The organism is Paenibacillus tuaregi (assembly GCF_900086655.1).
In the GTDB taxonomy this organism is placed as follows: Bacteria; Bacillota; Bacilli; order Paenibacillales; family Paenibacillaceae; genus Fontibacillus; species Fontibacillus tuaregi.
This window is the reverse complement of record NZ_LT575476.1, coordinates 4,420,276-4,535,618: the sequence shown is the minus strand read 5'-3', so window position 1 is coordinate 4,535,618 and position 115,343 is coordinate 4,420,276. Positions and strand designations below refer to the sequence as shown.

At 50.1% G+C, this 115,343-nt stretch carries 104 protein-coding genes, 1 riboswitch and 1 other annotated feature (2 of these 106 only partly in view); of the genes, 69 read left to right on the top strand and 35 right to left on the bottom strand.

The window, feature by feature from the left end; genetic code table 11:
* The 3 genes from BN6628_RS20270 to ylbJ form a co-directional block, all read right to left on the bottom strand.
* Positions 1–214 carry the 5' end (the start) of a copper amine oxidase N-terminal domain-containing protein gene (locus tag BN6628_RS20270; protein WP_068620145.1) on the bottom strand. It extends 983 nt beyond the left edge of the window, so only the first 214 of its 1,197 coding nucleotides appear in the window; it begins with the start codon at positions 212–214; its stop codon lies off the left edge, out of view.
* A 165-nt stretch (positions 215–379) separates the two neighbouring features.
* A complete protein-coding gene (locus tag BN6628_RS20265; protein ID WP_068620144.1) occupies positions 380–1,183 on the bottom strand; it encodes an NAD kinase in 804 nt (267 codons plus the stop codon).
* A gap of 66 nt (positions 1,184–1,249) precedes the next feature.
* Positions 1,250–2,488, bottom strand: coding sequence for a sporulation integral membrane protein YlbJ (gene ylbJ / locus BN6628_RS20260; RefSeq protein ID WP_068620143.1), 1,239 nt, complete (start codon positions 2,486–2,488; stop codon positions 1,250–1,252).
* A gap of 476 nt (positions 2,489–2,964) precedes the next feature.
* Here ylbJ and BN6628_RS20255 point away from each other — a divergent pair, with 476 nt between their 5' ends.
* Together BN6628_RS20255 and BN6628_RS20250 are read left to right on the top strand one after the other, a co-directional pair.
* On the top strand, positions 2,965–3,351 hold the full coding sequence (locus BN6628_RS20255) for a globin domain-containing protein (protein WP_068620142.1): 387 nt from the start codon (positions 2,965–2,967) through the stop codon (positions 3,349–3,351).
* Positions 3,352–3,416: 65 nt separating this feature from the next.
* Positions 3,417–4,115, top strand: a complete 699-nt coding sequence (locus tag BN6628_RS20250; RefSeq protein WP_068620141.1) for a DUF2225 domain-containing protein — start codon at positions 3,417–3,419, stop codon at positions 4,113–4,115.
* Positions 4,116–4,184: 69 nt separating this feature from the next.
* Here the strand turns inward: BN6628_RS20250 and BN6628_RS20245 are convergent, their stop codons facing one another.
* Both BN6628_RS20245 and BN6628_RS20240 read right to left on the bottom strand, forming a co-directional pair.
* Entirely contained in the window at positions 4,185–4,418 is a 234-nt protein-coding gene (locus BN6628_RS20245) for a hypothetical protein (protein WP_068620140.1), read from the bottom strand.
* Positions 4,415–4,576 carry a YycC family protein gene (locus tag BN6628_RS20240; RefSeq protein ID WP_068620139.1) on the bottom strand — a complete coding sequence of 54 codons (162 nt, stop codon included), beginning with the start codon at positions 4,574–4,576 and terminating at the stop codon, positions 4,415–4,417. The genes BN6628_RS20245 and BN6628_RS20240 overlap by 4 nt, the downstream gene beginning before the upstream one ends.
* Positions 4,577–4,673: 97 nt before the next feature.
* Between BN6628_RS20240 and BN6628_RS20235 the strand changes: the two genes are divergently transcribed.
* Both BN6628_RS20235 and BN6628_RS20230 read left to right on the top strand, forming a co-directional pair.
* Positions 4,674–6,476, top strand: a complete 1,803-nt coding sequence (locus BN6628_RS20235) for a M3 family oligoendopeptidase (protein ID WP_068620138.1) — start codon at positions 4,674–4,676, stop codon at positions 6,474–6,476.
* A 258-nt stretch (positions 6,477–6,734) separates the two neighbouring features.
* Positions 6,735–7,142 carry an O-methyltransferase gene (locus tag BN6628_RS20230; RefSeq protein WP_068620137.1) on the top strand — a complete coding sequence of 136 codons (408 nt, stop codon included), beginning with the start codon at positions 6,735–6,737 and terminating at the stop codon, positions 7,140–7,142.
* Positions 7,143–7,228: 86 nt separating this feature from the next.
* Here the strand turns inward: BN6628_RS20230 and BN6628_RS20225 are convergent, their stop codons facing one another.
* The 4 genes from BN6628_RS20225 to BN6628_RS20210 all read right to left on the bottom strand — a co-directional run bounded on the left by BN6628_RS20225 (position 7,229) and on the right by BN6628_RS20210 (position 10,300).
* A complete protein-coding gene (locus BN6628_RS20225) occupies positions 7,229–8,395 on the bottom strand; it encodes an MFS transporter (RefSeq protein ID WP_148449332.1) in 1,167 nt (388 codons plus the stop codon).
* An 85-nt stretch (positions 8,396–8,480) separates the two neighbouring features.
* On the bottom strand, positions 8,481–8,774 hold the full coding sequence (locus tag BN6628_RS20220) for an ArsR/SmtB family transcription factor (RefSeq protein WP_068620135.1): 294 nt from the start codon (positions 8,772–8,774) through the stop codon (positions 8,481–8,483).
* 122 nt (positions 8,775–8,896) lie between these two features.
* Positions 8,897–9,136 carry an alpha/beta-type small acid-soluble spore protein gene (locus tag BN6628_RS20215; RefSeq protein WP_068620134.1) on the bottom strand — a complete coding sequence of 80 codons (240 nt, stop codon included), beginning with the start codon at positions 9,134–9,136 and terminating at the stop codon, positions 8,897–8,899.
* Positions 9,137–9,331: 195 nt separating this feature from the next.
* Positions 9,332–10,300, bottom strand: a complete 969-nt coding sequence (locus tag BN6628_RS20210; RefSeq protein ID WP_068620133.1) for an aldose 1-epimerase — start codon at positions 10,298–10,300, stop codon at positions 9,332–9,334.
* A 135-nt stretch (positions 10,301–10,435) separates the two neighbouring features.
* Positions 10,436–10,684: a binding site (T-box leader), on the top strand.
* Positions 10,685–10,761: 77 nt separating this feature from the next.
* Between BN6628_RS20210 and trpS the strand changes: the two genes are divergently transcribed.
* The 3 genes from trpS to BN6628_RS20195 all read left to right on the top strand — a co-directional run bounded on the left by trpS (position 10,762) and on the right by BN6628_RS20195 (position 13,595).
* Positions 10,762–11,751, top strand: a complete 990-nt coding sequence (gene trpS / locus BN6628_RS20205; RefSeq protein ID WP_068620132.1) for a tryptophan--tRNA ligase — start codon at positions 10,762–10,764, stop codon at positions 11,749–11,751.
* Positions 11,752–12,025: 274 nt separating this feature from the next.
* Entirely contained in the window at positions 12,026–12,916 is an 891-nt protein-coding gene (gene cyoE / locus BN6628_RS20200; RefSeq protein WP_068622492.1) for a heme o synthase, read from the top strand.
* Positions 12,917–12,995: 79 nt separating this feature from the next.
* Positions 12,996–13,595, top strand: a complete 600-nt coding sequence (locus BN6628_RS20195; RefSeq protein WP_068620131.1) for an SCO family protein — start codon at positions 12,996–12,998, stop codon at positions 13,593–13,595.
* Positions 13,596–13,625: 30 nt separating this feature from the next.
* Here BN6628_RS20195 and BN6628_RS20190 read toward each other — a convergent pair whose 3' ends face one another.
* A complete protein-coding gene (locus tag BN6628_RS20190; RefSeq protein WP_068620130.1) occupies positions 13,626–13,970 on the bottom strand; it encodes a ribonuclease M5 in 345 nt (114 codons plus the stop codon).
* 676 nt (positions 13,971–14,646) lie between these two features.
* Positions 14,647–15,822: an MFS transporter gene (locus BN6628_RS20185; RefSeq protein ID WP_068620129.1), complete on the bottom strand. Its 1,176-nt coding sequence runs from the start codon at positions 15,820–15,822 to the stop codon at positions 14,647–14,649.
* 442 nt (positions 15,823–16,264) lie between these two features.
* Here BN6628_RS20185 and BN6628_RS20180 point away from each other — a divergent pair, with 442 nt between their 5' ends.
* The 7 genes from BN6628_RS20180 (at position 16,265) to BN6628_RS20150 (ending at position 25,666) form a co-directional block, all read left to right on the top strand.
* Complete coding sequence (locus BN6628_RS20180) at positions 16,265–16,705, top strand: hypothetical protein (RefSeq protein ID WP_068620128.1); 441 nt, start codon at positions 16,265–16,267, stop codon at positions 16,703–16,705.
* 111 nt (positions 16,706–16,816) lie between these two features.
* Complete coding sequence (locus BN6628_RS20175; protein WP_082927141.1) at positions 16,817–17,902, top strand: transglutaminase domain-containing protein; 1,086 nt, start codon at positions 16,817–16,819, stop codon at positions 17,900–17,902.
* A 94-nt stretch (positions 17,903–17,996) separates the two neighbouring features.
* Positions 17,997–20,066 (top strand): peptidoglycan D,D-transpeptidase FtsI family protein, encoded by a 2,070-nt coding sequence (locus tag BN6628_RS20170; RefSeq protein WP_068620126.1) that lies wholly within the window; start codon positions 17,997–17,999, stop codon positions 20,064–20,066.
* Between the two features lie 176 nt (positions 20,067–20,242).
* Positions 20,243–22,291, top strand: coding sequence for a peptidoglycan D,D-transpeptidase FtsI family protein (locus BN6628_RS20165; protein WP_068620125.1), 2,049 nt, complete (start codon positions 20,243–20,245; stop codon positions 22,289–22,291).
* A 460-nt stretch (positions 22,292–22,751) separates the two neighbouring features.
* Complete coding sequence (locus BN6628_RS20160; RefSeq protein ID WP_068622490.1) at positions 22,752–23,510, top strand: Cof-type HAD-IIB family hydrolase; 759 nt, start codon at positions 22,752–22,754, stop codon at positions 23,508–23,510.
* A gap of 7 nt (positions 23,511–23,517) precedes the next feature.
* The gene (locus tag BN6628_RS20155) at positions 23,518–24,003 is read left to right on the top strand and encodes a DUF456 domain-containing protein (protein ID WP_068620124.1); all 486 of its coding nucleotides are present in this window, start codon (positions 23,518–23,520) and stop codon (positions 24,001–24,003) included.
* Between the two features lie 34 nt (positions 24,004–24,037).
* Positions 24,038–25,666: a putative polysaccharide biosynthesis protein gene (locus tag BN6628_RS20150; protein ID WP_068620123.1), complete on the top strand. Its 1,629-nt coding sequence runs from the start codon at positions 24,038–24,040 to the stop codon at positions 25,664–25,666.
* A 62-nt stretch (positions 25,667–25,728) separates the two neighbouring features.
* On the opposite strand, the gene BN6628_RS20145 is transcribed toward BN6628_RS20150, so the two are convergent.
* Positions 25,729–27,123, bottom strand: a complete 1,395-nt coding sequence (locus BN6628_RS20145; protein ID WP_068620122.1) for a DUF2515 family protein — start codon at positions 27,121–27,123, stop codon at positions 25,729–25,731.
* A 155-nt stretch (positions 27,124–27,278) separates the two neighbouring features.
* On the opposite strand from BN6628_RS20145, the gene BN6628_RS20140 reads away from it, so the two are divergent.
* From BN6628_RS20140 to BN6628_RS20105, 8 genes are all read left to right on the top strand, one after another.
* Positions 27,279–27,641 carry a thioredoxin family protein gene (locus BN6628_RS20140; protein WP_068620121.1) on the top strand — a complete coding sequence of 121 codons (363 nt, stop codon included), beginning with the start codon at positions 27,279–27,281 and terminating at the stop codon, positions 27,639–27,641.
* 164 nt (positions 27,642–27,805) lie between these two features.
* Positions 27,806–28,765: a COX15/CtaA family protein gene (locus BN6628_RS20135; RefSeq protein ID WP_068620120.1), complete on the top strand. Its 960-nt coding sequence runs from the start codon at positions 27,806–27,808 to the stop codon at positions 28,763–28,765.
* A gap of 74 nt (positions 28,766–28,839) precedes the next feature.
* Positions 28,840–30,612, top strand: coding sequence for a UbiD family decarboxylase (locus BN6628_RS20130; RefSeq protein WP_068620119.1), 1,773 nt, complete (start codon positions 28,840–28,842; stop codon positions 30,610–30,612).
* 53 nt (positions 30,613–30,665) lie between these two features.
* Complete coding sequence (locus BN6628_RS20125; protein WP_068620118.1) at positions 30,666–31,373, top strand: Cthe_2314 family HEPN domain-containing protein; 708 nt, start codon at positions 30,666–30,668, stop codon at positions 31,371–31,373.
* Between the two features lie 112 nt (positions 31,374–31,485).
* Positions 31,486–31,633: riboswitch (SAM riboswitch) on the top strand.
* 78 nt (positions 31,634–31,711) lie between these two features.
* A complete protein-coding gene (locus BN6628_RS20120; protein ID WP_068620117.1) occupies positions 31,712–32,728 on the top strand; it encodes a methionine ABC transporter ATP-binding protein in 1,017 nt (338 codons plus the stop codon).
* Positions 32,728–33,396 carry a methionine ABC transporter permease gene (locus BN6628_RS20115; protein ID WP_068620116.1) on the top strand — a complete coding sequence of 223 codons (669 nt, stop codon included), beginning with the start codon at positions 32,728–32,730 and terminating at the stop codon, positions 33,394–33,396. Before BN6628_RS20120 ends, BN6628_RS20115 begins: the two co-directional genes overlap by 1 nt.
* Before the next feature lie 60 nt (positions 33,397–33,456).
* Positions 33,457–34,314, top strand: coding sequence for a MetQ/NlpA family ABC transporter substrate-binding protein (locus BN6628_RS20110; protein ID WP_068620115.1), 858 nt, complete (start codon positions 33,457–33,459; stop codon positions 34,312–34,314).
* A gap of 537 nt (positions 34,315–34,851) precedes the next feature.
* On the top strand, positions 34,852–35,628 hold the full coding sequence (locus tag BN6628_RS20105; RefSeq protein WP_068620114.1) for an SDR family oxidoreductase: 777 nt from the start codon (positions 34,852–34,854) through the stop codon (positions 35,626–35,628).
* Between the two features lie 146 nt (positions 35,629–35,774).
* On the opposite strand, the gene BN6628_RS20100 is transcribed toward BN6628_RS20105, so the two are convergent.
* Complete coding sequence (locus tag BN6628_RS20100; protein WP_068620113.1) at positions 35,775–36,020, bottom strand: NifU family protein; 246 nt, start codon at positions 36,018–36,020, stop codon at positions 35,775–35,777.
* A 79-nt stretch (positions 36,021–36,099) separates the two neighbouring features.
* Here BN6628_RS20100 and BN6628_RS20095 point away from each other — a divergent pair, with 79 nt between their 5' ends.
* Positions 36,100–36,354, top strand: a complete 255-nt coding sequence (locus tag BN6628_RS20095) for a YuzB family protein (RefSeq protein ID WP_068620112.1) — start codon at positions 36,100–36,102, stop codon at positions 36,352–36,354.
* Between the two features lie 115 nt (positions 36,355–36,469).
* Here the strand turns inward: BN6628_RS20095 and BN6628_RS20090 are convergent, their stop codons facing one another.
* From BN6628_RS20090 to mqnE, 3 genes are all read right to left on the bottom strand, one after another.
* The gene (locus tag BN6628_RS20090) at positions 36,470–37,036 is read right to left on the bottom strand and encodes a hypothetical protein (protein ID WP_068620111.1); all 567 of its coding nucleotides are present in this window, start codon (positions 37,034–37,036) and stop codon (positions 36,470–36,472) included.
* Positions 37,037–37,199: 163 nt separating this feature from the next.
* Positions 37,200–38,261: an NAD(P)/FAD-dependent oxidoreductase gene (locus BN6628_RS20085; RefSeq protein ID WP_068620110.1), complete on the bottom strand. Its 1,062-nt coding sequence runs from the start codon at positions 38,259–38,261 to the stop codon at positions 37,200–37,202.
* A gap of 46 nt (positions 38,262–38,307) precedes the next feature.
* A complete protein-coding gene (mqnE, locus tag BN6628_RS20080) occupies positions 38,308–39,411 on the bottom strand; it encodes an aminofutalosine synthase MqnE (RefSeq protein WP_392397649.1) in 1,104 nt (367 codons plus the stop codon).
* A gap of 320 nt (positions 39,412–39,731) precedes the next feature.
* Here mqnE and BN6628_RS20075 point away from each other — a divergent pair, with 320 nt between their 5' ends.
* The gene (locus BN6628_RS20075) at positions 39,732–40,091 is read left to right on the top strand and encodes a HesB/IscA family protein (protein WP_068620109.1); all 360 of its coding nucleotides are present in this window, start codon (positions 39,732–39,734) and stop codon (positions 40,089–40,091) included.
* A 520-nt stretch (positions 40,092–40,611) separates the two neighbouring features.
* Positions 40,612–40,962, top strand: a complete 351-nt coding sequence (locus tag BN6628_RS20070; RefSeq protein WP_068620108.1) for a helix-turn-helix domain-containing protein — start codon at positions 40,612–40,614, stop codon at positions 40,960–40,962.
* A 120-nt stretch (positions 40,963–41,082) separates the two neighbouring features.
* On the opposite strand, the gene BN6628_RS20065 is transcribed toward BN6628_RS20070, so the two are convergent.
* Both BN6628_RS20065 and BN6628_RS20060 read right to left on the bottom strand, forming a co-directional pair.
* Complete coding sequence (locus tag BN6628_RS20065) at positions 41,083–41,301, bottom strand: hypothetical protein (RefSeq protein WP_068620107.1); 219 nt, start codon at positions 41,299–41,301, stop codon at positions 41,083–41,085.
* 42 nt (positions 41,302–41,343) lie between these two features.
* The gene (locus tag BN6628_RS20060) at positions 41,344–41,547 is read right to left on the bottom strand and encodes a hypothetical protein (RefSeq protein WP_068620106.1); all 204 of its coding nucleotides are present in this window, start codon (positions 41,545–41,547) and stop codon (positions 41,344–41,346) included.
* Between the two features lie 265 nt (positions 41,548–41,812).
* On the opposite strand from BN6628_RS20060, the gene BN6628_RS20055 reads away from it, so the two are divergent.
* On the top strand, positions 41,813–42,475 hold the full coding sequence (locus BN6628_RS20055; protein ID WP_068620105.1) for a YheC/YheD family protein: 663 nt from the start codon (positions 41,813–41,815) through the stop codon (positions 42,473–42,475).
* A 310-nt stretch (positions 42,476–42,785) separates the two neighbouring features.
* A complete protein-coding gene (sda, locus tag BN6628_RS20050) occupies positions 42,786–42,929 on the top strand; it encodes a sporulation histidine kinase inhibitor Sda (protein WP_068620104.1) in 144 nt (47 codons plus the stop codon).
* A 312-nt stretch (positions 42,930–43,241) separates the two neighbouring features.
* Here sda and BN6628_RS20040 read toward each other — a convergent pair whose 3' ends face one another.
* Positions 43,242–44,243, bottom strand: coding sequence for an NAD(P)/FAD-dependent oxidoreductase (locus tag BN6628_RS20040; RefSeq protein ID WP_068620102.1), 1,002 nt, complete (start codon positions 44,241–44,243; stop codon positions 43,242–43,244).
* Between the two features lie 403 nt (positions 44,244–44,646).
* Here BN6628_RS20040 and BN6628_RS20035 point away from each other — a divergent pair, with 403 nt between their 5' ends.
* Positions 44,647–45,840, top strand: coding sequence for an NAD(P)/FAD-dependent oxidoreductase (locus BN6628_RS20035; RefSeq protein WP_068620101.1), 1,194 nt, complete (start codon positions 44,647–44,649; stop codon positions 45,838–45,840).
* A 1-nt stretch (position 45,841) separates the two neighbouring features.
* On the top strand, positions 45,842–46,096 hold the full coding sequence (locus tag BN6628_RS20030; protein WP_068620100.1) for a hypothetical protein: 255 nt from the start codon (positions 45,842–45,844) through the stop codon (positions 46,094–46,096).
* Positions 46,097–46,277: 181 nt separating this feature from the next.
* Here BN6628_RS20030 and hemQ read toward each other — a convergent pair whose 3' ends face one another.
* On the bottom strand, positions 46,278–47,024 hold the full coding sequence (gene hemQ, locus BN6628_RS20025; protein ID WP_068620099.1) for a hydrogen peroxide-dependent heme synthase: 747 nt from the start codon (positions 47,022–47,024) through the stop codon (positions 46,278–46,280).
* 160 nt (positions 47,025–47,184) lie between these two features.
* Between hemQ and BN6628_RS20020 the strand changes: the two genes are divergently transcribed.
* Positions 47,185–47,484, top strand: coding sequence for a YuiB family protein (locus tag BN6628_RS20020; protein WP_068620098.1), 300 nt, complete (start codon positions 47,185–47,187; stop codon positions 47,482–47,484).
* A 215-nt stretch (positions 47,485–47,699) separates the two neighbouring features.
* On the opposite strand, the gene BN6628_RS20015 is transcribed toward BN6628_RS20020, so the two are convergent.
* On the bottom strand, positions 47,700–49,052 hold the full coding sequence (locus BN6628_RS20015; protein WP_068620097.1) for an MFS transporter: 1,353 nt from the start codon (positions 49,050–49,052) through the stop codon (positions 47,700–47,702).
* A 176-nt stretch (positions 49,053–49,228) separates the two neighbouring features.
* On the opposite strand from BN6628_RS20015, the gene BN6628_RS20010 reads away from it, so the two are divergent.
* The 4 genes from BN6628_RS20010 (at position 49,229) to BN6628_RS19995 (ending at position 54,669) form a co-directional block, all read left to right on the top strand.
* Entirely contained in the window at positions 49,229–50,431 is a 1,203-nt protein-coding gene (locus BN6628_RS20010) for a helix-turn-helix domain-containing protein (RefSeq protein ID WP_068620096.1), read from the top strand.
* A gap of 145 nt (positions 50,432–50,576) precedes the next feature.
* The gene (locus BN6628_RS20005) at positions 50,577–52,097 is read left to right on the top strand and encodes a replication initiation and membrane attachment family protein (protein ID WP_068620095.1); all 1,521 of its coding nucleotides are present in this window, start codon (positions 50,577–50,579) and stop codon (positions 52,095–52,097) included.
* Between the two features lie 29 nt (positions 52,098–52,126).
* Complete coding sequence (gene dnaI, locus BN6628_RS20000) at positions 52,127–53,083, top strand: primosomal protein DnaI (protein WP_068620094.1); 957 nt, start codon at positions 52,127–52,129, stop codon at positions 53,081–53,083.
* A gap of 236 nt (positions 53,084–53,319) precedes the next feature.
* On the top strand, positions 53,320–54,669 hold the full coding sequence (locus BN6628_RS19995; RefSeq protein ID WP_068620093.1) for a WD40/YVTN/BNR-like repeat-containing protein: 1,350 nt from the start codon (positions 53,320–53,322) through the stop codon (positions 54,667–54,669).
* 239 nt (positions 54,670–54,908) lie between these two features.
* Here BN6628_RS19995 and BN6628_RS25970 read toward each other — a convergent pair whose 3' ends face one another.
* Positions 54,909–55,064 carry a YqzM family protein gene (locus tag BN6628_RS25970; RefSeq protein ID WP_089153570.1) on the bottom strand — a complete coding sequence of 52 codons (156 nt, stop codon included), beginning with the start codon at positions 55,062–55,064 and terminating at the stop codon, positions 54,909–54,911.
* Between the two features lie 239 nt (positions 55,065–55,303).
* Here BN6628_RS25970 and trxA point away from each other — a divergent pair, with 239 nt between their 5' ends.
* Together trxA and uvrC are read left to right on the top strand one after the other, a co-directional pair.
* Positions 55,304–55,615, top strand: coding sequence for a thioredoxin (gene trxA / locus BN6628_RS19990; RefSeq protein ID WP_068620092.1), 312 nt, complete (start codon positions 55,304–55,306; stop codon positions 55,613–55,615).
* A gap of 158 nt (positions 55,616–55,773) precedes the next feature.
* On the top strand, positions 55,774–57,867 hold the full coding sequence (gene uvrC, locus BN6628_RS19985) for an excinuclease ABC subunit UvrC (RefSeq protein WP_089153628.1): 2,094 nt from the start codon (positions 55,774–55,776) through the stop codon (positions 57,865–57,867).
* A gap of 288 nt (positions 57,868–58,155) precedes the next feature.
* Here uvrC and BN6628_RS19980 read toward each other — a convergent pair whose 3' ends face one another.
* Positions 58,156–59,841: a CPBP family intramembrane glutamic endopeptidase gene (locus BN6628_RS19980; protein WP_068620090.1), complete on the bottom strand. Its 1,686-nt coding sequence runs from the start codon at positions 59,839–59,841 to the stop codon at positions 58,156–58,158.
* A gap of 101 nt (positions 59,842–59,942) precedes the next feature.
* Here BN6628_RS19980 and BN6628_RS19975 point away from each other — a divergent pair, with 101 nt between their 5' ends.
* Positions 59,943–61,286, top strand: coding sequence for a TrkH family potassium uptake protein (locus BN6628_RS19975; RefSeq protein ID WP_068620089.1), 1,344 nt, complete (start codon positions 59,943–59,945; stop codon positions 61,284–61,286).
* Between the two features lie 18 nt (positions 61,287–61,304).
* Positions 61,305–61,973 carry a potassium channel family protein gene (locus BN6628_RS19970; protein ID WP_068620088.1) on the top strand — a complete coding sequence of 223 codons (669 nt, stop codon included), beginning with the start codon at positions 61,305–61,307 and terminating at the stop codon, positions 61,971–61,973.
* Between the two features lie 32 nt (positions 61,974–62,005).
* Here the strand turns inward: BN6628_RS19970 and BN6628_RS19965 are convergent, their stop codons facing one another.
* On the bottom strand, positions 62,006–62,908 hold the full coding sequence (locus tag BN6628_RS19965; RefSeq protein ID WP_068620087.1) for a LysR family transcriptional regulator: 903 nt from the start codon (positions 62,906–62,908) through the stop codon (positions 62,006–62,008).
* Between the two features lie 235 nt (positions 62,909–63,143).
* Here BN6628_RS19965 and BN6628_RS19960 point away from each other — a divergent pair, with 235 nt between their 5' ends.
* The 8 genes from BN6628_RS19960 (at position 63,144) to BN6628_RS19925 (ending at position 73,155) form a co-directional block, all read left to right on the top strand.
* The gene (locus tag BN6628_RS19960) at positions 63,144–63,815 is read left to right on the top strand and encodes a succinate dehydrogenase cytochrome b558 subunit (RefSeq protein WP_068620086.1); all 672 of its coding nucleotides are present in this window, start codon (positions 63,144–63,146) and stop codon (positions 63,813–63,815) included.
* Positions 63,816–63,835: 20 nt separating this feature from the next.
* Positions 63,836–65,578 (top strand): succinate dehydrogenase flavoprotein subunit, encoded by a 1,743-nt coding sequence (gene sdhA, locus BN6628_RS19955; RefSeq protein WP_068620085.1) that lies wholly within the window; start codon positions 63,836–63,838, stop codon positions 65,576–65,578.
* A gap of 18 nt (positions 65,579–65,596) precedes the next feature.
* Positions 65,597–66,358 (top strand): succinate dehydrogenase iron-sulfur subunit, encoded by a 762-nt coding sequence (gene sdhB / locus BN6628_RS19950; protein WP_068620084.1) that lies wholly within the window; start codon positions 65,597–65,599, stop codon positions 66,356–66,358.
* A 249-nt stretch (positions 66,359–66,607) separates the two neighbouring features.
* Positions 66,608–68,368 carry a CHASE2 domain-containing protein gene (locus BN6628_RS19945; protein ID WP_068620083.1) on the top strand — a complete coding sequence of 587 codons (1,761 nt, stop codon included), beginning with the start codon at positions 66,608–66,610 and terminating at the stop codon, positions 68,366–68,368.
* A 5-nt stretch (positions 68,369–68,373) separates the two neighbouring features.
* The gene (locus tag BN6628_RS19940; protein WP_235847743.1) at positions 68,374–70,263 is read left to right on the top strand and encodes a FecR domain-containing protein; all 1,890 of its coding nucleotides are present in this window, start codon (positions 68,374–68,376) and stop codon (positions 70,261–70,263) included.
* A 28-nt stretch (positions 70,264–70,291) separates the two neighbouring features.
* Complete coding sequence (locus BN6628_RS19935; protein ID WP_068620081.1) at positions 70,292–71,809, top strand: stalk domain-containing protein; 1,518 nt, start codon at positions 70,292–70,294, stop codon at positions 71,807–71,809.
* A 74-nt stretch (positions 71,810–71,883) separates the two neighbouring features.
* Positions 71,884–72,579, top strand: coding sequence for a potassium channel family protein (locus BN6628_RS19930; RefSeq protein WP_068620080.1), 696 nt, complete (start codon positions 71,884–71,886; stop codon positions 72,577–72,579).
* A 21-nt stretch (positions 72,580–72,600) separates the two neighbouring features.
* The gene (locus BN6628_RS19925; RefSeq protein ID WP_068620079.1) at positions 72,601–73,155 is read left to right on the top strand and encodes a GNAT family N-acetyltransferase; all 555 of its coding nucleotides are present in this window, start codon (positions 72,601–72,603) and stop codon (positions 73,153–73,155) included.
* 257 nt (positions 73,156–73,412) lie between these two features.
* Here BN6628_RS19925 and BN6628_RS19920 read toward each other — a convergent pair whose 3' ends face one another.
* Together BN6628_RS19920 and BN6628_RS19915 are read right to left on the bottom strand one after the other, a co-directional pair.
* Positions 73,413–74,222, bottom strand: coding sequence for a histidinol-phosphatase (locus BN6628_RS19920; protein WP_068620078.1), 810 nt, complete (start codon positions 74,220–74,222; stop codon positions 73,413–73,415).
* 36 nt (positions 74,223–74,258) lie between these two features.
* Positions 74,259–75,161 carry a LysR family transcriptional regulator gene (locus BN6628_RS19915; protein ID WP_068620077.1) on the bottom strand — a complete coding sequence of 301 codons (903 nt, stop codon included), beginning with the start codon at positions 75,159–75,161 and terminating at the stop codon, positions 74,259–74,261.
* Between the two features lie 269 nt (positions 75,162–75,430).
* Between BN6628_RS19915 and BN6628_RS19910 the strand changes: the two genes are divergently transcribed.
* The 6 genes from BN6628_RS19910 (at position 75,431) to BN6628_RS19885 (ending at position 81,722) form a co-directional block, all read left to right on the top strand.
* The gene (locus BN6628_RS19910) at positions 75,431–75,889 is read left to right on the top strand and encodes a chemotaxis protein CheX (protein ID WP_068620076.1); all 459 of its coding nucleotides are present in this window, start codon (positions 75,431–75,433) and stop codon (positions 75,887–75,889) included.
* An 83-nt stretch (positions 75,890–75,972) separates the two neighbouring features.
* The gene (locus BN6628_RS19905; RefSeq protein WP_068620075.1) at positions 75,973–76,746 is read left to right on the top strand and encodes an SDR family NAD(P)-dependent oxidoreductase; all 774 of its coding nucleotides are present in this window, start codon (positions 75,973–75,975) and stop codon (positions 76,744–76,746) included.
* A gap of 212 nt (positions 76,747–76,958) precedes the next feature.
* The gene (locus BN6628_RS19900) at positions 76,959–78,203 is read left to right on the top strand and encodes an erythromycin esterase family protein (protein WP_068620074.1); all 1,245 of its coding nucleotides are present in this window, start codon (positions 76,959–76,961) and stop codon (positions 78,201–78,203) included.
* Between the two features lie 110 nt (positions 78,204–78,313).
* On the top strand, positions 78,314–79,687 hold the full coding sequence (locus BN6628_RS19895) for a DEAD/DEAH box helicase (protein WP_068620073.1): 1,374 nt from the start codon (positions 78,314–78,316) through the stop codon (positions 79,685–79,687).
* Between the two features lie 57 nt (positions 79,688–79,744).
* Positions 79,745–80,494 carry an ABC transporter ATP-binding protein gene (locus BN6628_RS19890; protein WP_068620072.1) on the top strand — a complete coding sequence of 250 codons (750 nt, stop codon included), beginning with the start codon at positions 79,745–79,747 and terminating at the stop codon, positions 80,492–80,494.
* A 4-nt stretch (positions 80,495–80,498) separates the two neighbouring features.
* Complete coding sequence (locus tag BN6628_RS19885; protein ID WP_068620071.1) at positions 80,499–81,722, top strand: ABC transporter permease; 1,224 nt, start codon at positions 80,499–80,501, stop codon at positions 81,720–81,722.
* 89 nt (positions 81,723–81,811) lie between these two features.
* On the opposite strand, the gene BN6628_RS26720 is transcribed toward BN6628_RS19885, so the two are convergent.
* From BN6628_RS26720 to BN6628_RS19875, 3 genes are all read right to left on the bottom strand, one after another.
* The gene (locus BN6628_RS26720; protein WP_213621041.1) at positions 81,812–81,937 is read right to left on the bottom strand and encodes a YjcZ family sporulation protein; all 126 of its coding nucleotides are present in this window, start codon (positions 81,935–81,937) and stop codon (positions 81,812–81,814) included.
* An 88-nt stretch (positions 81,938–82,025) separates the two neighbouring features.
* Positions 82,026–83,327, bottom strand: a complete 1,302-nt coding sequence (locus BN6628_RS19880; protein WP_068620070.1) for an aminotransferase class I/II-fold pyridoxal phosphate-dependent enzyme — start codon at positions 83,325–83,327, stop codon at positions 82,026–82,028.
* Positions 83,328–83,429: 102 nt separating this feature from the next.
* Entirely contained in the window at positions 83,430–84,047 is a 618-nt protein-coding gene (locus tag BN6628_RS19875) for a pyridoxamine 5'-phosphate oxidase family protein (RefSeq protein WP_068620069.1), read from the bottom strand.
* Positions 84,048–84,237: 190 nt separating this feature from the next.
* Here BN6628_RS19875 and pdxR point away from each other — a divergent pair, with 190 nt between their 5' ends.
* Both pdxR and BN6628_RS19865 read left to right on the top strand, forming a co-directional pair.
* Positions 84,238–85,734, top strand: coding sequence for a MocR-like pyridoxine biosynthesis transcription factor PdxR (gene pdxR, locus BN6628_RS19870; RefSeq protein WP_068620068.1), 1,497 nt, complete (start codon positions 84,238–84,240; stop codon positions 85,732–85,734).
* Positions 85,735–85,939: 205 nt separating this feature from the next.
* Positions 85,940–86,725, top strand: coding sequence for a helix-turn-helix domain-containing protein (locus BN6628_RS19865; RefSeq protein WP_068620067.1), 786 nt, complete (start codon positions 85,940–85,942; stop codon positions 86,723–86,725).
* Between the two features lie 320 nt (positions 86,726–87,045).
* Here the strand turns inward: BN6628_RS19865 and BN6628_RS19860 are convergent, their stop codons facing one another.
* Entirely contained in the window at positions 87,046–87,684 is a 639-nt protein-coding gene (locus tag BN6628_RS19860) for a Crp/Fnr family transcriptional regulator (protein WP_068620066.1), read from the bottom strand.
* A gap of 92 nt (positions 87,685–87,776) precedes the next feature.
* Between BN6628_RS19860 and BN6628_RS19855 the strand changes: the two genes are divergently transcribed.
* Positions 87,777–88,730: a nucleoside hydrolase gene (locus BN6628_RS19855; protein ID WP_068620065.1), complete on the top strand. Its 954-nt coding sequence runs from the start codon at positions 87,777–87,779 to the stop codon at positions 88,728–88,730.
* 103 nt (positions 88,731–88,833) lie between these two features.
* On the opposite strand, the gene asd is transcribed toward BN6628_RS19855, so the two are convergent.
* A complete protein-coding gene (gene asd / locus BN6628_RS19850; RefSeq protein ID WP_068620064.1) occupies positions 88,834–89,625 on the bottom strand; it encodes an archaetidylserine decarboxylase in 792 nt (263 codons plus the stop codon).
* Between the two features lie 317 nt (positions 89,626–89,942).
* On the opposite strand from asd, the gene BN6628_RS19845 reads away from it, so the two are divergent.
* From BN6628_RS19845 to BN6628_RS19835, 3 genes are read left to right on the top strand one after another with little or no spacing between them, the layout of a single operon-like run.
* Positions 89,943–90,548, top strand: a complete 606-nt coding sequence (locus tag BN6628_RS19845; protein WP_068620063.1) for an ECF transporter S component — start codon at positions 89,943–89,945, stop codon at positions 90,546–90,548.
* Positions 90,549–90,552: 4 nt separating this feature from the next.
* Positions 90,553–92,229 carry an ABC transporter ATP-binding protein gene (locus tag BN6628_RS19840; RefSeq protein ID WP_068620062.1) on the top strand — a complete coding sequence of 559 codons (1,677 nt, stop codon included), beginning with the start codon at positions 90,553–90,555 and terminating at the stop codon, positions 92,227–92,229.
* Positions 92,226–93,029: an energy-coupling factor transporter transmembrane component T family protein gene (locus BN6628_RS19835; protein WP_068620061.1), complete on the top strand. Its 804-nt coding sequence runs from the start codon at positions 92,226–92,228 to the stop codon at positions 93,027–93,029. The genes BN6628_RS19840 and BN6628_RS19835 overlap by 4 nt, the downstream gene beginning before the upstream one ends.
* Positions 93,030–93,240: 211 nt before the next feature.
* Here the strand turns inward: BN6628_RS19835 and BN6628_RS19830 are convergent, their stop codons facing one another.
* On the bottom strand, positions 93,241–96,384 hold the full coding sequence (locus BN6628_RS19830; protein ID WP_068620060.1) for an alpha-mannosidase: 3,144 nt from the start codon (positions 96,382–96,384) through the stop codon (positions 93,241–93,243).
* 313 nt (positions 96,385–96,697) lie between these two features.
* Between BN6628_RS19830 and BN6628_RS19825 the strand changes: the two genes are divergently transcribed.
* From BN6628_RS19825 to BN6628_RS19800, 6 genes are all read left to right on the top strand, one after another.
* Positions 96,698–98,533, top strand: a complete 1,836-nt coding sequence (locus BN6628_RS19825; protein ID WP_068620059.1) for a sensor histidine kinase — start codon at positions 96,698–96,700, stop codon at positions 98,531–98,533.
* Positions 98,534–98,535: 2 nt separating this feature from the next.
* On the top strand, positions 98,536–100,086 hold the full coding sequence (locus tag BN6628_RS19820) for a response regulator transcription factor (protein WP_068620058.1): 1,551 nt from the start codon (positions 98,536–98,538) through the stop codon (positions 100,084–100,086).
* 274 nt (positions 100,087–100,360) lie between these two features.
* Positions 100,361–101,290, top strand: coding sequence for an ABC transporter permease (locus BN6628_RS19815; RefSeq protein WP_068620057.1), 930 nt, complete (start codon positions 100,361–100,363; stop codon positions 101,288–101,290).
* A gap of 97 nt (positions 101,291–101,387) precedes the next feature.
* On the top strand, positions 101,388–102,266 hold the full coding sequence (locus BN6628_RS19810) for a carbohydrate ABC transporter permease (RefSeq protein WP_392397669.1): 879 nt from the start codon (positions 101,388–101,390) through the stop codon (positions 102,264–102,266).
* Positions 102,267–102,473: 207 nt separating this feature from the next.
* A complete protein-coding gene (locus BN6628_RS19805; protein WP_068620056.1) occupies positions 102,474–103,979 on the top strand; it encodes an ABC transporter substrate-binding protein in 1,506 nt (501 codons plus the stop codon).
* Positions 103,980–103,999: 20 nt separating this feature from the next.
* Positions 104,000–106,780, top strand: a complete 2,781-nt coding sequence (locus BN6628_RS19800; RefSeq protein WP_068620055.1) for an endo-beta-N-acetylglucosaminidase — start codon at positions 104,000–104,002, stop codon at positions 106,778–106,780.
* 830 nt (positions 106,781–107,610) lie between these two features.
* On the opposite strand, the gene BN6628_RS19790 is transcribed toward BN6628_RS19800, so the two are convergent.
* The 3 genes from BN6628_RS19790 to BN6628_RS19780 form a co-directional block, all read right to left on the bottom strand.
* On the bottom strand, positions 107,611–108,807 hold the full coding sequence (locus BN6628_RS19790) for a serine hydrolase domain-containing protein (RefSeq protein ID WP_068620053.1): 1,197 nt from the start codon (positions 108,805–108,807) through the stop codon (positions 107,611–107,613).
* 53 nt (positions 108,808–108,860) lie between these two features.
* Positions 108,861–109,295 carry a MarR family winged helix-turn-helix transcriptional regulator gene (locus BN6628_RS19785; RefSeq protein ID WP_068620052.1) on the bottom strand — a complete coding sequence of 145 codons (435 nt, stop codon included), beginning with the start codon at positions 109,293–109,295 and terminating at the stop codon, positions 108,861–108,863.
* A 151-nt stretch (positions 109,296–109,446) separates the two neighbouring features.
* The gene (locus BN6628_RS19780) at positions 109,447–110,535 is read right to left on the bottom strand and encodes a YheC/YheD family endospore coat-associated protein (RefSeq protein WP_068620051.1); all 1,089 of its coding nucleotides are present in this window, start codon (positions 110,533–110,535) and stop codon (positions 109,447–109,449) included.
* A gap of 182 nt (positions 110,536–110,717) precedes the next feature.
* Here BN6628_RS19780 and BN6628_RS19775 point away from each other — a divergent pair, with 182 nt between their 5' ends.
* The 5 genes from BN6628_RS19775 to BN6628_RS19755 form a co-directional block, all read left to right on the top strand.
* A complete protein-coding gene (locus BN6628_RS19775; RefSeq protein ID WP_068620050.1) occupies positions 110,718–111,896 on the top strand; it encodes a glycosyltransferase family 4 protein in 1,179 nt (392 codons plus the stop codon).
* Between the two features lie 249 nt (positions 111,897–112,145).
* Positions 112,146–112,982 carry a glycosyltransferase family 2 protein gene (locus tag BN6628_RS19770; RefSeq protein WP_068620049.1) on the top strand — a complete coding sequence of 279 codons (837 nt, stop codon included), beginning with the start codon at positions 112,146–112,148 and terminating at the stop codon, positions 112,980–112,982.
* Positions 112,979–114,115, top strand: coding sequence for a glycosyltransferase family 2 protein (locus BN6628_RS19765; protein WP_235847675.1), 1,137 nt, complete (start codon positions 112,979–112,981; stop codon positions 114,113–114,115). The genes BN6628_RS19770 and BN6628_RS19765 overlap by 4 nt, the downstream gene beginning before the upstream one ends.
* Positions 114,112–114,852: a glycosyltransferase family 2 protein gene (locus tag BN6628_RS19760; protein WP_068620048.1), complete on the top strand. Its 741-nt coding sequence runs from the start codon at positions 114,112–114,114 to the stop codon at positions 114,850–114,852. Before BN6628_RS19765 ends, BN6628_RS19760 begins: the two co-directional genes overlap by 4 nt.
* A gap of 58 nt (positions 114,853–114,910) precedes the next feature.
* Positions 114,911–115,343, top strand: the 5' portion of a protein-coding gene (locus tag BN6628_RS19755; protein WP_068620047.1) for a sugar phosphate nucleotidyltransferase. 299 nt of this gene lie beyond the right edge of the window; the window shows 433 of its 732 coding nt (coding positions 1–433); its start codon is at positions 114,911–114,913; the stop codon falls past the right edge of the window.

Genomic DNA, 115,343 nt, shown 5'->3' with positions numbered 1-115,343 from the left:
TCTTGGCGTTCCAGGTCACCTGAAGCCCCAGCTTCTCGAAGATCGTCCGGAAAGGGACAAGCGTGGTGCCCTGGCTGGTATACGGCGCTCCCGCAGGAAAGCTGATTTTGCTTCCATCCAGATAGACTGAAATGGGCCCGGGGGCGGCACTGGCGGGAAGGGACATCGAGAGGATCAGGCTCACCGCTCCTAATACGGATAGAATACGTTTCACAGAAATGAGTCCACCTTTATGAATAAATTTAAACAGATAGATCGGTTATACCACTGCTGCAAATTAAAGTCTACGGTTAATTTTCAACCATTTACCAGAACGCCAAAGAAACCGGCGGATCAGATCCGCCAGCTTCTGTCTGTTATTCCTATTCAAATATATCTCTTAGCCGAGAAAGGCATTGCGGACCCGGTTCCAGAACGGAAACGGCCTGTACCGGATGAAGCTGACCTTCTGCTTGGCAACCTGACAGCGGATTGAGATTAAATCGTCCACGGGCTGGTTAATATGATCGATAGTCAGCAGCAATCGCTGATCTTTGCGAGAGTAGATGTCACTATGGTGATGCTTAGGAAGTACAAGGGCAGAGCCAGCCGTACGGAACACCCTGTTGTTGATCGAAGCGATCTCTGTGATCTGGAGGGCTTCTATGGAAGGATGGATAATGGCTCCTCCAAGACTTTTGTTGTATGCTGTGCTCCCTGCGGGTGTCGAGACACAAATGCCGTCTCCCCGAAACATCTCGAACTGCTGGTCATTAATGTCAACCTGGGCTACAACCGTGCCGTCAACTCCCTTGAGCGTGAACTCATTCAAACAAATGTAGGACGAGGTTCCTGATTTCTTCTTCACTTCAAGATCAATCAGTGGATAGTTCACGATGCGTGGTCTTGGAAGGTCTGGAGCTTTGTGCCCTATCATTAACTGGATGAGCTCCGGTATTTCATTAGACTTCCAATCCGCATAAAACCCAAGGTGGCCTGTATGAATCCCGACGAATGCAATAGAAGGAATCCGGTCTATGAAGGTGTGGAAGGCATGCAGCATCGTACCGTCTCCCCCGATCGAGATGACGATTTCAGGAGATTCGGCATCCATTTCAAACCCATTTTCGGCCGCCAGCTTATGAAATTGCTCACTTAACTCGACAGACAATTGATCTCCGCGGTCAAGAACGTAATATCTCAAGTTGAAAGCTCCTTTGCCTTGTGTCTTGTACCGATCATAATCAATTCTAGAACAGAAAACAATCTTTCATTTCCGGTTAATTATTCGTACAGGGTTCCAAAGCCGCTGAATGACTCCGGAAAAAAGGGACAAAATGAGAAGCAAAGCCAGAACCAGCAACAGCAGCAGCAGGGCATGAGGAAAACTTTCCCATCCCGCGCCTGAAAGGGCAGGAGACCCAAAGTTAAGAAATACCTCTGTATCAGGCCCGGTCAGCGGCCATAGAAGGAGGACCAGCAGTCCGGCAAGTACGGCATGAATAAGCCTTGCCACCATGAAAGGGAGATACCTCAGGCCCGTCCCGTTCAGAATGCTTGCGATTTGGGCATGGACGGACAGTCCGGCCCAGGACAGAATGAAGGCCGCCGCTGCCGCCTTGAAGACCAGGGGCACGCCCTCGGCTACCGCCGCCGACGCTTTGGCCCCCAGGGTAACCTCGAAGCCGCCACCAACAAAAGGCTCGGCCAACGCTGCGGGTAGCTGCAATGAGGTAAGAACATGCCGGAGAAGCTCGTACAGCTGGGTCATGATTCCGGAAGTTCCCAGGACCTCCAGCAGCACCGAGAAGACCACTACCAGTCCGCCTACAACGGTCATAAGCTGAAGGGCGGAGATGATGGCCTGCCGCAGCAGCTCGCCGAAGGGGCGGCCATCCTTGAGGCGGGCTTCATGCATAGCCGCTAGCGCGAGGCGCAGGCTAAAGCCTTGGGGTTTGCCTTGCTGCACAGGCACAGGTGTGGGCGGCGCTCCCCGGTCGTGGAACCGCATGAGGATGCCCACGATTAAGGCGCTCCCGTAGTGGGCGAGCGCCAGCGTTCCTGCAAGCTGCGAGTTATGGAAGAAGCCGACCGAGACCGCCCCGATCAGGAAGATCGGGTCAGAGGTCGTGGTGAATGCGACGAGCCGCTCCCCTTCCTCGCGGGTGATGAGCCGCTGCTCGCGGAGCTTGGAGGTCAGCTTGGCACTGACCGGGTAACCGGACGCGAAGCTCATGGCAGCTACGAATCCCCCGCTGCCGGGGATGCGGAACAGCGGCTTCATGAACGGGTCGAGAAGCATGCCGATGAAGTGCACAATGCCGAAGCCCAGCATCATTTCCGATATGACAAAGAAGGGGAAGAGCGAAGGGAACAGGACGTCCCACCAGATGGCCAGGCCTCTGACGCCTGCGTTCCAGGCGGGGCCTGGATAGATGAGCATGAGTACAAATAGAAAACTCATTGTGGCCAACAGAAGAGGCCCTCCCCATTTTTTTGACAGCATGATTCTCAGCCCCCTCGGTGATTGCCAAAATCCTTACTTATGGCTATGAACGGATAGGGACAAACAGTACAAAAAAAGCAAGAAAGCGATTTCAGATTGGGCTGTTTTTTTTGCAGGGTTATGATAAAATACAAATACAAAAGATGCGTCTGATCTTTCGGCATGAATTTAATTCATATGGATGGAGTGATGGATATGAGTTTTGTCGCCGGTGTTCTCGTATGCGCCTTTGTATATGTTATACGCGCCTCTCTTGTCCATTCCGGGGAAGAGGATTGGCGAAGCTACTAACAACCTAACTGACGTAAGGACGCTAACTTCAATTAGCGTCTTTTTTTGTTCCCTATAATAAGTTGACCTTGAGAATTACGAATGGACAGGTTGTGAAATGATCTTATATATCGTGGAAGTACAACCTGATGCGATTTATTGGTATAATATAACGGCAGATATATCACAAGGAAGTTGGCGAATAACTGATGAATTATAATCCGAGTCTGTCTATATATGACAATCTGGGTGGCGAGAAGACCCTAAGGAGCCTGGTTAAGGCGTTCTATCCTAAAGTCCAGGCACATCCGCTGCTCGGCCCGCTTTTTCCTGAGGATATATTTCCAGTGATGGAGAAGCAGTTTATGTTCCTGTCACAGTTCTTTGGAGGGCCTTCGTTGTATTCTGATCAATATGGCCACCCGATGATGCGCGCAAGACATATGCCCTTCCCGATTACCGAGGAGCGGGCGGAGGCTTGGCTTAGCTGTATGGCTTCCGCACTGCAGGAGATCGGGATAGAAGATCCGTTCAGGGCATTTATTCTCCAGCGTCTGTCTGGACCTGCGCATCACTTCATAAATACGCCACAATAGATTAAGGACAAATGACCTTCACTACACAATCAGATCCTTGAGAGAATGAAAGGGAGTAGGGCAAATTGGAACTGGAGCCGCTCTATACGATTAAGGTAACTTGTATTCAATGCGAACATGAATTTATGACATCAAGAGTGAGACCAAGCTTCAAACGGGCAGTGAAGACGGATACGGATTTCTGCCGTTATTATGCCAAGGAGAATCCCGATTTCTATGTTGTAAGGGTATGTCCTTCCTGCGGGTTTGCGTTCTCCGAGAATTTCGACGAACGTCTTAAGGAATCTCAGCGGGCAGAATTCAAGAAACAGATCGGGGACAGAATCAACCTTCGCGATTTCGGTGGGCCCCGGGACTGGGAAACCGCGCTGGAGACTTATAAACTTGCTTTGCTGTGCGCGCAGGTGGTCAAAGAGAAGGAGCGGATTATTTCGAGTCTGCTTCATCATATCGCCTGGTTGTACCGGTATAAGGAGCTTAAGGAACAGGAGCTGAGGTTCCTGGGGTTTAGTCTAGAATCCTATATCCGCGTGTACGAGCTTGAGGGAGCCGGGGCGAATGACGCCCGCCTCATGTATCTGATCGGTGAGCTGAACAGGCGTACCGGCAATTACTCTGAAGCCGTAAGGTGGTTCTCCAGAGTGATCAATGATAAGAAGATTATGGACGCGGCCATGATCAGGGCCTCCCGTGAGCAGTGGGCTGTTCTCAGAGAGGACATGCTTGCTGCGAAGCTGGAGATTCCCGAGGAGATGAATAGCTAGCTGGCAAAATAACCGCGGGAATCTCAGCCGTGAGATTCCCGCGGTATCATTATAAATAAGACAGGCTTGCTACCGCCGGATGTCCTGATCGGTAAGCAGATAATCCTGATCGCTGTCCACGACGGTTACCCTGTTGTAACAGCAGGGGAAGACGAGCAGCTTCTTCTTGCCTTCACGCACACTCTTAAGCTCCTGGGGCTTCATAGGGAGCAGAACATTCTCGCTTCCGCAGAAAGGACAGCTCTGTACATATACATCACCCATTACCACGTCATAGGGAAGTGTTCTTTCAAAAGGAATCATGACTTTGGCTTATCTTCTGAGCCGGCCTCTTCTTTGGCAAGCTCACTGATCTTTTGAAGTAAAATATGCTGCGGCATATGCATAAGGTTCTCTAAAGGGACCCCGAGTTTCTCGGCTAATTTCACAGCGGTTTCGGCTGATATTTGAAGTGGTCTCATATGGTTCCTCCTTATCTGCCCTGGAGGGCTATATCTTAGTTATACACTTTTGAGCCATAGTGGATCAATACAGCGACATACGAAAGGATGAGATGAAATGACACAACTGCAGAAGCCAGTAGGGCTGACATGGGATTTGGAAAGCGTATTTCCGGGAGGTTCCTCCTCCAAGGAGTTCGGACAATTCCTGAGCAAGCTTGAGCAGGATATCTCTGACCTTGCACGGCAGGTCAACGCTCTAGAAGCACCGCAATCGGTTGAAGATACGGTTTCTCTGGACGGGTTTATTGAAACCCTCCAAAGCGCATATTCCAGGCTGAGGGAAGCTTCCTCGTTCACCGAGTGCCTGACGGCACAGGACACGGCGGACAAGAAAGCAGTCCAATTGGCAGGTAAGATTACGTCCCTGAATGCTGCTCTGGAGGGAGTGAATACCCGTTTTGAGAATGTGCTTGGCAGCACGGAAGATGTGGTATTCACGGCATGGATCAACCGGGACGAGATTAAACCGATTGCTTTCGCACTGAACGAAAGCCGGGAGAAGACCCGGGAGAAGCTGCCTCCTGAGCAAGAAAATCTTGTTCTGGATCTGGCTGTGGATGGTTATCACGGATGGGGACAGCATTATGATACCATCGTCAGCAAGGTAACGATTCCGTTCAAGGACGAGAACGGGGAAGAGGTGCTGCTCTCTGCCGGTCAAGCCCATAACAAGCTGCACTCGCCTAACCGCGGAGTCCGCCAAGAGACCTTCGCCAAGTGGGAGGAGGCCTGGGAAGCTGCGGCGGATTACTGCGCAGACACCCTGAATCGGCTTGCGGGCTTCAGATTGAAGCTGTATGAGAAGCGCGGCTGGGACAGCGTGCTGAAGGAGCCGCTCAGCATCAATCGGATGTCCCAGGAGACGCTCGATACTATGTGGGCGGTTATTACCAAGAATAAACCGATATTTGTGAAGTATCTTGAACGCAAGGCTAAGCTTCTGGGGGTCGAACGCCTGAGCTGGGCTGATGTGGAGGCTCCGATCGGTTCTGCGGATGCTAAGATTGCCTACGACGATGCGGCTGAAGAGATTGTGAAACAGTTCAACGGCTTTAGCCCGAAGCTTGCGGATTTCACGGTCAAGGCCTTCAATCAGAACTGGGTGGAGGCAGAGGACCGTTCCGGCAAGAGGCCTGGCGGTTTTTGTACGTCTCTTACCGAAAGCAGCCAGACCCGAATTTTCATGACATACAGTGGTACGGCCTCCAATGTGTCAACGCTTGCACATGAACTTGGTCATGCCTATCACCAGCATGTGATGGACGGATTGCCGCCGTTCTGCCAGAACTATGCCATGAATGTGGCAGAGACCGCTTCCACCTTTGCGGAGATGATTCTGTCGGATGCGCAGGTGAAAAACGCGGCTAGTGATGAGGAGAAGATCGCACTTCTGGAGGATAAAATCCAGCGCAGTGTCGCTTTCTTTATGAACATTCATGCCCGCTTCCTGTTCGAGACCCGGTTCTACGAGAAGCGTAGAGAGGGTCTTCTGAACGCAGAAGAGATCTCGGCTTTGATGGTGGAAGCACAGAAAGAAGCGTATAATGGAGCGCTTGAATCCTACCATCCTCATTTCTGGGCATCCAAGCTGCATTTTTATATTACGGATGTTCCGTTCTACAACTTCCCGTATACCTTCGGCTACCTATTCAGCACAGGCATATTCGCACGGGCACAGCGTGAAGGGGAAGCGTTCGCCGAGAAGTATGATGCGCTTCTGCGTGATACCGGGCGCATGACGGTAGAGGATTTGGCACGTAAGCATCTGAACGTGGATCTGACTAAGCCTGATTTCTGGGAAGAGGCGGTTTCTCTTGCCGTAGCCGATGTGGAGTTGTTCCTAGAGATGACCAAGTAAATAATTGAATTTATAGGATGCATCCTTTTAGCCGGTTGATCAGGCTTCAAGGGTGCATTTCTTTATGTGCGGGTGGGGATTTTTGTCGTTATATAAGAAGAAATAGCGAATCATGAGGAAGAATAAAATTGAAAAATTATATCATATAGGCATATATACCCAATTTTGTAGGTTATTGTTGATGGGTATATTAGAATGGCATATAATGAGACGGAAGCCCTATATATAGGGGATTACATAGCGAAGGGAGGGTGGATATTGTTGAAAACTGACCAAATTTCTCTGCCAAGACAGCTTGATCTTGTGTTCAGAGAACTAGAAGCGGAGTTGGCCGGCCTGACTTCAGGCACGGTGTTTGTACAAATCCGCAACAATGTTATCGGCAAATTCGGTATCCGCCAGAATCCGATTAGTGGAAGAAATGGACATTTATCAGGAGGGGATAGCGGGTTAACGGCAGCCCAACAAGCTTCATTCAGAAAGATGGCTATCGAATCGCTTAATTTTAAGCGTCATTGGACGCATGGGGAGATCAGTTATGAATTTGCTCTCCGCCAGGATATGGTGATTGTGGATGCCACACTGGAGTCCAATTACAATATGGCTAATTTGATGATTCGTTATCCCAGGAAGGATGCAACCAGCACATATCAAGAGTGGTCTTAATATGTGAAATTTAGAACATACATAAAGCAGGACTTGTACCGGTACGCCTGGAGCGATATCTGGAAAGCCCTGCTTTTAAACCAAACTCAAGCTTTTACAGGTACCTGTGGTTTCAGGATTCCACTTGAATTAAACAGGATTAAGAACAAGATAAATGAGATAAAGGTCAGCATTGTTACGGACAGGAAAGTCCCTGTGGCCTGATAGAGTCCACCGGCGGCCGCAGCTCCAAGTGATGTTCCCAAATACATCAAGGCATTGGAAAGTGCCGCGATAGTGCCACGGGCTGTAGAAGACAGGCTCTGCAAGCAGCTGATCATTAGCGGAAATAAGGTGCCGCTAATCATGAAGATTACAAACAAACCGGCCTTGACCATCCAAAGATAAGGTGAATTAGCGAGCAGAAGATATATAAAACCGCTGATGGTTATCCCTATAAGCAAAGTTCTCTTCACCCCGATTCGCTGGACAATCGTTGCTCCCCCTAAACTGCCGATGGTATTTCCAAGGCCCAGGAACAGCATGACTCCACCAATGTCCGATACCCCCAGATGATATGATACCGACAACCAGGAACCTAAAAAGGAAAAAGCGGCAAAATTACCGAATTGGAATATGAAATACGCGCCAAAAGCGAGTACTGCCGTAGTAGAACGCAGAAGATATGTATAAGTTCTGATTAGAGACCGGTCCTCTCGGGCTTGTGCATCCTTCGTGTGGGGAAGCAGGCCAGGAAGCACGGCATGTGCCGCTATCCCAAGGAATAAGGCGATTAGTGCAAGCGCCACAAATGGAACACGCCAGTTCACCGAAGCAAGATAGCTGCCGATAGGCAGGCCCAGAAGCTGAGAAATGGACAGCCCGGCCGTGGCGATTCCCATGCCCTTAAGTATCTTATCTTTAGGTACCAGAAGAGGAATTGAAGCCCACACCTGGGGGGTGACAAACGCCGCACTCACCCCGGCGGCAAAGCGGAACAGGTTCATACTCCAGAAGTCAAATGCTGCGGCACACAGCCCAGTGGAAAGGGAGAAGCAGACGAGCCCCATAATCATAACTTTTTTGCGGTTTAGACGGTCGGACAAGGGGCCTGCGAGAAGTGCGAACAACGCATAACCTAGAGCATAGGCACTAACCATCCATCCGGCTGCACCGGCATTCACATGGAAAGTGGTTTGAAGCACAGGAAGAAGTGGGCTAATTAAAAAAGTATCCGTACCAATCACAAATATAATTAAAAATAGCAATCCCATCACAGCTGTATTCAAATCTTGATCCTCCTCAACATGATTCATTAGTTAAATAACTATTGAACTAATCATTAAAAAGATACCCGGATCACAGGGTGTCCAGGAATCCAGGCAAAAAACGGGTAAATGTGCTTTCATTAATCTGTATGTACTTTGTTTGCGCCTCTTTCCGTACAAGAATTAGTCCGGCCTCCCGCAGAGTACGAAAATGATAGGAAGCATTAGACTTGGAAGCTTCGCACCTGTCGCCCACTTCCCCGCAGCTCAGTTCAGCTTTGGTATCACGCAAAGTCCTGATGATCTGCAGTCGTGTTGGGTCAGCCAGGGCTTTCAACATATGCACCAGTGTCTCATCCTTGGATTTAAGTTGTTCAATAGTCATACAACAATGATATTCGATCCAGACAATTTGTCAATACTTCAATACAGTGTTGTAACAAAAAAACAAGCGGCCTGCCAAAGCAGACCGCCCGTTTTTATATCGAAGTTAGGAGAGAACGCAAATTATAGGTTAGAACGACCCGATAATTGCTGTTCTGCCAATTGCACCAGACGTTTTGTGATGTAGCCCCCGAGGGAACCATTTTCACGGGAAGTGTTGTCTCCAAGGTAACCATCTTGAGGAATAGTTACACCCAGCTCTTGAGCTGCCTCATATTTCAGTTGTTGGAGAGCTTGGTTAGCTTGAGGAACGATAAGGTTGTTGCTGCGACGACTTCCGCTGCGGCTGTTTGAACCTGCCATGTTTGTCACCTCCTTCGACCTTAGTGATGTTAGTATGGTTTTAGACTCATAAAATATGCACAAGAGATCAGAGTGAAAGAGGTGGTAATTATTAGGCTATCGCAGGCGGCTTCAGGCGTTTGAAAACTCCCAAAATAAAAAAGCGGTTACCGCCAGCTTGAACTGGTGCGACAACCGCTTGTTAGGCAAGATAGATTAAGAAGGATATACAATATCCAGATTCACCTGCAAAGCAAGCTGCTCGCCTGGCTGAAGATCTATCAGGCCTGTGACCTCATTAGGCAGCTTCAGATTTGGAGCATTTGGAATCCAGGTGTAGGGCTCAATGCAGAGAAACTGGTCTGCTTCCCCTTTCGTATAGAGAACCCAATGTTTGAAATATCTCGGATCTGCCGAGTAGCGGAGCGTGTATCCGTCCTTGCGCTGAAGATCAGCCTGAACAGGCTTGCCGCCTATGCTCAGCATGGTGTCGAAGTTCGTGCCTGCGAGATTAAGTCCTGTATTAAGGCGATCTAAATCTCCAAGAGAGGCTGTCTCGCCTGTAGTCACATTCTCTTCATCCAGCAGATAAGTCTCACTTACTGGAAGACGTAGGGTCCATTCGTCAGGTCGTCCATCGAGGAGGAACCAGGTATGTAGGCCTAGGCCGAACGGAGCCGGGGTTTCACCCAAATGGGTGATCTTGAACGTTTGGGACAGGGTTGCTCCCTGAAGTCTTAGGGTCATTTCGAGCTTCAGCGGTACCGGGTACTGACGGAGCCATTCCGGATCATCTGAGGTCAGAAACTCGGTGGTAATCGCGCAGCCTTCTTCGTCTTCTTCTATATCACTAACCCTCCAGCATTGGGTGCGGTGGAGTCCGTGAATATGATTGTCGTTCGCTGTATTGCGGTCGAATTGGTAGTGCTGCCCGGCATACTCGAATTCGCCTCTGCGGATTCTTCCGGGTGGAATCAGGAGAGGTATACCGAAGTGGTAAGGTTTCTGCAGATAAAAATCGAGTTCATTCTCCTCGGGCCGCCGCAGCACTTCACGCTGCTGCACCTTGTCCGTAAGGCCGATTACATTATTCCCGAGCCGTGGCAACAGTGTGACTTCAAGTTCGCGGCTATGTAAAATATAAGTGTCGTAGCCGTTCCATTGCCCTTTGGTCACTTTTTTCATATCGTTGCTCCTTTTCCCACTATAATCAAAATTCCAAAGCTAGACCTATCATAACACTTTTAAGGATGGACGGAAAATCTGATTTGACAGTATTGGTTAGGCACAATTATTATGGAAACATAAACTTGAGCGATATGCAATGCGTTGATGGGGAGAAGTAGTCAAAAGCACACCCTTACCAGAAAGCCGGTGGTGGATGCGAACCGGCAGGATGCTAGTGATGAATGGACCCCGGAGCGCCGAGAGGAACGGAGTCTGCCTTACAGGCAGTCATCCCAGTATGTTCGGCCGGTTGTTCCCCGTTAACAAGAACACAAAGGCTGCAGCATTCCCGTTTCGGAATGCCGGCGAATTAGGGTGGCACCACGGTCTCACGTCCCTTGCGGATGTGAGGCTTTTTTTGTGTTCTCAGAATAAAAAAAGAGGATATTCAGAATATCTATACAGAGGAGTAGAAAAAAATGAAAAAAATCGTTCTTTCCGGCATTCAGCCCAGCGGTAAGCTGACCCTGGGAAATTACATCGGGGCTATGCAAAATTTTGTTCAGCTTCAGCATGAGTATGATTGCAACTTTATGGTTGTGGATCTCCATGCGATCACAGTTGCCCAGGAGCCTGCCGCTTTACGTGAGCAATCCGAGTCGGTTGCCGCTTTGTTCATCGCGGCGGGAATTGACCCGAGCAAGGCAAACGTCTATATGCAGTCCCATGTGCCTCAGCACGCCCAGCTTGGCTGGATTCTGACCACCTTGACCTCGATGGGGGAACTTGAGCGTATGACCCAATTCAAGGACAAGTCCTCTGGCAAGGATTCGGTGGGTGCAGGATTATTCGTCTATCCTTCCCTGATGGCTGCGGATATTCTCTTGTATAATGCGGACCTTGTTCCGGTTGGGGAAGATCAGAAGCAGCATTTGGAGCTGACCCGGGATTTGGCCGGCCGGTTTAATCACAGATACGGGGATTTCTTTACAATCCCTGAGCCATATATTCCTAAAGTGGGCGCGCGTGTGATGTCCTTGGATGACGCCTCAAGCAAAATGAGCAAGAGCAATCCGAATGCAGGCAGTTATATTGCGCTGCTGGATTCACCCGCGGATATCCGCAAGAAGATCAGCCGCGCCACGACGGACTCCGGACGTGAGGTGAAATATGACCCGGCGAATAAACCGGAAGTCAGCAACCTGATCAGCATTTACAGCCAATGTTCAGGCCTGTCCATCAGCGAAGTGGAGCAGCGCTATGAAGGACAAATGTATGGTCCGTTCAAGAAGGATCTTGCTGAGGTTGTGGTCGCCAAGCTGGAGCCGATTCAGCAGCGGTACCGGGAGATCCGGGAATCGGGTGAAATTACCGAAATTCTCCGCCAAGGCGCCGAGCGGGCGGAGGCCATGGCTGCCAAGACCCTTGCCGAGGTGCAGGAAAGAATGGGTTTTCTACCTAAAGCATGACCGGGCGAAAAGCGAACTTTTATATGGACAGGCATTGATATGACAAAGGCCGGACAATAAGTCCGGCTTTTATACTGTCCGTCAGGCATGTGTCACCGAATTGTCATACAATGACTCCGATTGTTCAGTAATTGTCAAACACTAACCGTTTTTGATATGATAAAGTTTATAGCGAGGATGGATAAGATGTCCCGCTATGAACATATAAGGAGGAACTATCCGCGTGGGTAAACAATATAGTTACACTGCTCCTTCGGATTCCCCAGCTATAACTATGAGACCTTCACCGACTGGCGATACAGCCACATGGAGAGATTTTGTCGCTTTAACAAAGCCCGGAATCCTTCGCTCCAACCTGATTGCGGCATTTGCCGGTTTTTGGCTTGCCTCCGGTTGGAATTTACAATATGGAAAGCTGCTGCTTACACTTCTCGGCACCGTTCTGATTATGGCTTCCGCTTGCGTATTCAATAACTATTATGACCGTGAGCTTGACAGCAAGATGGAACGGACGAAGACTCGTGCCCTTCCTATCGGCAAGCTTACGCCTAACGTTGTGTTGTGGTATTCGATTATTCTGGGTATTCTGGGATTTGGCGTGTTGTTCGCGTTCTCCGGCTGGTTGGCCGGAATATGCGGAATTGTAGGGTTTGTTGTATATGCAGGTATTTACACGATGTGGTTGAAGCGCTCCTCTACCTGGAGCACCTCTGTAGGAGCGATTTCGGGCGCTGCCGTACCGGTTATCGGTTATGTGGCCGTATCCGGCAAGATTGACTTGGCCGCCGTTCTGCTGTTCGCCCTTCTATTCCTGTGGCAGCCGCCCCATTTCTGGGCGCTTGGCATCCGGCGGGTTGAAGAATACCGTGCAGCCGGGTTCCCGCTGCTGCCTGTTGTGAAAGGCATCAAGAGAACGAAGTTCCAGATGATTCCTTATCTCGCTCTTCTGCTGCCGATTCCTCCGTTGATGTATGCGTATGGATACACAGGAATCTGGTTCCTGATTATTGGTGAGGCGCTTGCCGTAATTTGGCTGGTCATGGCCTTGGCAGGCTTCAGCAAGAAGACGGATAACGATACCTGGGCCAAAAAAGTATTTCTTTTCTCCATCAGTTATTTAATGTTCACTCTGCTTGTCCTGATTCTGGATACAGTTCACCATTAATCTCTGTTGGTTGCCTGAGAATCCCATGGGAACATGGGGTTCTTTTTTTAGATATCCATTCATTAAGGAGGCTTAAGTTGTGACACTGCTTAAGAAATACAAGTGGAGTTTTACTCTGCTTGCGATCTGTGTGATTTTGGCGGGTTATCTTCTTATTGATACATACAGCAAGCCCAAAATTCCAGTCATTAGACCCGTTCAGAATTTTTCAATGGAAAATGTGGATGGAAAGACTGTCACATTGCAGGATACGAACGGGAAGGTCCGGCTCTTTTATTTCTTTTTTACCAATTGTCCTGACGTATGTCCAATCTCCACTTTCAAAATGTCCCAGATTCAGAATCAATTGAAGAAGGACGGCTTGTTTGGCAAGGATGTCAGCTTTGTATCCGTGTCCTTCGATCCTGTCCGGGATACCCGGGAGAAGATCAAGGAATTTGGGGACAAATTCAGTGCTGACTACAGCGGCTGGTATTTCCTTCGCGGCGACGAGAAACAGACAGCCGATTTCGCGATGAATACGTTCCAGTTCATTGTAAACAAGGACCGGGATGGCAATTTCATGCACTCGGACCTGATTGCGCTGGTGGACCGGGAAGGCAACTACCGCAAATATTACAAGGATGACGTAACCGCGAAGGAAATTGCGGAAGAGGTTGAACGGTTGGCTAAGGAATAGGAGACCCCGGTTAAATTCGGAGGCTTGTAATCAGAAGCTGGCTGGAGGGTACATAATGTACTCTTCCAGGCCGGCTTTTTCCAATTGCTTAATAATGTATTCGTCAGGAGTCCCCTCGACACCTGCATAACCCCGGCTGGTATAAATATGGCCGGCGTCCGGGAAGGCGTCCCGGAGAATTCCCCGGATTCTTTTGCCGGAAGAGTCGTTATCCATAAAAAGATAGGTCTCCTCGTCCCTGATCTTTCGGCGGAGCTGCTCCAATTTAAGTGTGTTCAGCGTGCCGAAGGTGCACAGAATCTCGACTTCGTCGTTCAGGACGCGGCGCAGCTTGCTCTTGTCGTTCTTGCCCTCCACAATAATGTATATTGGCATAATGGCTCACCTCGCAGGTTAGGGTTTCTTCTGTTAGTTTAAACCGCACCCTCTTTTCCATGCAAAATAAAAGAGACCTGCCCTGTGTAGCGGGCAAGTCTCTGAGTTTGGGTGTATACCCATACATGTATGATGTTCTTAGAAGAAAGGTGTGCGGAGGATGATTACAAGAAGAATGTACAGAACAAGGATAGTGCCTGTGGATGTCCAGAATCCATATCCAGGTCCGACAGGTCCAGGACCGCAATGATCGACGTGACTCATGATATTCACCTGCCTTCAAGTAATGGTGATTACATAAGCAGATTATGCAGGCAGGGCTAATGTGTCTTGTGCGGCAGCCTATAACGAACCATGGATTAAACCGCAGATTAAACCACCGCGGGAGGAGTCTGTCCGGCGGTACGTTCAGCTTTGGACCTCTTGCGCATTGGCGGAACTGTTANGAAGAAAGGTGTGCGGAGGATGATTACAAGAAGAATGTACAGAACAAGGATAGTGCCTGTGGATGTCCAGAATCCATATCCAGGTCCGACAGGTCCAGGACCGCAATGATCGACGTGACTCATGATATTCACCTGCCTTCAAGTAATGGTGATTACATAAGCAGATTATGCAGGCAGGGCTAATGTGTCTTGTGCGGCAGCCTATAACGAACCATGGATTAAACCGCAGATTAACCCACCGCGGGAGGAGTCTGTCCGGCGGTACGTTCAGCTTTGGCCCTCTTGCGCATTGGCGGAACTGTTACAAGCAGAAGCATCAGCAGGGGGAAAGCCAGGAAGTAGGGCGAGAGGGTGTGGCGGATCTGGCCCGCCAGCACCGGACCGAGAAAAGCGCCCAGCGACATCGCAATGGATTGCAGGGAGAATACGGTGCCCAGTCTTTTACCGCCGCTCAGCTCGATGAACAAAGAGGCCATGGCCGGGAATAGCACTCCCTTTGCCATGCCGAGAAAGACCAGCGATACGGCCAGCGGAATATTCCAGTTCGCGGCCATGGAGTAGAACGCCAGCGCCATGCCCAGCACGCCAGTGGTAGCCCGTACGTAAGGGGAGTACCTGTGCAGGAAGAGCATACACAAGGTGACCAGAGCTCCCAGGCTGAGCAGTGAGAAGTAGAGTCCGGTATTGAGAATGCCCGAGATGCCCCCTGCCTGCAGCGGAAGCTCGAAGAACAGGATGCCTTGGGAGCAGGCTACAGCCAGGGGTAGCAGGTAGAACCTTAGGGGAATCACACGGAACCCGGTGGTTTGGATTTCGTCATAGCCCTTGGTCAGATGTCTCGAAACTGCCGGGGTGCTTCCCTGGTTTCCCTTGACCAGGAAGACCGCAATGATGCCGGTTCCGATAAGCAGCCAGCCGAGGGATTGGAAGGTGGAAGCGAATCCGGCCTGAGCGACGAGGAATGCCCCGGCAGCCGGGGAGACCACGGAAGCAAGGGTATGCATGACCCCGTGCCCGGCCATCAGCTTACCCTGCTTGATCGGGTCTTGGGACAGCGATGCAAGGAGAGCAAGGCAGGCGGGGGCCAAGAAGGCCAGCACGAAGCCGCTCATTGATCTAAGCATCAGAAGCTGCCAAGGGGCGGTGACATGAGCTTGCAGTAGGAGGACGATCCCGGCCGAAATCAGGCTGAATATGAGATATCGGCGGCTGCCGTGTTTATCCACGCCCCTGCCGGCAAGCAAATTTCCAGGCAGATGAGTGATGGAGTAAATGCCCATCATCCAGCCGATAAAGGTGGGGGCGGCCCCGAGCGACAGGGCGAACGGCGTCAGGATCGGATACTGGGCGTGCAGGTCAAAAAAAGCGATGAACATAAAAAAATACAGCCAAAATGCGATCTTCATACCGTCCCTCCTTAAAGTTTTGCGAAGCAAAACTCGCTTCGAAAGCATGAGCTTAAAGTTTTGCGAAGCAAACTCACTTCGAAAGCATGAGCTTAAAGTTTTGCGAAGCAAAACTCACTTCGAAAGCGTAGGCTTAGTTTTGCAAAGCAAGTTTCAAAAGCATGTGCTCCGTTATGCAAAACCCGCTTCGAAAGCCTGAGCTGAGCTTGGGCGTTGCCGGTCTGCTTCAGCCAGTCGGCGAACCATATGCTCTACTTGTACGTTTTGAGGGACGAACTTATGCTGTTTTTTAAATTTTATTTGGATAAAAGGGCTGGATACAGTCCCCAAGAGGGGTTAGGCTGACACCAGGTGTGGCCATCATGTATAATGTAAAAGGCAACTTGGCGCTTTGCCCGTCGTGCTCCACCAACAAATGATAATTAGGAGTGTATAAAGAAGGATGGACGTTCAAGTTTGGATTGAGTTTTTTAAACAAAACTGGCTTGTGCTTGTAATTGCTTTGGTTGTGCTGCTGCTGATTGCCAACCTGGTTAAGACTGTAGTCAAATGGGGGCTCATTCTTGTCATTGTGGCATTCGTGGTGATTTATAGCGGAATGTCCTTGAAGGACCTTGGACAGGTGGCATCCACGCTGACCACCCAGACAACAGATGCAGTCAAGAGCGAAGCTATTAAGATGATGACAAGTGAAGCCAAGGAAGCAAAGTTCACTAGAAAAGCGGATGGCACCTTTGTGATCAAGTCGCCGAATCTTGAGGTTAGCGGGAGTGCGGACAGTGATAAGGTGAAAGTCACCTTCCGGGACGTCTCGCTGGGCGAATGGAGCCGGAGCGATGCTTTGAATGCTTTTATACAGGAAGCTAAGAGGAACTCGAAATAAATTACGATCATTTTGAGTCCAGACGATCAAAGAGAGGGGCTATTTGACGTGCCAGATTGGGTTCAAAATGTGCAAAATTATAATTTTATCAATCTGTTATTAATTTTGATCATGGCGGTCTCTGTCCTGCAGGGCTTGATCAGAGGGGGATCGAGGTCGGCAGGCCGCCTATTCTCCCTGATCAGCGGAGGTGTCCTCTCCTTGGCGGGGATTGCCCTATCCGTGCCTTTGGCGATGTGGCTGTCGCCCATTGTGCAGAAGTGGCTGACCAGTATTGACCTGCCGTCCAGAGATTTAAACAAGTGGGAGCAAATATATTACACACTGATTACTGCAATCCGTGAGTTTCCGCTCATGCGGTTCGCAGTTGTTTTTATTATCGGGTATTGGGTGGTCCGGTCCGTACTCGGTCTGCTTGCCGCACTTGTATTTGGCGGAGCATCCCTTATCCACCGCTTTGGTGGTGGGAGTGACCGGCCTGCGTCCCTGCTCAGCCGTTTGGCTGGCGCAGGCATCGGTGCGGTCATCGGTGCGGCCCGCTGTATCGTCGTTATCGCTGTGCTGTTTATCGTTGTTACCCTGTATCCGAACAGCGGCTTCAGCCGTTATGTTGAAGCTTCACCTGTGTATCGCGAGGGGGCCCAGTCTATTATTGAGCCTTTATCGGGCAATCTGATCAAGGAGAAGCTTCCCGTCTTCACCCGAAGTGTGGAGGAAGAGCTGAATGGGATCATGCAGCGCAGATATGAGGTGCTTGACGCCCAGGTTCCCGATAACATTGTGGATGCGGCAGCAGTTGTTGTGAAGGGGGCCACCACGGACGAGGAGAAGGCGCGTAAGCTGTATGATTGGGTAGGCACGCGAATCAGCTATGACTATGACAAAGTCAAGGATTACGAAGAGAAGCAGATCTGGCATGAACAGACACCTGCTATGACGTTTGAAACCAGACGAGGGGTATGTATTGATTATGCCCGTCTGTACGCAGTCATGGCCCGTTCACAGGGCCTGAAGGTGAAGGTAATTACCGGACTTGGTTATAACGGTCAGGGTGGATACGGTCCCCATGCCTGGAACGAGGTTTACCTGAGTGAAAAAGGGAAATGGGTGCCGCTTGATCCGACCTGGGCTCAAAGCGGGGACTGGTTCAACCCGAAGGCTTTTAACGAGACACATATTGCGGATAAAGCCATATAGGATCTGGCTTGAGAGAAATTCGCCTAGTCCGATTACCCTGTGATAAAATACGGGAAGAACTATTAAGCATCAGGGAGGCTACAGGGGAAAACCAATGAAAAAGAATTACGAGGATGACCCGCGGGAGAAACAGGCCGCGCAGCAGCGTCATTTTAATATTCGTCTTAATCTGTTTTTTTTCACCGCATTTGCTATATTTACCGTGATTATTGTGCGTCTGGCTATACTTCAATTTGTGGAAGGTCCCAAGCTGGTTAAGCAGGGTGGCAATCTGGCTGTTAAGGATATTCCGCTGCCACCAACCCGGGGTACGATATATGACCGGCAGAATGTGAAGTTAGCTTATTCCACGCCGGTTCAATCGCTGTATATGACACTTACCAAGGAGTATACAGGAAAGAACGAGGCGAATGCCCAGGCTCTAGCCACTAAGCTGGTTGCCAAGTTCAATGAGCTCGGTGATTCGAACGGTGAGAAGCTGACCGTGAAAGACGTGGTGGAAGCGATGGATCTGAAGTCCAAGCTTAGCGGCGGATTCGCCCCGCGTCGTCTGAAGGTGGGATTGTCCAACAAGGAAGTTGCTTATTTCATGGAACACAAGAGCGAATATCCTGGGATTGATGTCGTTGAGGAAAGTATCCGTAACTACTATACGGACCCAAGTAACGGCATAAACGGTATTGCGGTTCAAACGGTAGGTTACATCAAGAAGTTTAAAGGAGCTTCGACTGTGCTGGACTTCTACAAGAAGAAGGTCGGACAGGCGGATGATCCAGCTCTGCAGTATACCGATACAGAGGATGTAGGCTTTGACGGGATTGAGTACCAGTACCAGGATGAGCTGCGCGGCCGGAATGGCTTCAAGAGTGTGTCCGTCGACCCGCGCAACATGGCCAGTGGGGTTACCGAGATTACTCCACCAGAGAAGGGCCATGATGTCTATCTGAACATTGACAGCAAGATCCAAACGGCGACCCAAAAAGCCATCATGGACCAGTTGTCCTGGCTTCATACCCACCCGGTGAGCGGCCAGTATCACATGAATGCCAGAACCGGTTTTGCCGTTGCGATGGAAGTGGATACAGGCAATGTTGTGGCCATGGCAAGCATGCCGGACTATGATCCAAATGTATGGCGTACCGGGGGGATCTCCGGCGATAACTACGATAAAATCAAAAACGTGTACCAGAACGGCACCATCAGATCCTTCGGTTCGGGCCAGAAGGGCCAGCACCCGGAATCCGTGGTTCTACTCGGGTCCACGATCAAGCCGCTCTCTGTGCTGATTGGCTTGAATGATGGATTGTTTACAACAAGCACGCCTTATTATGATAAGGGGTATGCTACCTTTGGTAAGAATGACTCCTCCAAGGTCCGCAACTCCCAAGGGCACGTGTATGGTTATCTGAACAGCCCGGCTGATGCAATCCGGCACTCCTCGAATACTTTCATGGTTGATATGGTCGGGGAGAGGCTTTACAAGAAGTATGGAGAGAAGGGCATCGGGCTTTGGGATGAATACATGAAGAAGTTTGGGCTTGGGGTCTCTACGGGAGTAGATCTGCCTAATGAATATCTTGGTTTCCGGGAGTACACGAATAAGAAGGAAACGGCCTTGTCACGGTTGGCCTATGCCTCCTTCGGCCAACAGGGGAAATACACAACCCTCCAGCTGGCACAGTACACGACCATGCTGGCAACCCGGGGGAAACGTATGGAGCCCCACATCGTCAGCATGATTAAAGACTCCAAGGGGAACATTATTAAGAAGTTCACACCTAAGGTATTGAATGAGGAGAATTTCAAGAGTTCATACTGGAACGAAATCATTAAGGGGATGGCTACGGATGTAAGCTCCTTTGACAATTTCCCTTATGATTTTGCCCGTAAGACAGGGACATCCACTCAGTTGGTTGGTCACAAGAACGTGGATAACGGGGTGTTCATCGCCTTTGCGCCGCGCAATAAGCCGAAGCTGGCTGTAGCGGTTGTCATTCCTGAAGGGGGATTCGGTGCTCAGAGTGCGGCTCCTATAGCCCGGAAGATATTCGATGCTTATGATATGGAATATGGTCTTGACGGCATTCCGAAGAAGACGCTTCAGAACCAGTCCGGCAATCAGGACGGGAAGAGCGGTCAGACCAACGGGGCCGGGAATCGATAATTAAATACAGGAATTGTCTAAACGAAGCTGTCTTTGGAATTACATTCTAAGGGCAGCTTTTTTTGATGCACTTTCCTAGGACCTGCGTATTTAGTTATCCAATTGTAACCAATATTGGCGCATAGCTATGATACGATGGAACTGGTTATCGAGAGAGGAAGGAGTTGGAAGCGGGTATGAAGTTCAGTGAGGACCGCAGCAGTATAGAAGAGGAGGTCACCAAGAAAAGGCAATCCCATCTCCGCCTAAACTTATTTTTCTTCGGATCGTTTATCATTTTTACCGTCATCATCCTGCGTCTTGCCGTGCTTCAGTTCGTAGAGGGCCCTAAGCTTGTTCCCGGAACAGAGGACCCGAATGTCAAAAATGTGCCGCTTCCTCCTATTAGGGGAACGATCTATGATGCTTCCCATGAGAAGCTGGCTTATTCGACCCCGGTGCAGTCATTGTACATAACTTTAAACGCTGAGTATAAATTTCTTCCGAAGGCAATTAAGCTTGGGGAAGAGCTTATGGCTAAATTCAAAGAGCTTGGTGATCCCACGCAGGAGCAGCAGGAGCTTAAGGACATCATTTATGCGATGGATATCCTGTCCATGCGCAGCGGAGGATTCGAACCCCGAAGAATAAAAGCAGGACTAAGTAAAGATGAAGTTGCTTATTTCATAGAGAATAAATCTAAATATCCGGGGCTTTATATTGTGGAAGAGAGTGTCCGCAACTATTACAACGATAGCAAAAGCGGGGTCAACGGCGTTGCGGTTCAGACTGTAGGATATATTAAGAAATTTAAGGGAGCTTCGACGAGTCTTAAAGTATATAAGAAGATCAGGGAGAAGAAGAACGATGATCCGGCGCTTCAATATACAGAGCTTGAAGACGTAGGGTACGATGGATTGGAGCTCCAGTATCAAGATGTGCTCAGGGGGAAGAACGGCTTCAGAAGCGTCTCCGTAGACCCTAAAAATATGGCCAAGGGTCTGGAGGGAATAACCCCGCCTGAGAGGGGGAATGATCTGTACCTCAATATTCATAAGGATATTCAGATTGCCGCCCAGAAAGCGATATCTGAGCAGCTGACCTGGCTTCATTCCCACCTCGTGAATGGAAGAACTCATCCGAATGCCCGAGCCGGTTATGCAGTGGCGATGGAGGTGGATACAGGCAAGGTGGTGGCTATGGCGAGCATGCCGGACTACGATCCGAATGTGTGGCGGACAGGCGGGATCACCCATGACGATTTCGATAAAATCAAATACATTTATCAAAATGGCACAATCCGCTCCTTCCGCCCCAGCGAGGCCAAAAATCGTCTTGAATCTGTTGTGTACCTGGGGTCAACGATTAAACCGCTTACCGTGCTGATCGGTTTAAACGAAGGATATTTTGGTCCGTACTCAACATATTATGACAAAGGGTATGCCGAATTTGGGAAAGACAATACCCGGATTAAAAATTCCTCAGGGCATGTGCTTGGTGCCATTTCCCCACAGGAGGCAATTAAGGAATCCTCTAACGCCTTCATGATTGATATGGTCGGGCTTAAGATGTACAGCAGCAAAGGTAAGGATTCGATCGAGCTTTGGGACAAATACATGAAGCGGTTTGGACTCGGTATCCCGACAGGGGTAGATCTCCCCAACGAATACGAGGGTGGGCGGGATTATTACACGAACAAGAAAGAGACCACCCAATCGAAGATGGCCCGGGCCGCCTTTGGGCAGGAGGGGAAATATACAACGATGCAGCTCGCCCAGTACACGGCCATGCTTGCCTCGAAGGGTCGCCGGATGGAGCCTCATATTGTGGATACGATCAGGGACAGCTCTGGCAAGGTGATTAAGAAGTTCGAACCCAAAGTACTTGGGAAGGCCGAATTTAGTGAGGCACATTGGAACGTAATTCATAAAGGGATGGCGACCAAGGTGAGTTCGTTCGAGGGATTTAAGTATGATTTCGCCCGTAAAACAGGGACATCCACCCAATGGGCGGGAAGAGAAAATGTGGATAACGGGGTGTTCATCGCTTTCGCTCCCCGCAATAAGCCCAAACTTGCTATTGCGGTAATGATTCCTGAAGCCGGCTTCGGAGCACAAAGCGCGGCGCCGGTCGCCCGGAAGATTTTTGACGCATATGATTCCGTATATGGCTTGGACGGAGTTCCGAAGGGACAGATGAGCCAGAATGCTGATAATTCCAATGTTTCTAAGGACACCACTCGGTAAAACAGATGTATATCATTTGCAGCACTTGGTGCAGAGGTTTGACGATGGCGCCCAAATCTAAGGCATAGGGGGAAAACCCCTTGCCTTATTTTTGATTATTGAATAAAATTGCATTAAGGAAACATTGTTTTATAGAGGAAAATCTCGAGGGGATTGTTCCAGAGTCCGTCCGTGTCCTGATCCCCATCAAGAACTTAAAGGAGTTGGCATCCATGGAAGTCAAGATCAAGAAAAGCCCCCTGCAGCGGGCAAGAATTACACTTGGTGTGCTGGCGCTCATTATGATTACAGGATAATGAATAGGGCAGGTGGTGAAATTCCTTGAACCGGTCTTCGGCCTGATATGGCGGGGACCGGTTTCTCATTGTGCGGGGAATCGCTTTGTTGGTCTGCGGCTCCTGTGGTAGAATGACTAAGATGTTGTTTAGAGATAAATAGATAACCTATATTGTATCAGAAGATGGAGGATGAACGGATGAAATACCGACTGCTTGCACTCGATATGGATGGGACCTTACTTAACGATAATCATGAGATATCACCAAAGACAGCAGAATGGATCGGCAAAGCGGCTGCGGCCGGGGTTCATGTCTGCTTATCCACCGGGCGTTCGTTCAATGAAGCGGTGCCGTTCGGAGATCAGCTTGGCCTGAACACACCGATGATTACAGTCAATGGAAGTGAAGTATGGAAGACGCCTCATGAGCTGTACCGCAGGGAACTGCTGGACAAAGAGCTAGTCAAACAGATGCACGGAATTGCTGCTGAACTTGGTGTATGGTTCTGGGCTTATTCGGTGGAAGGGTCATACAATGAGAAGAACTGGGACCCTGCTCTGGTGGATGTGAACCATTGGATTAAGTTCGGATATCATACTGAGGACGACGATCTCCGTCATCAAATTCTGATGAGGCTGCAGGATATGGGAGGTCTTGAAATCACCAATTCATCCCCGTATAACTTTGAGATTAACCCTGAGGGAGTCAACAAAGCGACAGGCATCAAGATTGTCTGTGAGCTTCTTGGGCTGGACATGTCCCAGGTTATTGCCGTTGGCGACAGCCTGAACGACCTTGCGGCTATTCAGGCGGCTGGACTTGGCGTTGCTATGGGCAATGCGCAGCTCGCTGTACAGGAGAACGCGGATTATGTGACGGCGTCCAATAATGATGACGGGATAGCCGAGGTGATCCAGAAGTTTATTTTACCGGAGGAGTGATACTCTAGTGGATATTCTGGGCTGGATTCTAATTATTGGACTGTTCCTCGTGGGACTTGCGGGAGCGGTCATCCCCGTTCTTCCTGGGGTTATCGCGGTCTATGCGGCTTTCTTCGTGTACGGGTGGTTTTTTACATTCGAGCATTTTGGATGGGGTTTCTGGACCCTGCAGACGCTGATCGTGATCGTTCTGTTGGCTGCGGACTATGCGGTGGGAGCTTGGGGAGTTAAACGCTTCGGAGGCAGCAAGGCGTCCGTATGGCTTAGTACGATCGGGGCAATTATCGGTCCCTTCGTTATTCCGGCGTTTGGACTCATTATCGGCCCCTTCGTCGGGGCGGTAGCAGGGGAATTGATTTCAGGGTCATCTTTTCAAAAATCGCTGAAAGTCGGGTTTGGTTCGGTCGTTGGCTTGTTCAGCAGTATGGTCGTCAAAATCCTGCTTGAAATCGTGATGATTATTGTATTCTTCATCTGGATTATCAGCTTCTAACCAGGAATAGGTCCGAGAAAGAAGGGAAATCGGTTTGTCTAAGAAAGAATCTTTTATTAAGGGAACGCTGATCCTCGCCGCAGCGGCTCTGGTAGCCCGTGTGTTAGGGCTTGTGCAGCGTGTCCCGCTTGAGCACATCTTTGGGGCTGTCGGCAATGCGTCCTACACGGTGGCGAACAACGTATATCTGATGCTGCTTACCGTGGCCACCGCTGGAATTCCCAGCACACTGAGCAAAATGGTCTCCGAGCGCTATGCCTTAAAGCGCCCTGGGGAAGCACAGCGGGTCTACAAGGCGGCGCTAATCTTTGCTGTGTTTATCGGTCTCGTCATGACAGTGCTGCTCTATACGCTGGCACCAGTCTACGCCACCTTAACGAAGCAGCCTGAGGCCGTGCCTGCCATCCGGGCGATTGCGCCGGCGCTGCTGCTGTTCCCGACTATTGCGATGATGCGGGGGTATTTCCAGGGTAGAGGATATATGGCCGCTAACGGCATCTCTCAGATTATGGAGCAGGTGCTGCGGGTTATTACCGGAATCGGGCTGGCATTCTTCCTGCTGCATGCGAATTATAAGGATGAATGGGTAGCTGCGGGTGCTTCCTTCGGCGGCGTGCTTGGAAGTGTTGCAGCATTCGGCATCTTGATGTGGTTTTCCAGTAAGCTGCGGAAAGAAGACCGGAGACAGCAGCTTGAGGACCTGTCAACCGGGTCCGAGCAGCTCCCGCTGATGCGCATTTACGGTGACATCTTCAAGCTGTCTATTCCTATTGTGCTCGCTTCCTTGGCTGTACCAGCGGTCAACTTCATTGACGGAACCCTTGTCAAGCCGCTCCTGATTCACCAGATGGGTAACCTGTCGGCCACGAACACACTGGGTATTCTGGGCAGCCGGGCACAGAGTATCGCGGGAATTCCGCCAATTCTGTCCATCGCACTGAGCGCATCGCTTCTGCCTGTCATCGCGGCGGCGTTTGCCAGAGGGGACCGTCCGCACCTGGAACGCCAGATTACACTCGCTATGCGGGTATCGATATTGACGGGTATGCCGATTGTCATCATTCTGTGTGCGGCAGCTTATTCCGTGAATGGGCTTCTGTTCAGCAGCCTGGAGGGAAGCGGAATTATCGGGCTGCTTACCCTTGGAACCATCTTTCAGATTACGATGTCAACGTCTAGTTCAATTCTGATCGGGCTTGGCAAGGTGAATTTGTCCATGGGACATGTTCTTGTTGGGATCGTGGTGAAGCTGATTGCCAGCTTCGCGCTAGCCCCTTTCTTTGGAATCTATGGGATTATCATCGGCACGGGTCTGTGCTTCCTTGTGATCACACTGCTTAATCTGCGTTCGATGAAGGCGATTGTGCCATTCCATATTATGAGCGGACGGTGGACAGGCTTCCTGCTTACCGTAATTGTTTTGTTCGGAGCAGGATATGGCCTTAATTATCTGGGCGACCTTACAACGGCTGTCCTGCCGCCAAGAGTGGGCTTCTTCTTCGCCTGCTGCCTGGTAGGTATTTCTGTACTCATTCTGTATCCGGTTATGCTGGTAGTCATGCGGGTGGTCCGCAAAGACGAGCTGGGCAGTTATCCGAGAGTGCTCCAGAAAATACTGCGCCCGCTTATGCGGCTCCAACGCGGGTCCGCTGGCTCCGCATAAATTTGGTGCTGCACAGCTTTATACGTTGAATTTCAAGGGAGACACTTCGGTGTCTCCCTTGTTCAATGATCGGTTCCACTTGCCGTATCATGGGCAAAGGCGGTTTTGATAATACCAAGCCGGTGCTCGAAGCTGATATCGCACAGATAGGGCTGCTGAGGCTTGCTCAGCCCGTCCAGGGCGCTGTGATCCTGCAGCCAATCCTCTCTGGAGATGGGCTCGTATGAAGTGTCGCCCCAGGCGTCAAGCAGCTTGGGCGCATACAGGCGTCTGCCTTCCGGCAGGCTGGTCTGCTCAAGAAGTTCCATCCCTTCAAGGCCTGGGCCCAAGGCTTGGTCCTTGTCTGTGGTGAACAAGGCTGGCCAATAGTCGGCCCTTGATCCGGTGTGCGGAACAAGCGAGGCGAAGGCTTCGGCTCCTTTCCTCAGGGAAGCGAGGCCGAAGAGCAGCGCGTACAGGTTTTTGCCGAAGGTAATGCGCGTGCTGAGACTGGAGAAGTCGCCGAGAATCCGTCCAGCCAGCCGCGGAATATGCCCTCCGGGACAGGATGAGGCATCCAAAGTCTGTTTTTCCTGCTGCTTTGGAGTGCCATCTGCCGTAGATACAGAATCCAGATTCAGCAGGGGAAAGATAATCTGATTGAGTCCTGCCCAATTGTGCAGGTGGAAATTCGCTTTCTCCGTGACCCGGTTCTGAAAGTAGGGGTTCCGGACGACCCGTTTCTCAATGTAATTTTGCTCGTTGATAATCAGACCTACAGCCAGCAGGGCACTGCCGCGCTCCAGCCAGAAGCGGTCCCAGAAAGGCCGCATAAACCGGGAGACATGGAAGTGAGGGAGCAGATAGAACAGGCTTGACCCGATCTCCCGGCTTTTCATATAGAGCATCAGCTGAGGGTAGGCATCCTGGAAGATTAACGCGTTGCATCTTTCCAAAAAGCGGTAGGTCACTTCCTTGCCGGTCTCATTCAGCAGCGGATACATTTGGCCGCCGCGCAGATCACTCATGTTCCAGCCTGCATTGCGCGAGACCATATGGGCCAGGAAAGACCATTGCAGTTCAGGGTAAGCCTGGTAGCATTTCAGGTAGGCCTCTGTCCGGGTGATGTTGCTGATATTGTTCATCCGCACCGATTCCTCGATTTCCTCAATAACGCGCTGGTCTTCGGGGGTTAGGCCGTCCTTGGCATCGGCAATCAATCCCAGCGGCTCGTCAGGTCTCCGCCCCTGACTGCTCCGCTTAAGGAGGTCTTCCACCTCTGTGTATACGGTCCTTGCAGACGCCTCATTCCAGTCCAGGTGAATTTTCTCTTCCCTTAGGCGTGAAGAGGCAGCGATGCCTGCGGTTTTGCTCTTTACCACCTCACTCACCATGGAAGGAAGCGATAAAAGCATTTCTTTAAGTACTGCGGCAAGCCCGGGCGACTTGGAGTCACCCTGGTGAAAGGGCTGGCTCATGTTGATCCCTCTCTTTCGGATAAAGTGAGTCAATATGTACCTTGGCAGGTGATTATAACGTAAGAAGAATTTAGTCACATTATGGCCTAAAAGTTTGACTTCCACTCTTCGTTTTGATTGACTAAGAGAGATAACGATAGAAAGGACTGAAGCTCATGAAAGAAGTGACATCCGCAGGTGCGTTTACTGTAGAAACGCAGTCCAGCAATTTGGTTGTTGCCGTCTTCAAAGCAGACTGGTGCGTAGATTGCAAATTCATTGACCCATTTATGCCTGAGGTTGAGGAGAAATACGGGGACCGCATCACGTTCCTTCAGGTGGATGTGGATAAGGTAGGGGATGTCAGTCAGGAACAGAACATCCTTGGCATTCCAAGCTTCGTTGCTTATACGGACGGACGCGAGCTTGTCCGGTTCGTCAACAAAGCCCGTAAATCCCGGGAGGAAATTGAAGATTTCCTAAACCGTGCCTTGGATGTGTACCGGACTCTGCACGATACGGCGGAGCATAAGGAATAGGGTACGCAATACCAAAAGTCACAAGCGCCATCCTTTTGGGTGGCGTTATTTCATGATTTGATCATTTTGTCACATGTGACTTATGATATGTATATCCTCATCGGTTATAATGAAAGAGCAGCTTAATTTGTGTAAATCCAATGGATATAGCAGGTGAGGAAAAAGTGAATACCAAACAACTGAAATGGCTGAGTTATGCTTCCAGCTTTGTTATGCTGATGGCCACGCTGGGCGGGACCGCAGTAACGAAGCTGGATGCAGGGCTTGGCTGCGGCCGGGAATGGCCGCTCTGTAACGGGAAGTTCGTTCCCGCCCATACGCTGTCTTCACTCATAGAATGGTCCCATCGCGCAGTGAGCGGGGCCGCAGGCATGCTCGCGCTGGCGGCGTTTATTGCTTTTATGATCTACCGGAAGGAACGGCGCGACCTTAAAGCGTACGCCACGCTTGCCCTTATTTTTGTTGTGGTACAGGCGATTATGGGGGCTCTCGCGGTAGTGTTCTCGCAATCCTCGGCTGTGATGGCACTGCACTTCGGGTTCTCGCTGATTGCCTTCGCAAGCTCATTGATGCTTGCTCTTGGTATGAGAGAGCAGGAACGTGAAGAAGCCAACATGCCGAAGCTTCCCACCGGACCAGTTTCTCGGAGATTCCGGAATCTGGTATGGTTTGCCACGTTCTACACTTATATCGTGGTCTACCTGGGAGCCTATGTCAGCCATACGAGTTCTGCAGGAGGATGCAGCGGCTGGCCGCTCTGTAACGGACAGGTTATTCCTGAACTTACCGGCGGCGTGGGCATTGCATTCATTCACCGGATCGGAGCTATAACTTTATTCTTCGTGATTGCGGTGCTCGGACATTTTGCTTACAGAAAACATCAGGGGAACAAGGAAATCCGGTCGCTTGGAGTAGCGGCAACTGTGCTTGTTATCGTTCAAATTTTCACAGGTGCTTTTCTGGTTATGAACCTGGCCAATTCCAACATGTATATTTTTGCCTCCTTGTCGCATATCTTCGTCCTGGCTTGCATGTTCGGTGTGCTGAGCTATATGAGTGTGAGAACCTGGCAGCTCAGTCGGGCGGAGGTTAAGCAGGGCCAACTGAATACGAGGTTGAACTAAAGCTCCGCAGCAATGCGGAGTTTTACATAGGAGTAAGAATTTAAGATGAGTCAGATCACTAGGAGGTATCATCTGTGGGTTACAGAAATTTAAGACAGTGGATTGAGGCGCTGCGCAAGGACAAACAGCTGGCGGTAATTGATGTGCCAGTTGACCCCTATTTGGAGCTTGCGGAAATTCACCGGCGGGTCATTGCTGAAGAGGGCCCGGCCCTGCTGTTCACGAATGTGAAAGGCACACCGTTCCCGGTGGTCACAAACTTATTCGGGACCCCGCGGCGTGTGGAAATGGCGTTTGGACCGCGTCCCGAACAGCTGGCTAACCGTCTTGTCGGCGCGATGAACACCCTGCTCCCACCAACTCCCAAGGCGCTTTGGAATGAGCGGGGATTGATTCGGGAAGTGTTAAAGGTAGGAATGAAGACGGTACCTAAGGGGGAGGCTCCCATTCTTCAGGTATGCCGTACGGATCGTCCGCTTGCGGATCTTCCGAAGGTGACCAGCTGGCAGGAGGATGGGGGTCCGTTCGTGACCCTGCCGCTTGTCTACACTGAGAATCCGGTTCAAGCCAAAGACAACAACTTGGGCATGTACCGCATCCAGATCTACGACGATCAGACTACAGGTGTTCATTGGCAGATCCAGAAGGGCGGAGGTTTCCACTACCATGAGGCCGAGAAACACGGAGAAGCGCTGCCTGTATCCGTATTCCTTGGTGGTCCACCGGCCCTGATCGCTGGTGCCATCGCTCCGGTGCCAGAGCATTTGTCCGAACTGCTGGTCACATCCTTCATTCTTGGGGAGAAGCTGCCGATGGCAGATAACCCGATGGGTGGACACCGGATTCCGGCGGAGGCGGAATTTGCCATTCAAGGATTCGTGCCCCCTCATGAGCGCCGCCTTGAAGGACCATTCGGCGATCACTTTGGTTATTATTCGCTTCAGCATGAATTCCCGGTCCTTCAGGTCAGCCATATGTGGCACCGCAAGGATGCCATTTATCCTGCAACGATTGTCGGCAAGCCCCGGCAGGAGGACTATTACATCGGGGATTTCCTTCAGAAGCTGTTATCTCCAGCTTTCCCTGTAGTTATGCCAAGTGTACGGTCCCTCTGGACTTACTCTGAGAGTGGATTCCATGCGCTCGCGTCCGCTGTCGTCCGTGAGAGCTATTCAAGAGAGGCGTTGGTTGCGGGCTTCCGGATTCTTGGCGAAGGCCAGCTGTCTCTGACGAAGTTCTTGATGCTGACGAATGTGCCGGTGGATCTTGCCGATATCAAGATTACACTCAAGACTGTACTAGAACGGTTTAACCCGCGAACGGACTTATTTATTTTTAATAAAACGTCGAATGATACTCTGGATTATACCGGGCTGAAGCTTAACCACGGTAGTAAAGCGATCCTGATTGGCGTAGGGGACCCGGTACGTGAACTTCCCCGGGAATATACGGATGGCGAGATCGCTGAAATCCATGAGATCGCGGTATTCCATGATGGGTGCCTGGTGGTGTCGGGTGCCGCATATGAGCAGGAACCAGAACTGCCGGCCCGCCTGCTCGCCCGTTTGAAGGAGAAGGGAGCCGAGTGGAAATGGCCGCTCGTTGTCCTGGTTGATCATGCTGAGGAAGTGGCCAAGTCATCGAACTCATTCACATGGACGGTATTTACACGATTTAACCCGGCTTCGGATATTTATGCGGATGCTGAGATACAACAGCATCATCTATCGTATAACCTACCGCTCGTAATTGATGCACGTATGAAGCCGGGTTACCCGGATGAGTTGTTCCCGCGTGAGGATATCGTGAAACTGGTGGATCAGCGCTGGTCCAGTTATTTTGCCTGATATAAATCAGCAATTTCGCCTAAGACAAATCAGCAATCGAAAGGGGGCCGTGTATGCTGCGCAGCCTGCTTGGAGAGCCGCCCCGCAGGGATGAGGGGCTATTGTCAGACACATTCAAGACCATGAGGCAGGTAATCCAGCACTTCCAGGCCAGACCGGACAGAAGCAGCGGTTCTAAGCTTGATTATTCCAAGCTTCAGATCTGGATAGAGGGTCTTGCCGCCTCCCTCGATGAGTTGGAGCAGTGTACGCACGCCTCCGCGTTTTTCCGGCACAAGGTTCATACCAGGTATATTGCAGAGATGGGACCCCAGGAAAAAGGGGACTACGCTCGTTATGTATATTTCTACAAGGACGGGTTCATCCGCGTATTCTCCATCCTGGATAAATTGGGTACGGTCCTAAATGAGCTTTACGGACTCAACACGGCTAGAGTGAAGCCGCATTATTCTTATTTCACGGTTCTTCGGCAGTTCAGCTATCTTGGGGTACATCCTAGGCTCGGGCAGCGTCTGACGGAGATCAAGGAACAGCATAAGGATTCATTATCCCGCTTGCGCCGCCGGAGGAATACGGAGATTCACTACATGAATTCAGAAATGCAGGATGATCTCTGGCAGAAGAATCAAGCCCCGCATGGAAAGCTTGAGCTTGAGGATATGGATCAGCATTTGACCGATCTGATGGACGGTTATCAAATGGTGCTGGAGTCACTGAATGTGTCATTTAAATATACGCTCTCAAATATAAAAGTATTCTAATCGGATTAATTTGTTAAAATGAATAAATTGCCTTTGACAAACGGTGCAAAAGCCTCTATACTGAGAGACAGTTTCAGAAAAGATTTCATGAACCAACCCGAAAATTTCATATTTCTTATCAAGAGTGGCGGAGGGACAGGCCCGATGAAGCCCGGCAACCGATTCAAATGTGTGTTTAGGTCTTTAGACCTTCCATCGTTGAATGACATGGTGCTAAATCCTTCAGAGCGTACATGAGGTACGCTTCTGGCAGATGAGAAGGCAAAGTCTCAAATTTTGAGAGCCCTACAATTCTGCGTGGGGCTCTTTTCGCTTTTGGATATAGAGGAGGATCGGATTTGATAGAGCTTAAACAACTTACTAAATCTTATGGCAAAAAGAACAAAGCAACGACAGCCTTGTCGAAGCTCAATTTAACGGTAAATAAAGGGGAGATCTTCGGTGTCATCGGTCATTCGGGGGCTGGCAAGAGCACGTTGATCCGGTGTATCAACCTGCTGGAGCGTCCAACATCCGGAGAGGTTTGGGTGAATGGTGCCAACCTTACCTCTATGGGGAAAGGCGAGCTTCAGCAGCACCGGAGAAAGATCGGCATGATTTTTCAGCATTTCAATCTGCTCTCTTCTGCGACCGTATATGACAATATCGCTTTCCCGCTGACACTGGTTCACACACCTAAAGCCGCCATAGACAAAAAGGTGAATGAACTGCTGGCTCTTGTCGGGCTGGAGGATCATAAGAACAAGTATCCGTCCCAGCTGTCCGGTGGACAGAAGCAGCGGGTGGGCATTGCCCGGGCGTTAGCGAATGATCCGGACGTGCTGCTGTGCGATGAAGCGACTTCGGCGCTTGATCCCCAGACAACAGATTCAATTCTGAAGCTGCTGCTGGACATTAACCGCAAGTTCAATCTTACGATTATGCTTATCACCCATGAGATGCACGTCATTCAAAGTGTCTGTGACCGGGTGGCTGTCATCCATGCCGGGGGCATAGTGGAGGAGGGGCCGGTGACCGAGGTGTTCCTAAAGCCGAAGCATCAGGTGACCCGGGAGTTTATTAACCGCGAATCAACTGGGGCTGAGGCGCTTAAGCTGGCGCTGTCCTCGCTCAGCTCTGGATCGTCCAGACAGGTCAAAATCACGTTTCTTGGATCACAGACCTATGACTCGCTGCTGTCTCAGATTGTGCGTGAGACGAATGTGAACTTTGCGATTCTTCAAGGGACGATTTCCACGATTAAGGAAGTGCCGTACGGCCAGCTGCTTGTTTCCTTCGAAGGGGATGCCGCAAGTATTGACCGGACCATCACACTTCTCAGAGAACGCAATCTTGATGTGGAGGTGATGTACTGATGTGGGGACTTGACTTCTCATTAGTGGATTGGGAGGAAATGGGCCAGGCTACGATAGACACCTTGAAAATGCTGGGTGCTTCCTCTCTGTTGACCTTTATTATCGGTCTTCCGCTTGGTGTTCTCTTGTTCGTAACCGCGCGTTCCAATTCAGCTTTCTTCCGGTTTATTTACCGGGTTTTATCACTCGTTGTCAACATTCTGCGATCGGTGCCGTTCATCATCCTGATTGTTGCGCTGATTCCAGTTACCCGGTCCATTTTTGGAGTATCGATCGGGGTTCCAGGTACGATTCCGCCGCTTGTGATCGGGGCTGCGCCGTTCTTTGCAAGACTTGTGGAGACCGCGCTGCGTGAGGTTGACCGCGGGGTAATCGAAGCAGCAACTTCCATGGGGGCATCTACTCTGCAGATTATCCGGAAGGTGCTTCTTCCAGAATCGATGCCAGGGCTCATTGCCGGTATGACAATTACAGTGGTTACGCTGGTATCTTATACGGCCATGGCCGGTATGGTAGGCGGTGGTGGACTGGGAGATTTGGCTATCCGCTACGGTTATCAGCGGTATGAGAAGGAAGTGATGATTGTAGCCGTAGTGTTTATGGTCATTCTCGTTCAGCTGCTGCAAATGCTTGGCGACCGCTTGGTTGCTCATTTTACAAGGAAATAAGGAAACACAAATATAACGGTAATAATAATCCTTATTCAATAACAAATTGGAGGTTTGGAAATGAAAAAATGGTCAACAGCTTTTTTGCTACTTACACTTATTTTGGTGCTTGCCGCTTGCGGTAACAAACCACAGGAATCACAACAGGGATCTGCGGATACTGGCAAAACACAAACCACTACGGAAACTAAAACAGAACCGGTTAAATTGGTTGTAGGCGCTACTGCTGTACCCCATGCTGAAATTCTTAATTTCATCAAACCAAAGCTGAAAGAAGAAGGCGTGGATCTGGAAGTTAAAGAGTTCACCGATTATGTCCTGCCAAATACGCAGGTGTTCGAGAAACAGCTCGATGCCAACTTCTTTCAGCACCAGCCATACCTTGATGATCAGAACAAAAAGAACAACTTTAACCTTGTAAGCGTGGTGGGCGTGCATGTGGAACCTTTCGGTGCTTACTCCAAGAAATACAAAACCAAAGACGAAATTCCGAATGGCGCAAAAGTAGCTATCCCGAATGATGCTACCAATGGCGGGCGTGCACTTCTTCTGCTTGCCAAGAACGGTCTGATCACCTTGAAAGACGGAGTTGGAATCTCCGCAACAGTGAAGGATATCACTGCAAATCCGAAGAACCTTGAATTTAAAGAACTTGAGGCCGCTATGCTGCCGCGTGTTCTTGATGAAGTTGACCTGGCTCTGATCAATACGAACTATGCGCTTGAAGCGAAGCTGGTTCCAACCAAAGATGCTCTCTTTATCGAAGATAAGGATTCACCTTACACCAACATCCTCGTAGCCCGTCCGGACAACAAAGATTCCGAAGCGATTCAAAAACTGGCTAAGGCGCTGACTTCCGCCGATGTTAAGAAATTTATCGAAGACAAGTATCAAGGCTCAATTGTTCCTGCGTTCTAAGAAACGCAATAATTGTGCCAAGGCTCAATTGTTCCTGGAGAAAAGTAACAGATACAATTGTGCCAGAGCTCAATTATTGCTGAGGAAGTGACAGAAACAATTGTGCCAAGGTTCAATTGTTCCAGCGTTCTAAGACAGCAATAATTAGACCTTGAACGAATTTCAAGGAATGTACAAAAAGAAGCCCTCCTTTGGCGTGGTTGTTAGACACTTCCATTCTACCAAGGAGCGGCTTCTTCTTTTAATTGTTTGGTTTTGGAATTCATTTTCTGAAAATAATTCAGGAAATCCAAAACCAACAGCGACAGTAGCAACGTTCGTTCTCGGAGCCTTTCAAACACTAACCGAACTCCTAATCAAAATCAGGAGCCGTCTTCTGGAACAGCCCCGTTCTGCTTCTTCAGGTTTCTTCAATGTTTGCTTGTAAGGCCGTCATGACCTTTCCATGCAAGTTGTGGGGATAAGCCAAATCTTTTATACTTGATAGGGAGTACGTATTTATTAGGCTGACGGCTTGCCGTGGGGAGGAATCCGCAGGTGAAAGGTAAAATTGCATTGATTACGGGCAGCGCCAAAGGGCTGGGGAAGAAGACGGCGCTTACGTTAGCGGATGAAGGCTGTCATATTGCTCTGAATTATGTTCATAGTGAAGCTGAGGCTCTTGAGCTGAAGGCTGTGATTGAAGATAAAGGTGTCCGGTGTATTGCTGTGCGTGCGGATGTCGCAAGTGTGGAAGATATCACACGGTTGGTTTCTGAGGTGGAGCGAACTCTGGGCGGGATCGATATTCTGGTGAATAATGCGGGCCCGTTCATCCGGGAACGAAAGCTCTTTGCGGAGTACAGCAGGGCAGAGGTGCTGTCCTTAATTGAGGGGAATTTAGTAGGCCCTATGCTGCTTGATCATATGGTGCTTGAGGGGATGCGCAGCAGAGGATGGGGCAGGATCATCCACTTTGGATTCGGGCATGCTGCGGAATCCCGGGCATGGCCTCATCGGGCGGCTTATGCTGCTGCGAAGACCGGACTTGTATCTTTTACGAAGACGCTTGCTGTTGAAGAAGCCCCGTATGGGATTACCGTGAACATGATTTGCCCGGGAGACATCCGGGGTGTGAACAAGGAGAAGTCCATTGCCGAGGTTAGTGGAGAGCAGGATGGGGAGACACCAAGGGGCAGACCTGGCAGCGGGGAAGATATCTCGCGGGTTATCGCCTTCTTGTGTCAGCCTGAGTCTGACTTTATCACCGGAAATATTATGGATATTTCAGGAGGACTTGACCCAATCCGTCCGTGGATTAAGCCGTCCCCCTAAGTTCCTTGGCTAAGTTCTATCCATCCGGACAGAATAAGGTAATAAAGAGCCTGAATGTCCGGCAGCCGGTTCTGGTCCATGGCTCTAAAACAGAAAGTGCCGGCCACGAAGGCCGGCAGCTTGAAGATCGTACTTGAATTTATAATTTAAAATACTTGTACAACTTCTTGAACGCCTTCGACTTCTTCAAACAGCGCGCGCTCAATCCCTGCTTTGAGTGTGATTGTGGAACTTGGGCAGCTGCCGCAAGCACCCACCAATTTCAGTTTGACGATGCCATCCTCCACGTCAACGAGTTCGACGTCACCGCCGTCGCGCTGCAGGAAAGGGCGAAGTTTATCAAGCACTTCCAGTACTTCATCATACAAAGTATCTTGTGCATTTTGGCTCATATTTCTCAACTCCTTTCTTATATATTATATTACAAACGGATTTAAATTTAAATGGCATTAGCAAAGCGAGGATTACTGCATGAGACCGATTATAGAATTTTGCGTGAATAATATGCACTTTGGAACCGATGAGGTCATGAAAAAGCTGGAGGATTGTCCAGACTACGATGTGCTTGAATACGGCTGTCTGACACATTGTGGCGTATGCTATCTGACCCCGTTTGCCCTTGTGAACGGCGAGTTCGTCGAGGCAGAAAGCGCAGAGCAGCTGTACGAACGTATTATGGACAAAATTAAAGAAATCGATGCCTGGTCCGAGTTGGATCTTGACTAGTGGCAAATAGAGGTAATCGCAGGCTTGCCTTGAATATATACAGGAAGACCGCTCCGAAGTAAGGGGCGGTCTCTTTTTGTATAGAAAATTAAAATGCCCAGATGGCTAAGGTTAATCAGCCTACGTAACGGAGTAAATTCATAGTGCCTGTTGATCTAACCACAACCCATCCTTCAGGAATTGGAGAGCCGAGCATGACCCAAACCTCGCGGCCGTAGCTGGCGCCATTCACGTAAGTAATTAAATTCATGGTGCCCGTGGAGCGTGTGATAACCCACCCGGCAGGAATCGGAGAGCCGAGCATGACCCAAACCTCACGGCCGTAACTGGCGCCGTTCACATAAGTAATTAAATTCATGGTGCCCGTGGACCGTGAAATAACCCATCCTTCAGGAATTGGAGAGCCGAGCATGACCCAAATTTCACGCCCATAGCTGCTTCCTTTAACATTTGTAATCTCATTCATATTTCCTGAGGTTCTTGTGATAACCCAGCCCTCGGGAATAGGGGAGCCGATGGCAACCCATTGGGTCTGGGATGCGCTTAATGATGTTGTTCCCGCCTTGGCTTGAACTGCTGGCTGTGATGCCGCAGAGGCGTTGGTCGTCCCTGCATTCACGGATAAAGCGGTTGCAATAGTAACGGAACATAAAGCTAAGATGGCTAAGTGCTTCTTCATCATTAAACATCATCCTTCCATTAAAGGGATTATATTCCAAAATAATCATATAAGAAATCTATAAATCTATCAACCATTTATTTACAAGTTCATGTAAGCTTAGAAATTTTATGAAATCAAAAAGAACGGGATTTCTCCCGTTCCTGATTACCTGAGATATATGCAATTAGCCAAAATGATGTTTAGACATCCATAGTACACCGCTCTTGAGAATCCGGGGAACTCGTCCCATAACCTGGCGTTTGCCCATAAGGCCAAAGCCGGCTTTCTTGCCAAGAGATCCGAGTGTTCCCTTCAGCTTGATCGGACTAAGCCGTGGTGTCTCGCCACGCCATAATGCAAGTGCAATATGACCGATCTGTTCGCCTTGACCCTCGGCGGCTTGACCGCTTGGGGCGAATGGAAGACTGGCGCAGTCCCCGCACACGAATACCTCAGGGTGCTCTGGAATCTGATAATATTCATTCAGCAGCACACGGCCTTGGTGATCCTTGGGCACATCAAGCTTTTGCACGATTTCCACCGGTTGTATGCCTGCCGTCCATACCGTGGCATCAGACAAAATATCATCGCCAGTTGTATGGATCACGCCTTGCTCTAGAGAAGTAATGGTGATATGGGATAACGTCTCCACGTCATGCTCGTGGAACCACTTCTCCACGTAGGCTGACATCTTAGGAGGAAATGCAGACAGGACTCTTGCTCCTCGGTCGATCAGAGCAATGTTGAGATCTGGACGGCTCTCCCGAAGCTCAGCAGCTATCTCCACACCACTCAGTCCTCCGCCAACAATGTTCACCCGGCCATAGGGCTTGGTATCATTCAGGAGGCGGTAGGTCTCCCGGACGGCGCTCATCGTTTGGATGGTACAAGCATATTCCTGGGCCCCGGGAATTCCATGGAAACGGTCCGTACAGCCTAAAGCGATAACAAGCTGGTCATAATAAACCGGATCATCATTCTCCATGATTACCTTTTTGTTCTCAAGGTCAACGGAAGTGACCTCCCCGTACTTCATATTGAGGTTCTGATGCACGGGGAAGGGAACGCGGAGTTCCACGTCAGAGGCCGTGCCTGCGGCCAGCGCGTAATATTCCGTCTTCATTGTCTGGTAAGGCATACGGTCGATCATCGTCAGGCGAATATCGCTTGGCATATTTCCTTTGAGAAGCGTATTGGCAATCGTGACTCCGCCGTAACCTCCACCTAGAATAACAAAATGCTTCATGTTTTATCGGTTCCTTTCTGTCCTGCTTGTTATACGATTTAGCGATCTACTCATAAACCTCGATTTCGTTGTAGAAGGTGTCCCGTTCAACCGGAATACGTCCAGCTCCCTTAACCAGCCAGATCAGCTCCTTGCGGGTCAGGCCTTCCGGTGTGTTGGCACCGGCGGCGTGGCTGATTTTCTCCTTAAGAATGGTGCCGTGAACATCCGATGCTCCAAAGCTCAGGGATACCTGGGTCAGCTGTGTACCAATATTAATAAAATAGGCTTTGATATGCTGAATGTTGTCCAGCATCAGACGGCTGATGGCAATGGTCTTGAGATCCTCATACGCGGAGTTGCGGCGCATGATGCTTGCGTTCTTGCTCTTCGGCTGCATGGAGAGGGGAATGAAAACCATGAATCCGCCAGTCTCGTCCTGAAGGTCACGGATTTGCATCATGTGACGGATCCGGTCCTCATGGCTCTCGATCGAGCCGTACAGCATGGTAGTTCCTGTTCTGATGCCAAGCTGATGGGCTGTGCGGTGCACTTCAAGGTAGCGGTCGACGTTCGCTTTGTCGACTTTCATCTTTTCCCGGTATTGGTCGGATAGAATCTCCGCTCCTCCTCCGGTCAGGGACTTCAGCCCGGCTTTCTGAAGCTCTTGCAGAACCTCGGCAATGCTCAGACCGCTGATGCGTGTGAAAAAGTCAATCTCGGCAGCAGTGTACGCTTTGAGTGTGACTTCAGGGAACCGCTCGTTCAGTGCTTTGAGGGAGTCTACATAATATTGAAAAGGCACATGGTTATTATGCCCGCCTACAATATGAAATTCACGGATACCTGGGTGAATGTGCTGTTCCACATATTCCACCATTTCAGGGCCTGACAGGGTGTAAGAGCCTTCTTCCCCCTGATCCTTACGGAAATTGCAGAACGCGCAGTAGGATTCACAGACGTTCGTGAAGTACAAGCTCATATTTTCGATAAAATAAACTTTCTTGCCGTTCTTCTTGAGGTTAACCTCATTTGCCAGCTGGCCGATCGTAAGCAGATCGTCGCTTTGATATAAATATACCCCATCTTCAAGATTTAACCGCTCGCCGCGGCGAACCTTTTCAACGATTTCTGCCATTCTTTGATCAATATGAGGGGCAGTAAGTAACATGGAAATTCCTCCAATCTGAAGTCGAACTGTCATACGAGTTATCATTATGGCAAATCGGATATGAAATAACGTCTTCTTAGACGCTTTGCTGAGACACAGCGGGAAACCATCATTGTGAAATTTAGAACAGGTTGGTCAGTGAAAAGACCTGGTTCGTAGTTGTCAGAATTGTGACAAACCAATGCACCCATATCATTATAAACCTCCCATTCTATTCGGGCAATAAGTATAAATCGATTCCTGGCGCGGTTCTTCCGTCTCTTGAGGGGAGTTCTAATGTGGAGTATACTTAGGAGTGTAAGGATAAGGAGGGAATCTCAATGATTAATATCACGGATGCGGCAGCAGCTCAAATAAAAGAAATGCTCTCCCAACAGGAGACACCTGACATGTTCCTTCGTCTTGGTGTACAGCCGGGAGGATGCAGCGGGTTCTCCTATGGCATGGGATTTGACGATGAGGAATCCGAAGCCGATGTCTACATGGACGTAAGCGGGATTAAGGTAGTCGTAGACAAGGACAGCTTGAAGTATTTGAATGGTCTCGAAATTGATTATGAAGCTTCCGGCATGTCCGGCGGGTTCTCCATCCACAATCCGAACGCGATTGCGACCTGCGGTTGCGGCTCAAGCTTCCGCACACGCGAGGATGCGGGACAGCCGAATCCGGAGCAGTGCTGACGGGATAATATGCAAAACGGCCTTTATGACGTAATATGCGTTATAGCGGTCGTTTTTGTTTTATTGAAAGAGAAATGAAAAAGAGATTTATGTTTACGTGGGTGATGTTCCAAGGGCTGTGAATTAATAATGGGAGGGAATTCTTGGATTTCCGGCGAATTCTACATAAAAAAATAGGATATGTCTGGGGTGATAAAATGAGTACAGGTTCTTACAAAACAGCAGTGTTGTATTTGTTGTTATCTTTAGGAGTGCTTCTATTTCCCGGTTTAGCGAGGTTTATGTAGAAGCCAAACTATCCCGAAAGATCACTCAGCTTTTGCTCCCGTACCGGATGATTTTGTTAAGGGGCAGGAAACTGTGCAGAGCGGTTGTATGATGAGGCAATTTACGTAACCCTATCCAAAACATAAACAGTTATCACAGCCGCTTGAAGACAACATGGAATATAAGAGCACAATGGCGAATAAGAAAAATATTGCTGAAGAAACAGACGAATATAGTAATGGAGGGGGAAACAGTGAAAAAAGAAATCTTGCTGCCAATTTCTATTATTGTACTTGGAGGATGCCTTATTTTATCAGCTTGGATAGTAACTAATGGGCTAAAAAACAATGAACATTTCGTGCAAGCTCAAAATAATACTACTACGGCAAAAGCTCTAATGACTTCTGCCGAGGCAGCACAATACATGGGAATTACATTAAACGACTTTAATTTGCTTATTAAGAGTCAAGTTGGAGAAAGAGCGGAACTTCATTCTTACGATACATATAGGTTTATCCCATTTATCGACATCGGTAATCAAAAATATTTCAATAGAGCAGAAATAGATAAATGGATTGAATACAGTATGCTTAATAAACACTGACCTCAAAAAAACATCAGCATCATTATCCGCGTACTTATGGAATGCGAAATATGTAGTTTCACCGATTATACAAAGAATACAAAGAACCCCCCTTTCCAACAGAAGGGGGGTTCTTCGTGCTTAATTAGCTGCGCTAAACATCGTTATATCACGTGCATAATGGGATTTCTTGCCGGTCTCTATGTTACGGATACGAACATAATCCGGAGAATATTTCTCGACGATACCGCGGCCTAACTCACAGTAGACCCCAGCCTCATCTTCCTGCCAGGCAGAGATGATTCTCTGGGACAGGGCCGCTGCGAAGAAATCCATATCTGCGGTTAATGTATGATTCATTGCCTGCTCCTTTACTAGGGTAGTTCACCAACATGAACGGGCTTAGGAGAAGAATTGCTTGTTCAGCATAAGGCAGATCATTCCTGCGGCTAGAACGGAGAATGCGATGCAGGAGCTCCCCAGGCCTCTTCTGGAGTCCTTAATAAAGCGGATACCTATAGCAAATACAGCAATGGTAACTGCTACAAGCACAAGGGACATAGCGATCATGGCAATCCAATACAGAAGTCCGAATAACTGCTCCAATAGAAGTTTCCTCCCATATAACAATAGGTACGGGTTTACTATATACCAGAACCCCCCGTTTGAAAAGAGTTAAAGCACAAATTCAGACCGTTTCTGGTTATGTGCCGAATTTTGTTAAATCAGGCGTATGCGGTGGACATACATCCAAGAACAACAGCCTTGTCCTGAGTATGAATAACTATATAGATGGACACTTGGAGTATGTATCTTGAGACAGTTTATGGATGTTTAGCATGCTGATTTCTATAGGAAAGGGGAGGCTCAAATGGCGGGAAGACAGCTGGCGAATAAATGGTTGAAGACGGAAGCGCTTCTTTCGGATGCCCGGATTCAGGGACATATTCCTCAGACAAGAATGTTTAGTGCCCCTCAATTGAAGAAGATGCTTCATAGATATGGAATGGTGGTTATCAAACCGGTTCGCGGAGGCGGCGGGTATGGGGTAATCAAGGTAACGTACAGAAGAGGCAGGTATTCGTTCACCAACCTGGCACAAGAGCGCTCATTCTCTAGCTTTAGTGCTATGTTTGGCGCCTTATCCAGAGTCATGGTGAAACGCCCTTATCTGATTCAACAGGGGATTCACCTGGCCCGGATTGCCGGCAGGCCTGTGGATTACAGAGTCAAGGTGGCTAAGACCGAGAGAGGCTGGGAGTACCGCGCAATGGTTGGAAGACTGGCTCGGCCGGGTCTGTTTGTCACCAATCTCTGCAAAGGCGGGACACAGCTATCAGCCAAAGAGGCTCTTGTCAGGTCGGTGCCCGCATCGTCAGTGAAATCTCAAAAAAAGAGAATGCAGAGTCTGACTCAAAACTGCATCAGCATATTGGAACGCAGATTTCCTGGAATCGGAGAGCTTGGCTTTGATTACGGTATAGACCGGGAGGGACGGATTTGGATTTTTGAAGTCAATACCCGGCCTCAATAACTAGATAAAGCGGTTAAAAATGTAAAAAACAGGTTTCTTCCTGCTTGTGTCAGGTTAATGTATTAGAAAAGCTGTTGCCTTAAGCTCTGAAGAAATAGCGGAAAAATAATTTTACTAGAAATTAAAACGTATAAACTCCTGTGAATAACTTTTATCCACAATATCCTCAACCGAATGACAACAAATTCAGCGTTTGCTAACAAATTATTCACAGGATTTCCACAGATAATTGTGGATAACAGAACGCTTGTTCCTTAAATCTATTATTGTTATGATAGGAATAAGGAAAAAATAGGAAGGAGTGGTGAAAATGGCGACGTTAACAGACGAAATGCTTCTGGATTCTTATCATATGGCCAAAGAGCTGCGTTTGGACAGGGAATTCATTGCACTCCTGTTGGCCGAGATCCACAAGAGAGAACTTAATCCAGAGATTCAGCTCGTCCTTCATTAGGAGTATTGCAGCTCTACTTCATATATAAAGTGTTCTCTGCAGGCAGGACAGCCTGCAATATGCTCACAGGTTGAGCCAGCATCTTGTACAGAGGTGATCTGGTCGATTGAGCCATACGGGCTGTAGGGGCCTGCATAATCCTGGAGCCTGCCTTCATCCTCAAGCTGTTGTCCACAATCGGGACAAGCAAGGTTTAAGGGAAGCAGGCCGTTACAAAGTGCGCATATATACGACAAAGGGTATCTCTCCTTCAGGGACAGTTGTCTCCAGAAGTTAAGATACCCTTCATTGTGTCAGATCATGTGTATTTACTTACAGCTTAAGGTTGCTGCTGTGTCCCGGTGACAATTTAGCAGATGGGTCTACATATACCTTGGCATTATTGACGGCGGTAGGAGCCTCGCCGAAGCCAACCGCAATCAGCTTAAGCTTGCCGGGATATGTGGTAATATCTCCGGCCGCAAAAATTCCTGGTACTGATGTTTCCATTCGGGAGTCGACGACAATGGAATTGTTGTCGATCTCGATGCCCCATTCGGAGATCGGGCCCAGGGAAGAAATAAATCCAAAATTGACGATCACATCATCAATTTCGATTTCTTGGGTTTCGCCCGTTTTAGTATGGGCGAGAACTACACGTTCAATCTGTTCGTCACCATGCAGGGAAGTAATTTCTGTAGGCGTGATGACCTGAACGCTGGAAGCCATCAGGTTCTCCACGCTGTGCTCATGAGCCCGGAATTTGTCCCGGCGGTGAATCAGGGTCACCCGTTCAGCGATAGGCTCAAGCATAAGAGCCCAGTCTACGGCTGAGTCTCCGCCGCCGCTGATCAGAACTTTCCGGCCCGCAAATTTGCTCAGGTCACTGACAAAATAGTGCAGATTCTGACCTTCGAAGCGTGCGGCTTCTTCAAGCTCCAGACGGCGGGGCTCAAATGCGCCAACTCCGGCTGTGATGATGACGGAATGGGCGTGATGAACACCTTTGTCCGTGGTTACGATGAAATGGCGCTCATCTTGCTTTTCGACATCAAGCACCTTTTCTTCCAGACGGATATCCGGATTAAAGCGCCGGATTTGTTCATTCAGATTGTTAACGAGCTCCTGGGCAGTCACCTTGGGAAAACCCGCAACGTCATAAATATATTTCTCAGGATAGAGCGCGGCAAGCTGCCCGCCCAGCTGAGGCATACTTTCAATTAACTTCACGGAAGCTTGGCGCATACCGCCATAAAAAGCAGCAAACATTCCGGCAGGTCCGCCCCCGATAATAAGTAAGTCCGTGAATTCGCTGCCTTGATTTTGGCCTGACATGAAACAAACACCTCCAAAATGATAAACACAAATCAATCCTATTTAATTATAAGCCTGCTTTCATTTCTTGCAAATCTTTCTGAAATCACTCAGAAAAATACACTGAAAATGTGTCTTTGATTTGTCCATTTGACCTTGAAATTAAGACTTGATCTTTTAGTTTAAAGCCTTTATCATTCAAAAGAGCTAAAAGCTTAAAAAGGCTTTAAATCAAGGAAATCAGGACAAAATCAGGTGAAATTTGGCCGGTTTTTTGAGAGGAACAACCTAATTTGACATGGTCATTATTAAGATGTTCATAATAGAGCGGCAATACCCTAAAAATTTAAGTGTATAATTTCACAAATAATTTTGGCGATTTAAACAAATATAGAGCGAAGCAGTCTGGAAGGAGAACATAGAGATGAGTTCCATACCTAAAATTGTTGTTCTGGGTGCTGGATACGGCGGGATACTCACCGCTCAGAAACTGCAGAAGGAACTGAATTACAACGAGGCCGATGTAACCCTGGTTAATCGCCATGATTATCATTACTTCACCACGCATCTGCACATGCCAGCAGCGGGTACGGATTCCATTGATCATACCCGTGTGCAGATTTCCAAGCTGATTGATGAGTTTAAGATAGATCTAGTTAAGTCTAATGTACAGGAAATCCGTTTGTATGATAAAAAAGTCATACTGGAAGACGGGACGTTATCGTACGATTACTTAATTATTGCGCTTGGCGGCGAGCCGGAATCGTTCGGTATTCCGGGACTTGCGGAGCACGCCTTGACTATTCGCAGCATCAACTCTGTCCGGCTGATCCGCCAGCATATCGAGTATCAGTTCGCCCGTTATAAGATGGATGAGAACCGCAAAGACCGGCTTAACTTCGTTGTCGGTGGTGCGGGCTTCAGCGGAATTGAATTTGTGGCTGAGCTTGCCGACAGGATTCCTGGACTGTGCAAGGAGTATGATGTGGACCCGTCCCTGGTGCATATCTACAATGTTGAAGCAGCACCAACGGTGCTTCCGGGGTTTGATCCGGAGCTGGTGGAATATGCTATGGAGGTCCTGCGGAAGAAGGGAGTTACCTTCAAGATCGGGGTGGCCATTAAGGAATGCACGGCAAAGGGAGTCACTTTGGCTACGGATGAGGAGATTAAAGCGGCTACCGTGGTATGGACCGGAGGAATCCGTGGAAACCGTCTTGTCGATGCGGCGGGATTTGAGACTATGCGCGGCCGCGTGAAGGTGGACGAATATCTCCGGGCGCCGGGCCATGAGCATGTGTTCATTATTGGGGATAACTCGCTGATGTTCAATCCTGAGGGTAGACCCTATCCGCCTACCGCTCAAATTGCCATGCAGCAGGGTGTCGTATGCGCCCATAATGTTGTGGCTTCCATTCGGAATCAGCAGCCTAAGAAGTTTGTGTTCAGCAACAAAGGAACAGTGGCGTCCCTCGGCAAAGGGGAGGCGATCGCAACCGTTGGCACCAAGAAATATAAAGGATGGACTGCGGCCCAGCTGAAAAAGCTGGTGGATATGCGATATCTGTTCATTATCGGTGGAATTCCGCTAGTTCTAAGAAAAGGACGGTTCCTGTAAGATGAGGCACTGCAGTGTGCAGGTACGCGGGCTGCTTACCCGGGATGAGCTTGACCGCTATAACGGACTGATTGAAGTGGGCTCGTTCCTGGAGAGCCAGCAACGATATGATTTGTCTTATCATGTGCAGAAGGAAATTGATATTCTGATTCTTCCGGCAATCGAGCGGCTGAAGGAGAAGAGCCGTGACCGTGACCGGGCAACAGCGGAGTTCTTGGAATCGATCAAGCGGCTGCAGCAGGAAGACGAGGATTGACAGTTCATTTTTGTAAATTAAACAAGGGTGCCGCCCGGCTGTGTAACTGCCGGGCGGCACCCTTGTTTGCATAAGCGCCTGCTCTAAAGGGGCTCTATCTAAAACGAACTTTAAAAAATAACCGATCTCGGCATCGCAGCGTCCCATAAGGGTAACCGGCATAAGTTCATTTTATATAAAATTATAATTTGAGCATTTCGGCAAACAGCTCTTCGGTCAGAAGGTTGCCGACATAGAAGCTGCCGAATTCACCGAAGCGTGCGCTGACTTCATCAAAACGCATTTCATAGACCAGCTTCTTGAACTGAAGCGGATCGTCGGCGAACAAGGTTACGCCCCATTCCCAGTCATCGAAGCCTACGGAGCCGGTAATAATCTGTTTAACCTTGCCCGCGTAGCTGCGGCCAATTAGACCGTGGCTGCGCATCATAGCCCGGCGCTCCTCCATCGAGAGCATGTACCAGTTGTCGGACAGCTCCCGCTTCTTGTTCATCGGATAGAAGCAGATATGCTTTGACTTCGGCAGAGCCGGTTGAAGCCGTGCAATAATTTCCGGTTTCTGCTTCGGATCACCGTCACCGGATGCCAAGTAGTTGCTAAGCTCCACCACACTGACATAAGAATAGGCCTTGGTGGTATACTCCGCAAAAGCCGTCTTATTAAAAGCCGCTTCGATCTGACCCAGCTCATCGAGCGTTTCACGAAGGTACATAATGACGAAATCTGCTTTCTGTCCAACAATGGAATATGCGGCTGTGCTTCCTGTGCCGGCTTCTTCAGTTCCTTTCCACTCTTGTAGAAATACACTCAGCTCATCCAGTGCTACGGCGCGCTCTTCATCGTCGGCCGCTTTCCAGGCTGTCCAATCTATAGAACGGAAATCATGAAGCGCATACCATCCTTCTAATGTTAAAGCTGCTTCGTTCATTTTATCACTCCTATAATTAAGCTCTATTGTTCATTGTAGCCTAGAGAAGCAGGGCGGGCAAATGGCTTCATGAAGTGTTCATAAACTTCATTGCCTACCCCGCCTTTTTTTAGTAAACTGGCATTAAGCAGTGTTGATAGAGGGGAGCAAAGATAGAGTCATGGGTCTTGGGTTTATTGTTGTATTTATACTGATGGTTCTGTTTTTTGTGATGATGTTCGGGATCGGATTTATTTTAAATATGCTGATGAAGACAACCTGGTTTCCAAGTTACATCTTTATCATCGTGATTTTACCTATCGTGGTGTATTCACTATGGGATCATACCCAGAGTCTGGGCGTTTATTTGCAGTCATTCCATCTGGTTGATTATTTGACCGCTGTAGCGGGGCTTGCTGGAGCCATATTAAGCGGTTGGACCATTCAGAAGCTTCGTTTGGGCGGTTACAAAATGTTCTAACTCTATGTTAACAAGAGTTTCGAACACAAATCGAACTCCAAACAAAAAGAAGGGGCCGTCTTCTGGGACGGCTCCTTCTTTGTATTCTTATCGGAGGATGAAACGGCAGGCTGAAAAGATAAGAATAAATATAAGGTAGCCAAAAAGGATTAGAACCTTCCATGCGATAAGCTTATATAGCTTATTGGTATAGAAGGTTCTTTTTCTGCTCCCTGTTACACAGAGCCTCCAGGCTGTATGGATGATCCGGCAGCCGGCTTCAATGCGCCTGTGGCAAGCTTCCCCCTGGAGGTGTTGTATTCCAGCCGCAAGCTCCGGCTGCCGATCAAGGTAACGGCAAGCAGGGAGATTCCTGAGACTGCCGGAAGGTAGTATGCGGGAATCCAGTCCAGCAGCACGCCATATAAAATGGTTCCGAGCGGAGCAATGGCGCCCGCCATCGTCTCAATAATGCCAAATACACGTCCCCGGTACTCCGGGGCAATAGTGGTCTGGAACAACACCTGAAGAGGGATGTTGATATAAATAATGACTACACCGATAAGCATCATGAGACCAATGTAATAGAAATAGGCCAGACTCTTGCCGAAGTAAGGCAGATAGGGCAGTGACATGGCGGCGATGAGCACCGACAGCAGGATCAGTCCTCTTAGCAGAGGAGACAGTGGATTGGCCGTATTCTTGCGGACGGACAGGATGGCTGCCATGACCAGCATGCCTGCCGCAAATGAGGCATCGACAACGCCATATTCCCTGGATTCCATACCAAGGGAATGCACCATAATGTAGGGAAGCGTTACACCAATTGCACTGGCAAAGAAGTTGACCCAGAAGCAGATGAGCAGAAGCGACCATAGGAATCCGTGCTTTCTGACATAGCCGAAGCCTCCAGCCAGGCTTCCAACCAATTGGGATGCCAGAGAACCCGAAGGTCTTGCGTCATCTGTTGGTTGTGCGGAGGCTCCGCCGGCTTGAGAGCCGGAGCGGAACCTGAGGGCATAGCCCATGCAGGATGAAATGAATAAGCCCGCGGTATTCATCAGCATGAAGGTATCCAAGGAGACAAATGCGAAGAGGAAACCTCCGCAAACCGGTCCGAGGATATTCCCGATGGAGGTGGCCATCTGGTTCATGGAGCCGGCCTTCTGTATGCTTCGTTCTTCCACCAGCATAAGCAGCGAAGAGGAGATGGTAATGCTGTAGAAGCTTGAGCATACGGACAACAGGATCAGCGTTGCGTAAATCCAGGGCACAGACGGGCCGTTGACCGCTACGGCGAAGAATCCCAGCAGCATGACGGCAACACTAGCCAGATCCGAGCCGATAATTAACCTGCGGCGGTTAAGCCGGTCAGCCAGAACTCCAGCGACAGGCCCGAGAATAATACGCGGCAGCATGCCGCAGATCAGGGTAATGGCGAATTGGCTGCCTGAACCCGTTAGCTTCAAAATATACAATCCACATATAAACGTATACATGCTTGCGCCCAGAAGGGAGAAGAGCTTGCCTGAGAACATGAGAGTTATGTTGCGAATATCCTCCCGCGGCACTTTGGAAGTCTGATCCATGAACTATTCACCTCATCTTGAAAGTTAAATAAAATTAAACTTAGTATATGCAATAAATTTCCTGCTTGCAATAGCTTAGTTAAATATTATTTAACTTTTATTTTGAGGTCGTCTCTTTTCCTTCCTGTCCGGTTAAGATATACTTGGATTTATAAATCAGGATGAGGATGAACGGCATGACTAAAATTGGAGAACGTATCAAGCACCTGCGCAAGCAGCTCGGCATGACCCAGACCGAACTGGCGGGAGAGCATATGACCAAGAGCATGCTGAGCCAAATTGAGAACGGCAAGGCGATGCCGTCCATGCGGACGCTCCGCTATTTAGCCGAGCAGCTAGGCCAGGATGCGGGGTATTTCCTTGGCGAAGATGACGGGCAGGGGATTTCGGAGCTTGTCCGTGAGCTGGAGACGGATATGAAACATAAGGAATACGCCGAGATTGTCCGGAAGGTGCAGCCCCTTCTTGAAGGCAAACTGCCTATGACTTTGGATGTGGCCCGCATGATGGAGTATTATGCAGAGGCCTGTTTTCATACAGTTCATAGTGGCGGGGAAGAGGCGATCAGGAAGGCCGTGGACATCTATGAACGCTTTGGGCTGTTTGTTGAAAGTGCCAAAGTAAAATATATGAACTATGCGCATCTGTTCTCCCACGGTAAATATGGCTCTTCTCTGGATTTGATCCGGGAAGTGCGGCGCGAATATGAACAGAAGAAGATTGGAAAGGATACGTTGTTCGAGCTTGAGCTGTATTACGCCGAAGCAGTCTCTTTGTCCGCACTGGGTATGAACGAGGAGAGCAGGGACGTGATGCTGGCAGCTCTTACCCTGTCCAAAGAGCAGGAAGTGTACTATTTGACGGAGCACTTCCTGCGAATGCTGGGCAATAACTATTATGAGAGCGGCGATAAGGAGAAATCGAACGAATATAGAAGGAAAGCGAAGCTCTACGCGGAGGCCACAGACAACAAGGTAACGCTAGCTTACATTGAGATGAGTGAAGCACGGATTCATAACCGGGAAGGCCGTTATGCACAGGCCTTGGAGCTTATCGAGAAGGTTGCTGGTCTTCAGCAGAAGAAAAGCGCCAATTACTGGATGGAGCTTGGGATTTACTACTATAATACCGGTCATGATGAGGAAGCCTGGGACGCCTTTGGACGGGTGGTTATCCCTGAGACAGCCTATCACCCGCTGGATCGGTCCAACCTGTATGCGGCCGATGCTTACATGGCCCGGCTTTCTGCGAAGCGCGGCCTTCTGTCTGAAGCTGCTAAGCTGTCTGCCAGAGCTTATGAACGGGTACGCAATTTCCCTCTTAATTATTCGAAGAATTTCATAGAGGAAACCTACCGTTTATTCCACAAGTCCGAATAAAAGCCAATAGAGTGAGGAAGAATTTCTCACGCTTTATTAAGCAGCCAATTTCGGCGAATTTTGTAATCTTTTAACGATTCCGGCCGGAGGGATTTATGATAGAATAGATGAAGTCTACATTTTGCCATGAAAGGAGCGATAGTACGTGCGCATTACGAACCTGCATCATTTCTCAGAGAATCACTCCTACTGCGTATATCGCGACTTCGGTCTTGGCACCGTGGACGGAGTGATGTTAAGCCAGGTCTATCAGCCTATGGTGGGCGCGCTGGCGGTCTCTCTTTATCAGCTGCTCTGCCAACAGGTGCCGCTTGAGAAAGTCGGGTATTCCCCTGTAGAGCAGCAGCGCCGCTTGTTCCTTACCCTGGGCCTCGAACCCAGCGAAAAGGGGCGTAAGCTGCTGATCGAAATGGCCTCAAAGCTTGAAGCTGTGGGACTTCTGCAGACGAGCCGGATTTATCTCCCTGAGAATGATGACTATCTGTATGAGTATGAACTGGAGGCCCCATTGTCTCCTGCCGAGTTCTTCAAGACCCAGCATCTGACCCTGCTGCTTCGTGACAAGATCGGCAAATTTGCCGTGCTGTCCCTTCAGGAACAGCTGTGGAGCCGTGAACACAATGAACTTGCCGGACGTTCGATGAACAAAGAGAACATCTCGGTGCCTTTTTACGAAATATTCGAGTTAAATGCCCATTCGATTGACTATGAGCTGGAGCAGGCTATTGCGGAGGTCTCCATATCCAGACAACCTGGAATCCGGCTGGCCGAAACAGACAGCTTCAATTATGCGGACATTATTCTCCGATTCCCTAGAGATTCAGCTAACCGGGCTTATGTAGAAGCCCTGCGCTATAATGTCGAGCAGCTGGGTACCATTAACTATATTGCCCATAAATACGAGCTTTCCGTTCAGGATCTGTGCCGGCTCCTAGATGAAGACGGTGTATTCGGTCCGGATGGAACTGTCGTGCAGGAGCAGTTGGAGCACGCGGCAAGCCTGTCCTTCCGCCAGGTGAAGAAGCGCAAGGAAGAGCGTCAGCTTCAGGGTGGCAAAGTGATCTCACTTAGGCAGCATGATTCTGCCGCAGCGGCAGAGCCTCCGCTTGAACATGCGGTTCAGATGGAGTACTACGTTGAAGTGCCTCCGCAGTTCCTCGCCAAGTGTGACATTCATCAATACAATATGATGCTGAGAAATGAGCCTTATACCAGGCTGCTTAAGACGTTCTTCCCGGGTTCAGTCCCTGACAATCTGCTTGATATCTTCGAGAATATCGATTTGAATTACAAACTGCCAAGCGAAGTCATTAATGTGCTCATTCACTATCTTATGAATCTTCTCACTACGGGTGGTGAGCAGCGGATCAACCGTAATTTTGTCAATGCTATTGCCTCTAATATGTTGATGAAGCAGGTGGATACATATGAGAAGGCAGTTCAATATATCCGGGAGCAGGCAAAGGTTAAAGTGAAGAACGAGTCTGCGGCCTCTGCGTCAGGCGTGCGCCCAAGATCTTACAGCCGGAATGCCAAGCTGAAACCGGAAATTCCTATTGTTCAGAGTACCCTGCCTGAAGCGGAAGCGGCAGTAACGGAAGAAGAGTTCGCCGAGCTGATTAAGATGGCTGAAATGATGCAGGCGAACAAGAAGAATGGTTATTAATCCCGGAATAGAATGAAGAAGGTGAGAACATGGAGTCTTTGGGGGAAATGCTTCAGCAAATGAAAAGTCCGCAGTTTCGGCAGCGGTCCGAACAGATTCTGCAGGATTTGTTGAACGATCCGCGTATCCAGGAGCTGCGTTCCCGCCATCCTGAAATCAGTGACGGGCAGCTCACGCTGAATGTCAGCAAGCTGTATCAATATGTGAAGGACAGTCGTCACTGCGAGGCTTGTCCGGGGCTTGACCTGTGCCCTAATGACTTTCAGGGTCACTTCACCCGCTTAACCGTAGAGAACGTTGCGGGAAGTCCACGGCTGTATGACCGCCAGGTTCCTTGCCCCAAGCAGCTTGCCCGGGAACGTGAAATTCAGGTGAAGAAGCGAATCCGCAGCTTCTATGTGGATGAGCGGGCGCTGCAGGATGGTTATGACATGGTTGAGATCATGTCCAAGGACAGCATGCGGTCACCGGCTGTAGCTCAGGTGTTCCGGTATATTAACGAGACCCGGGAGAACGGGCTTGCTGTGCAAGGCCTTTATCTGGTAGGCCATTTTGGCACCGGCAAGACCTTCCTGATGACCTACATGCTTCATGAGCTGGCCAAGGCGGGCTATTCCGGGGTCATCGTATATATGCCGGAATTTGTGGAGGATCTCAAATCCATGCTCCAGGATAGCCAGAAGCTGAAGGAGACGGTGGAGATCATGAAGGAAGCCGATCTGCTGATCTTTGATGATATTGGGGCTGAGAACTTGAACCCATGGGTGCGGGACCATGTCATGGGGGCGATTTTGAATTACCGGATGAACCGCAAGCCGACCTTTTATACGTCCAATTATGATCTCAAGGCACTGGAGAAGCATTTAAGCTTCACCAGCAAGGATGGGGAAGAAGCGCATAAGGGCCAGCGGCTGATGGACCGGATTGCCCCGTTCGTGGATGTGGTGCCGGTTAACGGGACGAATAAGCGCGGCAGCCGCAAATAAGATTATATTTAATTATTGTCATATTTTTGTAGCCGGTATTAGCGGCTGCTGACAGGGAGCCTGATCTCTTCTCACCGGAAGAGGCAGGCTTTTTTGGTGTCTTATTTTACAGAAATGACACGATTCCTTGAAGGGCACCCGATATAATGAGGTCAATCAAGCGGTTAAAGGCGCTATGCCTTGTACGCTTAGAGGGTAATTTAAAGGTATAGTTCTAAACTTACGGAGGATATAACATGATGAATAATAATAGTTGGATTCGTATTATGCTGACTTTAGCTGTAACGGTTTCGGTTGCCGGGTGCTCGGGTCAATCCGCATCAGATTCCAAGGGGCAGGCGCAGCAGCAGACGGCAGCACCCAATTCCAGCACGTCGGCACAGAACAATGGGACACGTGGAGGACAGGTTTCTGGTGAGACGCAGTTACCAGCGGATGCAGGAAAGACGGACGGAGCCAAAACGGACGGTGCCAAAAATGTCAAGTCCACCCGCGCTCAGATTCAGGCGCGACTGGCCGGTTTCAAGCTGATTGACAATAAGACACTCTTCGCCTGGGGCTCTGCCTCCAAGGGGTCACTCCGCATCTATCGGTCAGAGGATGGCGGCAAGAACTGGACCGATATCAGCCCCTCTCCCTCCATTTCAGCAGAAGGAAATGACAGAGATATCTTCGTCGCAGCGGATAAGCAGCATCTGCTGCTGTTCCCTTCCTCTGAGAAGAACGGATTCCGCGGAGTAATGTATTCAAGCGACGGGGGAAACACATGGAAGAAGGGCGCTGCTCTTAAGGAAATGATGGCTGGTGAGACAGCTTTTATCTCCGGAACCCATGGATATCTGTTGACCGAGACGGATGCCGCCATGGGACATTCCGGCAAAGTGTTCTACAAGACAACGGATGGAGGAGCCACCTGGCTTAAGGTTATGGACAATGCCTCCACAAGTCTGGGGGCTGAAGAGGAAGCCAAGCGTGGGCTTCTGCCTCAGTATGGCTTCACCGGATACGGAGTGTCGTTCCGGGATGGGAAGCATGGCTGGGTTCCGCTCCAATCCCGGGAGGGAGTGCCGCACTTGGCACGTACCCGGGACGGGGGCGTAACCTGGAAGCTTGTAGACTTGTCCAAGGCCGCGGATTGGGAGGGCGGAAATCCGCAAATTACGTCCGCACCTTCATTCTTCGGCAAGGACCGGAAGGTTGGCTGGATGCCGGTTCAAGTAAATAAGGATAACAAGATAGATATCGGTGGCTTCCGCACGACCGATGGCGGAGAGAGCTGGAGCTATATTTCCTTTGAGCCTGGAATTCCAAGCACGGAAAGACCTGGAGTCCCGGTCTTTGTCTCCGCACAGATGGGCTGGTTCTGGAATGGGGCGCAGCTGCTTCACACGGCGGATGGTGCTAAAAGTTGGCAGAATATTAAGGTCAACTCCGTACTTACAGATACGCTGGCATCCATGCCTGAGCTGAGAACGATGCAGTTCACAGACAGCATCCATGGCTGGATATTGGCAGCCTCTGCTGACAATTTGCATTCCCGGCTGCTTAAGACGGAGGATGGCGGGAGAACTTGGGCTGTGGTGTAGGATACAGATACCAGGGGGACAACTGTATAACATGAGAATGTTCAAATGAATGGCCAAGGATAAGGGAGGGGAAATCTACCGGACTTCCCGGTTCGTGAGATTTGCCGAGCTGGAGCAAATTCTGAGCCGGTATGAGCGTGAATTGGAGGGTTGAGCCCATAACAACAAACACCTTCCATGATAACGGATACAAATCATGGAAGGTGTTTGTTGTTGATAAAATTAAAGGTTCAATCCGCTTAGCTGGCGATGAATTTCCAGATAACCATGCCGAAGAAAATGACAAACATCAGCACGAACATACCCGTGAATCCGAACATCAAATCGCCAAAGTCATTGCGGGGTTCTTCGTTAATATGCTGCCGCGGGTCGTTCACGCGAATTGGGGTCTCCATGGCGCCGGGGCCTCCTCGTCAAAAATAATCCATAAAATTAGTCATAGACAAAACGGATTTGGGTTATTATTAGTATAACCAAACGCGAAAACATTTGTAAAGACAAGAGGGCTCTTACTGTTTTCCATTTACTAAAAAAATGTGGTATACTTGATTTGTCGTCTATATGGGGCTGGAATTCCCATATAATCGCAATCATTTCAAACATAATTATGTGTAAACATAAGGAGGAGATATACATGGCTATCGTTAATGTTTCTGATCAATCCTTCAGCAGTGAAGTGGAAGGTCAGGGAACTGTCCTTGTTGATTTCTGGGCGCCTTGGTGCGGTCCTTGCAAAATGCTGGCTCCGATTCTGGATGAGCTGGCAACTGAAGTAGACGTTAAGATTGCAAAGGTAAACGTAGACGAGAATCCTGAATCGGCTTCCCGTTTTGGCGTAATGAGCATTCCGACGCTGATCTTCTTCAAAGACGGCCAGCCGGTCGATAAAGTGGTTGGATTGAACTCCAAAGAATCACTCAAAAACTTGCTTGCAAAACACCAGTAATCGGATCTTTTGAAGCCAAGACGCCTCCGGTATCACCCGGGGGCGTTTTCTGCGTTGGGATAGCGGACATACTGCTCCCTACCAACTAGAATTCACGCGGGAGAGGAGTGAAATGCGTGGACGACTACATCCAGGAATGGAATGAGCAGGAGAAGGCGATGGAAGCGATCAATCATAAGCTTGCCCTGCTTCCTGACCTTCCAGGCTGTTATTTAATGAAGAATAAAGAAGGTACAATCATCTATGTCGGCAAAGCCAAAGTGCTCAAGAACCGTGTCCGCTCTTACTTCAGAGGGAGTCATGATGGGAAGACACAGCGGCTTGTGACCGAGATACGTGATTTTGAATATATCGTAACGGCAAGCAACATGGAGGCACTGATTCTGGAGTGCAACCTGATTAAGAAACACATGCCGCGTTATAATGTACTGCTCAAGGACGATAAGACCTTTCCATATATCAAGATAACGAACGAAACCCATCCGCGTCTGGAGGTCACCCGGCGGATTCTCAAGGATAAAGCCAAGTACTTCGGTCCTTATCCAAACGGGTATGCGGCTCAGCAGACCAAGAAGCTGCTTGACCGGATGTATCCGCTGCGCAAATGCAACGTAATGCCTAAGGAAGTATGCCTGTACTATCATATGGGCCAATGTCTGGCGCCTTGTGTTCAGGAGGTTCCGCAATCTTCCTATGATGAGATTACCCAGGAAATTACCCGTTTTCTCAGCGGTGGTCATGAGGAGATCAAGAAGGAGCTTCGCCGCAAGATGGAAGAAGCTGCGGAGGATTTGTACTTCGAGCGGGCCAAGGAGCTGCGCGACCAGATCACGAACATTGACGCCTTGATGGAGAAGCAGAAGATTTCGATGGCCGATTCCAGAGACCGCGATGTGTTCGGTTTTGCGGTAGACAAGGGCTGGATGTGTGTGCAGATCCTGTATATGCGTCAGGGTAAAATGATCGAGCGGCACGCGTCTATCTTCCCGTTCTACGGGGAGCCGTACAGTGATTTCCTCTCTTTCGTGACTCAGTATTACAGTGATAATCCTGCGCTGCCGCAGGAGATTCTGCTGCCGGGTATGCAGGAGGAGAAGACTAGCGTTGATGGCTCGACGGAAGACACAAAGACTGCTTCGGCAGAAGATAGCAGCTTAGAAGCCGCTCAGGCTGATGACGGCGGGGCAGAGAACAGCGAGGCTCCTCAGGAAGGCCAGCGGACCTGGATCTCAGCCGAGGTGCTCGCCGATAAGCTGGCCCAGGAGGATGCGGCCGAGGCTGAAGTGGACGGTGCCGTGAATGGCGAGCCGGAGAAGATCTTCTCAACTCAGGCGGATGAGCTTGAACCTGTAGACGCTGAACGTGCGGCTTCAGGAATGTCGGACGCGGTTAGCGGAGCGGCTTCGCTTCAGGAATGGCTCGGCATTAAGGTGCATATTCCCCAGCGCGGCCTGAAGAAGCAGATGGTCGATATGGGCATCCAGAATGCGAAGGTTGCACTGGATGAGAAGTTCCGGCTGATCGAACGGAACGAGGAGCGCACTTCCAAAGCTTCCGAAAGCTTGGGCAGCTGGATCGGATTATCTTCCCTGCGCCGGATTGAGGCGTTTGACAACTCCAATATCCAGGGGGCTAACCCGGTATCCGCGATGGTGGTGTTCACCGACGGGAAGCCGGACAAGAAGGAGTACCGGAAGTATAAGGTTAGAACGGTACAAGGCCCGGATGACTATGAGACCATGCGCGAGGTCATCCGCAGAAGATACGAGCGTGTGCTGAAGGAGAATCTTCCGCTTCCGGATCTTGTTATTGTGGATGGCGGCAAGGGGCAGATCTCCGCGGCAGTGGATATTTTGGAGAATGAGCTGGGGTTATTCATTCCTGTAGGCGGCCTTGTGAAAGATACGAAGCATAAGACAGCCCAGCTGATGATTGGAGACCCGCCGGAACCGATCGCGCTTCCAAGAGACAGCCAGGAATTCTATTTGCTGCAGCGGATTCAAGACGAGGTCCACCGGTTCGCGATCAGCTTCCACCGTGAGCAAAGGGGCAAGTCGATGGTGACTTCCCGTCTCGATTCCATTCCGGGAATCGGTGAGAAGCGCCGTAAGGCGCTGCTCAAGCATTTTGGCTCATTAAAGAAGATTAAGGAAGCTTCTGTTGAAGATTTCCGGCCATTATCTATAGGTGATAAGCTTGCAAGGCAGATTATTGCCGCTTTGCGGGATGAAGAAGAGACAATGACACCCTAGGGAAGAGCCCCGGCTTCTTCCCTAATCTTGGATTTAGATGAAGAACGGTAGTCATGTTCATGTACCCGGGGTAAGAGAGGTTCATCAGTGCCGGGTGCACGAGTGTTGGGGAGTGCGAAGCTCCTAGCGCGGTGTGGCGTTGCGTTGCATTCCTCCGAGAGGGGCGGTACACCATCCAACCATCCAAACGGTGATTCCTTGTTAAATGCCAAAGGGGCTGTGCCAGGTCTTTATGACCGGAGCACAGCCCTTTTTCTCGATGGAGCATCTAATATTAGATTGGAAGGATTACAGATGTAAGGACCGCGGTGCGCCGCGTCTTTGGTAAAATACATAAACCAGGTATCCGACCACAGCTGGCAGGATAATGTATAGAACTCCAACCGCGATATTGGAGACCTGCCCCATCATAATCAGGCTGAGCCCCATTAGAATGCTGTCAAATATAATGTGGGTGAACATAACCGTGATGAAGCCGCGGCGAAGGAAGATGAAGCTGAATAGGAGTCCGATAAAGGCCAGCTCAATGGGCCTGGAAACAACCGGGTAAATCGGATACAGGGTGTGCCCGAAAGCCCAGATCAGCGAAGAGATCAAGGCGGCTATCCAGGTGCTGCGGAATATCTTTTTCAGCATCGGAATTCCAAACAGCCGGTACACAGCTTCCTCACCGATCCCGGCTGTCCAAGCCACCAGGGGAAACAGCCACGGGTATAACATGTTATAAGTGGACTGTGTGGCATCTGTGGTGGACCAAGAATGAATACTGCTTTCGAGTGCCACGAAGATGACGGATTGGGCTCCCAGGATCACGAAGGCCCAGGCGTAGCCCTCTATCATGGAGCTGAGCACGTGGCTGCCATACTTGGGCTCACGGGGGTGCACCCACATGGAGTAACCCAGCTTCCGCCACAGCCCGTCTCCTGCGACTAGTGAGAAGTACACGGATGCGGAGACCATGATCGTGAACAAGCATTGAACGGTCAGCAGCACGGCAAGTGCAGTTTTGGACAGGTGTTGGGCTTGCAGGACCGGCATTAGATTAATGACGGAGATTACATTAACCGCAAAGTAGAAAACCGAAAGGAACGCACCTCTTTTAAAAGAAGCAAACGGCCGGGTGCGGGCACTGTACACGATGGCAAGAATACCGAGCACAAACGAGAGCAGGGCATAACCGCCAAAGTAGAGCCAGTTGGCCAGCCGCTTCTGGGCACTTACGTAAGCTTCATGGGATTCAGGTACGCTAAAAGCGGACTCCAAGGAGGCGACTTGGCCATATTCATACTGGAAGCGAAGCTCGGCCTGAGCCTCCCCGATCTTATAATTCATAATCTTGTAGGTTAAGCCCGGATCAGTTTCATTGCTGATCAGAACCAGCTCACGCGCCCGGTAGCCCATTTGTTCCAGAAAAGGGATGGCCAGCTTCTGCTTGTCCGCCAACGACAGATTGCCTTCAAGCTGACGAAGCGTCTGTGCGGCGGTTGCGGCATTATGCTCAAGAAGCACACTGCGGTCCTTCCGGGAATACAGCTGTACAGCCTCAAAGCCCGTAACCTTACCGCTCGTCATATGAACATCCACATTAAGCAGCTTCATAAAGGAAGCTGGATTCTCGAAGCTGACGCGGTAGACGTCATAAGGAAACTGTTTTTCATATTTAGTGTTATAGTCGGTCAGCAGGCCTGATTTGGATAAGTACCCGTATAAGTCGGAGTCCGACTCATAGGTAACCAGAGGTTTGCCCGCCTCCTGCAGGCCGCTGAGACCCAGTGCATCGGCAGCAAATTGCTCTGCCGACAAGGCGGCTTGGTCTTTGCTGATCAGCTGGCCGCTAGGCTCCTGCTGGCCATTTTGAGAGTTCGTAAGCGGCAGCACCTGAATGTACAAGAAGATGGCAAGTCCTATCACCGCCATAATCCATAGTGTCTTATTGTTGGTTGGCAGCTTCAATGCTGGCCCTTCGGCTTTCATAAGTATGCTCCTTTGGTTTATATTAGTATGTATATAATTTTGAGATTCTGAACTCAAGTAAAGATAACATAATTGCAATTCTTAATGAAGAGGTGAAAAGATTGAGGTACAGGCTGCCTAAGTTCTCCCCTCCCCAAATTCTAGTGCTTGGCTTCGCTGCTATTATTATGCTTGGCACCTTGCTGCTTATGCTACCTATTTCAAATGTGGGTGGCAAATCACTGGAATTTATCAATGCGCTCTTTACGGCGACTTCGGCGACCTGCGTTACTGGCCTGGTCGTAAAAGACACGGGGCTTGATTTCACTACCTTTGGTCAGGTAGTCATCATGGTTCTTATTCAGGTGGGCGGACTTGGTTTTATGACCATGGCGACCCTGTTCTCCATGGTATTCAAACGTAAAATTTCATTGAAAGACCGCCTTCTGCTCCAAGAGGCGATGAACCAGAATACGATGGAGGGGATCGTCCGGCTGATCCGCAAGGTGCTGACTTACTCGATCGTTATTGAGTTGTGTGCCGCGATCATTTACAGCATCCGCTGGGCGTTTGACATGCCGCTGGGCCGTGCGGTCTATTATGGCCTGTTTCATGCGGTATCCATGTTCAACAATGCGGGTTTTGACTTGTTCGGGGGTTACCGGAGCCTTACGATGTTCGTTGATGATCCGGTGGTTAATCTGGTTACGATGTTTCTTATCGTATCCGGGGGTATTGGTTTCATTGTAATTTCAGATTTAGCAGGCTTCCGCAAAAACCGCAAGAAATGGAAGCTGTCCCTTCATTCCAAGGTTGTTCTCTCCATGACTGCCGCACTTATAGTACTTGGAACTGTGGTCATATTTATATTCGAGTATACAAATCCAAAGACATTGGAGCCCTTAGGGTGGGGCGGCAAAATTTGGGGCTCCCTGTTTCAATCCGTTACACCAAGAACGGCGGGGGCCAACACGCTGGATATTGGCTCATTAAGACAGGCTACACAGTTCTTTATTATTATATTAATGTTTATCGGAGCTTCACCGGGCTCCACCGGAGGCGGAATCAAGACGACCACCTTTACGATTCTTGTTGGTGCGGTGCTGTCGATGATCCGTGGAAGGGAAGAGGTTGTGCTGTACCGCTACCGTCTGGCTCAGGAACGGATTCATAAAGCGATTACGGTGACGATGTTTGCGCTCTTTTTCATTATCGCGGTAACCATGGTGCTGACCGCTACTGAGGATGCCAGCTTTCTTAGCATCCTGTTCGAAACGACTTCGGCATTTGGAACCGTAGGACTTTCCATGGGGATTACGGGTAAGCTGACGGTACTGGGCAAGGCGCTGATTTCTCTGACCATGTTCGCGGGCAGGCTTGGACTGCTGACTATGGCCTATGCGCTCGGCCCGAAGAAAGAGAAGGAGCTGTACCGCCATCCTGAAGGGAAAATGATTATTGGGTAAGGAGATGCAGAACTGCATATGGAAAATCAACAGTTTGTAGTGATTGGACTTGGCCGGTTCGGCTCAAGCCTGGCAAGGGAATTGGTGGACCTCGGGTATGAAGTGCTTGGGGTGGACCGAAACGAAGAAGTGGTATACAACATGAGTGAGGTTCTGACCCACACGGTTGTTGCGGATGCGACGGACGAGGAGATGTTAAGGTCCTTAGGAATCCGCAATTTCGACTGTGGTATCGTTGCGATCGGGGATGACATTCAGATGAGCATTCTAGCGACCATTCTCCTGAAGGAAATGGGAATTAAGACGGTCGTGTCCAAAGCCATCTCCACCCTGCATGGCCGGGCACTTGAGAAGCTCGGAGTGGATAAGGTGGTTTATCCGGAGAGGGACATGGGGGTCCGGATCGCTCATCAGCTTGTCAATCCGAATCTTGTAGACTATATTGAGCTGTCCAAGGATTACAGCATTGTGGAGCTGAAGGTGCCCCATACCCTGGACGGGAAGACCTTAAACGAGCTGAATGCCAGGGCAAGATTCGGCTGCAGCGTCGTGGCGATCCAGAGGGAGAGCGGCTGCATTATTGCGCCGACAGCCATGGATCAGATTCATACGGGTGATATCATGGTGATCATCGGTTCCAATGAGAACATTGAGGAATTCGAGCAATCGGTTAACAGCGAAGAGTAGATTCTTCTGCCGGTGCGCTGATTTCGTATGAGTCACACGGACAGCGCACCAGAGAGGGCTTTTTTCATTTCATCGATCCACTGCCGGGTTTCGCTGGACAGATCGGTCTTCTGGCCAAAGATCAGGCAGGTCCTTCTCCGTGTCTGCTCCAGCTCCTTCATCGGAATGGTAACCACTTCATTCTTGTCGAGCAGGGGGGTTCGGAGATACGATTTAGGAAGCAGGGCCGCTGCCTTACAGGTCGGAAGCAGCCGGACAATCGCTTCGAACGAGTCGATTTCCATCCGGATATCCGGAATGACATTGTATCTTGCGAACAGATCATCAATAACCCGCCGATACCAAGTGCCCTTGGAGAAAATAATCATCGGCTGCAGATTCAGATCCTCCATTGTAATACGCTTCACCTGAAGCAGGTCATGCTGGCTTGGAACCACAAGCTCCAGGTGGTCCTCGAACAAGGGAATACACAGCAGACCGGGTTCATCAATAGAAGAGGCGACGACGCCGAAGTCGACCTTCTTGTCGCGCACATGGGAGACAATCTCATGGGTTTTGCCCGTGACGAGCTTAAGCTCCGTATCCGGGTACTTGTTCATGAGCGCTTTAACAAGAGGCGGCAGTGTGGTCTGAATGGTGGTCAGGCTGGCGCCCAGCGTCAGCACGCTCCGCTCCGCCTGCTTGTACCTGGAGATGGACTGCAGGAACTGCAGGTGCCTCTGACGCTGCTCCAGCGCGTAGGTGTACACCAGCTGCCCTGTGCGGGTGAGCTCCAGGCGCTTGCCGTTGCGGTTGAAGAGCTTGACCCCAAGCTCTTCCTCCAGCTTGGATATTTTGCGGGACAAGGCAGGCTGGGACAGGTTCAGCAGCTTTGAAGCTTTATTCAGACTGGATTGTTCCACCACAGTGATATAGACAAGCAGATCATCGTACAACAGAACTCCTCCTTATGCGTTATTTGCATAACATTTAATAATTATATTGCAATTCCATTATAAGCTCAAAAGGAGTAACATAAAAACTGACACAAGTTGTTCACATGGAATCGGTCAGTCATAGGTACTGCCGCTTACAAGTGTGGAATGTATCATTTACAAACCGGCCAGAGGGCATGATGAACATGCGCCATGAACGGACAACGATGGATACCGGAAAGGGGTACGCGCAATTATGAAAGGGTTTTATTCCAGAAAACTGCACTCGCTGCTGGGTGTCATTCCGTTAGGATTCTTCATTCTGGAACACATGCTTACAAATTTCTCCGCTGTAGAGGGCGGAGCGCAGGGGTTCAAGGATAGTGTTGCTTTCCTGAACGGGCTGCCACTCGTGTTGATTCTTGAGATTTTTGGTATTTTCCTGCCGCTATTGTATCATGCGGTCTACGGGCTTTACATTGCGTTTCAAGCGAAGCCAAATAACGGAAGATTCCGGAACGAACGGAACCTGCGTTATCTTCTTCAGCGTGTGACGGGTGTCATTGTTTTAGTATTTGTCATTTGGCATCTTTACGAGACGCGCTTTCAGGTGGCGGTTGGAAATGTGACTCACGAACAGCTCGGAAGTGTTATGCACGACATTGTGCTTAACCCGGTATTCTTTATTTTGTATGTAATTGGTGTTTTGTCTGCATCGTTCCACTTTGCCAACGGCCTGTGGTCTTTCCTTGTCAGCTGGGGGGTAACCGTTGGACCTCGTGCCCAGCGTGTGTCTTCCAAGATCTGCATGGGTCTGTTTGTGATCGTATCAATTATGTTCGTATGGTCGCTCTTTGCATTCCGTAATGCGGAATTCCAGGCGGGCGGCGAAGCTATGCTTCAGACCCTGAGAACATTCATCGGATAAATAAGGAGTGACGATAGATTATGGCTAAACAAAGTATTGTCATTGTCGGCGGCGGTCTTGCCGGCTTGATGGCTACCATTAAAGCGGCGGAAGCGGGCGTTCATGTAACCCTGTTCTCGCTTGTACCCGTCAAACGGTCACACTCCGTCTGCGCACAAGGTGGAATTAACGGAGCGGTAAATACCAAAGGGGAGGGTGACTCGCCTTGGGAGCACTTTGATGACACCGTGTATGGCGGTGACTTTCTGGCGAATCAGCCGCCGGTTAAGGCGATGTGCGAAGCCGCGCCTGGCATTATCCACTTGATGGACCGGATGGGCGTAATGTTCAACCGGACACCGGAAGGTCTGCTTGATTTCCGCCGGTTCGGGGGAACTAAGCGCCACCGTACAGCATTTGCGGGCGCTACTACCGGACAGCAGCTGCTGTACGCCCTCGATGAGCAGGTGCGCCGTTATGAAGCTGCTGGTCTCGTAACGAAGCATGAGAACTGGGAGTTTCTTTCGGCAGTCATTGATGATGAAGGCGTATGCCGGGGGATTTGCGCACAGGATCTTCGCTCCATGGAGATTAAGACCTTTATGTCGGATGCGGTGATTCTGGCAACCGGTGGTCCCGGAATTATCTTTGGTAAAACCACGAACTCTGTTATCAATACGGGTACGGCTGCGAGTGCTGTATACCAGCAGGGCGTGTATTATGCGAACGGAGAATTCATTCAGATTCACCCGACGGCGATTCCAGGGGATGACAAGCTTCGCCTGATGTCCGAATCCGCACGTGGTGAGGGCGGACGTATCTGGACTTACAAAGACGGGAAGCCTTGGTACTTCCTTGAGGAAAAATATCCGGCATACGGAAATCTGGTACCGCGTGATATCGCAACCCGTGAAATCTTCCACGTCTGTGTGGACGAGAAGCTTGGAATTAACGGAGAGAACATGGTATATCTTGACCTTTCCCACAAAGATCCGAAGGAGCTTGATGTGAAGCTGGGCGGTATCATTGAAATCTATGAGAAATTCATGGGTGATGATCCGCGTAAGATTCCGATGAAGATCTTCCCTGCGGTCCACTATTCCATGGGCGGCATGTGGGTCGATTACAACCAAATGACGAACATTCCAGGACTGTTCGCAGCCGGTGAATGTGAGTATCAGTACCACGGGGCCAACCGTCTGGGAGCGAACTCACTGGTGTCCGCGATCTTCGGCGGGATGCAGGCCGGACCGAAGGCCGTTGAATATATCCGTGGATTGAAGAAGTCCGCCGAGGATATCAGTCCTTCGGTATACGATAGCGTCAAGAAGCAGCAGGAAGACAAATACAAGAAGATACTTGGCATGAGCGGTTCAGAGAACGCTTATGTCATTCATAAAGAGCTTGGCGAGTGGATGACCGACAATATGACGGTTGTACGCTACAACAGCAAGCTGGAAGCTACAATCAATAAGATCAAGGAACTGAAAGAACGCTATAAGAACATTAACATCAACGATGTTTCCAACTGGAACAACAGCGGAGCGGCGTTTACCCGTCAGCTGTGGAACATGCTTGAGCTGGCCGAGGCTATGACACTTGGAGCGCTCCTGCGCAACGAGAGCCGCGGTGCACATTACAAGCCGGATTTCCCTAATCGTAACGACGAGGAATTCTTGAAGACTACGAAAGCTGCATGGACGCCGGAAGGACCGCAAATCTCTTATGAAGACGTGGATGTCTCCTTAATCCCGCCGCGCGTTCGAGACTATTCTAAGGATTAATAGGAGGGGAAATAGGCGATGGCGCAGACAACAGCAGCAAAAAAAGTGAAGTTTATAATCACACGCCAAGATCAGCCGGACTCGGCTTCCTACACCGAAGAGTTCGAGTTACCGTACCGTCCTGGCATGAACGTAATTAGTGCGCTGATGGAAATTCAGCGTAACCCGGTGAACAACAGCGGGAAGCAGACGACCCCGGTATGTTGGGAATCCAACTGTCTGGAAGAAGTGTGCGGTGCCTGCTCCATGGTGATCAACGGCAAGCCGCGCCAAGCTTGTGCGGCGCTGATTGACAAGCTGGAGCAGCCGATCCGGGTTGAACCCATGAAGACCTTCCCGGTCGTTCGCGACCTGGTTATTGACCGCAGCCGGATGTTTAATGCTTTGAAACGTGTGAAGGCATGGATTCCGATTGACGGAACTTATGATCTCGGACCAGGGCCGCGGATGCCTGAGAAGAAGCGGCAGTGGGCATACGAGCTGTCCAAGTGTATGACTTGCGGCGTATGTCTTGAAGCTTGCCCGAATGTAAATGAGAAGACGAACTTTATCGGTCCGGCTGCGATCTCGCAGGTTCGCTTGTTCAATGCTCACCCAACGGGTGAGATGAACAAGGAAGAGCGTCTTGAAGCGTTGATGGAGGACGGCGGTATTGAAGGCTGCGGGAACTCGCAGAACTGTGTGCGTTCCTGTCCGAAGGGCATTCCGCTTACGACTTCCATTGCGGAGATGAACAAACAGACAACCAAACACATGTTCAAACGCTGGCTCAGCGTATAAGAATAAGAGAATTATAGCGGTACAGGGGAAGCTCCTGTGCCGCTATTTTTTGTGCTCAATTAGGGAGATGCGGACACTTTAGTTATGTGATGAGGGCTGACAGATTGCTATTGTGCGAGGGCGGCAGGCCCGGGTATTTAAGATTTTCCAGTTAATTCCGATATAAATAAAAGGTATGCCTTTAGGTGGAAGTAAGAAATACATACGTACTCCCAGGAGAGAAAATGCTTGTGATAGGGGGATCATACCTTGAGGTTAAAGCTGGCCCATCTGTTGACCGCCTTGACTTTGGTGGTTTTGCTGTTGATGGCTCAGGGCGCTCTGGCTCCCGTTGATCATTATGTTCAGGACAAGATCATGCAGCAGCGTGGAAGCACCGATACCCGAATTGTTATTATCGGTATGGATGACCAAAGCCTTCATGAGCTGGGGCAGTGGCCGTGGAGCCGCAGTGTTCACGCCCAGCTCATTGATACGTTGTCTCAAGGCAAGCCCGCGGTTATTGCATTTGACGTGACCTTTGCAGAGAATGCAAGGGACCTCTCTGGGGATGAACAGCTGGTGAAATCTGTGAGGAAATCTGGCAACGTGGTTATGCCTACGTTTGGGCAGTTCGCCTCATCTGCCAAGAGGGGCATACCGGAGGCACAGAACATGTCAGCCCCTTTTCCCTCGCTTGGACAGGCTGCGGCTGCACTTGGGCATATCAATGCGGTTTATGACAATGATCAGGTGGTCCGCAAGTCGCTATATCAATTCACCTATCAGGGAAAAGTTCAAAGCAGTTTCGCGTGGGAGATCTACCGGATGTACATGCGGCATGAAGGACAGCAAGCAGATGAGAGCATCCTGCCGCTGGATCCATTCGGAAGGTTTCATATTCCGTACACCGGAAGACCGGGTGATTATGAGGTAATTCCTTATGCCTCAGTAATTCAAGGTGAGGTTCCTCCAGACTATTTCAAAGACCGGATTGTATTGATTGGTCCTTATGCGGCAGGTTTCAAGGATGATTATGCAACTCCGCTTGCCCCCAAGCTTCATATGTACGGTGTGGAGATACACGCTAACATTATTCAGGCACTTTTGAATGGGAAGCTAAAAACTGAATTGGATTGGAAATGGGACGCCGCCCTGCTTCTGATCTTTGCCGTGTGCAGTTGTATTGTGTTCAGCAGAGCCCATCCGGCCATCTCGCTCGGCGCTGTGACAGCTGCCTTGGCAGCTATCTTATATGCCGGCAAGTTACTGTATGCCCAAGGGGTGATTGTCTCAGTCGGATATCTGATGGTCTACCTTATTGTCAGTTTGATATGTGCGGTAGGCTTTAAATATATCCAGGAAAGACTTGAGCGTAAGCGGGTTACTCATATTTTTGGCCGTTATGTTGCGCCGCAGGTTGTGAAGCAGATTCTGCAGAATGGGGAAGAAGGCTTAAAGCTTGGCGGCAGCCGCCGTATTCTTACGGTATTGTTCGTCGATATCCGGGGATTCACTCCCCTGTCCGAACGGGCGGAGCCGGAAGCTATTGTGGAAGTGCTGAATGAGTATCTTGATTTAACGGCGAATTGCATTTTTGAGCAGGATGGGACTTTGGATAAGTTCATTGGTGATGCGGCAATGGCGATTTTTAATGCACCTCTGGAACAGGAGGATCATGCGATGAGAGCGGTACGCGCGGCCTGGATGATGAAGGAAAAGGCTGCGGGGCTCCGGGATAAGCTGATCAGCAAGTATGGTTTCAGTATACAGTTCGGGATTGGGGTTCATACCGGGCCTGCGGTGTTTGGCAATATTGGGTCCAAGACCCGGATGGATTATACCGCTATAGGGGACAGTGTGAATACAGCTGCCAGGCTTGAAGGAGCGGCAGAGCCGGGACAAATTCTGCTCAGTGAAACTACCTATCAAGCTGTGCGGGATCGGGTTCACGCTGCTGGCCTCGGTGAAATCAAGGTGAAAGGCAAGGAGCAAAGACTTCAGATTTACGAGTTGGAGGGTCTTCGTTGAAAATCATGAAGGTGTTATTATCAGTTCTGCTTGTGGCTATTATGATTATGCCTGCCAGCGCATCTGCTAAAGATACGGTCAAAGCTGGGAAGATCACGGCGGTCAGCGGTAAAGCAGAGATTAAGAAGAGCGGTGGGGAGAAGAAGTTTGGAGCTTTTAAGGGCATGGCTGTCTCGCAGGGGGACGTCCTCCTCACCGGCAAAGACGGGCAAGTGGATTTGGATTTGGACAGCGACAAAGAAGTCATTATCGGTCCCGGAACAACGCTGAAGATTAGTCAGCTCGTACAGAGTGTCAACGCTGCTGAGGGCAAGACAAGTCTTAGCTTGGGCGGTGGGCAAATTATGATTAAGATTAAGAAAAAGCTGAAAGGCGACTCCCGCTTCGAGGTTCAGACTCCGACTGCAATCATGGGTGTGATGGGAACGGAGTTCATTGTAGGCTACGAACGTCAGAACACTTACATCGGCGTGCTTGAAGGCAAAGTATCGGTAGCTGGCGGTGACCGGATTGTTTCTCATTATGTAAGCCCGCAGGAACAGCTAAAGCTCGATCAGTCCGGTAAGGGACAAGTAGAGAAGCTGAGTCTTGCTGAGCTGCCGCTCTTCGCTCTTGAGAAGTATAGGGAAGAATTGTCAGCCGGGGAGTCAGGGCCAAGTGTGGACCTGGCATGGATACAGCAGGTGGATAAACAAATTGAGCTTGCGCGGTCCAAATCCAAGGGTGAGCCAGCAGCGGCACAAGCTGAGAAGATGGCTATCTTTGAAGGCTCGGGATATTCAAGTGGGGAGGTGTCCGGCGGTTCTTCCGGAAATCCTGGCAACCCATCTACTCCGGGCCAGCCGCCCGGAAACCCGAATAACGGCGGTGGCAGCGGAGGGAACCCGAACCCAGGCAATGGCGGAGGAGGTACTACACCTCCTGATCCAGTTACTCAGCCGCCTTCCCTTATCGAACAACCGAAAAAGTACGATTGGGATCCAGATCGAATTGTGGATGCCGAGATCAAGGTGAATCTGGCGGGGAACAAGCTGCTGGGTATCCTTAGGACCTCGGGCGGCAATGAAGAGTTAAAGTCTGGTGAAGACTATGAAATTAAAGACGTGAATGGAAATGCGAGTACAGCGATGACGGTTGTAATTAAGAAAGAGTATCTCAAGTCAGCCGGAAAATCGCTAAATCTGTCACTTGAATTCGACCATGGGCATGTGCTGGCTGTGTCGCTAAAGGCCGAAGCGGCCCCGGTTCCGAAGGTGGATATGACCGAGTTCAATAGCAATCCAGACAAGTATATTCCAGACAGACAAACCGTTATTATCCCTTATACTGAGCCGGTGGCGTTCATCTCGGCAGATCCTGTAGAGCAGGTTAAGGCCATAGATTTCAGTGGGCATGTTCAGGGCGTAAGTATAACAGGGAATCAACTCACGGTTCATTTGAACAGCAAATTGGGATTTGGCGACGTCAATACCCTGATGATAAAAGCCAACAGCATCAAGCATATCAAGGCGGATACTATTCAGGACCAGGATGAGCAGGTCCAAGTCAGATTTACCCGGGAGCCGCATGTGGACACGGATACCCTTCTGATTCCAGCAGCTGGTGCCCAGGATCAGACGGTTACTCTGGATGTGTATAACTACGGCCTCAATTTGGGTGACCTAAAATTGGAGGCTTTGGATGGATCTTTATCCATGCCGCCGTCACCGGGTTACGATTATACGATCATCAATACGAACCCCAATTTCATAAGCCTTAAATTCAGCGCGATTTTCACTGCCATGCTTAATAACAGAACTGCACAACAATTTCTCCTAACCATTCCACTCAAGAATGAGGATGGAAGCCTGAGCAGCTATGAACTTAAAGTCACATTTAAGAAACCAACACCATAGCCCTGAGTTTGTTATGTCGGAGGATGATATGAAAAAGAAACTTGTAAGTGTTCTAACAGGTGCATTATTGTACGCAGCGCTGGTTCTTGGTCCAGTGCACGCAGCTGAAGCCTTAAATAGCGTATCAGCAGGATCAGAAGCAAATGCGAAGGCAGGCTCTGTTCCCGCGGTAAGACTGGTTATGAGCGGAATAGCTCATCCTTCAGGAATATCTGTATTAAGTAATGGAAGCCTTGTTATCACGGACTCCGTCAGAGGCCGTTTGACTCTGTGGTCTGCAGGTAGGCTGACGGTTCTGGCTGGGCCTTCAGATGCGGCTCCGGTTTCGGCATCAACAGAGAATCACACGGATAGCGGTTATTACGACGGTCCCGTAGACAAGGCTCTATTCAACCGCCCGACTTACACCGCTGTGGACAGCAAAGGTACGGTATATATCAGTGATACGGGTAACCATGTTATCCGAAAAATCAAGGCGGGCAGGGTGTATACCCTTGCCGGAAGTGGAACAGCCGGTTACAAAGACGGCAAGGATGAGCAGGCAGCGTTCAATGCGCCGGCCGGACTTGCCGTTGACAGCGGAGACAATCTGTATGTTGCCGATACGCTGAATCATGTTATCCGGAAGGTTACGCCAGGCGGCACTGTAAGCACGTATGCTGGCCTCCATGATGAATCCGGCGGCTATCTCGACGGGATCACTTCCAAGGCGCGCTTCAATGAGCCTATGGGACTCGCCTTTGACGGTAACGGGGGATTGTATGTGGCAGACAGCGGAAACCAGCTGATCCGCTTCATCCACTCTGGCACAGTAACCACTTATGCCGGGAAGCCAGGTACCATTGATCCCCAGACCGGTTATGTGCCGGGCCGGTATGCTGACGGGAATAGGGAGCAGGCGGGCTTCAACCGGCCAAGAGGGCTGGCTTATGCCAAGGGGACATTGTTCATTGCCGACAGCTTAAACCACCGCATCCGGGCTGTCAGAACGGATGGCCACGTCATTACAGTCGCAGGAAAGGGCACACCCGGAGATTCGCTCGGGCCTGTACCCGAAGCCAACTTTAACGAACCGACGGGTATAGCCTTTTCCTCCGGAACACTCTATATCACAGATTCACTGAACCACTCGGTCAAGGCGCTGGAGGCAGATCCGCTTCATCTACAGCCTGCGCAAAGTGATATGGACCTGCTGGATGAACTCGACCTTCTGCCGCCCGGCCCTGATGTTCAGGTATGGATGGACGGAGCGCATCTCCAAATGGATGGAGGAGCGAGCGTGTTCGTTACAAGTACCGCTGTCTATGTTCCGGTGCGCCAGCTCTTCACCGGATGGGGAGCTGGGGTGAAGTGGGCTCCGGCAGAGCAGGAAGTCACGGTATCCAAGGGGACCTGGTCTTGCAAGCTCAGGCTAGGCAAGCCAGGCATCTTTTCCAAGAATGGGACTGTATATGTCGAAGCGGAATACCTGCGATCCATACTCGGGATGCAGGTTGTTTATGACCGTGACAGCAATGCGCTGGTCATCAAAAGCTGGAAGGTTTAGGAGACGTGATACAATCACCTCCGCTTCAGGGTAATGATTCTCATGTTTGAGATCCTGAGTGCGGAGGTTTTCTTATGCAAGCAGTTATACTGTGGCTCGATGTGGTTGGGCTTTTGCTTTTGGCGTATATATTTTATCGGATGGATCAGCGGATTACGGGAAGGGTTATTCTGCTCGCTCCGCTGATTATCTATATTGCGCTGTCTTTGGAGGATCTATTGGATCTTATCGATTTTACCAGTGTTCTGGAATCCAGGGCTGCACTGCGGGCTATTATCCTGCTATTTGTTCTGTTCTCGGTGATTTTCTATATTACGTTTATCTTTACCAAAATAGCGCAGTCTGTGAACAAGGAAGTGCAGCTTAAGTCTACGGTCATCCGGATATTCGGGGCCACGGTTACGTGCATCTTATTTTTTACAGTAGTGTACACCTCTATCTTCAAAATATTTGGAGAAAGCTCGTTTTTAGGCGATAATATTGGCAAGGACCTTCTGTCCCAGCTAATATCCTTCTTATATTTCAGTGTGGCCACATTTGCCACCGTAGGTTACGGGGATATCAGACCAGTTGATAACACAGCCCGTCTTGTTGTAGTGATGGAAGTGTTATTCAGCTTTGTAACCGTGGCCTATGCGCTCTCGATGATCGGAGTGTTCCGGCAAATTTTTAAGGAGGAACCCCTTGGCAGCCCGCTGGGGGGCCCTGCCCATGACCCTGTAGAAAATGATGGAGGAAAAGAAGATGACGATGGGATTGAAGAAATTTAATGCCTGTCTTAGTGAGGCTCTATGTTAAGTAAAGATCAGTTGCGTTCGGGCTATCCAGTAATTGAAACCAAGCGCCTTATTCTTCGGGGCATACTTCCCAAAGACGAGATGGACCTGTACGGTTTAATTACAGACCCAGCTGTCTATCCCCATTTAGGTATTCATACCTCGACTGCGCTGTTCCCTTCAAGATTGTACCGTCATTTTGAAGAGGCGAACCGTACTTTAAGCGCACTGCATTTCGCGATAACCAGGCAAGGGGATGACACGGTGGTGGGTCTCTGTTCTCTTCAAAGATGGGACGAGAAGAAGGGGACGGCCATGATCGGTTATTGTGTATCCCCATCCTGCTGGAATACAGGCATCGCGACAGAAGCCGTCAAAGCGATGGTTGAGTTTGGGCTGAACGAGCTGGGTTTGAGACAGATCCGGGGGAGATGTGAGGAAGACAACCATGCCTCGCGGAAGGTGATGCTTAAGTGCGGATTGGTCCGGGATCCCCACGATTCAACAGAATCGGTGTACACACGTCAGCTTCCGGGCCTGATCACATTTATGCTTGAGGCTGATCTTTAACACAGCGTTTATCCTTTGTTACACAATTGAAATATTGCTGTTATTAAACCCTAACAGTAACGGGTTAAGATAAGAACATGACCCCCTTTTGAATATATTAAATAGTTTTGGAACCCGGTGAGTCGGAACTCTAAGGGTTCTCTTTTTTTTGCACATGGGTTGACTTTCATGAATTTTTCAGCCGGTAGCCCTTATAAATGAAGAGCCCCTCTCGAATTAAGAGAAGGGCTCTAAAGACTGATCTCCGGCAGCTGAGGTTACAGCGGAACAGAAATCTTTTGTTTGTTTTTAAAATATACCCACTCCGTGAATCCAATCTCCTTGAGCCGTTTGGCTACGGCATCCCACTCATCCCCTACCCGGAACGGCTTATGAGCGTCCGAACCAAATGTGACTTCAACGCCATAGAACAAGGCTCGTTCAAGAATTGCGTCGGATGGATACCATCCACCGCTGAGTTTGGTTTTCCCTGAGGTATTGATCTCAATCGCGACACGGCACTCGGCAATCGTCCGGAGTGTCTCTTCAATTGCGGATTCTGCCGGGATATCGGAGAAAGCCGGATAATTCCCCTTCATGGCATCGATATGGCCGAGAATCTGAAACATTCCGCTGCGGGCGGACTGGCGGATCAGGCTGTAATACTCTTCCTTGTGTTCAATCCGCTGTTGGTCTGTAAGACCTCTCCAGCGGGTCTTGTTAAATATGCTGCTATTAAATGTGCTGTGCACTGAACCGATAATATAATCAAACGGATAGGAATTAAGTACTTCCCGGTATACTTCGGCATGTTCAGGAAAAAAGTCGGATTCAATACCCAGGAGAACGTCAATCTTCCCCACATATTCATCCTTGAGGCGCAATACTTCGTCCACATAACCGGCGAAATCCTTCTTAGCCATAGCAATACGGGGGAAGGGCTGCTCTTCCGGGCTTCCGAAATAAGGTGTATGGTCACTGATTCCAATGACTTGAAGGCCTGCGGCGAGGCCGGCTTCAATGTAATCCCGAATATTTCCGTCAGCGTGACCGCACCGAAAATGATGGGTGTGCAGATCGAATTTCATTGCGTGTAGGCTCCTTTCAGTACGCAGAAATGTAGGCTATTCCGAGCTGATGAAATGGGTCTCGGGCATTCCTTTCAAATCGTTAAGGAACTGCTGCATGGCCGAGTTGATATATCGGCTGGATTTGTAAATAACGCCAACTGGATGGGTCACCTCAAGCTCAATAATCGGAACAATCTTTAAGGTACCCAGACGGAGCTCTCTGGAAATGGATTGTTTGGAAATGATGGCAGCGCCCAGATTGATTTCAACCATACGCTTCACCTCTTCACTGCTGGAAAGCTCCATGACGACGTTGGGCTCAATCTGATGCTGCTTGAATACATCTTCCACAAACTTTCTTCCGACAGTGTCCGGTGATAAAAGGATCAGGGGAACGCCTTGCAGATCCTGAAGGACAGGGTTCCTTGCCTTTGCCAATGGATGAAGAGGGGATACAACCAGCTCAAATGTATCGTAGTACAGAGCGGAGGCATGGATTTGGGGATTGCGTTCAATCAGATATCCAATCCCCACATCCACGAGTCCGTTCTCTACATTCTGATAGATTTGAGAAGATGGCATGGATTGAATCGTCGTTTTGATCAATGGAAACTGATCTTGAAAGTAAGAGAGGATGCGCGGCAGAATCTGAATGGCAATCGAAGTGGTTGTACCCAGCACAATATGTCCCTGAGGAGTATGTTCCATATCGGACAGCTTTTGCTTCAATTCTTCCACGATATCCATAATCCGTTCCGAGTGCTGTAGAAAGACCTGACCCCGGTCAGTCAAGGTTACCGGCTGATTGCGGTCGACCAGTACGGTTTTGAATTCTTCTTCAAGGCTTTTTATTTGTGCGGATACTGCCGGCTGGGTCAGATTCAGCAGTTCCCCCGCTTTCCGGAAACTTTTTGTTTTGGAGATGGTGATGAGCGTCTCCAATTGACTTATGTTCATCGTACTCCTCCTTAATGCTCACTGCACTTGCTTATCCGTATCAGAGAATTGCAGACTTTTCCTATCATTATAGGCGATTCGGTTCATCAGGGCAATGCACATACAGGCTGGGTACCCAGTAAGAGGCCAGGGTTACTTAAGGAGCATAGTTCCTGGAATTGTGATTTTTTAATGATTTATTTTTAGGAATAAAGTATAATAATAAACAACCAAAAGATGGGACTATTGTTGCGAAAGCAGGACTTCCCAGAGCAAAGGGGCGCATTTACGTGAAGGCAGAAGTGATCAATCCTTTTTTAGAATCCGCGAAGCTTGTTATTGAACAGGTCATTCAAATTTCACCTTCCGCAGGAAGTCTGGGAATCAAGGATGTTGTTCATGTTGATAATCACATTTGGATTCAGGTTGGCATGACGGGACAGCTTAGCGGCAATGTGGTCTTCGGATTGCAAGAGGATGTCGCTTTAAGAATCGTCTCTCTTATGATGGGCGGATTTGTGATCACTGAGATGGATGAAATGGGGACAAGTGCCATTTCGGAGCTTGGCAACATGATCAGCGGCAATGCTAGTACCATTCTGTCTAACCAGGGCTTTACGGTAGATATTACTCCGCCTAGAGTGATCAAGTCACAGAATAGAGAAGACAGCTCAGCAGCCAAGGCACTATTTATACCGCTTACCATTAATGGAGTGGGCGAACTGGATATTCAGGTAATGATCTCGTAGAATAGAACCAGCTACGGCGGCGGATGGAACAGGGGGTTCCATGAGCGCTATAGACCGCCGACTGGGGAAAGGATGCGGGTGATTTGCTCAAAGATAAGATAGTTGTAGTCACAGGGGCTTCCAGCGGCATAGGGGCTTTAACCGCACAAATGCTGTCCGAGCGGGGGGCGGTGGTCATTCTGACGGCCCGTTCCGTGGACAAGCTTCAGAATGTGGGCTCAGCGCTGAAAGGGCCGCATGCGGTAATCCCCATGGATGTCAGCCAGGATGATGATGTCACCAGAGTGATGGACAGTATTATCGGAACCTATGGCCGGATCGATGTCCTGCTTAACAATGCGGGTTACGGCAAATTTGAGTACTGCAAGGATATGCCGCTTAGCGAGTTCGCGGACATGATGAATGTGAACTACATGGGCATCGTGCGCTGTACGAAGTCGGTCCTGCCTCATATGATGAAGGCCGGATCAGGTCAGATTGTGAATGTTGCTTCCATGGCGGGCAAGATCGGGACCTCGAAGTCTACGGCCTACACAGCTACAAAGCATGCCGTGCTCGGGTTCACCAATGCCCTCAGGCCGGAAGTGAAGGAGTACGGGATCACGGTGTCTGCGGTGAATCCCGGTCCGATCGACACTCCGTTCTTCCAGCTTGCTGATCCAGGCGGCGAGTATGTGAAGAATATCGGCTGGTTTATGATGAAGCCAGAGAAGGTGGCCGCGGCAATTGTCTCTGTCATCGAGAGAAGGAAAGCTGAAGTGGATCTTCCTTGGGCCGCAGGAATTGGAATCAGGCTCTATCAGCTGTTCCCGAGGCTTGCGGATAAGCTGAGTTCAAGAATGCTGAATAAGAAATAAATATAAGCTGCAAATAGGTCTTTCGTTTCTCTATATTAAGGGACGGAAGATTTTTTTATTGCTGGCGTAACGCCTAGAAATAAACAGGCTGGGAGCGGCAAACACAGCCATGTAGGGATGCGGTTCGCACGACGGCTCGTACAACCATGTTTAGTCCTAACCCGTATATACATATAAGGAGTTTTTATTATTTAGAAATCGGGAGGAATAACGTGGGTCTGAAGACTTTAGAAATAAAAGAAAAGCCTGCCTGGCTGGAATGGGCCAGTAAGAATGTCAGGCCAATTGGGCTCCATTCTGATCGTGACACGGATCTGGATTTTCTAGAGGAATATGTTGGCGATAAGCGGATCGTGCTTCTTGGAGAGAATGGGCATGGGATTGCTGAGCACAACGAGATTCGGATCAGATTGATCCGCTATTTGCACGAGAGAATGGGCTTTAATGTAGTAGTGTTTGAGAGCGGATTAGCGGATTGCGGGCTTGCTGGAATGGAGCCGGGGGGTTCTCCTGCCGACATCATGAGGAAATCGATATTCAAAGTGTGGAGAAGCGAAGAATTAATCCCGCTGTTCGAACAAATGGTCCATTCTGGTGATCAGAGGTCCTTGATTCTGGCCGGAATGGACCCGCAGCCCTCCTCGGAGCACGGTCTGCTGTCTCAGGTTGTCTCTTCCATGCTCACTGAGCTGGATAGGGGTTTTGTGGAGCGCTTTGAGCATACGGAGAAAGACCTCTTGACCTGCTATACTGAAATCCAGCGGCAGCTTCATTTGGGTGGGTCTAACTCCAAAGATGTAAAACGGGACTTTAAAGCCCGCAAATCCGGGTTTATGGAGATCTATCAGCAAGGGCTTGCCTTGCTAAAGACGCATGAACAAATGTTGATCCGGAATGCAGGTAATGAAAGGTACCATCTTGTGCATAGGAGCATGTATAACCGGATTCATTTTATAAAAATGCTTTCGGGCAGTTCCCGGCAATATATGCGCAGACGAGACCGCTGTATGGCCGACAATCTGGTGTGGCTTGCTGAGGTTTTATATCCGGAGCATAAATTCATCGTTTGGGGTCACAATGGCCATATCTCCAAAAATATGAAGAGCTGGTTCGGCTTCATCTCCATGGGCTCCCTTCTTCCTGAACGTCTCCGCGGGCAGACGTACACTATTGGTCAATACATGAGGGGAGGAACAGCGGCGTCGAATACAAGAGAGGTATATGAAATAACAGAGGCACCCGAGGGGAGTGTAGAATCTATTGTAGGTAATCTCGGGCACCGCTGTGCCTTCTTGGATCTCAGCAGACATCAAATCAATAATGAAGGGAATGAATGGATCTTCAATTATTGCATCAATCTGGATTGGGGAAGAAGTCCATATTATATCCGCCTGAAGGAGCAGTATGACGCAGTAATTGTGGTGAACAATGTGAGACCGCCTAAATACTTGGAGTGATGGCGGGGTTTCATTTGTTGGTATCAAGGGTTTCGCATATAATGGAAATATCGCGCATTTCAGTGAGTGCGGCTGCTTGCACGACATCAACGATAAAGGATGATAACTACATGACTATAAATACATTTGCTTCTATTGGCATCGAGGAAGCTTTGACATCCGTTCTTGCCGAATTCGGGATTTCGGAGCCTTCACCGGTTCAAGCCCAGACCATCCCTGTGGTTCTTGAAGGCAAGGATGTGCTGGCCCAGTCCCAAACCGGAACAGGCAAGACGCTGGCATATCTGCTGCCTATTCTGCAGCGGATTGACCCTGCCGTTAAGTCGGTCCAGGTTGTAATTCTGGCTCCGACCCAAGAGCTCGCTATGCAAATCTTGCGGGAGAGCCAGCGTTATGGGGAACCACTTGGAATCAGCCCTCAGGCTTTAATCGGGGGAGCAGCCATCGGACGCCAGATTGAGAGGCTGAAGCTCCACCCTCAGCTTATCGTAGGAACGCCCGGACGGATCAAGGAATTGCTGGCCATCAAGAAACTGAAGATGCATCATGTCAAAACCTTGGTCGTCGATGAGGTTGATCAGGTCTTCCAGCTAGGTGGAGCAGGTGATGTGGAGCACATTATCCGTGCCGCCCTACGGGACCGCCAGCTGCTGTTTTTGTCAGCAACCGTAAGCCCGGAAATTAAGACGCTTGCTTACCGGGAGATGAGAGAGCCGGTGGAAGTCGGGATTGAACCGGAACAGCGTACCTCCAAGACGCTGGAGCATGTTTATTTTGTAACGGAGGAACGGGACAAGATTGATATGCTGCGCCGGATTGTCCGGACGTACAATGCTCCGAAGGCGATTGTCTTTGTGAATAACACCCAGGATATCGGTGAGGTTGAGGCGAAGATGAACTTTGTCGGCCTGAATGCCCAGGCCCTGTATGGGGATGCGGATAAGACTACCCGCAGCTTGGTGCTGCGCCGGTTCCGGGAAGGCAGCATACAGCTGCTCATCGCCAGTGATGTGGCCGCACGGGGCCTCGATATTGAAGATTTAACTTTAATCATCAATTACGATCCTCCGATTGATTCTGAGCATTATGTTCACCGTTCAGGACGTACCGGGCGGATGGGCCGCAGAGGAACCGCAGTCTCTATCATAACGCCGCGCGAGGAATTTATTATCCGCAAATTTTCGAAAGAGCTTGGCATCAAGTTCCTTCAGCAGGCGCTCTATGGAGGCCGGCTCGTAGATCCTTCTGCCCCTGCCCGTACGGGAGAAGGTCCAAGAAGACCAGCTCAGGGGGCTCCCCGTCCAAGCAGAAGAAGCACTAAGCCGGCTGCTGGAGCGGGGGGAGGAAGTGCTCAGAGCCAGAGTCCAGGACGGGGCCGAAGCAGCGAGACGCCATCGGGTGAACGCAAGGCTGACCGGCACCGGGATCGGAAGAACAAAGGGGCTCCAAAGTGGCTCAAAGATAAACAAAATCCCCGTTCCTAAAGGGAGTATTAATATTTAGCACGAGCACGTAATTAATCGGTTAAGGGGGAAAAGGTTATGGAGCAAACAGTGCCCGTACTGCAGATTGAAGAGCTAAGCGGAGGCTACAGCCTCGGCAAGCCGGTGCTTCATGATATTAACTTCGAGGTCGGAGCCGGAGAAATGGTTGGGCTGATCGGATTGAACGGAGCCGGAAAAAGCACAACAATGAAGCATATCTTGGGTCTGATGACCCCTCATAAAGGGGCCGTGGTGGTAAACGGGAAGACCAAGAATGAGGAACCTCACAGCTATCAGTCCTCACTTGCCTTTGTACCGGAATCCCCGCTTCTGTACGAGGAGTTAACTGTTCGCGAGCATTTGGAGTTCACCGCCCGTGCCTACGGGGTTGAACCTGAGGCTTACCGCGAACGTTCGGAACGTCTGCTTGATCTGTTCCATATGAAGGAGAAGGCGGACAGTCTGTCCATTCATCTCTCCAAAGGAATGAAGCAGAAAGTGATGATTATGAGCGCATTTATCGCCCGCCCGCCGTTATATATTATTGATGAGCCATTCTTAGGGCTCGATCCTCTTGGAATCCGGTCGCTGCTGGATTTCATGATGGAGATGAAAATGGGCGGAGCATCCATTCTGCTGAGCTCCCACATTCTTTCCACTATTGAGAACTATTGTGACCGGTTCATTGTCCTTCACCGCGGAGCTGTAATTGCCCAGGGGACACTGAATGAAATCGCACAACAAGCGGGTCTGCCGGGGGAATCGCTCGAAAATATTTTCTATGCGCTTGTGAAAGGCGGCGTATAATCCCATGGAACTTGGAACTCTGCGCAGCCGCCGTAAAGCTTCCTTCTGGGGGAAGATCGTACCGTACTTTCCTTATATTATGCAGAGCGGGGTTGCGGTCCTGCTGTTTATATTGTTCATTGCTTTCTCGGCCTGGTATACGTCGTTCCTTAAGCATATCCCGCCAGAGCTTCCGATTCACTGGATTATGCTTCTCATTCTGAGCCCACTTACGATAGCTGCAAGCTTTAGAACCTATATGCAGCCTGCCGATGTGAGCTTTCTGCTGCCGCAGGAATATCGAATGAAGCCGTATTTCATGCCGGCCTTCCGGAGTGGAGTGACGTACAAGCTGATCGGCTTGTTCATTCTGCTGTTGGCTGCTTGGCCGCTCTATGTCCGCAGCAGTCCGGAGCCTAAACCTCTATGGCTGATGATCATTGTGCTGGCCGTGCTGAAAATCATCAGTTCTTACGGGGGATGGCAGGAACTGCGGATGGTTTCGGCCAGAGCGAGGAGCGGATACCGTCTCTTGCGCTGGTCCCTGGTGATTCTGATGCTGGCGGCATGGCTCTGGCAGCCGCCGCTGAGAAGTATGATATTCACCTTGTTGGTGGGAATAAATTACGTGCTGTCGCTTCGTATGGCGATCAAACATCAAGTCCCTTGGGAGACGCTGATTGCCACAGAGAGGACCCAAGCTTCAAGAGTCAGCCTGGTTCTGGGCTGGTTTGTGGATATTCCGGCAGACGGACAGCGGGTATATCCCCGCAGGTGGCTATCGGGAACCGGGAACCGTGTGCCTTGGGGACAAAAGGACGCCTTTCGTTACTTGTTGATCAAATCTTTTGTCCGAAGTGAACTGCTTGGGATTATGGTCCGCCTGGCTCTGCTGGGCATGCTGCTTGTGTGGTGGACAGGAGGAAGCTTATGGGGACCCGCGATTTACTTGTTCCTGTTATTTGCGTCCTGTATGCAGCTCAGTACACTTCGGAAGATGCACAGGGATTCTCCGGCAGCTTCCTTCTATCCAATTCCACCGGGGGCCTCCATCGAGGCGGCTCTTCGTTTAATGTTCGGGATTGGATTGGCACTGGCTATCCTGATGTGGCTCCCGATGCTTGTGTTGGGTATGGCCCAGCTTACCATTGTTCTGGCAAGCCTTGCTGTGGGGATTGTGCTTGTATTCCTGCTGCGGAGCCGGTTCGCGCGAACGTGGAAGAAAGAAGAGGATGAGGACGAGGATTGATTGCGGGCAAGCCCCCAAACACGGAACACAATTTAAAAGGCCACCTGAGCAGCTGACTGCTCAGGTGGCCTTTTTCTTAAATCAAAAGATTAGTAAAGGATGGTACGGCTGACGATTACAAGCAGAATGAACAATACAAGGATTGCACCTGTGCTTGTAAATGCACCTCCGATACCGCCGCCGTATCCTCCTCTGTTGTCACTAACTTCACCCATGTGTATATTCCCCTTTCCCGTCTGTGATTAGGTACATGGTATTGTATGACAGGGATAGGAGCGGTGCTTGGGTAAAGGTCTAGACCGCTTAAGATTGCTTCCTCAAATCCTGAACGCCCTGATAGATAAGGTCGTACAATTCTTCCAGATTCTCTTCCGCGATGCAGGAGAACGCCACGCGCAGATCATGATCGCCGAGCGCGATGGTTCCTACGCCATATTGATGAATGAGATGCTGGCGCAGGGCCTCAGCCGGCACATCTTTAAGCTTAAGACACATGAAATATCCGGAGTTGAAAGGATAGTAATCCCATGCGTCCGCGTACTTGCCGCTGTCCAGCAGCGATTTCACTTTGTTGGCGCGGCCCTTCATGATTACAAACTTCTCTTCCTTTTGCTTGCCGAAATCAGGAGATTTGAGCGCCTCCAGCACAAAGGTCTGGGAAGGATGGGCTCCGCTTGAGATCGTGGCACGAATGATTCCAAGCGTCTTTTGCTCAAGAGCGGACAGAACCTCCTGATTCTCGCTGGCAAAAGTAATAAAGCCCACGCGGAAGCCCCAGACATACTCTTCCTTGGTAGCCCCGTCGACTTTAACAGGAAGGATGCGGGGATGAAGCCCTGCCAATTGACCGAACAGTGATTCGTGCATGGAATCCTCAAAGAAGAGACCGAAATAGGCATCGTCCGTTACAACCACAACGTTAATTCCAGCTTCCGCAGCTTCGTATAGGGCAGCCACAATTTCTTTGCCTTCAGCTTCCCCAGGCGTGTAACCGGTCGGGTTGTTCGGGAAATTCAGAATGACCACGGCTTTGCCTTTATCCTTCTGGGCAAGCAGCGCTTCCCGGAGCCCTGCGCTGTTGAAGGTCATCTGTTCGGTGAAGAGCGGGAAGTTCACGATCTTGCCGTGACGGCGGATACCGAAGGTAAGCTCGTAGTTTTCCCAGTTCTTATCCGGGTAAATGACCGCGTCTCCTTCATTAACGAACAGATCTGCCACAACGCTAAGGCCATGAGTTAGGGCGTTAGTGACAACCGGATTGCCATAACTCTTGCCTTCAAGGGACGGATTCTCCTGAAGCATCTTGGCGCGCCATGCTGACCGGAGCTCAGGCTTGCCCGCAGGCGGAGCATAGGGGTACAAGTCCTTCGGGTTAAAAGCGGACAGCGAGTCCTGGAATACGGACAGGTGCATTGGTCCCCCATTCTCAGTAGCAATTCCAATGGTGGCATTGAACTTCTTCGCGTGGGCCGTTGCTTCCGCCGATTGGCTCAGAATCCCCTCTTTAGGGAAGTAGATCTCTCTTCCAAGCGTGGAGAGCACCTCGTACACATTGGCATTTCCAGCTTTGATATTCTCATTTAACTGTTCGGCAAGTGGGTTCATCTCTCGTTCATCCTTCCAGTCTTTTAGGATCCCTTGGTATCCGTTTTTTACTGCCTAACATTATAACATTCTCCCAGGGAACCGTCACGGTCAAAAACCTTCTCAATCGGTATGAAAAGGGCAATACTGTGACATCAGCCGGATAGTTTCCAGGTCCTTGCCCTGGTTGCGGTCCTCCAGTCCTGAAATCACTCCCGCCCGCCGCGCTCCTTTCATATTCTGGCCGAATTTGAATTTGGCGCTGATCTGTTCGGGGATGATCTTGACGACGGAGACAGCCTTAAGATTCCCCGTGTATTCGGGATTCGCGGCATCAATTGGAAGGTAGCCACCTTCCGGCTGCAGCTTCTGCATGAATAGATTAAGGGCAGCCGCCTTTTCGGTCAGGTCTGTGACCTTCTCGGCTCTTCCTTTAACCATTACGCTTTTGAAGAAGGCGGTGGCCGGGCAGGCCAGATCCGGATCAAAGAAATAAGAAGGAATCAAGGAATACTCTTCGGCTACGGTAAAGCTGACCCGGTTGTCTGATTTCATGTGTTTCATCTTCTCGCCGGCGAGGCTTCCGTGGAAATAGAACACTTCATGTCCATATACAAAATTAAGCGGGGTAACCCGGCTCCAGCCATCCTCTCCCACCGTGCCCAGGAAGCCATAACTTTGTTCATGCAGGAATTGTTCGATTTCCTGCTGTTCATGTACTGCAAACTCTTTCCGTCTCATCCTTAGAAATCCCCCTTCGTGTATACCACCGAAAGCATATAGAAGCTGACGGCAAATTGTGATTATCAGCATAATTCGGGAATTGACATATAAAAAGAACCAATTTAGATTAATTTTATTAGTCCAATTTCTATTGACTGGCACATTCCTACGCTGCTTAGAGCATTTACATATGAAAGGATGAATCCGGATGGATCTGACCTTGCCTTGGGAAGCAAGCTTAAGACAGCATCGTTATAAATATTTGGCACTCTATCATGCCATCCGCACCTCCATTCATGAGGGCAGGCTGCCGGGAGGAACCCGTCTTCCCTCCTCACGGGAGTTGGCCGGATTATATGGAATTTCCAGGGGTAGTGTCGCCCAGGCTTACGATATGCTTCTGGCGGAAGGTTATCTTCTGCCGGAGGTGGGGCGGGGAACTTATGTTGCACCATGGGTGGCCAAGCCCGAAAAGGAGCAGGCCGCCCAGGCCAAGCTGCCGCTATCTCCTTGGGGCAAGCGGGTAAGCGAAATCCAGGGCCGCCCTGCCGGGAGCTCAGCGTCAACCCGGCAGGGCGGAAATGAAGCCCCCCGCTCACCGGGCTTCATTTCGTTCAGTGAGGGCAGGGCGGACATGAGGCATTTCCCGCAGGCGGAGTGGAAAAGCGCGCTGGCCTATGCCGCGAAGGAGGAGACCGCGGACGATAACCTCAGCCCCGAGGACCCGTTCGGGGATGAGGGGCTGCGGAGCGCGGTCGCGGCTTATCTGCGCAGAAGCCGGGGGATCGCGGCGGACGCTGCGCAGATCTGCCTGTTCAGCGGCTCGATGCAGGCCATTGCGCTGCTGACCCAGCTGCTGCTGGGGGAGGGCGAGCCCGCCGTAGTAGAAGATCCCGGATACCACGGGATCTTCCGGGCGGTGCAGGCCTGCGGCGGCAGGGCGCTTCCGGCGATGCTGGACGGAAGCGGTATTGTGCCGCAGGATTGGCCGGCACGGCTGCTCTTCGTGACGCCGGGCCGGCAGTTCCCCACCGGCGCGGTGCTGTCTTCGCCGCGGCGGCGGGAGCTGCTCGCTTGGGCCCGGCGGCATGAAGCTGTCATCATCGAAGATGATTATGACAGCGAATTCCGCTGGGGCGGGCGGCCGCTGGAGCCGCTCAAGGCGCTCGACCGCGAGGAGCGGGTGATTCACATCGGCTCGTTTACGAAGACGATGTTCACCTCGCTGCGGATCGGGTACGCCGTGCTGCCGCCCGGGCTGATTCAGCCTGTGCGCCGGGCCAAGGCGCTGTTCGAGCCGACGCCGCCTGGCAGGCTGGAGCAGCGGGCCCTGGCCCGCTTCATGGCGCGGGGAGAGTATGGCCGCCATCTGCGGCGGATGCGCCGGCTTTACCACAGCCGGCATGATGCGCTGCGGGACCAGCTGTCCACCGGTGAGATGGCGCAGCTCTTCCGTGTGCTGCCTGCAGATGCGGGGCTTCATATCTATGCGGAGTGGAGAAGAACCCCGGAGGAGTTCCGCAGGCTCCGCGCTGCGGCGGTGAAGGCCGGAGTTGATTTCCGCGATGCGGGCTATTACCGGCTGACCGCTGGAGAGCCCGCGGCCTGCTTTTCATTTTCTCATTTGCAATTGGAAGAAATTAACGAGGGAATTCAGCGTTTGCTTGGGGCATGGAGGCTTGTGCAAGACATGGGGAATACATAGTATAATGAGATGAACCGGGCAGGACGGGAATGATCGTCCAGAGATGCTCAGGAGCATTATTATATAAAATGAACTTTAGGATATCTAGTTCAAGCATTTCGGAGACAACAGCGGCCTTAAAGAACACTCGGCATCTCAGCGCTCTAAAGGGTAACCTTCATAAGTTCATTTTATATAGCTCAATTAAGTAGCAGGAGGGAATATCATGCTTCATGCTTCAACGTCTTCTTTCGTGCTGAAGCCTGCCTTTGCGAAGATCGTATGTGAACCCGGCTGGAAATGGCAGAAGCGGGAGAAACCGCTGGAGAATTATGATCTGTTCTACGTATGGAGCGGAGAGGGCACGGTTGTGCTGAATGACCGTCCTATCGAAGTAAGACGGGGAAGCTGCTTCCTGTTCCGTCCAGGCGACCATACGAGCGCCACGCACAATCCGCAGAAGCCTTTAGTGCTGACCTATATTCACTTTGATGTTAACGAGCCGGTGTCGGAAGTTCCTGGGGCCTACCGGGTACTTGAGGATACACTGGATTTCGAATATATGCTGTCAAGGTATGTAAGATTGTTTCTAATTCGGGCCTACGCGGCTGAGGAGGAGGCTCGTCTCATTCTGAAGCAGCTGATGATCCATTTGCTGCGGGAGGAGAAGGAGAAGCCGGTGGAGAAGAAGGTCAGCAATCAGCTGACGGAGGTTATACATGAAGTGGCCAACTATGTGATGCAGCATCCGGGCTTGCCTCACCGGGTCGAGGATTTGGCGGCGAGAGCGGGGCTGTCTGCGAGATACTTCTCCATTAAATTCAAAGAGCTGACCGGCGCGTCGGTTCAGTCTTATATTATCAAGTGCCGGATTGACCGGGCACAGCATCTGCTGCTGCATGCCGGGATGAATGTGACGGAGGTGGCGGATGCCCTCGGCTACAGGGATATTTTCTTTTTCAGCCGTCAATTCAAGCAGTACACGGGTAAGAGTCCTTCGGAGATCCGTTGAGAAATTTTCGGGAAAGCCTGTTTCAACCGTGGACTGGCAGGGTAATGGGTATTTATGTTACTTTTAAGTAAGGAAGGAGGTGCCTATATGAGCAGACGGCGGATGCGCAGCCGGGATAGCTTTTCCAAAGGCTGCAGCATTTTTCGGAATCGTTTGCGCCGGATTCGGCCAACGGCAGAACGTCAAGAGTACTGGTTCTAATTAATTCTGATACTTAAAGTAAGTTCATGTTATTCACATATTCAGCACTGGGTGCTGTCAGGAGGGCTGTCCGTCTATCGGGCAGCCTTTTATTATTTTTATTCTAAGTCTAACGAGGCTCAGCTTAACGAAAAGCTTTCAACATGTTTTTCGAGTTCTGTAACTGAATTTATGCGGAATTTTTTATTTTTATAATCTATAAGTCCTTCACTTATACACTGGGCAATCGAGCGATTTAAACTTCTAATTGGGGCACAGACCTCACTGGATAACATTTGCTTTGTAAGGTTATGCAGATCCCCCATTTTATAATGATTATGTATACTCAGTAATACACGATCACTCACGGTTAGAAGGGATAGCTTTGCTGCAATATCCGAACTTAAAATCAATTTCGAGGCGAGTTGCTTAACGATATAAAAATTGAAGTTAAAATCAATTTTCATCCACTCATAGACTTTATTTTTGTGGATAGCGATTGTTTCGCAGGTCTGTTTTGCAATAACGCCAAGGGTTTTAATATTTTCATTAAAAATTTCGATTTCACCGAAGCAGCTATAGGAGTGGTAAATATATAAAGAGAGCATCGTTCCTGCATAACTCTGTCTATATACTTCGGCTGTGCCTGTGGTTAGGATGTAAAGATAATGATTATGTTCACCTGGATGGAGAATCAGACTACCTTTCTCATGGGTTCTATAAATAAATTCCTTTTTAATATGTAATGGTGCATGATTCACTATATTTTCAAAATCCATTCCTTCACCTTCTTTTTGTTTTGGTCATTTGACCTGTTTTCATTATAGGAGGGATTTTATAATAAGGCCAAATAAGCAATGGAGGCCACAGGATGAGAAAATTAATTATCGATACCGATACGGGAAGTGATGATGCAGTTGCGTTAATCATGGCGCTGAAGTCTGCGGAAGTTGATGTTCTGGCTGTGACAACGGTTTGTGGGAATGTGCCTTTGGAACTTGCAACTAAAAATGCTTTAATGACTGTAGAAGTAACGAATGCCCAGAAGCCACCTGTTTATGCAGGAGCAGCTAAACCTCTAATGAGGGATCTCGTAACAGCAGTTCATGTGCATGGTGAAGATGGTATGGGAGATGATCATTTAATTCATCCTACCCTTAAGCCTGAATATGGGCATGCCGTAGATCTGATGTTGGACTTAGTAGAAAAAAATCCAGAAGAAATAGAAATTGTCACCATAGGTCCAGTTACAAATATAGCTCTTGCCATATTAAAAGCGCCAGAAACGATGAAGAAGGTTAAGCGTATTTATTCGATGGGCACTGCCGGTTTTGGTCCTGGGAACACTACCCCTGTAGCCGAATTCAATGTATATGTTGATGCGGAAGCCTATAGAATTATGATGAACTCAGGGATTCCTGTTAGAATTATCGGATTTGATGTTTGCTTAGGTGAAGCCGCTTGGAATAGAGACGATATGGAACTTTTACTGGCAAGCCAAAAGGAAGAAGCGGTGTTCGCTGTCAGGTGTAATCGCTCTCTATTAGAGTATAACCTGCAAGCAAGCGGAGGGTATTTTGTAGATTTGCCTGATGCCGTCGCCATGGGAGTCGTATTATGGGAGGATATCGTTCTTGAAGACAAGTTATGTTACTGCAATGTGTGTACTACAGAAGAAGTCACTTATGGCCAGGTGGTCATAAATGACGGAGGGAAATCAGCCATCTCCGATGGTTTCGGTACCAACCTTCCTAATGCAACGGTTTGTAAAAAAATCGACAATCAGTTATTCAAGAGAAGGTTACTGGAGTTATTGGTACGGTAACTTTTATATTGATAGATTTGCTTGTTCGAAAAAGCCGCAAAAAAGCCGATTCCTGAACGTACAGGAATCGGCTTTTTTACGGTAGTTGAATCGGGAGTGTACCCTAATCCTTCCGGTAAAAGCGTCCCAGCAGGGTGCCGAGCTGCACCGGCGACCCTACGGCCAGATCAGGCAGCGGTTCGAAAGTGCCGTTCTCGGTCAGAAGGACGACGGTGGAGCCGAACTCGAAATAAGCCATATCATCACCGCGGTTCCAGGAATCCACAGAGGCATCCGTATACTTGATGCTGCTTACATTCATGGCGCCGACTTTAACCACAGCCACCTCGCCAAGCTCGTGGGAGATATAGGTGATCAGCCTTTCGTTCCGGCTGAGGACTCTTTTCATGTGAGTAAGACCAAAATCATTGACCGGATATACCCGTCCTGGAAGGTGCTCGCTCTCCACTTTCCTGCCTGTGACCGGAGCATGGATACGGTGATAGTTGGTTGGGCTCAGGTACAGAACGAAGAAGTATCCGTTCTTGTACGTCTCCATGTGCGGGGAATGACCAAGCAGTTCATCCAGCGAGTAGTCCTGTCCTTTCACTTGAGGGATCAGCCCCCCGTTGACGGGGCCCATGCCTGTGATTATTCCGTCCACCGGACTGATCAGGGCGTCGGGAACTTCCGGGATCGGGCGCATGCCGGTCTTCAAACGCCGGGAGAAAAATTCATTCAGGGAGCGGTATTCGCTAATATCTTTCTCCGCTTCATGCAGCGGAATATTATAAGTTTTTGCAAATGTGGGGATTACGTGACGACTCAATCCGGAATGGGAGAAGTGTCCCATGATTTTAGAGATCCATTTCCGGGAGGAAAGTTCGGTCATCAGCCTCATCACTTTTTTTGCCATTGGGCCTCCTCCTTAAAAACAGATAAGACAAAGCTTATATTGACATAGAACAAGGTTTAAATCAACCATGAACATGGTGGATTGCATATTTTAACTTGATGATTGAATGGGAAATAGTGTATGTTAAGATCAATTGCATAGGATACGGGTGCTCGTGGAAATGGGCTGAGATTGCAGATATATTCCTCTGCTGACCGTTAATCTGAACTGGATAATGCCAGCGTAGAGAATCGAACGTCCGAGGACCCGTCCGCCGTCTGTGCTTTATTCAGACGGCTTTTTTGTATGCAATAGTATAGAAGAAGGAGATGAGTTACATGCAAGAAGCTGTTAACCGGGGAAGAGGGAGAGGACTGAAGCTGAGCGATTTGCTCGTTACCGTCTTTGTATCGCTGGTGCTTGGGGTTGTCTATCATTTCTGGAGCTCTGTCTACAGCCTGTTCACCCCATTTTTTAAAGAATCCAATGAGATTGTATACGGGATGTGGTTCATCGCCCCCACACTGTGTTTTCTATTGATCCGCAAGCCGGGGATCGCGCTGATCGCTGAGGTGGCCGCTTCCCATGTGGAAATTTTGTTCGGAAGTGAATGGGGAATCCAGCTGGTGTTCTACAGCATTGTACAGGGTCTTGGTGCGGAGCTGGTCTTTGCGGCATTCCGGTATAGAAGATTCACCCCGGGAGCTGCCGCGCTTGCTGGGATCGGTGCCGCTGCGGGCTCCATTATTCCGGATATTTATTATGGCTACCTCGCGGATTATCCGGCATGGCTGGTGATCCTCAAGTATGTCCTGCGGGCTATCAGCTCCGCTGTGATTGCCGGCTACCTGGCTTACGGCCTGGTGAAGGCAGTGGAGGCAACGGGAGTAACCAGACAGCTGCGTCCGCTCCAGGACAAAGATTACCAGGCCTTGGAAGACTAGCGTCGTGGTCCGGGAAATAGGTGTTTCTGTGGGAGCGGGCGAGGCCCCTGCCGCCGCTGTTACGGACTTAAGATTGAAGTTCTCTGCTGAGGACCCGTTCGTTTTTAAAGACCTCTCCATCACGATACATAAAGGTGAAAAGGTGCTCCTGCTGGGGCCGAGCGGGTGCGGCAAATCGACCTTGATGCAAGTGTTATGCGGCATCATTCCTGATATTGTGGAGGTGCCGATGAGATGTAAAGAGCAGGTTGTGCCAGAGGCCTGGGGTTTTGTGTTTCAAGACCCGGATACCCAGTTCTGCATGCCTTACGTGGATGAAGAGCTTGCCTTTGTGCTTGAGAATCTGGGCGTTCCCCGGGAGGAGATGGAGCCCCGTATCAAGGAAGTGCTTCAGGAGGTAGGGCTCCAGCTGACCGGGATTCATGTTCCTATCGATTCATTGTCCCAAGGGATGAAGCAGCGCCTGGCCTTGGCATCTGTCCTGCTGCTCGGCCCAGATGTTCTCTTCCTTGACGAGCCGTCTGCCCTCCTTGACCCCGAGGGGCGAAAGCAGATCTGGGATTCGGTTAGGGCTGCTGGTGAGGGAAGAACGGTGGTCATTGTGGAACACCGGATTGAGGAGATCTTCGCTTATGTGGACCGGGTCATCCTGTTCGGCCCTGGCGGGAGCATTGTGGGGGAAGGAAGGCCGGAGAAGGTATTTGCACAGTACCGTAAGGAGCTGCAGGATTACGGGGTATGGTATCCGGGAATATGGGAGGATTACTTGTCGTCCACACGGGGAATGAAAGTATTCGGTTCCGTGGGGGAAGCAGAGGAGGCCCGTGATGCCGATCTTTGCAGGGGTGAGGAGGTTGTCACCCCAACCAATGAAGTGCTGCGGTTAAGGGCATTTACCGGACTGCGGGGACGCCAGCCTGTGATTGAGGTGGATGGTGCTGCGGTGTATCCGGGAGACTTTATTGCGGTGACAGGCCCTAACGGGGCGGGCAAAAGCTCGCTTTTATTGAGCTTGATGTCTTTGATCCCTTCGGTGGGAACCTATCTCCTGCTTGGACAGCCTGCGGGGTGGAGCGGCCGGAGGAAGGATCGGTGGAAGTCGGTGCCGGGTTGCATCGGTTTTGTGTTTCAGAACCCGGAGTTTCAATTTATTGCGGATACGGCAGCGGATGAGATTATGGCTTCACTTAAGTATGAAACCGCAAAGACTCAGGTACAGAACGAGGGAAAATCGAGTTCCGCGGACGTGGTGCTGAGACAGTTTGGGCTCGAGGGCTTGGGGGGACGGCATCCCTATCATCTCTCGCTGGGCCAGAAGCGCAGACTGAGCGTAGCCACGGCCATGGTGTGGAGAAAGCCGCTGCTCCTGCTGGATGAGCCAACCTTCGGGCAGGATGCGGTAAATACGTTTGCGATTCTGGAGTTGTGTGAGTCTCTGCGCGGTCAAGGCACAGCAATTCTGATGGTTACCCATGAGGAATGGATCAGCGAGGCAATAGCCACCCGCCGGTGGATAATCAGCGAGGGCAGGCTGACTAGTCAGGGGATTACGAGAAGAGGCGATTTGATGGGCATTAGCCCGGATGGACGGCAGCGCGGAAACATCAGTCCTAATAGGGAACGAGCTGATCTTAGGACGCCTTCCGGCTTCATGGATGTGCCTAAGGAGGATAAGCAATGAATCAGTTTCTTAACTCCCGGTGGCACACTTGGCTGCATAAAGCGAACCCGGCATTGAAGATCGCACTGGTCATGTCGATGTTTCTCGTCACGTTGTTTACCCATAGCCTGGACTTTATACTGTATCAGGCACTGCTGTTTACGGTGATGCTGTTTGCCTTAAGCGGGCACCCGCCGTGGAAGGTATTCCTTATTGTGCTACCGTTCATCCTGATATTTATTTCCTCTTCTTCAACTATGATTTTGTTCGGGAAGGGCGACCATCTCTGGTGGTCATGGGGGCTTGTCCGGATTTCGGAAGAGAGCTTTCACCGGGGAATCCATATCGGGTTCAAGTCGGTTGCTTTTGCCGCGGAGGGGCTTCTGTTCGTGTTGACGACTTCATCGGTGGACCTCTTCTATGCGCTGATGCAGAAGTTCAAGCTGCCGGCCAAATTCGCCTACAGCTTCATGGCTTCCATCCGGCTGCTGCCGATGGTCTGGGAGGAGTTCCAGATCCGCAGGCAGGCCCTTCAGATCCGTGGGATCAGAGCCAGAGGCGGACTCAAGGGAGTTGTAGGGCAGGTGAAGCTTTACGGGGTACCCTTGCTGGCCCAGAGCATCCGCCGCGCAAGCCGGGTTGCGGTAGCAATGGAGTCGAAGAGATTTAACCGGAACCGGACGAGAACTTATTATTACCCTTCAAAATATACCCGTTATGATGTTTATACAGTGCTTCTCTTCGGGACGGTGGTTGCGGCGGCATATTGGGCGGGAGAGGGTTTAGCCGTGTTCGGGATAACAGACGTGCGATATCGTTGAAATTCAACATTCCCTCGCCCAAATAAAACGTCTCATTGCAGAGAACAGCAGGCGTTAAGGAAGATTGAATGAATAAAGAAAACAGGCCAATGGGGGGATGGTCCCGGTTGGCCTGTTTTTGATTTTTTGATGTTTGTTCTAGACTATTGATCCCTGATTTTTTAATTCTTGATTCTTTGATTCGTGAATCCTGTGATTCTTATCTTCCAAGTTAAATTTTCAAATCAATTTCAAAGGTCTTGATCTCGTACGGCTCAAGCACAAAGGTAATGCTTGGATCTGTGGATACCTCGCCTTCAGGCTGCTCCATCAGATTGCATTCGGTCCAGGAGGCAATCTTAAAGTCGCTCTCCAGAGTTAGAGATGAGCAGGTGCCCGAGAAATCGTGAACCCGAACGATGACTCTGTTCCGGTCTTCGGATTTCTTCACAGCGGAGATCATGGCTGTGCTGCGAGATAGTCTGAACATGGACAAGGACGGAGTAGTCTGAACGCCTTCGGCCACCCGCAGCGGGTTGTTCAGTGCCCAGGCACTTCGCACCGTATCCCCTTGCAGCCAGTCGCCAGTATGCGGGAACAGGGAATAGGTGAACGTATGGTAGCCTTGATCGGCTTCTGTGTCCGGGTGGATCGCACATTTAATGAGTGATAGCCGCAGGACATTGTTCTTGATGTCATAGCCGTACTTGCAGTCATTCATCAGGCTGACTCCATATCCTTTGTCAGACAGATCTGCCCACTGATGGCCAACCGTCTCGAATCTTGCGGCATCCCAGCTTGTGTTCCAGTGTGTTGGGCGCTTCACGTTGCCGTACTGGATGTCATAAGTAGCTTCAGTCGCCCGGATATTGACCGGGAATGCGACTTTAAGAAGCTGCTGGCGCTCATGCCAGTCGGCTTCGGTTACGAAGTCAATCCGGCGGGAGTTCGCATACACGATCATATTCTGGCTAAGCGTGGACTTGCTGTATTTCCACTCAAAGCGGATGACAGTCCGAAGCGGGCCAGTTTCTACCACTTTGGAGTCAACAAGACCGTTCAATTCCTTTGATTTCTGCTGGTAGAAAATATCGATATCCCATGCCTCGTGCGCAAGAGGCTTGTCTTCAAACAGCTGGAATACATTGCCCTTTGCCCCTGCAGCCAAGACTTCACGATCTTCGGCAATATCATAAATTCGGGTCAGCTGCCCGTGTTCGTTCCACTGCAATTCATAATAAGGGGTCGTAATCCCATCCGGTTTGATCGTGAACGGAGATCCAGCCTCGGCGGCAGCAGCATCGCCTTCCTCCAGACGGATCGAAGTCCAGCCCATCGCAGGCACATCCCTTACTTCGATCATCCAATGTCCGTCTTCTACTTGAGCTGCCAGCGAACGCCCGTCACAATCTCTCCAGACACGGTTCTCCGAAGTGCCTTCTATCGGAATCTGTACCAGCTGGGTCTCTGCCCAAGGGGATGAATTCCAAACGGTATACACATTCGGCTGGGAGTTATGGATCAGAGCCTGTTCAGCCTGATTCCAGGCTTCCAAACCGATTCTCTCGGCCTCTTCATATTCAATTCTGCTGTCCTCATACACTTCACGAATGGAGGAGCCAGGAATGATATCATGGAACTGATTGCGGAGAATGATCTTCCAGCCCTCATTCAGCTCTCCGCTGCGGTACAAACCAAAGTCTCCCATCAGCACACTATGTGCCACGCCGAGCCATTCACTCTGGCGGTAGAGCAGTTCCAGCTTGCGGTTCATCCGCTTATTGTGGGCCTGACTTGTATAGGTGCCCCGGTGGTACTCCAGATACAGCTCCCCATCCCAGGTATGAACATAGCTGGTGGTGTCTTCCACAGTCTTGTTCAACTTGCGGAAATATTCGTCCGCACGGCCGGTCTCTAGCTTAGGCAGCCCTGGCATACGATCCAGTCTGCGGCGCATCTCCAGCATCTCCCGGTTAACCCCGCCACCGCCATCGCCATAGCCGTAGGAGAGGAGGAGCTCCTGGTTCATCTCTTTATCCCGGTATGCATCCCAGCTTCCTTTAACGGTCTTCGGAATGATCTGACCGTTGTAGGTGTAGAACCATGACCCTGGCTGCGACCATGGCTCTGTGGTTGTGATAAAGTGGGTGAGAATTTCGGTGCCATCGATTCCGCGCCACTTGAAAGTGTCATGAGGCATCCGGTTATACTGGTTCCAGCTGATCTTGGTGGTCATGAAGGTGTGAATCCCAGATTTCTTCAGGATTTGCGGAAGCGACCAACTGTATCCGAACACATCGGGCAGCCAGAGGTAATCGCAGTCTGCATCAAATTCCTGCTTGAAGAAGCGGGTGCCAACCAGAAGTTGTCTAACCAGGGATTCACCCGAGGTCAGGTTGCAGTCGGCTTCCAGCCACATGCCGCCGCCGGCTTCCCACCGTCCTTCGGCAACGCGTTCTTTGATCTTCTCGTACAGCTCAGGGTAATCTTCCTTCACATATTCGTAGAGCTGAGGCTGGGTCTGTAGGAACACATATTCCGGGTACATTTCCATCAATCTCATCACCGTCGAGAAGGAGCGGGCACATTTCTCCCGGGTATGCTTCAGCCTCCACAGCCAAGCTACGTCAATGTGGGTATGGCCGATACAGGTGATTTGAACCGGCGAGGTTTTCTCCATATGGTCAATGGCGTCCGACAGGAAGTCGCAGGCCTCATATACAGAAGCGTAGAATTCTTCCGATCCGGGTTCGCTCCAGTCAATCCGCAGGAGGGAATCGTCCGCCGCTTTGAGCAGCTTGGCCCGCTCCGCCATATTCTCATCCAGTACCTTTACGGTTTCGGATACGGCAAGCAGAGTGTAGTAGTAATCGTCAACTTTTTCATCCAACCAGCATATTTCAGCCAGCTTCACGCCGTGGGTCTGGTTTTTCGGCTGTCCTCCGCCTTCGAGTCCTGACCATAAGCGGAACTTCAGTTCCACGCAGGTTCCTGCCATTTCCTCATTAAAGAACACTTCCATATGATTGGAATCCACGCCTTGATAGGGTTTGCCGTGCAGGTAGAACAAGGATTCGAAGCCGGAGTTGTTGCCCCCGCCTGTCTCCCCGAAGTCAAAGCGGCCGAGAATGCGGCGTCCAGACCACGAGGCTGGAACTTCGACAACGGCCGACAGCCACAGATATAGATCGCGTCCGGTCCACGTTCCGCCTACGGGAAGCGTGTTCCAATTTGCATTCACTTCAGGAACTGAAGGGTTTATTTCTTTTCGGGTGTCTTCCAGAGATTTGAAGCTGGAGATCGATTGGGAATCACGGTAACGGTAACCGGACAGCTCGTGGAGCCGGTTGCCAATTTTGTGCTGGGTTAAGAACATGGCAAAAAAGCCTCCTTCATGTTGAACAGCAGGCAGTGAGAGGAAATATATGCGTAACGGCACCTGTGGTGCCACAGTGCTGCAGAGCTTAAAATTACGGTGATCTAGGGGATCATGATTCATTATAGTCAGCGGGAAGGGTTTAATCAAATTTTTTTTCCGGGATCAGGAAATCGGCTAATTGGCGAGCTATGGGCAGGTTAACCGACAGCTGAAGTTTATGAAAAATGTAACAAAGTAGGTTTGCCGGATTCTGGAGTGCGGTGGTACACTGAACCCAAATAAGCACCCGAAAGGCAGGCCAAAGCAACGGATGTCTAAAATTCGCAGATTTTACCGGAATCATCTGAAAAGGAAAATGTTCAACAAGATCATTCTCCTCTACTCGGCGGTGATGATCATTCTGTTCGCCACTGCGGCAGTGATGGTGTATCAATATCAGGTACAGAGAATCATCCGAGAGGAGACGGATGCCAATCTGAAGACAGCCCACGTGCTGAGCCTGTATTTAAGCAGGCAGTATGAGAATCTGCAGAACACCATACAGACGGTCTATGCGGACGCATCGCTAAGCGATGAGCTGATGAATTTTCTTACCCACAATTATGAGAGCTATTTGAGCTATAGGCTGGACAACTTCTCGAAATCGGGAGAGCAGCGGATGAACTCCTTCAGTGCCACGTTCAAGTCTTATCTGGAGCAGGAGAAAGGGGCCGTGGGTTTGTCCATCTTCAGCTATCCGATGAATTTCTATCTCTCGATCAGCCGGGACAATCAGCAGATTGATTATGAAACCGCTTCCGTGCCGTCGCTTAAGGACTGGATTGCCAAGAGAAGACAGCACCCCTGGGATACGCTGCCGGTGAAACGGGAAGTTCCCCGGCTGCTCCGGCCCGATATTTCCTTGTATTCTTACGCCAGGGAGCTGCAAGATCCTTGGACCCTGCAGCGGATCGGCATGCTGACCGTGGAATTTGATCCTTATCAGATTACGAACTGGCTGAACTCCAGGGCACCGGTAGGCAACGGCAGGGTGCTTGTGATCACGGCTCAAGGCCGGGTAATCTATGACTCGGAGCAGACTTATTTCGGCAAAATTTATCCTTACCGCGACAAGCTTGAGAATAGCGGGGAGTGGACTCAGCTTGAGGAAGAGTCCAAGATCAATGTGCTCAATATCGGAAATGCGGGCTTGTCCGTGGTCGGCATTGTATCCAAGTCTTCAATCGAGAAGAGCACAGGCAGCTTAAGGACAGGACTTATTCTGGTTACTTTTATATTTATCGTCGCCAGTGTCATGATCACAACATCGATTATCCGCAAATACTCCAAAAAGATTCAGCGTATTATCCGCTCCATGAGCCGGATTGGGGACGGGGATCTGACCACCCGGATTCAAATGCCGGGGGAGGATGAGCTGAAGCAAATCTCACAGAGGTTCAATGCCATGTGTGAAAGTCTTGAACAGCATATCGACAGAGTATATACGTCCGAAATCAAACAGAAGAATGCCGAGCTTGTGGCGCTGCAATCCCAGATTAATCCGCATTTTCTGTACAATACCCTGGAGTCCATCCGCATGAAGGCTTATGACAAAGGGGCCCGTGATGTCGGTCAGATGATCTACAGCCTTTCCGTGATGTTCCGGAATATGGTCAAGAAGAGCACTATTGTGACGATTGAGGAGGAGATGGAGATGATCTCCATCTACCTGGATTTGTTTCGTTTCCGGTATGAAGGGCGGCTTCAGACGGAGGTAAGCATGGACCCTGAAATTAGCAGCTGCCAAATTATCAAGCTTCTGATTCAACCCATTGTGGAAAATTACATTGTGCACGGCTTCCGTGCCCATGAGGAGGATAACCGCATTTCGGTTGTCGCGGCAGGGGCAGGGGACTTCATTACCATTACGGTGTCGGATAATGGCTGGGGAATTCCTGCGGATAAACTCAGGGCTATCCGGGAAAGGTTGACCGCCGCGTCCCCGCAGTCCGGCAGCGGGGGCTCCGAGCAGCATATCGGGATTCTGAATGTGCATGAACGCCTGCGTCTCAATTACGGAGAAGACTATGGCGTGTCCATTGATAGTCAGGAGAACCGGGGAACGGAAGTTATTATCAAACTCCCGGTTATGAAGAAGGGGGTATAGGGATGAGAAAAGTGTTTTTTGTGGATGATGAGCCCTTGATTGCTCAAGGCTTAAAGTCGATAACGGATTGGCAGGAGCTCGAAATTCATTTGGCAGGATCGGCAAGCGACGGGGTGCAGGCCTTGGAAATCCTGAGACAGGAGCCTGTGGACCTGTTGATCACAGATATCATGATGCCTAGAATGAACGGCCTGGAGCTGATTCAGAAAGTGAAGGAGATCAGCCCTGAAACCAAATTCATCGTGCTCAGTGGGCATGAAGAGTTCGATTATGTGAAGAAGGGGATCTCCCTTGGCATTGAGAACTACATTCTAAAGCCGATTAACATCGAGGAGCTGGAATCTACGATCCGCCATATTCGGGCGGATTGGGCGCGGGAAGAGCTTGCGGTATTTCATTTTGAGGAAGACAGGACTGTTCTGAGGAACAACGTCCTTCAGCGCTGGGCCGCAGGCGAGATCGAACTGCTGGAGTTCAAGCAGCGGGCAAGGCTGCTCGGCATTCCTGCGGATCACAAGTATTATCAGGCCTGTATCTTCCGGCTTGTCTCGGAACAGCCCTCTCGCCCTGAGTACTACCGGATGAACGGCTTGGCAGAGGAATGTGCCCGGAGGGCGAGAGAATCGCTGCCTTTGGGCCAGGAAGTTATCGGATTCCCCGATGGGGATGAGGACATTGTGGTTCTCTATGCTTCAGCAGAACCAATGGATCCGGAGGTGATTCGGGCCGGGGCCGAGATAATCTCGAAGCTGATCCACGAACGGACCCAGATGAGGGTATGGAGCTCGGAAGGAACGGTGGGCAGTAATTTCAGCGGGGTGCAGATCAGTTATGATTCAGCCAAATCTGCCTATGGAAGACTGATTATTTCCGGGGAGCGGGCTGCCGAGCATATCGGAGCCGGGCAGCTGGAGGAAGCGAAGAGTGACTTCCCCCTCTGGGGGGATGAGCAGTTCGCGAAACTGTGGATTGAAGGCAGCAGGGAGGCGGTGGCGGAGTTTATTGAGACGGTCATGGCAGACCGCGGAGGCAAAGAACTGCTGCCGCGCCAGCCGTATGTTAATACGGCGATCCGTCTGATGCTGGCTTCACGGACCCGGGATAAGAACACAGACTATCACGAGCTGATTTCCCCGCTGCCCCGGATCAATACGCTCAAAGCGCTGCGGGAGCATGTGAAGCGTGTGGTCATCCGGAATATGACCCTGGCTGAAACCGTGCACGAGGAGTTCAGTCCGCATGTAGCATTCCTGATGAAGAAGGTGGAGATGAGCTATGCGGAGGACCTGTCCCTTAAGACGCTGAGCCAGAAGCTGGACCTTCATCCGAACTATCTGGGTCAATTGTTTCAGCAGGAAGTGGGAGTGAGCTTCTCGGATTATGTCAATCATTACCGCATCGAGAAAGCGACCCAGCTGTTGCTGCATACGGATCAGAAAACCGCGGATATTGCGGCTGATGTGGGTTATTTGGATACGTCCTATTTCTACAGACAGTTTAAGAAGTATGCGGGTGTATCCCCGACAGAACTTCGCAACATGTATGTTAAATAAGAGCTGCAGACAAGTTCGTTTAAGCGGCAGGCATGGGCTTTTAACAGTCTATGCCTGCCGCTGTTTTATTCACGGGTCTTTAATTTTTACATCATGATCTAGTATTTTTCAACTTGTTGCTGGCAGCGCTTTCTTGCGAAAATGAAGGTACTTAAAGAGCGGGTGAGAGAAGAAAAGCTCAGCTGCTGCCGGATTTTGTTGCCTGATCATAGGGGATCTGTAACAGCCGGGTTGGAGAGTAGAGAGAAGTACTTTCGGCAAAGGAGGAGAAGCCGTGTCAGCATTTTTGAAGAAAGTTGTAAGGAACAGGGCACTTCTGTTCATGGTGCTGCCAGGAACGATCTGGTTCCTGATATTTGCTTACCTGCCCATGTTCGGCGCCATCCTCGCATTCAAGGATTTCAGAATCAGCCGGGACGGATTTTTTGCAAGCGTATTTAACAGCAAGTGGGTCGCTTTTAAAAACTTCGAGTATTTGTTCACAACCAATGATGCTTACATCATCACACGAAACACCATTCTTTATAACGTGGTCATGATCATTCTGGGTCTTATCGTGGCTGTGGGATTTGCGATACTCCTAAGTGAGCTCGTGAACAAGAGAATGGCAAAAGTATACCAGACCGGGATGTTCCTGCCGCATTTCCTGTCCTGGGTTATCATCAGTTATTTTGCCTTCACCTTCCTGAGCATGGATAAGGGAACGCTGAACCAGATCATCACGTACTTCGGCGGAACCCCAATCAACTGGTACTCGGAGCCGAAATATTGGCCGTTTATTATCGTGTTTGTCGGAATCTGGAAAAGTGTTGGATACAACAGTGTTATTTACTTAGCGGCCATTACGGGTATTGACCGTTCCTATTACGAGGCGGCGGTCATCGACGGAGCCACCAAGTGGAAGCAGATCCGTTACATTACGATTCCGCTGCTCCGCCCATTGATGATTATCCTGACGATTCTGGCTATTGGCGGTATCTTCCGATCAGACTTTGGACTGTTCTACCAGCTTCCTAAGGATGCGGGAGCCCTTTATCCGGTAACTAATGTTATCGATACCTTCGTATACCGGGGACTCGTTAATATGGGAGACATCGGTATGAGTACCGCAGCCGGACTGTATCAATCCATTGTCGGACTGGTCCTGATTCTGGGAGCCAACTATATTGTCAGAAAAATCGAAAAAGATCACGCGATCTTCTAATCAAGGGGAGGTGCCTAAGTTGTCCCAAGCTAACATCCAGACGACTCCTGTCCAGGTAGGTGGAAAAAGAAAGAAGAAGCCAAAAGACTTCAATAGCCTGCCGCGGGGCTGGAACATCGTTTTTAACATTATTATTGGCCTGTTCTCGTTCTCATGTGTATTTCCGTTTCTCTATGTCATCATCATCTCATTTACAGATGAAAAGACGCTTGCGCTGGAAGGATTCAGCATCTTGCCTAGCAAATTCAGCGCCGACGCCTATCATTATATCTTCAGCACAGGAAGCGAGCTGTTCAGCTCCTTCGGGCTAACTCTGCTCGTTACGGTGCTTGGAACCTTCATCACCTTGTTCCTGGTGACCACCTATGCGTATGCCGTATCCAGAAAGAGCTTTGAATTTCGGGGTTTCTTCAGCTTCCTGGCGTTCTTCACCATGCTGTTCTCGGGCGGTATGGTACCGGGGTATATCGTGATGACCCAATTCCTGCATCTGCAGAATACGATTTGGTCCCTGGTACTGCCTCTGGCCATGAGCGCATTCTCGATCATCGTCATGCGGACGTTCTTCCAGACGACCGTACCGGATGAGATTATTGAATCGGCCAAGATGGACGGTGCCGGTGAGTTCCTGACCTTTGCCCGTATCGTGCTGCCGATCTCTCTGCCGGGGATTGCTACAATCGGTCTGTTCAGTTCTCTTGGATATTGGAATGACTGGTTCAATGCCCTGCTGTATTACAACAAGCCGGATCTTACACCTCCGCTTCAGTTCATGCTGATGCGAATCGAGAAGAATATGGAGTTCCTGCGTCAGATGTCCCAGCATTTAGGGGATTACAACGCGGTTGGGGCGCTGCCGACCGAGACAGTCCGGATGGCTATGGTTGTTCTGGCTACCCTGCCGATTGTAATGGCTTATCCGTTCTTCCAGCGTTATTTTGTCCAAGGTTTGACCGTAGGGTCTGTTAAAGGCTGATCCGCGGATGGATTCAGGTTGTTCCCGCTTTGATGTCTGCAGGCAAGCAGGTGCCGGGCTTCCTACCGCGCCATGGGTCTCATATGTACAATAACCGGAGAGATCCGGTTCTTGTTTGCCGGGATATGAAGGCGGTTTCAATAAATCTAAGCTAAGCAAAGGTATGGATCTGCGGATCCATATAATCAGAAGCCAGGGGGTAAGAGGATGTTTAAGAAAAAAGGATTTGCACTGACTCTCGTATTTGTGCTGATGCTGTCTATGCTCGCCGGATGCGGCGGGGGCAGCAGTTCGGGAGCCAAGGAACAGGAAGCCGTGAAGAGTGATGGAACCGTCGATACGGCGAAGCTGGATCCGGTTAAGCTGAAGCTGTACCTGATCGGGCCTTCCCAGAAAGACCTTGGTCTTGTGCAGGATGAAATCAATAAATATTTGACTAAGAAAATCAACACCACGATTGATATCACGATGATCGACTGGGGCGATTACAGCCAGCGGATGCAGGTCATCACCAGCTCCGGTGAAGACTATGATATCGCTTTTACCAGCTCATGGGCATTCGATTATCTGCCTAACGCCGCGAAGGGCGCATTCATGCCTTTGAATGATCTGCTTGACAAGTATGGTAAAGGCATTAAGGAAGAACTCGATCCTCGCTTCCTTGAGGGTACGAAAGTGAATGGGGTTAACTACGGAATCCCTGCGAACAAAGAGCTTGCCCAGCAGATGGTATGGCGCTTCAACAAGAAGTATGTCGACAAGTACAAATTGGACATTTCCAAAGTAACCACACTTGAGGATCTGGAGCCGCTGCTCAAGACAATCAAGGAGAAAGAGCCTGCTGACATCACGCCGCTGGCTGTTCCTAAAGGCTTCACACCGTTCCTGCCGATCGACTGGGCGCTTGGCACCGATATTCCAATCGGGATGTATCTGGACACTAAAGACTTCAAATATGTAAACACACTGGAAACACCTGAATTCAAAGCTGCACTTCAAACGATGCGTAAATACTACAAGGCTGGATATGTGCGTGAGGATATCGCAACCCTTGACGGTATCGATAACATCAAGACCGGGAAATGGCTTGTGGACAAGGAAATCACCCAACCGTACGCGGATCTGGGATGGTCCAGAAGTGCTGGCTATGATATCGTAACCCGCCCTATGCAGGATCCGGTGATCTTCACAGGCTCCGCAGCTGGTTCTATGATGGCCATTTCAGCTTATTCCAAAAATCCGGAACGCTCCATGATGTTCCTGAACCTGCTTAATACGGATGCTTATCTGCGCAATCTGATCCAATTCGGGATCGAAGGCACGCACTACAAGAAAATCGATGACACTTACATCGAAGACCTTCCAGCAATGCAGGAGAGATATGCAATGCCTGGTTTCGCACTTGGCAACCTGATGCTGACTTATCTTCACAAGGATGAGCCTAAAGACAAGTGGGATGCTTTCACCAAGTTCAATGAGTCTGCTAAAGTAGCACCTACTTTCGGTTTCAACTTTGACACAACTCCGGTTAAGACGGAAGTTGCTGCTCTGACTAACGTAGGTAAAGAATTCATGCCTGCACTGTTCACAGGTTCCGTAGATCCGGATCAGTACCTGCCGAAAGCGATGCAGAAGTACAAAGAAGCAGGCCTTGACAAAGTGATGGCAGAGCTTCAAAAGCAATTTGACGATTGGAAATCGAAACAAAAATAAGCTCCCAGGGAGGACACCATATGAAAAGAGTCAGACCAGCTTACTATGCAAAAAGTCGAAGCAAACACAAAGCGGCCGTGCTGATGAGCACCGCTGTACTTGCAGCAGCATTGATTGGTTTTGCGGGGCGTGCGGAAGCCGCCCAGCCTCATTCTTCATATTGGTATCCGAACACCCTGCTGGAGTGGTCGCCGTCCACGGATAAAGACGCTGTCTTTAACCGTGGCACGGTGAAGCTTCAGGAGAACCGTGTTCAAGGGCAGAAGGTGAATCCAAATGCCAAGTCCGAGCCCAAAGTGATGGCGCTGGCTTCTATGTATCCGAGCACAAGCGGCGCCCCCTCACAGGGGTCGGAGAAATTCAACACATATACCTTCAGCTACTGGCAGTACATCGATAAGCTGATTATGTGGGGTGGTTCTGCCGGTGAAGGCCTCATCGTGCCGCCAAGTGCAGATGTGATTGATGCCGCGCACAAGAACGGCGTGCCGGTGTTCGGTACGGTATTCCTGCCGCAGACCGAGCATGGCGGCAAGATCGAATGGATGCGCGACCTGTTGAAGCAGCGCGAGGATGGATCGTTCCCGGTTGCTGACAAGCTTGTGGAAGCCGCCAAGTATTACGGCTTTGACGGCTGGTTCATTAACCAGGAGACCCAGGGTGCAACGGCGGAAGAGGCCAAGAAGATGCAGCAGTTCCTGCTGTATTTGCAGAAGATCAAGTCACCGAAGATGGAGATCATCTGGTATGATTCCATGATCAAGGATGGACCTGTCAAATGGCAGGGCGCGGTAACAGACAACAACAAGATGTTCATTCAGGATGGCTCCCAGCGTGTGTCGGATGGCATGTTCCTGGACTTCCGATGGCAGTACAAGGACGAGAAGAACGGCAAGTACGATTACGTGACTCCGTATCTGAACTCCCCGGCTGTCATGAAGTCGCTCGGACGCAGCCCGTATGACCTGTATGCTGGAATTGATGTGGAAGCGAACGGGTATAACAGTGAATTGAACTGGCCTGTCCTGTTCCCGGATGGCAAGCCTGCGACGACCTCACTTGGAATCTACCGTCCAGACTGGGCCTTTAACAGCTCCAAGACGCAAGAGGAGTTCATGGAGAAGGACCAGATTTTCTGGGTGGGAGCGAACAAGAATCCACAGAACACCTCGCAGCCGACTGGCACAAGCCCTTATGCCTGGAGAGGCATTGCTAATGACATTGTGGACAAAACGGTTCTGACCGGTTCGGAAATGATTACCCATTTCAACACCGGAAATGGCCATATGTTTGCTGTTAACGGACAGGTGGTGCGGGAGAAGGATTGGAGCAACCGCAGTCTGCAGGATATTTTGCCGACATGGCGGTTCATTACGGAAGCGGAAGGCGGAGCGCAGCCGCTCAGTCCAGGCTTTGACTTTGGCAAAGCGTTCTATGGCGGAAGTTCCCTGAAGCTGTCCGGTGCCCTTGCGCCGAAGGCTGGTACAACCATCAAGCTGTATAAAGCGAACATGAAGGTGGAAGCGGATACAGAATTGTCAGTAACCTATCAGGCGAACTCCAAGGATGCCCGAGTGAAGGTTGGCGTGGCGTTCTCCGACGCTCCGGATCAGTACGTATTCCTGGAGCCGAAGAAGCTGGATAATATGGGCGCGAACAAGGATTGGACGCAGGGAAGCATCCGGATGAATCAGTACAAAGGACGTACGATAACCGGAATCTCTCTGAAGTTCGAAGCCGCGAAGCCGATTGCCGACTTCCGGGTGAATGTGGGTGAGCTCGCCGTGACCCGTCTAAGTGAAAAGGCGGATAAGCTCAAGGAGGTTACCGGACTTAAGGTCATCGAAAATGACTTCCGTGACGGGATCTATGGCGATGCGCGCCTTTCCTGGACTGCTCCGAAGAAAGCGGACGACGTTCTGTATTATCAGGTCTACCGGGTGAAGCCCGACGGGAAGTACGAGCTTGCCGGAATGACAGGCAACACCGTCTACTATGTGCCTGAGATGAGACGGATTGATAAGGAGAAAACGACCAAGCTGGTTGTGATTCCGGTCAACCGGCATTATGAGCAGGGCAAACCGGCAGGAGTCACCTTCGAATGGCCGGCTTATCCGAAGCCGGTGGCCGCTTTCGAGGCGGATAAGACCCTGATTGCGCCGGGGGACACGGTTCAATTCACGGACCTTTCCTCTGAGGTAACTGAGGGATGGGCATGGAGCTTCCCTGGTGGGGAGCCGTCAAGCAGCACCGAGCGAAATCCGAAAGTGACTTATAATCAAGAGGGAACGTTCGAGGTTAGCCTGACCGCCAAGAACAGTGTTGGCGAGAATGTGGTGAAGAAACAGCTGATCACGGTAACGAAGGAAGCCGCCGGGGGCGTAAGCAATCTGGCTCTAGGTAAAACGGCGACCGCTTCGGGCTTCACCAATGAGAACGAGGCGCCAAAGTTTGCGATTGACGGGGATGACAAGAAGAAGTGGTGCGCTGTAGGCGATGCGCCGCATACTCTGACCGTAGATCTTGGGGCAGCCCACAAGCTCAGCGAATTCGTAATCAAGCATGCCGAAGCTGGCGGTGAACCGGCAGCATTCAATACCCGCGCCTTCAAAATCCAGCTGAGCAGCGATAATGTGAACTGGACGGATGCAGTCAAGGTAACGGACAACACCAAGGGAATCAGCAAACATGCAATCCCATTGACTGAAGCGCGTTATGTGCGTCTGGTTGTAGAGAAGCCTACCCAAGGCGGCGATATGGCGGCGCGGATCTATGAGCTGGAGGTAATGGGGTTGAAGTAAGGGTGAGCGAGCTGCATGGAGCATGCACTGTCCGCTGCGGGCTCGGCTCGGCTTTCTGATCGCTGTTGCCCCCGGATTTCCGGATTGAAGCCGCTAGTAGCGGTAGAAATCCGGGGGCAAAGGCGACCGCTGACGCTTCCGAAAGCCGAATCCGGCCCTCCGCTGGGAGTGAGCAGGGAGATTGCAGCACGTCTGGTCCCTTAGCTCACCCCTTAGGGGGTGAGGTAGGAAGTGTTTGCTGTTCGCTGCGGGCTCGGCTCGGCTTTCTGATCGCTGTTGCCCCCGGATTTCCCGGATTGAAGCGGCTAGTTAGCGGTAGAAATCCGGTGGCAAAGGCGACCGCTGACGCTTCTGAAAGCCGAATCCGGCCCTCCGCTGGGAGTGAGCAGGGAGATTGCAGCACGTCTGGCCCCTTAGCTCACCCCTTAGGGAGGGTGAGGTAGGAAGTGCTTGCTGTCCGCTGCGGGCTCGGCTCGGCTTTCTGATCGCTGTTGCCCCCGGATTTCCGGATTGAAGCCGCTAGTTAGCGGTAGAAATCCGGTGGCAAAGGCGAGCGCTGACGCTTTTGAAAGCCGAATCCGGCCCTCCGCTGGGAAGGTGCAGGGAGAGGACAGTACGTCTAACTCGCAGCTCACCCTTGTGTTGGGTGAGGTAAGAGGTGCGAGCTGGCCTGACTTGTCCGCTGCGCGACCATGGCTCGGCTTGAACGAGCTCATATCAAAATCAAACAGAGCGGCAGGCCAAGAGAGTTCACCTTGGCCTGCCGCTCTATTGTTTTGATTCGGTTGGGTATCATTTCATAAATTTTTTGCTTATTTTCTTTAACTATATCAATTGATTTTTTGATAAGGTACTTGAACCCCTTCATCGATAAAAAATTGATTCCGAGTATCTACATAACTCATCGTATTGCGTACCCAATAATACGATTCATCTATTTTATAAAGTGGCACAGACAACTGATGTTCAAATGAAATCATAAATTGTCTATCCTTTGTGATCGTAAAGCTTGTGCTAAGTTCATCTGCTAATTCATATTGACCTGTAATGTCATCCTCACTAGAGGACGATAAAATTTCTATATGTTTTGGTGCTTCTACGGAATCTTGTATCCCCATGAAGCAATTCATAATTTCTTGTTCATATTGGGGGAATACTTCTTGATTTGTAGCTAAAACAACAATATCCTCCGTGGATGTATTAATAAAAGCTTGCGCTGAACAACCGAACCATCCACCTGTATGACCAACCCAATCATCTTGAATGATAAAACCATAACTATAATGCTCAGCGACTTCTGATGGTCTTAACATGAATTTCACAATCTCTTTGCTAATGTACCGACCTTGCAAAAATGCTTTTAAAAACATGGCTACCTCTGCCACTGTTGCATAAATACCACCGTCACCAAATACATTGTTATATTTCTCCTGTTTGTTTAAATATGGGTCATTATGTACCTTTTTGTATCGTTGCTCCTCATAAGCATACGTATGACCCTGCGCTTCGTATTGTTTTGCAGGCTGTGTTGTTGTACTAGTGAGATTTAATGGTTTTGCAATATATTGTTGTAAACATGCTTCATACGATGAGCCGCTGACTTGTTCAATAATTTCTGCAAGTAGAACATAATTCGTATTGCTGTAAGACCAATGCTCATTCTGTATATGTTGTGGAAGTGTCGTCTCAAGAAATGTTTCCATACTTATGATAAAGTCTTCTGCAATATACTCTGGAATCCCGGATGTGTGTGTAAGTAAGTGTGCAACTGTCACATTTGCAAAATGAGGGGCGTTAAACCATTTTGTAATTTTATCTTCTAATTGCAGCTGCCCTTTCTCAATTAGCTGAAATGTCATTACCGCTGTATACATTTTACTTAACGACGCAAGGTTAAATTGTGAACTTTCAGTAATAAGATGCTGCTCTGAGATATCTTGATAACCATGATAATACTGCTTAATTTGTCCTTGGTTTTCATAATAAACTGCACCATTAAACGAGATATGTTTAAGCAAATTCTTCACTTGTTAACCTCCTAAATAAATTAGATATCTAACATATTGGACATGAAGGAATTTTATAATTCCTTCATTGCGATCTCCTTTAATTTTTCAATAATGCGTTCAAATTTGTCTAACTCGTTAGACGAAAGCTTGCTGTAAATTTTATCTGCGACCTGCTGTTCAACATAATCCTGCTTCGAAAAATACTCTAATCCATTTTCAGCTAACGTTATAAATACTTCACGGCGATTTTGTAGATTAATTTCCCGCTTGATATACTTATTCTTTTCCAACTTGGCTATTAATTGGCTAACTGCGCTAGAGCTAATATTCATTTCAATTGCAATTTCACCCACTGTTATACGATTTGCTAAATACACAATATCTAATACAACGGCTTGTTGTGTTGTAATGCCGCTATTTAGATATTGCTTATAATGTTTATAAATCAACCGGTTTATCGTGTATTCTGCTTCATTAATGCGCTTAACCTGTTCATATAAGGACAAAAAATCACCTACTAATATGTTAGATGTCTAATATATTAGCAAGTGATTTGTCAAACGTCAATCTTATACAAAGTGTCGTCAAATCAGGTCAGTTTACTAATTATACAGACTCTCCTACTGGAAAGATCAAGGGCTGCTTCGACTCTACTCGTTATCTTGTGTGATTATACAGATACCGGGCGAAGGCCATCGGCTCACGGTAAGACGCTTTCCAGGTTTCCATCATTCCGGCTTTCTTAAATCCGTAACGCTGATCCCTGCCGTTGCATTCAATAAAGTAAATTCTTCCGTCAGCTGTAACGCCAATGTCGAGCCCCAGATCGGCGAGCAGCGGCAGGTGGCGGGACAAATACCGGACGGTTGTCAAAGCCAGATGCTCAACTTGGGCAATGACCACGGCCGATTCATGCGGGGACATAATCTCAGCCAGCACGGAAGGAACGGGATAGGCACTGCCTCCTCCGGCGAGATTGGAAATAAAGGCTCCGGCTGCGGATTTTTTGGCGAACATGCCAGTAATGCCCCACTCTCCGGTCAGTCCCCGCTGTACGGTGACACGCAGATCGAAAGGGCGTCCCTGAACCTCAGCCAGGGGGATACGCTGCTGGATCAAGTAGGGATACCTTCTAAGCTGCTGCTTCAGGGGGCCAGGAAGCTCCCGGCCTCTTAACTTCTGGGAGATCCATGTATTCTTTCGGGAGTGGGATGGAAAGGTGAGGGACCAGCCGGCCCCGTCTTGGTGCAGACGCATAACCCCTTTTCCAACACTCCCCCGGCACGGCTTTAGAATAAGATCGTTGTGGTTTTCCATGAAATGTTTTAAATTTGCTGGGCTGAACAGAGCTGTATCAGGAAGACAGCTTCTCAAATAAGGATCGGCGGAGAGCAGCTTGTGGATTTCATCCTTGCCGTAGCGGTTGTTCATGTTAAACACGGCGACCTGACGGGAGAGAAGTCCCCCAATCCTATGCCGTGGTCCCGCCTCACTATAGATAGCCCGGTTATGAATAACCCTCGGTATAGGCATGGACACCTGTTCATATTGATGATTCCGATATATGAATGCAGCCGTTCTTCCAGTCCGGATATCCACATCCCCAATCTTTATAAAACAGGGGATCAAGTCTAGTTCCGCAGCGGCTTCTTGATAATTTGAAAGCGACTCCTCTCTGGTCTTAAGTCTGGGTATACCGCGGTACATCGCAGCATTCAACAGAATACCGACATAGTTATAGCTCATACCCGGTTCTCCTCCTCTCGGCTCCCCTAGACTTCCGCATCTATTGTTTAGTCTATGAACTCTGGAAGAAAAGGAGTGGACGACTGTTCCCCGGCAGCGGCCTGTTTTGGGACGTTGTCACCACCTGAGGCAGTTCCCATATATTAAGAGTGTGCAGACCGGATTAAGGGAGGGAGTTCAAATTGTCAGTTCAGCAAAAGGTGGCTGTGGTTACACCGGGCGTATTTGTCATTCCCTCGGGACGCAGCAGTTCCGTGGAACGCGTCATCGAAAAAACAATGTCCCTGGTCCCCGAGGGACTTGATGTGCGCGTGTTTGGCAGATCGGCAGGCCATCTGCCGGCCAAGGATTTTCTTGGCAGTGTGCCATGCTACCGCATACCAGGGGGATCTGCGTATTTGTCCGGCATCCTCCGTCATCTCAAGAACTGGATGCCTGACACGGCGGATGTGCATAACCGTCCGGCACTGGCTTATGGACTGAAGAGACACCTGCCACAGATCCGGGTCTTTCTGACCCTTCATTCGACAACGTTTATCAGCCCCTGCTGTCTTCCTCAGTCTAAAGCTGAGGTTATGCTCAGCAGTGTGGATGGACTGATCGTGAACAGCGCCTATTTGCGGGACGATGTGCTTCGCAGGTTCCCCAAGCTGAGAACACCGATTTACGTGAATCCGCTTGGTGTGAGCCTGGAGGATTTTACTCCGCGCTGGACTCCGGCAGGGGAGGCGGTCCGGCGGGCGAGACTTGCCGATTATGGTTGGCGGAACCGGAAAATTATCCTTTTTGTAGGACGGCTCATACATGGCAAAGGGGTTCACCGGCTGCTGGAGGCCCTTCCCGGGATTGTATCTAAGGAGAAGGATGCCTTGGCGGTTATTGTGGGGAGTGCCTTCTATGGGGTAAACCGGGATACCGCCTATGTCAGAAGTTTAAGAAAACTCGCCGGGCAGATGGAGCACCATACGGCTTTTCTCCCGTTTGTGCCCTACCCGCAGGTGGCGGATTTATATAATTTGGCGGATGTGGTGCTGGTTCCGTCTCTGGAGGATGAAGCTTTTGGACTGGTAAATCTGGAGGCTATGGCATCGGCTGTGCCTGTAGTGGCTTCCGCTGTGGGAGGAATTCCTGAAATTATCCAACATGAGCAGACGGGACTGCTGCTTCCCAAAGGCAGCGGGAACGAAATGCTGGAGTCAGCCGTCCTCCGGATCTTGGAAGACAGTCAGCTTCAGAGAAGCCTTGGTCTGGCGGGGAGAGAGCTGGCCCGCAGCACGTTCAGATGGCAGCACTGCGCTGAGCGCTGGACTAATCTGATGAGCATGGAGCAGCCGCTGGCTGTTCAGAGATGGAGTGTCTAACAGATAAGTTCCCGAAGTCTGGGTTTGAAATGTGATAAGGTGCAAGCAAAAGGCTGATTCGTTCACGGAAGCGCGGTGAATCAGTCTTTTTAGCAATTCCTTATATAAGCCGGACAAGCCCGGTTAGACTACTGCCGGGGGAAGCAACGTAATGTCATCTTTGGCAATTGTACGTTTGCCGTTACAAGGTGTCCGGTCAGACATAAGCTATTGTATGGGACATTTCGGTCAAAAGGGAGGTGTATGACCATGGAGATTAGGCGCAAGAGAGCCTGGTACCGGAGTTCCCACAGGCCGCGTGCCTCATCCTCATCCAAAGCCCCCGGTAGATGGAAGCTGTTCAATGATCCGGATCCCCTGGTATCCGTCATCATCCCGGCGATGAATGAACAGCGGACTATGGAGGGGGTACTGCGTGAGGCAGGCCGGGTGCATCCGAGCAGCGAAGTGATCGTGGTGGTGAATGGTTCGGTGGACAGAACCTCCGAAATCGCCCTGAAGCGGGGTGCCCGTGTGCTCACCTATCCATATCCTCTGGGTCATGATGTGGGAAGGCGGATTGGGGCGGAGGCCGCCAAGGGAAAGGTACTGCTATTCATAGATGCGGATATGGTGATTGCAAGCCGCCATCTCAAGCCCTTTGTCGAAGCGGTCGCATCCGATGGGGCGGATATTGCTCTAAATGATTACAGCGGGCCTGTGGAACGAAAGGAACCACATCCCGTTGTTCTGGCGAAATATACATTGAACGCAATTCTGGCACGGCCGGACCTGAGGGGGGCATCAATGACTGCGGTTCCCCATGCCCTGAGCAGGCGAGCGCTGGAGATCATCGGCTTCGCGGCTTTGGAGATTCCGCCGCTCGCCCATGCCATGGCGGTAAGTATGGGTCTTGTCGTTAAGCCTGTATATTCGGTCCCTGTTGGTCAGCTAAATGCCCGGAGAGGCAAGGTCCGCGGTTCGGACCCTCTGAGCTCCCTGGTCACGGGAGATCATCTTGAGGCGGTGCGCTGGCTGATTGACAAGCTGGGTCCGAGGGCCGGTTATACTGATCTTTCCCGGCAGCGCGGGAGGTTAAGATCATGAGAACGGGAACAAGAACGAGAATGAAGGGGGCGCCCAGGAGAACAAGCCGCAGGAGGCTGCGGCAGGCAAGAGGCAGAAGAGTCCGTCACAGAGCAATGCGTTTCAAGTCTAGATCTGCTATTAGACGCAAACGGAGGAGGCTTGCAGCCAAAAGCTCCATTTCCCTTCTAGAGCGTACTGCTTATCAGGCGGGGATGGCACAGGCTGCCGCGGTTCAGGAGGATCAGCGGACCAGGGAACATCTGATCACGAGTTTTCGGGACTGGCACAGGCAATTTGGGCGTGGAGGACAGTCCCTGTCCGGATTATGGGCCAGCGCAAATGCCTATAACAAAGGCTATTCCGCCGTACCCGGCACAGCCGGTTCTGTCATTCCACTTCTTCTGGACAAAAGCGCTTCAGCGATAGTGACCGTATGCGATGAGGAGAAGACGGTATCGGCCGTTCTGGCAGAATTGGAGAAGCTCCCCTTCAGGGAGATTATTGTTGTCTTGAATGGTTGTACAGATCGAAGCTTTGCGGAGGCGCGCAAGCACAAGAACGTCACACTCCTGCATTATCCCGAACGGCTGGGGCATGATGTGGGCCGGGCGATTGGCGCGGCAGCTGCCGTAGGGGACATTTTGCTATTCATGGATGGAGATTTGGTTGTACCGGCAGAGCAGCTTGGGGCTTTCCTCTACGCTGTGGATAAGGGAACAGACGTGGCACTGAACGATATTTCCTCTTGGCTGCCCGCTTTTCAAGGGCAGGATAGCGTGACCCGGAGCAAAGCCTTTCTCAATCTTGTTCTTGGCAGACCTGATCTGAAGAGCAATTCGTTAACCGCAATTCCCCATGCTCTCTCCAGGAGGGCGATCACCATGTTAGGAACTGCTGCACTGGCCGTTCCCCCAAAGGCGTTGGCTCTGGCGGTCCTGTCCGGACTTAAGATATCCACTGTCGCCAAGATCAATGTCATCAAGAGCAACCGCATCCGAAAAGGAAATACCGGGGAAGGCAACGCCGTTGGCAAACTTATTCTGGGCGATCACATTGAAGCGCTGGGCGAGGCCATGAAACGAAGTGGGGTCAGGCTTGGGCTAACCTCCCAGCCGAGAGCCGAATTAGCTAAAGCGAGGAATTCAGGATGACGGGAATGACCAGTATTATCATACCTACGTATAACGGACTGCATTTGCTTGCTCCATGTGTGGAATCGATTCGGAAGCATACCCCGGCTCCTTATGAGATCATAGTGGTTGACAATGGGTCGGTTGACGGCACAGCCGAGTACTGTGTTCGGGAAAAGCTGATTTTGATCTCGATGCCGTCAAACGCCGGATTTCCCGCCGCCTGCAACAAAGGGCTGTCTATTGCCGGCGGTGATCATCTGATGCTGCTTAACAATGATTGTCTCGCTAGCCGGGGATGGCTGACGAATCTGCTTGCGGCGCTTCACAGCAGCGGGGATGTGGGGATGGTCGGCCCGGTCACCAATTATGCCAGCGGAAGACAGCAGGTGGAGACCAGCTACAGCAGCCGTGAGGAATATGAATGCTTTGCTGCTGCCTGGAATCAACCGGACCCGTCAAAGTGGGAGGAGACCCGGCGAATTGTTGGTCTGTGCCTCCTCTTTAAACGTAAAGTCCTGCAGGACGTAGGGTTCTTGGATGAGCGGTTTAGTCCAGGCCATTTCGAGGACGATGACTACTGCTACAGAGCGCGCGCTTATGGGTACCGCCTGCTGATATGCAAAGATACATTTATTCACCATGAAGGCAGCGCCAGCTTTAAGGCTGGTCATCCTAACGGGTGGGACGCTATGGTTAGCAGAGGAAGACAGTTATTCATGGAGAAATGGGGAGTAGATCCTCACGCGTTTCTTTAAATTTTATTTTTGAAGCTTCATTATAAATAAATTGATAAGCGGTTAAGGAGGAGAGTCCATGAAAGGTGTGATATTGGCGGGAGGGACAGGGACGAGACTGCATCCATTAACCCGTCTCATCAACAAGCATCTGCTCCCCGTCGGGAAGCAACCCATGGTGAGCTACGCTATTGAGCGCCTCCGCCAGGCAGGCATCACCGATATTCTCATCGTGATTGGGAAGCAGTCGGCGGGCCTATATACTGACTACCTTGGGGGCGGAGAAGCTCTGGGGGTCAGTCTGACTTATAAAATACAGGAAAATGCGGGCGGCATCGCCGAAGCGCTGGAATTGGCAAAGAATTATATTGCTCCCGGGGAACGGTTTGTGGTTCTGCTTGGCGATAATCTGTTCCTTGATGATCTCGGTCCTTATGTGCGCGAGTTCATGAAGCAGCCTTCCGGCAGTGCCAGGGTGCTGCTCAAACCTGTAGATGATCCAAGAAGATATG

Excerpts from the sequence above, each read along its gene's own strand:
- BN6628_RS20255 (WP_068620142.1), top strand. The coding sequence starts at position 2,965 with ATGAATTATAATCCGAGTCTGTCTATATATGACAATCTGGGTGGCGAG.
- BN6628_RS20245 (WP_068620140.1), bottom strand. The coding sequence starts at position 4,418 with ATGATTCCTTTTGAAAGAACACTTCCCTATGACGTGGTAATGGGTGAT.
- BN6628_RS20240 (WP_068620139.1), bottom strand. The coding sequence starts at position 4,576 with ATGAGACCACTTCAAATATCAGCCGAAACCGCTGTGAAATTAGCCGAG.
- BN6628_RS20235 (WP_068620138.1), top strand. The coding sequence starts at position 4,674 with ATGACACAACTGCAGAAGCCAGTAGGGCTGACATGGGATTTGGAAAGC.
- BN6628_RS20225 (WP_148449332.1), bottom strand. The coding sequence starts at position 8,395 with ATGGGATTGCTATTTTTAATTATATTTGTGATTGGTACGGATACTTTT.
- BN6628_RS20220 (WP_068620135.1), bottom strand. The coding sequence starts at position 8,774 with ATGACTATTGAACAACTTAAATCCAAGGATGAGACACTGGTGCATATG.
- BN6628_RS20215 (WP_068620134.1), bottom strand. The coding sequence starts at position 9,136 with ATGGCAGGTTCAAACAGCCGCAGCGGAAGTCGTCGCAGCAACAACCTT.
- BN6628_RS20210 (WP_068620133.1), bottom strand. The coding sequence starts at position 10,300 with ATGAAAAAAGTGACCAAAGGGCAATGGAACGGCTACGACACTTATATT.
- trpS (WP_068620132.1), top strand. The coding sequence starts at position 10,762 with ATGAAAAAAATCGTTCTTTCCGGCATTCAGCCCAGCGGTAAGCTGACC.
- cyoE (WP_068622492.1), top strand. The coding sequence starts at position 12,026 with ATGAGACCTTCACCGACTGGCGATACAGCCACATGGAGAGATTTTGTC.
- BN6628_RS20190 (WP_068620130.1), bottom strand. The coding sequence starts at position 13,970 with ATGCCAATATACATTATTGTGGAGGGCAAGAACGACAAGAGCAAGCTG.
- BN6628_RS20185 (WP_068620129.1), bottom strand. The coding sequence starts at position 15,822 with ATGAAGATCGCATTTTGGCTGTATTTTTTTATGTTCATCGCTTTTTTT.
- BN6628_RS20180 (WP_068620128.1), top strand. The coding sequence starts at position 16,265 with ATGGACGTTCAAGTTTGGATTGAGTTTTTTAAACAAAACTGGCTTGTG.
- BN6628_RS20175 (WP_082927141.1), top strand. The coding sequence starts at position 16,817 with ATGGCGGTCTCTGTCCTGCAGGGCTTGATCAGAGGGGGATCGAGGTCG.
- BN6628_RS20170 (WP_068620126.1), top strand. The coding sequence starts at position 17,997 with ATGAAAAAGAATTACGAGGATGACCCGCGGGAGAAACAGGCCGCGCAG.
- BN6628_RS20165 (WP_068620125.1), top strand. The coding sequence starts at position 20,243 with ATGAAGTTCAGTGAGGACCGCAGCAGTATAGAAGAGGAGGTCACCAAG.
- BN6628_RS20160 (WP_068622490.1), top strand. The coding sequence starts at position 22,752 with ATGGAGGATGAACGGATGAAATACCGACTGCTTGCACTCGATATGGAT.
- BN6628_RS20145 (WP_068620122.1), bottom strand. The coding sequence starts at position 27,123 with ATGAGCCAGCCCTTTCACCAGGGTGACTCCAAGTCGCCCGGGCTTGCC.
- BN6628_RS20140 (WP_068620121.1), top strand. The coding sequence starts at position 27,279 with ATGAAAGAAGTGACATCCGCAGGTGCGTTTACTGTAGAAACGCAGTCC.
- BN6628_RS20125 (WP_068620118.1), top strand. The coding sequence starts at position 30,666 with ATGCTGCGCAGCCTGCTTGGAGAGCCGCCCCGCAGGGATGAGGGGCTA.
- BN6628_RS20115 (WP_068620116.1), top strand. The coding sequence starts at position 32,728 with ATGTGGGGACTTGACTTCTCATTAGTGGATTGGGAGGAAATGGGCCAG.
- BN6628_RS20110 (WP_068620115.1), top strand. The coding sequence starts at position 33,457 with ATGAAAAAATGGTCAACAGCTTTTTTGCTACTTACACTTATTTTGGTG.
- BN6628_RS20100 (WP_068620113.1), bottom strand. The coding sequence starts at position 36,020 with ATGAGCCAAAATGCACAAGATACTTTGTATGATGAAGTACTGGAAGTG.
- BN6628_RS20095 (WP_068620112.1), top strand. The coding sequence starts at position 36,100 with ATGAGACCGATTATAGAATTTTGCGTGAATAATATGCACTTTGGAACC.
- BN6628_RS20090 (WP_068620111.1), bottom strand. The coding sequence starts at position 37,036 with ATGATGAAGAAGCACTTAGCCATCTTAGCTTTATGTTCCGTTACTATT.
- BN6628_RS20085 (WP_068620110.1), bottom strand. The coding sequence starts at position 38,261 with ATGAAGCATTTTGTTATTCTAGGTGGAGGTTACGGCGGAGTCACGATT.
- mqnE (WP_392397649.1), bottom strand. The coding sequence starts at position 39,411 with ATGTTACTTACTGCCCCTCATATTGATCAAAGAATGGCAGAAATCGTT.
- BN6628_RS20075 (WP_068620109.1), top strand. The coding sequence starts at position 39,732 with ATGATTAATATCACGGATGCGGCAGCAGCTCAAATAAAAGAAATGCTC.
- BN6628_RS20065 (WP_068620107.1), bottom strand. The coding sequence starts at position 41,301 with ATGAATCATACATTAACCGCAGATATGGATTTCTTCGCAGCGGCCCTG.
- BN6628_RS20055 (WP_068620105.1), top strand. The coding sequence starts at position 41,813 with ATGGCGGGAAGACAGCTGGCGAATAAATGGTTGAAGACGGAAGCGCTT.
- sda (WP_068620104.1), top strand. The coding sequence starts at position 42,786 with ATGGCGACGTTAACAGACGAAATGCTTCTGGATTCTTATCATATGGCC.
- BN6628_RS20040 (WP_068620102.1), bottom strand. The coding sequence starts at position 44,243 with ATGTCAGGCCAAAATCAAGGCAGCGAATTCACGGACTTACTTATTATC.
- BN6628_RS20035 (WP_068620101.1), top strand. The coding sequence starts at position 44,647 with ATGAGTTCCATACCTAAAATTGTTGTTCTGGGTGCTGGATACGGCGGG.
- BN6628_RS20030 (WP_068620100.1), top strand. The coding sequence starts at position 45,842 with ATGAGGCACTGCAGTGTGCAGGTACGCGGGCTGCTTACCCGGGATGAG.
- hemQ (WP_068620099.1), bottom strand. The coding sequence starts at position 47,024 with ATGAACGAAGCAGCTTTAACATTAGAAGGATGGTATGCGCTTCATGAT.
- BN6628_RS20020 (WP_068620098.1), top strand. The coding sequence starts at position 47,185 with ATGGGTCTTGGGTTTATTGTTGTATTTATACTGATGGTTCTGTTTTTT.
- BN6628_RS20015 (WP_068620097.1), bottom strand. The coding sequence starts at position 49,052 with ATGGATCAGACTTCCAAAGTGCCGCGGGAGGATATTCGCAACATAACT.
- BN6628_RS20010 (WP_068620096.1), top strand. The coding sequence starts at position 49,229 with ATGACTAAAATTGGAGAACGTATCAAGCACCTGCGCAAGCAGCTCGGC.
- dnaI (WP_068620094.1), top strand. The coding sequence starts at position 52,127 with ATGGAGTCTTTGGGGGAAATGCTTCAGCAAATGAAAAGTCCGCAGTTT.
- BN6628_RS19995 (WP_068620093.1), top strand. The coding sequence starts at position 53,320 with ATGATGAATAATAATAGTTGGATTCGTATTATGCTGACTTTAGCTGTA.
- BN6628_RS25970 (WP_089153570.1), bottom strand. The coding sequence starts at position 55,064 with ATGGAGACCCCAATTCGCGTGAACGACCCGCGGCAGCATATTAACGAA.
- trxA (WP_068620092.1), top strand. The coding sequence starts at position 55,304 with ATGGCTATCGTTAATGTTTCTGATCAATCCTTCAGCAGTGAAGTGGAA.
- uvrC (WP_089153628.1), top strand. The coding sequence starts at position 55,774 with ATGGAAGCGATCAATCATAAGCTTGCCCTGCTTCCTGACCTTCCAGGC.
- BN6628_RS19980 (WP_068620090.1), bottom strand. The coding sequence starts at position 59,841 with ATGAAAGCCGAAGGGCCAGCATTGAAGCTGCCAACCAACAATAAGACA.
- BN6628_RS19970 (WP_068620088.1), top strand. The coding sequence starts at position 61,305 with ATGGAAAATCAACAGTTTGTAGTGATTGGACTTGGCCGGTTCGGCTCA.
- BN6628_RS19960 (WP_068620086.1), top strand. The coding sequence starts at position 63,144 with ATGAAAGGGTTTTATTCCAGAAAACTGCACTCGCTGCTGGGTGTCATT.
- sdhA (WP_068620085.1), top strand. The coding sequence starts at position 63,836 with ATGGCTAAACAAAGTATTGTCATTGTCGGCGGCGGTCTTGCCGGCTTG.
- sdhB (WP_068620084.1), top strand. The coding sequence starts at position 65,597 with ATGGCGCAGACAACAGCAGCAAAAAAAGTGAAGTTTATAATCACACGC.
- BN6628_RS19940 (WP_235847743.1), top strand. The coding sequence starts at position 68,374 with ATGAAGGTGTTATTATCAGTTCTGCTTGTGGCTATTATGATTATGCCT.
- BN6628_RS19935 (WP_068620081.1), top strand. The coding sequence starts at position 70,292 with ATGAAAAAGAAACTTGTAAGTGTTCTAACAGGTGCATTATTGTACGCA.
- BN6628_RS19930 (WP_068620080.1), top strand. The coding sequence starts at position 71,884 with ATGCAAGCAGTTATACTGTGGCTCGATGTGGTTGGGCTTTTGCTTTTG.
- BN6628_RS19925 (WP_068620079.1), top strand. The coding sequence starts at position 72,601 with ATGTTAAGTAAAGATCAGTTGCGTTCGGGCTATCCAGTAATTGAAACC.
- BN6628_RS19920 (WP_068620078.1), bottom strand. The coding sequence starts at position 74,222 with ATGAAATTCGATCTGCACACCCATCATTTTCGGTGCGGTCACGCTGAC.
- BN6628_RS19915 (WP_068620077.1), bottom strand. The coding sequence starts at position 75,161 with ATGAACATAAGTCAATTGGAGACGCTCATCACCATCTCCAAAACAAAA.
- BN6628_RS19895 (WP_068620073.1), top strand. The coding sequence starts at position 78,314 with ATGACTATAAATACATTTGCTTCTATTGGCATCGAGGAAGCTTTGACA.
- BN6628_RS19890 (WP_068620072.1), top strand. The coding sequence starts at position 79,745 with ATGGAGCAAACAGTGCCCGTACTGCAGATTGAAGAGCTAAGCGGAGGC.
- BN6628_RS19885 (WP_068620071.1), top strand. The coding sequence starts at position 80,499 with ATGGAACTTGGAACTCTGCGCAGCCGCCGTAAAGCTTCCTTCTGGGGG.
- BN6628_RS26720 (WP_213621041.1), bottom strand. The coding sequence starts at position 81,937 with ATGGGTGAAGTTAGTGACAACAGAGGAGGATACGGCGGCGGTATCGGA.
- BN6628_RS19880 (WP_068620070.1), bottom strand. The coding sequence starts at position 83,327 with ATGAACCCACTTGCCGAACAGTTAAATGAGAATATCAAAGCTGGAAAT.
- BN6628_RS19875 (WP_068620069.1), bottom strand. The coding sequence starts at position 84,047 with ATGAGACGGAAAGAGTTTGCAGTACATGAACAGCAGGAAATCGAACAA.
- pdxR (WP_068620068.1), top strand. The coding sequence starts at position 84,238 with ATGGATCTGACCTTGCCTTGGGAAGCAAGCTTAAGACAGCATCGTTAT.
- BN6628_RS19865 (WP_068620067.1), top strand. The coding sequence starts at position 85,940 with ATGCTTCATGCTTCAACGTCTTCTTTCGTGCTGAAGCCTGCCTTTGCG.
- BN6628_RS19860 (WP_068620066.1), bottom strand. The coding sequence starts at position 87,684 with ATGGATTTTGAAAATATAGTGAATCATGCACCATTACATATTAAAAAG.
- BN6628_RS19855 (WP_068620065.1), top strand. The coding sequence starts at position 87,777 with ATGAGAAAATTAATTATCGATACCGATACGGGAAGTGATGATGCAGTT.
- asd (WP_068620064.1), bottom strand. The coding sequence starts at position 89,625 with ATGGCAAAAAAAGTGATGAGGCTGATGACCGAACTTTCCTCCCGGAAA.
- BN6628_RS19845 (WP_068620063.1), top strand. The coding sequence starts at position 89,943 with ATGCAAGAAGCTGTTAACCGGGGAAGAGGGAGAGGACTGAAGCTGAGC.
- BN6628_RS19835 (WP_068620061.1), top strand. The coding sequence starts at position 92,226 with ATGAATCAGTTTCTTAACTCCCGGTGGCACACTTGGCTGCATAAAGCG.
- BN6628_RS19830 (WP_068620060.1), bottom strand. The coding sequence starts at position 96,384 with ATGTTCTTAACCCAGCACAAAATTGGCAACCGGCTCCACGAGCTGTCC.
- BN6628_RS19825 (WP_068620059.1), top strand. The coding sequence starts at position 96,698 with ATGTCTAAAATTCGCAGATTTTACCGGAATCATCTGAAAAGGAAAATG.
- BN6628_RS19820 (WP_068620058.1), top strand. The coding sequence starts at position 98,536 with ATGAGAAAAGTGTTTTTTGTGGATGATGAGCCCTTGATTGCTCAAGGC.
- BN6628_RS19805 (WP_068620056.1), top strand. The coding sequence starts at position 102,474 with ATGTTTAAGAAAAAAGGATTTGCACTGACTCTCGTATTTGTGCTGATG.
- BN6628_RS19800 (WP_068620055.1), top strand. The coding sequence starts at position 104,000 with ATGAAAAGAGTCAGACCAGCTTACTATGCAAAAAGTCGAAGCAAACAC.
- BN6628_RS19780 (WP_068620051.1), bottom strand. The coding sequence starts at position 110,535 with ATGAGCTATAACTATGTCGGTATTCTGTTGAATGCTGCGATGTACCGC.
- BN6628_RS19770 (WP_068620049.1), top strand. The coding sequence starts at position 112,146 with ATGGAGATTAGGCGCAAGAGAGCCTGGTACCGGAGTTCCCACAGGCCG.
- BN6628_RS19765 (WP_235847675.1), top strand. The coding sequence starts at position 112,979 with ATGAGAACGGGAACAAGAACGAGAATGAAGGGGGCGCCCAGGAGAACA.
- BN6628_RS19760 (WP_068620048.1), top strand. The coding sequence starts at position 114,112 with ATGACGGGAATGACCAGTATTATCATACCTACGTATAACGGACTGCAT.